Annotated in this window: 92 protein-coding genes, 10 tRNA genes and 2 riboswitches (1 of these 104 running past the window's edge); of the genes, 15 read left to right on the top strand and 87 right to left on the bottom strand. The window is 46.3% G+C overall.

The genetic code is table 11. The features are described 5' to 3' along the window. On the top strand, positions 1–991 hold the end of the coding sequence (locus MMB75_RS00510; protein WP_235209037.1) for a vWA domain-containing protein. It extends 1100 nt beyond the left edge of the window; the window shows 991 of its 2091 coding nt (coding positions 1101–2091); its start codon lies beyond the left edge, outside the window; the stop codon is at positions 989–991. A gap of 40 nt (positions 992–1031) precedes the next feature. On the opposite strand, the gene MMB75_RS00505 is transcribed toward MMB75_RS00510, so the two are convergent. The 15 genes from MMB75_RS00505 to gcvH all read right to left on the bottom strand — a co-directional run bounded on the left by MMB75_RS00505 (position 1032) and on the right by gcvH (position 22647). Next, on the bottom strand, positions 1032–1943 hold the full coding sequence (locus tag MMB75_RS00505; protein WP_016818667.1) for a serine/threonine protein kinase: 912 nt from the start codon (positions 1941–1943) through the stop codon (positions 1032–1034). Between the two features lie 177 nt (positions 1944–2120). Continuing rightward, entirely contained in the window at positions 2121–3374 is a 1254-nt protein-coding gene (locus MMB75_RS00500) for an L-lactate MFS transporter (RefSeq protein ID WP_017426752.1), read from the bottom strand. Positions 3375–3563: 189 nt separating this feature from the next. After that, positions 3564–4328, bottom strand: a complete 765-nt coding sequence (locus tag MMB75_RS00495; protein ID WP_013372559.1) for a LytR/AlgR family response regulator transcription factor — start codon at positions 4326–4328, stop codon at positions 3564–3566. After that, positions 4325–5986 carry a sensor histidine kinase gene (locus MMB75_RS00490; protein WP_185094033.1) on the bottom strand — a complete coding sequence of 554 codons (1662 nt, stop codon included), beginning with the start codon at positions 5984–5986 and terminating at the stop codon, positions 4325–4327. The genes MMB75_RS00495 and MMB75_RS00490 overlap by 4 nt, the downstream gene beginning before the upstream one ends. Before the next feature lie 59 nt (positions 5987–6045). Further along, complete coding sequence (locus tag MMB75_RS00485; protein WP_123797524.1) at positions 6046–7032, bottom strand: S66 family peptidase; 987 nt, start codon at positions 7030–7032, stop codon at positions 6046–6048. A 182-nt stretch (positions 7033–7214) separates the two neighbouring features. After that, a complete protein-coding gene (locus MMB75_RS00480; RefSeq protein WP_123797525.1) occupies positions 7215–8711 on the bottom strand; it encodes a methyl-accepting chemotaxis protein in 1497 nt (498 codons plus the stop codon). 208 nt (positions 8712–8919) lie between these two features. Further along, the gene (locus MMB75_RS00475) at positions 8920–9561 is read right to left on the bottom strand and encodes a 50S ribosomal protein L25 (RefSeq protein ID WP_123797526.1); all 642 of its coding nucleotides are present in this window, start codon (positions 9559–9561) and stop codon (positions 8920–8922) included. Between the two features lie 234 nt (positions 9562–9795). After that, on the bottom strand, positions 9796–12324 hold the full coding sequence (pulA, locus tag MMB75_RS00470; RefSeq protein ID WP_123797527.1) for a type I pullulanase: 2529 nt from the start codon (positions 12322–12324) through the stop codon (positions 9796–9798). 267 nt (positions 12325–12591) lie between these two features. Continuing rightward, a complete protein-coding gene (locus MMB75_RS00465) occupies positions 12592–14247 on the bottom strand; it encodes an amino acid ABC transporter ATP-binding/permease protein (RefSeq protein ID WP_123797528.1) in 1656 nt (551 codons plus the stop codon). Next, positions 14240–16393: a DUF454 family protein gene (locus MMB75_RS00460; protein ID WP_082218667.1), complete on the bottom strand. Its 2154-nt coding sequence runs from the start codon at positions 16391–16393 to the stop codon at positions 14240–14242. Before MMB75_RS00460 ends, MMB75_RS00465 begins: the two co-directional genes overlap by 8 nt. A 210-nt stretch (positions 16394–16603) precedes the next feature. Next, complete coding sequence (locus MMB75_RS00455) at positions 16604–17749, bottom strand: mannitol-1-phosphate 5-dehydrogenase (protein ID WP_045244257.1); 1146 nt, start codon at positions 17747–17749, stop codon at positions 16604–16606. After that, positions 17746–18180 (bottom strand): PTS mannitol transporter subunit IIA, encoded by a 435-nt coding sequence (locus MMB75_RS00450; protein WP_016819053.1) that lies wholly within the window; start codon positions 18178–18180, stop codon positions 17746–17748. Before MMB75_RS00450 ends, MMB75_RS00455 begins: the two co-directional genes overlap by 4 nt. Beyond that, positions 18177–20261, bottom strand: a complete 2085-nt coding sequence (locus MMB75_RS00445; protein WP_031462048.1) for a BglG family transcription antiterminator — start codon at positions 20259–20261, stop codon at positions 18177–18179. The genes MMB75_RS00450 and MMB75_RS00445 overlap by 4 nt, the downstream gene beginning before the upstream one ends. Positions 20262–20343: 82 nt before the next feature. After that, complete coding sequence (locus tag MMB75_RS00440) at positions 20344–21822, bottom strand: PTS mannitol transporter subunit IIBC (RefSeq protein WP_016819055.1); 1479 nt, start codon at positions 21820–21822, stop codon at positions 20344–20346. A gap of 426 nt (positions 21823–22248) precedes the next feature. After that, entirely contained in the window at positions 22249–22647 is a 399-nt protein-coding gene (gcvH, locus tag MMB75_RS00435) for a glycine cleavage system protein GcvH (RefSeq protein ID WP_016819056.1), read from the bottom strand. Positions 22648–23054: 407 nt separating this feature from the next. Further along, positions 23055–23128, top strand: a riboswitch (glycine riboswitch). A gap of 13 nt (positions 23129–23141) precedes the next feature. After that, positions 23142–23238: riboswitch (glycine riboswitch) on the top strand. A 79-nt stretch (positions 23239–23317) separates the two neighbouring features. On the opposite strand from gcvH, the gene gcvT reads away from it, so the two are divergent. The 3 genes from gcvT to gcvPB all read left to right on the top strand — a co-directional run bounded on the left by gcvT (position 23318) and on the right by gcvPB (position 27391). After that, positions 23318–24418, top strand: a complete 1101-nt coding sequence (gene gcvT, locus MMB75_RS00430) for a glycine cleavage system aminomethyltransferase GcvT (RefSeq protein WP_016819057.1) — start codon at positions 23318–23320, stop codon at positions 24416–24418. Positions 24419–24542: 124 nt separating this feature from the next. Beyond that, positions 24543–25898 (top strand): aminomethyl-transferring glycine dehydrogenase subunit GcvPA, encoded by a 1356-nt coding sequence (gene gcvPA, locus MMB75_RS00425; protein ID WP_016819058.1) that lies wholly within the window; start codon positions 24543–24545, stop codon positions 25896–25898. Further along, positions 25895–27391 carry an aminomethyl-transferring glycine dehydrogenase subunit GcvPB gene (gene gcvPB / locus MMB75_RS00420; RefSeq protein ID WP_016819059.1) on the top strand — a complete coding sequence of 499 codons (1497 nt, stop codon included), beginning with the start codon at positions 25895–25897 and terminating at the stop codon, positions 27389–27391. The genes gcvPA and gcvPB overlap by 4 nt, the downstream gene beginning before the upstream one ends. A gap of 128 nt (positions 27392–27519) precedes the next feature. Here gcvPB and ptsP read toward each other — a convergent pair whose 3' ends face one another. From ptsP to MMB75_RS00370, 10 genes are all read right to left on the bottom strand, one after another. Next, a complete protein-coding gene (gene ptsP, locus MMB75_RS00415) occupies positions 27520–29232 on the bottom strand; it encodes a phosphoenolpyruvate--protein phosphotransferase (protein ID WP_016819060.1) in 1713 nt (570 codons plus the stop codon). Then, positions 29225–29500, bottom strand: coding sequence for an HPr family phosphocarrier protein (locus MMB75_RS00410; RefSeq protein ID WP_007431597.1), 276 nt, complete (start codon positions 29498–29500; stop codon positions 29225–29227). Before MMB75_RS00410 ends, ptsP begins: the two co-directional genes overlap by 8 nt. 110 nt (positions 29501–29610) lie before the next feature. Further along, positions 29611–31656 (bottom strand): glucose-specific PTS transporter subunit IIBC, encoded by a 2046-nt coding sequence (ptsG, locus tag MMB75_RS00405; protein WP_016819061.1) that lies wholly within the window; start codon positions 31654–31656, stop codon positions 29611–29613. Positions 31657–31895: 239 nt separating this feature from the next. Beyond that, the gene (gene glcT, locus MMB75_RS00400; protein ID WP_016819062.1) at positions 31896–32771 is read right to left on the bottom strand and encodes a glucose PTS transporter transcription antiterminator GlcT; all 876 of its coding nucleotides are present in this window, start codon (positions 32769–32771) and stop codon (positions 31896–31898) included. Positions 32772–32963: 192 nt separating this feature from the next. Continuing rightward, positions 32964–34499, bottom strand: coding sequence for a flotillin family protein (locus tag MMB75_RS00395; protein ID WP_016819063.1), 1536 nt, complete (start codon positions 34497–34499; stop codon positions 32964–32966). A gap of 48 nt (positions 34500–34547) precedes the next feature. Further along, positions 34548–35066 (bottom strand): NfeD family membrane protein, encoded by a 519-nt coding sequence (locus MMB75_RS00390; protein WP_016819064.1) that lies wholly within the window; start codon positions 35064–35066, stop codon positions 34548–34550. Between the two features lie 173 nt (positions 35067–35239). Then, the gene (locus MMB75_RS00385) at positions 35240–36403 is read right to left on the bottom strand and encodes an iron-containing alcohol dehydrogenase (protein ID WP_016819065.1); all 1164 of its coding nucleotides are present in this window, start codon (positions 36401–36403) and stop codon (positions 35240–35242) included. A 185-nt stretch (positions 36404–36588) separates the two neighbouring features. Next, positions 36589–38232: a UDP-glucose--hexose-1-phosphate uridylyltransferase gene (locus MMB75_RS00380; protein ID WP_045244256.1), complete on the bottom strand. Its 1644-nt coding sequence runs from the start codon at positions 38230–38232 to the stop codon at positions 36589–36591. A gap of 17 nt (positions 38233–38249) precedes the next feature. Next, a complete protein-coding gene (gene galE / locus MMB75_RS00375; protein ID WP_016819067.1) occupies positions 38250–39239 on the bottom strand; it encodes a UDP-glucose 4-epimerase GalE in 990 nt (329 codons plus the stop codon). 1 nt (position 39240) lies between these two features. Continuing rightward, on the bottom strand, positions 39241–40419 hold the full coding sequence (locus MMB75_RS00370) for a galactokinase (protein ID WP_045244585.1): 1179 nt from the start codon (positions 40417–40419) through the stop codon (positions 39241–39243). 220 nt (positions 40420–40639) lie between these two features. Between MMB75_RS00370 and MMB75_RS00365 the strand changes: the two genes are divergently transcribed. Then, the gene (locus MMB75_RS00365) at positions 40640–41506 is read left to right on the top strand and encodes an AraC family transcriptional regulator (RefSeq protein WP_017426736.1); all 867 of its coding nucleotides are present in this window, start codon (positions 40640–40642) and stop codon (positions 41504–41506) included. 137 nt (positions 41507–41643) lie between these two features. Here MMB75_RS00365 and mgrA read toward each other — a convergent pair whose 3' ends face one another. From mgrA to MMB75_RS00345, 4 genes are all read right to left on the bottom strand, one after another. Continuing rightward, positions 41644–42663, bottom strand: coding sequence for an L-glyceraldehyde 3-phosphate reductase (gene mgrA / locus MMB75_RS00360; RefSeq protein WP_017426735.1), 1020 nt, complete (start codon positions 42661–42663; stop codon positions 41644–41646). Positions 42664–42747: 84 nt separating this feature from the next. Beyond that, positions 42748–43488 carry an NAD-dependent protein deacylase gene (locus MMB75_RS00355; RefSeq protein WP_017426734.1) on the bottom strand — a complete coding sequence of 247 codons (741 nt, stop codon included), beginning with the start codon at positions 43486–43488 and terminating at the stop codon, positions 42748–42750. Further along, the gene (locus MMB75_RS00350; RefSeq protein WP_017426733.1) at positions 43485–44255 is read right to left on the bottom strand and encodes an HAD family hydrolase; all 771 of its coding nucleotides are present in this window, start codon (positions 44253–44255) and stop codon (positions 43485–43487) included. The genes MMB75_RS00355 and MMB75_RS00350 overlap by 4 nt, the downstream gene beginning before the upstream one ends. A gap of 14 nt (positions 44256–44269) precedes the next feature. Continuing rightward, complete coding sequence (locus MMB75_RS00345) at positions 44270–45076, bottom strand: alpha/beta fold hydrolase (protein ID WP_045244255.1); 807 nt, start codon at positions 45074–45076, stop codon at positions 44270–44272. Positions 45077–45390: 314 nt separating this feature from the next. Between MMB75_RS00345 and MMB75_RS00340 the strand changes: the two genes are divergently transcribed. The 3 genes from MMB75_RS00340 to ilvD all read left to right on the top strand — a co-directional run bounded on the left by MMB75_RS00340 (position 45391) and on the right by ilvD (position 48880). Continuing rightward, complete coding sequence (locus MMB75_RS00340) at positions 45391–46425, top strand: acyltransferase family protein (RefSeq protein WP_031462056.1); 1035 nt, start codon at positions 45391–45393, stop codon at positions 46423–46425. Positions 46426–46599: 174 nt separating this feature from the next. Further along, positions 46600–46848 carry a KGG domain-containing protein gene (locus MMB75_RS00335; protein WP_013372595.1) on the top strand — a complete coding sequence of 83 codons (249 nt, stop codon included), beginning with the start codon at positions 46600–46602 and terminating at the stop codon, positions 46846–46848. Between the two features lie 343 nt (positions 46849–47191). Continuing rightward, positions 47192–48880, top strand: a complete 1689-nt coding sequence (ilvD, locus tag MMB75_RS00330; protein WP_031462057.1) for a dihydroxy-acid dehydratase — start codon at positions 47192–47194, stop codon at positions 48878–48880. Between the two features lie 85 nt (positions 48881–48965). Here ilvD and MMB75_RS00325 read toward each other — a convergent pair whose 3' ends face one another. After that, the gene (locus MMB75_RS00325) at positions 48966–50414 is read right to left on the bottom strand and encodes a polysaccharide deacetylase family protein (RefSeq protein WP_045244254.1); all 1449 of its coding nucleotides are present in this window, start codon (positions 50412–50414) and stop codon (positions 48966–48968) included. A 178-nt stretch (positions 50415–50592) separates the two neighbouring features. Between MMB75_RS00325 and MMB75_RS00320 the strand changes: the two genes are divergently transcribed. Further along, on the top strand, positions 50593–51747 hold the full coding sequence (locus MMB75_RS00320; RefSeq protein WP_044787255.1) for an AI-2E family transporter: 1155 nt from the start codon (positions 50593–50595) through the stop codon (positions 51745–51747). On the opposite strand, the gene MMB75_RS00315 is transcribed toward MMB75_RS00320, so the two are convergent. The 11 genes from MMB75_RS00315 to MMB75_RS00265 form a co-directional block, all read right to left on the bottom strand. Then, positions 51735–53510, bottom strand: coding sequence for a peptidoglycan D,D-transpeptidase FtsI family protein (locus MMB75_RS00315; RefSeq protein ID WP_045244253.1), 1776 nt, complete (start codon positions 53508–53510; stop codon positions 51735–51737). The genes MMB75_RS00320 and MMB75_RS00315 overlap by 13 nt on opposite strands. A 258-nt stretch (positions 53511–53768) precedes the next feature. Beyond that, positions 53769–56018 carry a methyl-accepting chemotaxis protein gene (locus MMB75_RS00310; protein ID WP_025676139.1) on the bottom strand — a complete coding sequence of 750 codons (2250 nt, stop codon included), beginning with the start codon at positions 56016–56018 and terminating at the stop codon, positions 53769–53771. Positions 56019–56242: 224 nt separating this feature from the next. Then, complete coding sequence (locus tag MMB75_RS00305; RefSeq protein WP_013372602.1) at positions 56243–57574, bottom strand: peptidase U32 family protein; 1332 nt, start codon at positions 57572–57574, stop codon at positions 56243–56245. Positions 57575–57606: 32 nt separating this feature from the next. Continuing rightward, entirely contained in the window at positions 57607–58536 is a 930-nt protein-coding gene (locus MMB75_RS00300; RefSeq protein ID WP_016819081.1) for a peptidase U32 family protein, read from the bottom strand. Between the two features lie 11 nt (positions 58537–58547). Further along, positions 58548–59576, bottom strand: coding sequence for an endolytic transglycosylase MltG (gene mltG, locus MMB75_RS00295; protein WP_045244252.1), 1029 nt, complete (start codon positions 59574–59576; stop codon positions 58548–58550). 94 nt (positions 59577–59670) lie between these two features. Then, the gene (locus MMB75_RS00290; RefSeq protein WP_019688312.1) at positions 59671–59976 is read right to left on the bottom strand and encodes a DUF1292 domain-containing protein; all 306 of its coding nucleotides are present in this window, start codon (positions 59974–59976) and stop codon (positions 59671–59673) included. After that, positions 59973–60275: a DUF1292 domain-containing protein gene (locus MMB75_RS00285; RefSeq protein ID WP_013372606.1), complete on the bottom strand. Its 303-nt coding sequence runs from the start codon at positions 60273–60275 to the stop codon at positions 59973–59975. Before MMB75_RS00285 ends, MMB75_RS00290 begins: the two co-directional genes overlap by 4 nt. 13 nt (positions 60276–60288) lie before the next feature. Continuing rightward, on the bottom strand, positions 60289–60705 hold the full coding sequence (gene ruvX, locus MMB75_RS00280) for a Holliday junction resolvase RuvX (protein WP_016819084.1): 417 nt from the start codon (positions 60703–60705) through the stop codon (positions 60289–60291). 9 nt (positions 60706–60714) lie between these two features. Beyond that, a complete protein-coding gene (locus MMB75_RS00275) occupies positions 60715–60975 on the bottom strand; it encodes an IreB family regulatory phosphoprotein (protein WP_007431624.1) in 261 nt (86 codons plus the stop codon). Positions 60976–61111: 136 nt separating this feature from the next. Continuing rightward, positions 61112–63745 (bottom strand): alanine--tRNA ligase, encoded by a 2634-nt coding sequence (gene alaS, locus MMB75_RS00270; protein WP_019688313.1) that lies wholly within the window; start codon positions 63743–63745, stop codon positions 61112–61114. Between the two features lie 352 nt (positions 63746–64097). Further along, complete coding sequence (locus tag MMB75_RS00265) at positions 64098–65165, bottom strand: AI-2E family transporter (protein WP_016819086.1); 1068 nt, start codon at positions 65163–65165, stop codon at positions 64098–64100. Between the two features lie 211 nt (positions 65166–65376). On the opposite strand from MMB75_RS00265, the gene MMB75_RS00260 reads away from it, so the two are divergent. Continuing rightward, complete coding sequence (locus MMB75_RS00260) at positions 65377–67350, top strand: methyl-accepting chemotaxis protein (RefSeq protein ID WP_031462063.1); 1974 nt, start codon at positions 65377–65379, stop codon at positions 67348–67350. 177 nt (positions 67351–67527) lie between these two features. Here the strand turns inward: MMB75_RS00260 and MMB75_RS00255 are convergent, their stop codons facing one another. The 4 genes from MMB75_RS00255 to cymR form a co-directional block, all read right to left on the bottom strand. After that, on the bottom strand, positions 67528–67740 hold the full coding sequence (locus tag MMB75_RS00255; RefSeq protein ID WP_013311529.1) for a hypothetical protein: 213 nt from the start codon (positions 67738–67740) through the stop codon (positions 67528–67530). Positions 67741–67750: 10 nt separating this feature from the next. Further along, on the bottom strand, positions 67751–68272 hold the full coding sequence (locus MMB75_RS00250) for a PRC-barrel domain-containing protein (RefSeq protein ID WP_016819088.1): 522 nt from the start codon (positions 68270–68272) through the stop codon (positions 67751–67753). 135 nt (positions 68273–68407) lie between these two features. Continuing rightward, positions 68408–69559, bottom strand: coding sequence for a cysteine desulfurase family protein (locus tag MMB75_RS00245; protein WP_031462065.1), 1152 nt, complete (start codon positions 69557–69559; stop codon positions 68408–68410). Positions 69560–69949: 390 nt separating this feature from the next. After that, positions 69950–70369 carry a cysteine metabolism transcriptional regulator CymR gene (cymR, locus tag MMB75_RS00240; protein WP_013372613.1) on the bottom strand — a complete coding sequence of 140 codons (420 nt, stop codon included), beginning with the start codon at positions 70367–70369 and terminating at the stop codon, positions 69950–69952. A gap of 304 nt (positions 70370–70673) precedes the next feature. Between cymR and mnmA the strand changes: the two genes are divergently transcribed. After that, positions 70674–71795, top strand: a complete 1122-nt coding sequence (gene mnmA / locus MMB75_RS00235) for a tRNA 2-thiouridine(34) synthase MnmA (RefSeq protein ID WP_025365607.1) — start codon at positions 70674–70676, stop codon at positions 71793–71795. Positions 71796–72317: 522 nt separating this feature from the next. Here the strand turns inward: mnmA and MMB75_RS00230 are convergent. Continuing rightward, positions 72318–72668, bottom strand: coding sequence for a hypothetical protein (locus MMB75_RS00230; protein ID WP_016819093.1), 351 nt, complete (start codon positions 72666–72668; stop codon positions 72318–72320). A gap of 14 nt (positions 72669–72682) precedes the next feature. Further along, positions 72683–73888, bottom strand: a complete 1206-nt coding sequence (locus MMB75_RS00225) for a WXG100 family type VII secretion target (RefSeq protein ID WP_045244584.1) — start codon at positions 73886–73888, stop codon at positions 72683–72685. 286 nt (positions 73889–74174) lie between these two features. On the opposite strand from MMB75_RS00225, the gene MMB75_RS00220 reads away from it, so the two are divergent. After that, positions 74175–75005: a PPK2 family polyphosphate kinase gene (locus MMB75_RS00220; RefSeq protein WP_016819116.1), complete on the top strand. Its 831-nt coding sequence runs from the start codon at positions 74175–74177 to the stop codon at positions 75003–75005. A gap of 106 nt (positions 75006–75111) precedes the next feature. Here MMB75_RS00220 and crcB (MMB75_RS00215) read toward each other — a convergent pair whose 3' ends face one another. From crcB (MMB75_RS00215) to MMB75_RS00150, 14 genes are all read right to left on the bottom strand, one after another. Further along, a complete protein-coding gene (crcB, locus tag MMB75_RS00215) occupies positions 75112–75477 on the bottom strand; it encodes a fluoride efflux transporter CrcB (RefSeq protein ID WP_016819117.1) in 366 nt (121 codons plus the stop codon). Continuing rightward, a complete protein-coding gene (gene crcB / locus MMB75_RS00210; RefSeq protein ID WP_017426718.1) occupies positions 75474–75875 on the bottom strand; it encodes a fluoride efflux transporter CrcB in 402 nt (133 codons plus the stop codon). Before crcB (MMB75_RS00210) ends, crcB (MMB75_RS00215) begins: the two co-directional genes overlap by 4 nt. A gap of 87 nt (positions 75876–75962) precedes the next feature. Further along, positions 75963–77273 carry a replication-associated recombination protein A gene (locus tag MMB75_RS00205; protein ID WP_017426717.1) on the bottom strand — a complete coding sequence of 437 codons (1311 nt, stop codon included), beginning with the start codon at positions 77271–77273 and terminating at the stop codon, positions 75963–75965. A 279-nt stretch (positions 77274–77552) separates the two neighbouring features. Beyond that, on the bottom strand, positions 77553–79694 hold the full coding sequence (locus MMB75_RS00200; protein WP_017426716.1) for a HelD family protein: 2142 nt from the start codon (positions 79692–79694) through the stop codon (positions 77553–77555). Positions 79695–79932: 238 nt separating this feature from the next. Next, complete coding sequence (locus MMB75_RS00195) at positions 79933–81750, bottom strand: ABC transporter ATP-binding protein (protein WP_031462067.1); 1818 nt, start codon at positions 81748–81750, stop codon at positions 79933–79935. Between the two features lie 97 nt (positions 81751–81847). Next, the gene (locus MMB75_RS00190) at positions 81848–83146 is read right to left on the bottom strand and encodes an NCS2 family permease (RefSeq protein ID WP_017426714.1); all 1299 of its coding nucleotides are present in this window, start codon (positions 83144–83146) and stop codon (positions 81848–81850) included. A 172-nt stretch (positions 83147–83318) separates the two neighbouring features. Further along, a complete protein-coding gene (locus MMB75_RS00185; RefSeq protein ID WP_016819123.1) occupies positions 83319–84068 on the bottom strand; it encodes a tRNA threonylcarbamoyladenosine dehydratase in 750 nt (249 codons plus the stop codon). A 158-nt stretch (positions 84069–84226) separates the two neighbouring features. Further along, positions 84227–86005 carry an aspartate--tRNA ligase gene (aspS, locus tag MMB75_RS00180; protein ID WP_031462068.1) on the bottom strand — a complete coding sequence of 593 codons (1779 nt, stop codon included), beginning with the start codon at positions 86003–86005 and terminating at the stop codon, positions 84227–84229. A gap of 85 nt (positions 86006–86090) precedes the next feature. After that, the gene (gene hisS, locus MMB75_RS00175) at positions 86091–87335 is read right to left on the bottom strand and encodes a histidine--tRNA ligase (RefSeq protein WP_013372628.1); all 1245 of its coding nucleotides are present in this window, start codon (positions 87333–87335) and stop codon (positions 86091–86093) included. Positions 87336–87993: 658 nt separating this feature from the next. Next, the gene (locus MMB75_RS00170) at positions 87994–88464 is read right to left on the bottom strand and encodes a hypothetical protein (protein ID WP_031462069.1); all 471 of its coding nucleotides are present in this window, start codon (positions 88462–88464) and stop codon (positions 87994–87996) included. A gap of 61 nt (positions 88465–88525) precedes the next feature. Next, the gene (locus tag MMB75_RS00165) at positions 88526–89032 is read right to left on the bottom strand and encodes a type 1 glutamine amidotransferase domain-containing protein (protein WP_031462070.1); all 507 of its coding nucleotides are present in this window, start codon (positions 89030–89032) and stop codon (positions 88526–88528) included. 229 nt (positions 89033–89261) lie between these two features. Next, on the bottom strand, positions 89262–89486 hold the full coding sequence (locus MMB75_RS00160) for a hypothetical protein (protein ID WP_145958755.1): 225 nt from the start codon (positions 89484–89486) through the stop codon (positions 89262–89264). Between the two features lie 69 nt (positions 89487–89555). Continuing rightward, entirely contained in the window at positions 89556–90002 is a 447-nt protein-coding gene (dtd, locus tag MMB75_RS00155; RefSeq protein ID WP_013372633.1) for a D-aminoacyl-tRNA deacylase, read from the bottom strand. A gap of 137 nt (positions 90003–90139) precedes the next feature. Then, a complete protein-coding gene (locus MMB75_RS00150) occupies positions 90140–92317 on the bottom strand; it encodes a RelA/SpoT family protein (RefSeq protein WP_016819128.1) in 2178 nt (725 codons plus the stop codon). A 269-nt stretch (positions 92318–92586) separates the two neighbouring features. Here MMB75_RS00150 and uraA point away from each other — a divergent pair, with 269 nt between their 5' ends. Beyond that, positions 92587–93897 carry a uracil permease gene (gene uraA, locus MMB75_RS00145; protein ID WP_016819129.1) on the top strand — a complete coding sequence of 437 codons (1311 nt, stop codon included), beginning with the start codon at positions 92587–92589 and terminating at the stop codon, positions 93895–93897. 146 nt (positions 93898–94043) lie between these two features. Here uraA and MMB75_RS00140 read toward each other — a convergent pair whose 3' ends face one another. The 7 genes from MMB75_RS00140 to MMB75_RS00110 form a co-directional block, all read right to left on the bottom strand. After that, positions 94044–96092 carry a methyl-accepting chemotaxis protein gene (locus tag MMB75_RS00140; RefSeq protein ID WP_045244251.1) on the bottom strand — a complete coding sequence of 683 codons (2049 nt, stop codon included), beginning with the start codon at positions 96090–96092 and terminating at the stop codon, positions 94044–94046. A 228-nt stretch (positions 96093–96320) separates the two neighbouring features. After that, positions 96321–96833 carry an adenine phosphoribosyltransferase gene (locus MMB75_RS00135; protein ID WP_013372637.1) on the bottom strand — a complete coding sequence of 171 codons (513 nt, stop codon included), beginning with the start codon at positions 96831–96833 and terminating at the stop codon, positions 96321–96323. A 65-nt stretch (positions 96834–96898) separates the two neighbouring features. After that, positions 96899–99295 (bottom strand): single-stranded-DNA-specific exonuclease RecJ, encoded by a 2397-nt coding sequence (gene recJ, locus MMB75_RS00130; RefSeq protein ID WP_277506630.1) that lies wholly within the window; start codon positions 99293–99295, stop codon positions 96899–96901. Between the two features lie 33 nt (positions 99296–99328). Continuing rightward, positions 99329–100285: a cation diffusion facilitator family transporter gene (locus MMB75_RS00125; RefSeq protein WP_017427788.1), complete on the bottom strand. Its 957-nt coding sequence runs from the start codon at positions 100283–100285 to the stop codon at positions 99329–99331. A 140-nt stretch (positions 100286–100425) separates the two neighbouring features. Then, on the bottom strand, positions 100426–101340 hold the full coding sequence (gene secF / locus MMB75_RS00120; protein ID WP_016819133.1) for a protein translocase subunit SecF: 915 nt from the start codon (positions 101338–101340) through the stop codon (positions 100426–100428). Beyond that, complete coding sequence (gene secD, locus MMB75_RS00115; protein WP_016819134.1) at positions 101330–102586, bottom strand: protein translocase subunit SecD; 1257 nt, start codon at positions 102584–102586, stop codon at positions 101330–101332. Before secD ends, secF begins: the two co-directional genes overlap by 11 nt. Positions 102587–102676: 90 nt before the next feature. Beyond that, positions 102677–102934, bottom strand: a complete 258-nt coding sequence (locus MMB75_RS00110) for a post-transcriptional regulator (RefSeq protein WP_013372642.1) — start codon at positions 102932–102934, stop codon at positions 102677–102679. A 308-nt stretch (positions 102935–103242) separates the two neighbouring features. Here MMB75_RS00110 and spoVB point away from each other — a divergent pair, with 308 nt between their 5' ends. Next, positions 103243–104814 (top strand): stage V sporulation protein B, encoded by a 1572-nt coding sequence (spoVB, locus tag MMB75_RS00105; RefSeq protein ID WP_016819135.1) that lies wholly within the window; start codon positions 103243–103245, stop codon positions 104812–104814. A gap of 7 nt (positions 104815–104821) precedes the next feature. Here spoVB and MMB75_RS00100 read toward each other — a convergent pair whose 3' ends face one another. After that, complete coding sequence (locus tag MMB75_RS00100; RefSeq protein WP_016819136.1) at positions 104822–105598, bottom strand: YetF domain-containing protein; 777 nt, start codon at positions 105596–105598, stop codon at positions 104822–104824. A 205-nt stretch (positions 105599–105803) separates the two neighbouring features. On the opposite strand from MMB75_RS00100, the gene MMB75_RS00095 reads away from it, so the two are divergent. Further along, the gene (locus MMB75_RS00095; protein ID WP_016819137.1) at positions 105804–106193 is read left to right on the top strand and encodes a TIGR04086 family membrane protein; all 390 of its coding nucleotides are present in this window, start codon (positions 105804–105806) and stop codon (positions 106191–106193) included. 69 nt (positions 106194–106262) lie between these two features. Here the strand turns inward: MMB75_RS00095 and yajC are convergent, their stop codons facing one another. From yajC to MMB75_RS00005, 18 genes are all read right to left on the bottom strand, one after another. Continuing rightward, complete coding sequence (gene yajC, locus MMB75_RS00090; RefSeq protein WP_016819138.1) at positions 106263–106598, bottom strand: preprotein translocase subunit YajC; 336 nt, start codon at positions 106596–106598, stop codon at positions 106263–106265. Positions 106599–106633: 35 nt separating this feature from the next. Next, on the bottom strand, positions 106634–107773 hold the full coding sequence (gene tgt / locus MMB75_RS00085; protein WP_019688330.1) for a tRNA guanosine(34) transglycosylase Tgt: 1140 nt from the start codon (positions 107771–107773) through the stop codon (positions 106634–106636). A gap of 20 nt (positions 107774–107793) precedes the next feature. Next, positions 107794–108822 carry a tRNA preQ1(34) S-adenosylmethionine ribosyltransferase-isomerase QueA gene (gene queA / locus MMB75_RS00080; RefSeq protein WP_044787288.1) on the bottom strand — a complete coding sequence of 343 codons (1029 nt, stop codon included), beginning with the start codon at positions 108820–108822 and terminating at the stop codon, positions 107794–107796. Positions 108823–108829: 7 nt separating this feature from the next. Further along, positions 108830–110923: a SpoIID/LytB domain-containing protein gene (locus tag MMB75_RS00075; protein ID WP_045244250.1), complete on the bottom strand. Its 2094-nt coding sequence runs from the start codon at positions 110921–110923 to the stop codon at positions 108830–108832. A 225-nt stretch (positions 110924–111148) separates the two neighbouring features. Further along, positions 111149–112156, bottom strand: a complete 1008-nt coding sequence (ruvB, locus tag MMB75_RS00070; protein ID WP_045244249.1) for a Holliday junction branch migration DNA helicase RuvB — start codon at positions 112154–112156, stop codon at positions 111149–111151. Between the two features lie 50 nt (positions 112157–112206). Then, positions 112207–112821, bottom strand: coding sequence for a Holliday junction branch migration protein RuvA (ruvA, locus tag MMB75_RS00065; RefSeq protein WP_016819143.1), 615 nt, complete (start codon positions 112819–112821; stop codon positions 112207–112209). Then, entirely contained in the window at positions 112818–113321 is a 504-nt protein-coding gene (gene ruvC / locus MMB75_RS00060; protein ID WP_016819144.1) for a crossover junction endodeoxyribonuclease RuvC, read from the bottom strand. Before ruvC ends, ruvA begins: the two co-directional genes overlap by 4 nt. A 230-nt stretch (positions 113322–113551) precedes the next feature. Further along, positions 113552–114253, bottom strand: coding sequence for a BofC C-terminal domain-containing protein (locus MMB75_RS00055; protein ID WP_016819145.1), 702 nt, complete (start codon positions 114251–114253; stop codon positions 113552–113554). Positions 114254–114366: 113 nt separating this feature from the next. Then, positions 114367–114440, bottom strand: a tRNA-Pro gene (locus tag MMB75_RS00050). Between the two features lie 7 nt (positions 114441–114447). Next, positions 114448–114527: transfer RNA gene (locus MMB75_RS00045), tRNA-Leu, on the bottom strand. A gap of 12 nt (positions 114528–114539) precedes the next feature. Then, positions 114540–114616, bottom strand: a tRNA-Arg gene (locus MMB75_RS00040). A 5-nt stretch (positions 114617–114621) separates the two neighbouring features. Beyond that, positions 114622–114696 (bottom strand) — tRNA-Gly (locus MMB75_RS00035). Positions 114697–114731: 35 nt separating this feature from the next. After that, positions 114732–114807, bottom strand: a tRNA-Lys gene (locus MMB75_RS00030). Positions 114808–114835: 28 nt separating this feature from the next. Further along, positions 114836–114912: transfer RNA gene (locus MMB75_RS00025), tRNA-Asp, on the bottom strand. 26 nt (positions 114913–114938) lie between these two features. Beyond that, positions 114939–115015: transfer RNA gene (locus MMB75_RS00020), tRNA-Met, on the bottom strand. A gap of 30 nt (positions 115016–115045) precedes the next feature. Beyond that, positions 115046–115121 (bottom strand) — tRNA-Val (locus MMB75_RS00015). Between the two features lie 9 nt (positions 115122–115130). Continuing rightward, positions 115131–115202 (bottom strand) — tRNA-Glu (locus tag MMB75_RS00010). A 16-nt stretch (positions 115203–115218) separates the two neighbouring features. Further along, positions 115219–115310: transfer RNA gene (locus MMB75_RS00005), tRNA-Ser, on the bottom strand. Positions 115311–115343: the final 33 nt, after the last annotated feature.

The raw sequence follows: 115343 nt of genomic DNA, 5'->3' as shown, positions 1-115343 counted from the left end.
GCTCCTATTACCGGATGGCCAAAATCTTACAGATGAGGCCATATATACATCTCTTCAAGCCCATATTATAGTTACCCCTGTAAAAGGCGGTACAGCTAAAAAGGTGCCTATGACCTATAAGTCAGGAGCCTTTCATACCGAATATGCGTTCCCACAAACGGGTGATTATACATGGCAGCTATCTCTGGATAGTCCGCAGTGGTACCGTAAGGGAATTGTACATAAAGTTCACGCCACCAATGCAGCACCACAAGCTTTAAAAGACCTGACGATACATCTGGTAAAAGAAGACGGTGATTCCCGTCGAAGTTTATCGGATTTTATTGTTGATCCCAATCATGACAAGCTGAATTATAAGCTGGATTCAGGAGCCTCTGAGGATACAATTAATGCCGAGATTAACGGTAATGATCTGCTGCTATCCAAGCTTCACACAGGTGACACGAAGCTAAAGATTACCGCTACCGATCCAGAAGGTGCATCCAGTAGCGCTACACTGACCGTTTCAGTCCAATCCCGGTATACAGCCATTAAATGGACGGTAGCCATCAGCATTGTGATAGCTGCTCTTCTGTATTGGTTCTTGCGACCGAAGCCGCAGTTTGCTGGAAGAATCGAAGGATATTTTCTCGCTACAGCGAGTGGACAGGAGATTCCGGTAAAATCTTGGCCGCTGACCTCCTTTCCGGGTCATAAGGTCAGCTTGCAGGAGTTATTCCGTACGCTTGACGTTCACGAACCATTACCAGAAGCGGAACGAATCCTATTTTCCGCAGGTAAAAAAGGGACTCTGATCGTGAAACATGATACACGTTGCGCCCTGCAGCATGGAAAAATCAGATTGAGCCGTAACAAAAAAGCGGTCATGGCGTATGGTGATAAACTGTACATCACGTTTGAGGACGGCGTCACTGAAATTGAGCTGCGGTACAAGGCGATTAAGCCGAACACTTCAGTGTACACCGACCATATTCAAGCTCCGACAGGATAACGCCCGTCGGAATAAAAAAGAGAAGCACCTACTCTTACGATTAACGAACCGTAAGAGTAGGGCGCTTCCCTTTTTTTATCCAATATTCCGCACGTAGTGCGGCTTTAAACCATCGAAGTGAGCGGCAACGCTTGTTAGCCTGTACCTCCAGGCCACGCCGAATCACGTACGGCAGTAGTGAAATCCCTGCATTTTCGATCCGAATCCGTTCGGTCCGATCTGCAAATAATCTGCCTGGCACGTCCGGTGGAGGTGATCCTTTTTGGCAATAATACAGCGTTGCGGCCAAGCTATAAATATCCGACACAGGTCCCTGCCGCGAACGGTTAGAGTAAAATTCCAGTGGAGAATAGCCTGCCGTCGTGAAGATCGGATGCTCCTTGCCTTCGAAATGCACAGCAGAGCCAAAATCAATCAGCTTGATGTTGCCATGTTCCCCAACCATAATATTGCCTGGCTTAATGTCCCGATGAATAATTCCTTTGTTATGAATATACTCCAAGGCATCAATTAAAGGCAGCAGCGTTTGGTACAAAAAAGTAGGATCAGACGTTGGCACAGCTTCTTCTTTCATCATTCGATCCAGCGTCTTGCCTGCACAGTATTCCATGACCAGATAAGCAGTTCCATTTTCCTCAAAGTGATCTATATAACCGACAACCCCCGGATGATTTAATTCCTTCAACATTTGCCCTTCACGCAAGAAATAATGCATAAACTCTACATATTTGGATTGCATAGAAGCGCTACAAGTGACCGTTTTTCGATCCATCCCCCGCAAAGCCAGCGCATTCGGAAAAAATTCCTTTACAATCACCTTTTCTCGGTTATCCAACAGCCTTGCCGTATACACGATGGCCAGCTCACTGCGGGACAAGGCGCTTCGAATTTGATATGTATTTCGCAGCTTCGTATTGCGGGCAAGCAGATTCCCGCTTGTATCCACGATCATGACTCGTCCTCCTGTCAGGTTCTTAGCTTATGTCTTTTGTATATATCGGCTTATTACACGTCTTTTTATTATACCGTAAATCAGGTTATTGGAAAAACAAATAACCTGCCATAATCTCCCTTAGAGAAATGATGACAGGTCTTTTGGCATTCATCTGGTCCTATTTTCTCAAATCGTTTAACCTAATTTTGTACCTGGCTTCATACTGCGTACACCGTTGGTATTTTTCTTCCGTTCGCTGCGCAGTTTGCCTTTACCTTGTTCTGGAGTGCGAATGGTGAGGGCAATCAGGAACGATACGACGCACAGCACAGCAATTGTGGTAAAGGTCGGGATAAATCCGCCGAGCAAGGCAGCGATAAATGACCCCGCCAGCGCACCAAGGCCAAAGCCCTGATACACAATACCATAGTTTTTGCTTTGGTTCTTCAGACCGAAGAAATCAGCTACGATGGCAGGAAAGACGGTAATATTGCCACCGAAGCAAAAAGCAATTCCTGCTACACAGGCAAAGAACAAACCAAAATTCAGGGGTACCAGACTCAGTACTGTAACTGCAACTGCTGTTGTTAAAAGTGCACCTGCTACCACTTTCAGACGACCTACCTTGTCCGATAGCGCACCTAATATAATCCGACCCGCCGTGTTGAAAATAGCGACCATAGCGACCGCATTGGCAGCTGTTGCTACATCCAAGCCAGCCATCCGTACGCCGATATCTTTGACCACTCCGATCAGGTAGAGACCACTCATACAAGCGGTAAAGAACATGACGAACAGCAGGTATGCCTGCTTGGTGCGCAGCATTTCTTTAACGGTATAGTCCCGCTGTACAGCCCCATTTTGTTCCGAAGGTTTGTTCACAACTACTGCTTCTTTCACCAGGAAAGAACCACCGACGATCATGATCAGCACGATGATACCCCAATACAAAAATGCCTGCGATACGCCAACAGACTGAATCAGCGAACCGTTAATATACTTGAATATCAGACTGCCTGTTCCGTAGGCCCCAACTGAAATACCGGAGATAAGTCCTTTTTTCTCGGGAAACCATTTAATCAGATTTGACAATGATGTAATATATGCCGTTCCATCCGCAAAACCTACGACAATACCTGCCAAAATGTACAGCAGGGATAACGAAGTTACCTGTGAACTAAGCATGAGCCCTGCCCCTAGTACGACACCTGCACACAAAATCAGACGACGAAGTCCCCATTTATCCTGTAGCTTGCCTGCGAATAACGTAGCAAACGCCAGTGCAAAACTGGTAATTGAAAAGGTAATAGCGACCGAACTGAGGTTCCAGCCAAAGCGGTCCACCAACGGTTGATTAAATAAGCTCCATGTGTAAATGGTACCTAAGCCCATCTGGACAATAATCGTTCCCAGTACGACCAGCAGGCGATTTCCGCTGTTTGATTTCATATTGATCTCCTCTTTTCATTCCGGCTCTACAGCATCCATTTGTTATGATGATAACCGTGAATCCAGTACGCTTTGCGCCTGTGAAAGAGCAATTCTGTAAGGATTCTGTTTACACGGTTATTATAACCCTGCATGTCAGCTAGAAATCGTTTGAGGAATGAAATGCACATATAGCGGAATGAAATGCCTTTAAAGTCGCATAATTTGCCGAAACTCCTTGGCCTTACTGCGACTCACCGGAATTTCTGCTTCTAGTCCACGCAAGCGCAAGAGATACGTATGATTGAACCAAGGTACAATTTCACGGATTTGCGACAGATTAACCGTATACGATCGGTGACAGCGAAAGAAGTCCTGCTGCGGCAGGCGGGCATGAAATTCCGAAATGCTCATCGGCATCGTATATTCTTCGTGCCTTGTAAAGACACGAGTTACCTTTTCCTGCGCACACGCATAGTAAATATCGTTTGCATCCGTTACGATAATTTTGTCATTTTTCAGCAGATTAATACGCCCCGGAGCAGCAACGGTACTGGTTTCAGCAGCTCGGGGTTGCCCAGCCTGGACAGGTTCCTGTATTTGAGCGTTTCGCTGCTCATAAGCATTTTCGAGCTTATGCAGCATGGATGCGATCCGTTTTTCATCATATGGCTTGAGAATGTAGTCGAACGCCTCCAGTTCAAAAGCCTGCGCCGCATGTTCTTTATAGGCGGTCGTAAAAATAATATAGGGCTTTTTAGCAAATTTGCTAATGTTCTGTGCCAATAGCATCCCGTCCAATGAAGGAATGTTAATGTCCAGAAAGATCGCATCCGTCTCCTGATCTTGCAGAAACCGGAATACATCCAGTCCATCCTCGAAACTATCGGTCACCTCAATACTGCTATGAGTCTGAATAAGATACTCCAGCTCTTCACGTGCCGGAAGTTCGTCTTCTACAATTATGGCCTTCATGACTTCTCCTTTGGTATGTCAAAATATACTTCGGTGCCCGGATCATGTTTAAGAATAATGACTCCTTCACCGTACATAAGCTTGAGTCTTCTGTGCACATTGTACAAGCCGATCTGTTTAGCCGGAACTTGATCATAATATAGGTTATCCACTACATCGTCCCGTATACCCACCCCGGTATCAGCTACAGAAATACGCACCTTTTCGCCACGGTCTTTTACAGAAATGGTTACTGTACCTGGCCCTTTTTTCTTGAGGATTCCATGATTAATCGCATTCTCAACTAGGGGCTGGATAATTAGGCTCGGAATACGCACGGACACCTCATCCATTACATACTTCACCTGAAGCCGATTGCCGAAGCGAGCTTTTTCAATTTCTACGTAATCCGACACCTGTTGAAGCTCCTTGTGAATTTCGATCAAATCATCATTCAGCTCCAAATTATAACGCAGATAGCCTGACAAATTGATAATCAGCTCTCGCGCCTTATCCGGTTTGGTGCGCGTCGTTGAGGCAATGGCATTCAACGCGTTGAACAGAAAATGAGGGTTGATCTTCGTCTGGAGTGCCTTTAACTCGGCCTTATTCGCCGCTTCCTTAATTTGCTCCACACGCGACACTTCCATTAACGTGGAAATGATCTGAGACAAGCCGATCGCCATCGTCTGCAACGGATACGTGATTTTATAAGCTTTTCGGTAGTAAATCTTTAGGGTTCCGGTTACTTCTCCCCGCTCCTCTAACGGGATAATGAGCAGAGACTGGATTTGGGGCGTTTTGTCGTCAGCAATATGGTTGCGGATCGTGATTTTACCACTGCGGATCGTCGATTTAGTCACATCGCTAATAATTTCATCCCCGATATGATAGCGTTCTTCGCCAAATCCGACGTAAGCCAGTACATCTCGGGTATCCGTAATCGCCACCGCGTCTGCCTTGATGTCTTCTTTTATAATCGAGCAAATCGTATGCAAGGATTCCGCATTAATCGAACGAAAATAAGGCAACGTCTTGTTGGCAATATCCAATGCCAGCTTGGCCTGTCTGGCTGCGATATTCTCCTTTTCCCCCTCTACACTTTGGATCAATAGAACGATTAAACCAATACTGACCTCTCCGATAATCATCGGTAGACCGATCTTGGAAACGATGTCCACACCAAGGCCGTGAGGTTCTGCCATTACCAGAATGAGCAGCATCGTCAACGCTTCACAGACCATACCTGCGGCGATACCAACCAGCCATCTCTTGGAACGATTGACCCGGCGACCGATATATCCTGACACCACACCTGCCAGAATACTTGTAATCAGACACGGAATCGAGGTCACTCCCCCGATATCAATTAGATAACGATGGATCCCCGATACAATACCTGTAATGATCCCAACCCAGGGTCCGAACAAAATACCGCCCGCCATAATTGCAATGATTCGAACGTTAACCAGCGAGCCTTCAACTTCAATCCCGGTGTAGGTACCAAACAGGGCAAACATACAGAAAATCAATGTTAGTAAAGTCAGCTCTGCCGGAGAATGACTGTTCTTCTGCAAGGTTTCCTTAAATCGGGGGATACGTGTAATAAAAAACAAACAAATCAGCAACAATGCTGCGCGCTCAAAGAGCTGCATCAGCATTTCCAGCAAGGCGTTCACATGCGTTCCTCCCAAATAAAAACGGATATGCCTACATAGGTTGTATTAATAAAAAACCACTACTCACATATTTCAATTCCTACCCTGCCATTACGGGCACGAATAAGTACCTTCCCGCCAATCGGATATGTAAACTGCGGCGTGGTATGACCAAAATCAGCATCTGCAATCACCGGTATAGAGGCCAATTCTCTTTTCGAGCGAATGATTTGCCGCAGCAATTCTTCTGTCATATGCGAAGCCTTCTGAAATCGACCTATGATGATTCCTTTAACCTGATCAAATTCAGGCTGGTGCAACAATGATTGCAAATCCCGATCAAATGTAGCGGGAGAGCTTTCGTAATCATCCTCAACAAACACTATAGTTCCTTTTAGACTTGGCATGTATGGGGTTCCCTGTAACAAATTCAGAGTACACAAGTTTCCGCCCACAATCGTACCCTCTGCTTCGCCTTCATGAATCGCATATGGACCCGCATTGCGGTGAAAGCTTCTTTGATCCTGATCCAGATACCAAGCATCGTCACTCCACTCTGGCGACGATTGGATTTGAATGCTTCCCTCTTCCAACATTAACCTTTGAAAATAAGTCGTCGTATATTCATTTCCTCGCAACATGGCGAACGTCAAAAAGTGAGGTCCTGCATACGTGATAAGCCCTGTTCTGGCATAAATCGCATGGCTTAACGCCGTTATATCCGAATAGCCACATAATCGTTTAGGATGAGCGCCGATCAGATCATAATCCAGATGGGCTAGAAGCTGATTGGCATTATAGCCCCCAATTGAGGTCAGAATGCCCTTTACCTTTGGATCGACAAAAGCTTCGTGCAAGTCAGCTACTCTAGACTCTATCGAAGAAGATGCAAAGTCATCGTTTTCCAGCACATGCTGCGAAAAACTCACTTTAAACCCAAGCGCCTCCAGTCTACTCTGGGCAATCAGTCGATTTTCCTCAGAAACAATAGACAAGCTTCGGGATGGCGAAAGAATGCGTATCTCGTCTCCAGCTTTTAATTTAGGTGCTTGCTTTCCCATCATCATGGTCATTCCCCCTTGTTACAAAGCATTTAAACTGCCACAAATTATACCATCAACTTCCATCTAATTATAGCTTCTAAAACTTCCCACTTCATTGCCTACTTCCCAATAAGAAGTAAAAAACCGGGGATACCGCTTGTTAGCGATAAGCCCCGGATCTCTAGTCCGATGATGATGCTTTTCGGTTATTTACTTTTGTCGATTTCACTAGAGCTGTTGTTCTCATTCTGATCATGGACCAGCTCTTTCAACTGAATAATCAATGCCTCCAGCTCACTAAATCCCGCCATCATATTGGAAGTTATATTTTGCTGCTCTTCTACTCCAGCCAAAATTTGTTCAGACGCTGCACTTGCTTGTTCTGTCACACTGGAAAATTCCATCATCTCTTGAACGACCTGAGACGAAAATTGTTGCATACTATTCGTACTGGACTCTACCTCCACAGCCTGCACCAATACTTTATTGGCATTTTGCAGGATATCTTCCAGTACAATTTCAGTCGAATGTGCCGACTCCATGCTTTGCTGTAATCTTTCCTGTCCCATGTCAAATTGGCTTACGACGGAATCCATCTGAGTTCTCAGCTGCTCCAAAATACCCTCCATCGCCACTGAGGTGTTCCCAACCATTTCAGCCAAATTACGCACTTCTCCAGCCACGATCGCAAATCCTTTTCCATGCTCTCCCGCTCTGGCGGCCTCAATGGATGCATTCAAGGACAGCAAATTGGTTTGCTTTGAGATTTGAGTAATATCTTTGAGCATGGCAGACATATTGTCACTCTGCAATTTAAACTCATCCAATTCTTCTTTGGTACGACTCATCACCTGACCCAAATCTTTAATTTGAGATGTTAATGCAAGCAGTTGACTGCTGCCTCTACCCCCGGCATTTTTCGTATCTTCGGAGAGCTGCTTCAGCTCCCGGGAATGATCGGCAACCTCGCGCACATGCCGATCAGACTGAGCCAAGTTATCGGTTACCTCAGTGATATTCGAAGCCTGCATCTCTACCCCTTCGGCAACCTCCTGAAACCCGATGGCGACTTCATTCGTCACAATGCCTGTAGCATCCACTTGATTCCTGAATCGTTCTGTAAAGCTATGTAATCCCGCTACAGCTTGCCTCACTTGCTCAAACAGAAATTCAATACGTTGCCTTGTGGCATCCATATTTTTATTTTGTTCCTCCGTTATCTTAAACTGCTTTTGGTTTAACACCGATACCACTAGCAATAGTAATCCAATCAGCCCTACAATAATAAATTCATGTACATAACGCAAAGAACCGGTAGCTGGCAGAGTTGCAGGCGTACCGATCGTAATTTGTATAAAAATATTACATAAATTTAAAGTCATAGCTACCAGAAAATATGGATAAGATGGGTAGAGTAGCAACAATGAACAAATAAAGATCGTAGTCACTACCTCCACACTAGATAAGTTCACAAATATACATATTAATGCACTATAAAATGTAATAATCCAAGGAATAAGCCGGATTCCTATCTTTTGTATATTCAGAATCGTCAAAACTGCCGCGACTACTAATCCTACACCGCTAGATATCCACATCGAGGGATTAGATATTGCCGGGACGATGCTGCTCAAAGTCATAATCCAAAAAATAATGATCACCAATTTGTTTCTTTGCCACAACAATTCATTCGTTCTGTCCATGATTGTGTACGCGCTCCTTAGAGATATATTAGGTATTTATAAAATAAAAATGTAAATGCCATACTATATATATCGTCATATCAGAACGCGTATTGAATGATGGTCGTACTTTAAAGACAAAAACCGTCCCCCTAACAGGGAACGGTTTTAATTCACGGTTTGATCATCTTCTTTAATTGGCAAACGTTTAATGTGCCTGCTGAATCCATTAAGATTCCTTGTTTTCGGAAGCCTCTTCAGCACCTTCAGTTGCCGCTGCATCACCTTCCACAGCAGCATTTTCTACTTCGACTGCACGCGGAACGATCACGGATGCCAGCAACTCCTCTTCAGAGACATGCAGCGTCACGCCTTTAGGAAGCTTCAAGTCGCTTGCGCTCAGCTTGTCGCCAATATCCAGTGCGGATACATCCACTTCAATAGTGGACGGCAAGTCAGAAGGCAAACCTTCAACCTCGACTTCTGTTTCTTGAACTTGCAGAATACCACCTGATTTTGTACCTACAGGCGTACCCTGATAATCAATCGAAACACGCACGCGAAGCGGTTTGTTTTTGGAAATTTTCAAAAAGTCGGCATGCAACCATTGGTTGTCACGCTGTTGATAATCTTTAATAATGACTGGAATCGTTTCTCCGCCTTCTACTGTGAGATTAAAAACCTCTGAACGTCCGGTTCTGATTACTTTATTAAATTCCTTGGCATCGACATGTACAGAGGTTCCCTCGATTTCAGAGCCGTAAACCACAGCTGGAATCCGTCCTTTTAACCTCAATCCACGAATGGCCGAACCCTTCTTCTCTGTTCTCGGCTGGGCGGTTAGTTGAATACTTCCTCCATTAGAACTCATGATATACAACCTCCTTCAGGTTACCTTACAAATGATTTTCCTCCAAGAATCTTGCTTGTTTACCAGTCGTACTACAGAATATAAGCCAGCAAGCTGGCAAAACTAAACAAGTCCATAATTCTATTTTACCCCTTTTTTCTGAAACTGACGCACATTTGCATAAAAAAATAGCATTCTTCGAAATGATCGAAAAATGCTATTTCTCGTGTATATATGGCAACCAGGCATACAAGTCTATCCCGCCCGGTTATCGTTAACCAGTAATAAATATTCCTCTCTGCCACTATGAATCAATACCTGCATCACAGACTGGGTCGGATCTACATCAATATATCGATCTGCCTCCACATCCTTGGCATCCCAGTGATTCAGGCGGACAATGTAGCCAATTCGCTGTACATCAGGAGCCACCCGAATGCGGGCTACTGCCCGACCATCATCCCAATTGTGAAATTCAACATGTCCGTCCTGGTGTCCGGTGCCCCATACCCACACATTCCAGCCAGAGTATTGCCGGTCTGCACGCTCGTAGATCAGTTCAATCGTACGAAACGGAATAACCGCTCTATCGTTTCCTCGCTGGGCATCTGTCATTGCTGCACCTGCAATCTCTTGATTCGTCCCCTCATCCAAGCCCTTCGTTTCGTTATCCACTTGCTCGTTAGCTTGATCTTGCTCAGTCAAAAAGGAGGCTTGGGGAGGTCCAGCCTGATCATACAACACCATCATCGACCAGCGCGATACAGTCACACGATGGCCTACCACTTCATAGCGTGTCTCATTCCCGGCCCCGTGTGCATCCACGACCACATGCCAACGATCCGATTCCGCAGGCAATGATATTGTCTGCTCTGTATCCGAACCGTTATAAATCACCACAATATGATTCCAGGCATCGCCGTTAGCATGATGCCTCAATGCAAAAGCCACCACATGCCCACTGCTTTGCAGGACTTCCATATGCTGCTCCACCAGCTCACGCTGATCCATACGGAATGCCGGGTGACTGCGCCGCAAAGCAATTAAGCCCTGGTAGTAATCAAACACGGATCGAAACCTCGCCTTGTTATTCCAACGGATGGCATTCACTACATCAGAGCTTCGGTAGCTGTTATGGTCTCCATATTTGGAACGCAGCAGTTCATCCCCTGCATGGATAAAAGGAATACCTTGCGATGTCAGAATCATGCCGTTAGCCAACAGAGACTTACGTACAGTTTCGTTTTCAAGTAGGTTACTTTCATCCAGTTCCTGATACGGGTCTGCTTCAGCTACGGCTTGTTCGGCTGTCCTTCCATCTTTGGGGTTCCCCTGCTCCCATTGCGGAAAACGACAGTTCTCCCGTACATGTCTCACCGTCAAAATTTTATCCCACAAATTGAGATTATCGTGGGCCGTTACATAATTGACGGTCTCAGATGGATGAGCTGTAAAATCATAGATAGCTCCAAAAGCACCTTGAAGTACCCGTTCCTCCTGATTTTCCGCCCCCGTGGCAAACCCATTCCCGGTACCGTCGCTATCTCCCTTAATGGCAGAGCGGTAATTGTCGTTAAAAACGGCAAAGCCCTTATCCCGCTGCGTTCCTTTTAATGTAAGCAAAGGCTGCGGGGACTCCCCACCCGTCCAAGGCTCACCATAGATCAGCAGATCGGGACGTATTTCAGCGCGAAGCTCTCGGGTAAGCTGCTCTACAGTCGGTGTATCAATTAACGCCATCAAATCAAACCGGAAGCCATCTATGTGATATTCCTCTGCCCAATAGCGTAGTGAATCCTTGATATACTTGCGCACCATCGGACGTTCGGTTGCCAGTTCATTACCTACACCTGATCCATTGGTGAGCTTCCCTTGCTCATCCGTACGGTAATAATATCCTGGTACAATCGGCTCAAACGGACCCTTTTCCACCGAATACGTATGATTGTACACAACATCCATAATGACACCAATGCCAGCAGTATGCAGAGACTGTACCAGCCGTTTCAGCTCTCGTATACGCATCTCCGGGTCAGCTGGATTGGAAGAGTAAGATCCCTCCGGCACATTATAATGCTGCGGATCATAGCCCCAGTTATATTCAGTTCCTAATTCCGAAAAGTCATTCACCGTATGAAAGTCAGCCACTGGAAGCAAATGAACATGTGTAATGCCCAGCTCCAGCAAATGATCCAGTCCGACACTGTTACCCTCGGCATCCATTAATCCTGTATACGTAAAGGCTGCAAACCGCCCCTGAGCAGTAGATAAATCTTTTATACCCGCATTAAAATCGGGGTCCATCGAAAAATCACGCACATGAAGCTCATAAATAATAGCATCTGTCGTACGCTCAAGAACGGGTCCCTCATCCTGTTCCCATCCATCCGGGTTCGTTCGATCCAAATCAATGATAGCCGTACGTTGCCCGTTGGCTGATACCGCTCTGGCATATGGATCGGTAGCATAATGAATGCTGTGGTCCGCCCACTCCAGCCTGTACATGTAATAATATCTGTTCCAGTCGCCCTCCAGCTCTATAGACCATACTCCGTGACCATCACGATTCATGAGAAATTCCTGACCACCGCCGTGCTCCTGAACGATTCCTTCCTGATCGTACACCCCTGCGTCGGTATACAACGCGATATGAACCTGCTGTGCAGTCGGTGCCCATACCTTAAATTTGCTGCCCGCAGGCGTATAAGTAAGACCCAAATCATAGCCTTCATATATGGGATATGCTGTGTGCTCAAGTCCCTTGAGCTGATTGAAATCAGACATTCCTGTTCACCACCCATTTCTATACATCGGCTTATAGCCTCTGTTCATCCATCATTTATGATGTTTATGACTTGTCAATATACCTCAGGATTTGCAAAATCCTCACCTCATAGGCTATCAAAATAAGACAAGCTTGAAAAGCTGGATGATTTAAATAAGGATGACGCTCCCATTTCAACACGCACACTCCATTTTATGACAAAACGATGAACAGGCTACAGCTTTCGCCTTCAAAGCATCACATTTATTTCCCAGCTTTCATCACGTTCAGGAGAGTCGGCGGTTATCCATTTGAAAAATTTCGTCAGCCATTCGCATAGTGGAGCTTCGATGCGAAACAAGGATAATCGTTTTGTCTTGCTGCTGTTCTTTTAACGATTTTAAAATAATCGCTTCGTTCAAACTGTCCAAATTGCTAGTTGGTTCGTCCAACAGTAAGAGGGGCGCATCATGAACAAAGGCTCTGGCCAGCCCCAAGCGCTGGCGTTCTCCCCCAGACAGCCTGTCCCCCAACTCTCCGACTCGGCTGTCATATCCTTGAGGCAATGTCATAATAAAATCGTGTACTGATGCCTTACGGGCTGCTTCCACAACCTGTTGATGTGTAGCATCCGGCTTTCCAATTTTGATATTAGCTGCAATGGAATCGTCAAACAGGAATGTATGCTGATCGACGTAGCTTTGCACGCTTCTCAAATGTCGGGTCTCAATGTCCTTCAAATCGTGGTCAGATAGTAAAATCCCACCCTTCTGCGGGTCCCTGAATCGCATCAGCAACTTCAGCAACGTTGACTTGCCGGACCCACTTTTACCCTGAATACCTATAATTCGCTTGTGTGGTATCGTGAGACTTACATCATTTAGCACCGTTTGACCATCGTATGCAAAAGTCACCTTGTCTATCTGCGCTCCAGTAAAGCCAACGGTCATTCCATTCATATTTTCTTCTACCTCCGGGCTCTCCTCCAGCAGACTTAGCACTCGCTCCCCGCTTGCCAGCGTTTGAAGCAAATTGTTGGACAAATTGCTCAGTGCGACCACCGGACCAAATGAACTAAACAGGGCAATGACTGAAATCAGCATACTTGTAAAATCCATCTGTCCTTTAGACATGCCATACAATCCAGCTAGCAGCATCAAGAATGAAAATCCGACTACAGCTGTATCTGTGACTGCTCTTGTGATGCCTTCATGATGCTTCAAATCCTTCTGCTTGGCATCTAACTGATCCGTACGACGGTTAATTTCATTTAATCGTTGTTCCCCTTGCCCATATTGCACAATTTCCTTCATCCCACGTAAGCTGTCCAAAAAATAACTGCTCAGCTGGCCGAAGCTGCTCCGGTATTCCATCCCTTGGCGCTTGCCGATACGTGACGTAAGTAGGGGAATAAACAAACCGACGGTTATGTAAGCAAGCGCAGCGATCCAGCCTAGTAAAGGCTCATAAGAGCCTATAAAAAATACCATGAGCAGTGAAGTGATGATGCCAATCATAACAGGCGCTATCGTATGCGCATAAAATACTTCCAGCAGCTCAATATCACTTGTAATCAGCGATATCAGATTCCCTTTGTCCTTGCCTTCAAGCTTGGCTGGAGCCAATCTGCGCAAAGCTTGAAGCACCTTGTCTCGCAGCACAGCCAGCAGCTTGAAAGCGAGATAATGACCACTCATTTGCTCGCCATAACGAAATACACCGCGCAATACAGCACATAGCACGATGACAGTCAGCAAAAATGTCATGCTGTAGCCTGTCGTGATGCCCGTTGCTGTCAGTAGGGCAAGGGCCCCATATACAATAATGCCAATAGCACACACAAAGCCGAGCACTCCTGTAACAATCGTGATGAGCAGCACAGGTAAAAGAGGTCCTGCCAAGACCAACAATTGACCCATGATTCGTAAACCGGGTCTACGCATATACAGCACCCCCTTTCACAAACTGTTCCATCCGATGCTGACTGAGATACATCTCCGCATAATGTCCCTGCTGGCTCAACAGCTCCTGATGTGTTCCGGATTCTGCCACCAAACCATTTTGCAGCACATAAATACAGTCGGATTGAATTACATTTTCCAGTCTATGAGAGATGAGAATCACTGTTTTTTGACCTGCCAGTGCATGTATGACCTCCATGATTCCTTCCTCACTCTCGACATCAATGTTAGAGGTAGCCTCATCAAAAATATATACATGACTGTCGTGCAGCAACGCTCTGGCCAGTGCTAGCCGTTGACGCTGTCCTCCTGACAGATTAGCTCCCTGTTCTTCTATCTCTGCTTCCAATCCTCCTTCGGAGAGAATAAAATCATACAGCTTCACTTGCCGCAACGCCTCCAGCATTTGTCGCTCATCCGCGTGCTCATTGCCCATTCTTAGATTCGCTTCTACGGTGCCTTTAAAAATATAGCTGTTAAAACCGATCCAGGTCATATGACGCATGCGGCTTTCTTCCGAAATGAAGGTCAGTTCGGTTCCTCCGATCGTCAGGCTTCCTTGATAACCCTCATGATGTCCAACGATCAATCCGGCTACCGTACTTTTACCTGAGCCTGATTCTCCAACAATGGAAACGAAGCTGCCTTGAGGAATGTCCATGGTTATATTACGCAAGGTATCTCTTTCGTCGTAAGCAAAATTTACCCGTTCCAATCGAATGTCTGTAGCTTCTATGCTTTGTTGTCCTTGTACAAGATCCTCTGTACTCAACATTTCGAATATTTTGTCACTTGCTGCCATTCCGTTCATGGCAATATGAAAGTAGGAACCGAGCAGACGCAGCGGGATGAAAAACTCTGCCGACAGCAACACAATGATGAGTGCTCCTGCCAAGCCAATATGACCCGAAGAATATTCGTTTACCGCGACCAGCACACCTGCGGCGGCACCACCAAATGCGATAAGATCCATGACAGCTACGGAGTTTAACTGCATGGTCAGGACTTTCATTGTCATTTTGCGAAAATCCTCAGCCGCTGTGTTCATTTCCTGATGTTTATTCTGGTCTGTCCCGTAAATTTTGAGCGTGGTCAGACCTTGTACATTTTCCAAAAAGCTGTGGCCCAAATTGACGTAGCTGCCCCAATATTTCCGAAACAGCTTTTTAGCCATCCGCATAATAACAATAATGGACACTGGAATTAAGGGAACGCAGATCAATAGAATGATAGCCGCTTTGAAGCTGACAAAAGAGAGGGTGATGAACAACGTTACAGGTGCAAGCAGACTATAAAATAGCTGAGGCATGTATCTACCAAAATAGGTTTCAAGCTGCTCCACCCCTTCTACAGCAACCTGAATAACCCCTGAGGTGGAGGTATGATCCGTATAAGAGGGTCCCAGCTTTAACAGCTTGCTGTAAATCTGCGAGCGCAGCGTTTTTTTAGCATTGATTGAAGCCCGATAGGACAACATACTGGATGCATAATTACTCAGGAAGCGAACGGCAATGGCAGCAATAACAATGACTGTCATGGATAGAATTAGCTGGCGAGTTACTTGTCCTTCCCATGCTTGCTGCATCACAAAGGCCATAGACAAAACGGCGGCTATACTCCCTAAAAGACCAATCCACTGTACGAGCACACCCAAGATGATATATTTTCGGGAATGCTCCACCAGGCCTAGTAGACGACTGTCGACCATTTTAGACCTTTTTTTCGGAGTAGGGACGGCTTCAGATGAAGACGGAGTTTCCGCCTTACCTTCCCTCACAGTTCCGACTCGAAATATAAAATAATAATATTTGAACAGGATGACCAAAACGATGAGCGCCTTGCCCCACACAATGGGGGTAAAGATAAAGCCTGTAATCAGCATAGCTGACGCTAAGCCCAATGACGTAATTTTTGTAGACAGCTTCAACGACCTGGTTTGTACAAAACTCTCCAGATACTTATGATACAAAGATGTATTCGAAAACCACTGATGAATCCTTTCAGACCCCCGCATAAAGAAAAAGGTTGCCAGCAGCAAAAACGGTGTAGTCGGCAGCAACGGCACCACTACGCCAATCACTCCAAGCGCCAAAAATAAAAACCCTAAGGTAATATAAATCGGTTTCACTGTAATCCCCCTAATATATATACTGTTAATGATATTTTATAGATAATGATAATCATTATCAATATATATAATTTAGTCAGGTTGTTATGTGATGTAAATCACGCATATAAAAATCCTCTTGAAGTTCAACTCTACAGAACACTTTTGTGCTCATATAGATGTTTTGTCTTCAAGAGGATAATCGAAATAAGTGCGTGTTATTACGTTGTTTTATGAACTTATAATATCATATTGCTCCAATACCTGTCGATGTAACGGGTCATCTGCAGGTATGGACGTATAACGTGTCAGCGCTTCACTCACCCCTTGGCTGCGAATCACCTGCTGAAGCTCAACCGCTTCGGGGTCTTCCGTAATATCAAATTTACAGGCGGCAGCCATTCCCAACGCCAGATGATCGGTCGGGATACCATACTCCTGCGCTTGCAGCGCGGGACGTACAAGACGGTCGTTGGGAGACAGCTTACGCAGCGGTGAACGTCCGACCCGAGTAACCTCGTCTGTCAGATTAGGATTGCGGAAGCGATCCAAAATCTTAGCGATGTACTTCTTATGCTCCCCTTGATTCAAACCGAAGCGCTTCACAAGCACCGCTCCTGTTTCCTCCAGCGCCCCGTGTATGGAGTCCACCACCTTGGTATCCTTCATGGCCTCCTGGATCGTGGCATAACCTGCGACATAACCAATATAGGCTGCCACGCAATGGCCCGTATTCACCGTGAACAGCTTGCGTTCAATGTAAGGCTCCAGATCCTGCACGTAAAGAATGCCTTCAATCTCTTGATGATCAGGAGCCATTTGCGAGCGATCCACAACCCACTCGTAAAAAGGCTCTACCTGCACATGCAACGGGTCCTCATGATGCTGAATCGGCACAATCCGGTCTACAGCGGCATTGGGAAAATAAACCGAAACCTCTGCCTTGGCACGAGTCGCCTCATCCAGTAGCGCAAAAACATGCTCTTTCAGTTGGGCGCTGCCTCCAATTGCATTTTCGCAAGCAATCACATGCAGCGGGCCTGCCCCTCGCTCTACCCGCCGCGCTATGCCCTCGGCAATACCTGCTGCAATATGCCTGAGGATGCTAACCCCTACCGCGGTCGTGACCAGATCAGCATGGTCTACCGCGTCCGCTACAGCCGATGCATCTCTACCGTCAATCGCGGTTACATTCGTAACTGTCTCCGTATCCTTCGTATCATTCGCCAACTCTACCGTATACTGCTTGCGGCGGCGTAACTCAGATACAAGGGTCTCGTTGACATCTGAAAAGACAACCTCATAGCCTGCACGTGACAAAATCAGCCCAATAAAGCCACGACCGATATTTCCTGCTCCAAAGTGAACGGCTCTCATAACTCCAGCTCACTTTCGAACAGATCTATAATTTCCTGTGGAGCCACTGCGTTGCGAAGTTTGTCCATGTTCTCTTCCTCCGCACATACCACAGCGATACTCGTCAAAATCTCCATATGATCGCCGCCTTGGGCTGCAATACCGATCACCATGTATGCTTTTTCTTCCCCGAAATCTACGCCTTGCGGGAACTGAACGATGGAGATGCCAGTGGATTGAACAAGCGTCTTGGATTCCTTGGTACCATGTGGAATAGCCAGCCCGTTCCCAATATAGGTGGATACGATCTCCTCGCGTTCAAGCATCTTGTCAATATACTCACTTGTAATATGTCCTGCATCCAGCAGAATTTGTCCTGCCATACGAATCGCCTCATATTTGTCTTTGGCGGTTGCGTTCATTTTTATTTTGTCTATCGTCATAATACTCACGTTAGATTCCTCCCTGTCCCTAATTTACTGTGAAAAAATTCAGCCAGCTCACTCGATATATAATTGGCAATCTGATCCCTGCTACCGTGTTCCAGTAGCGTAATCATGTCTTCCTGCAACAGTAATGCACTAATCTCGCTCAATACCTCCAAGCTTTCTTTCGGCAACTCACGAGGTCCCAACATCAGCAGAACGCATTCTACCTGCTCATCTACATCCGCCAGCAGCGGCTCAGCCAGCCTATACAAGGTCAGCGAAGGCTGGCGAACATAGGGACTGCGCGTATGAATCAAAGCAACGGAGGTATCAGAAATCACCTGACTCCCTTGACGCTCTCTTTCTACAAGTTGTTCAGCAACAACAGAAGGCTCTGTGACATTTCCCCGCACTGCCTCCAACATGCAGATAGCCTCTATAGTGGCTGACATATCCATCCCTTGATTTTCCAGCGGGTATACTTGAAATTGCTGTACAATGTGTACAATCTCCTCAAGGCTTTTCCGTAGACCGGTAAGCCACTCCATGCCCTGGCCGGGCTGAACAGCCTGTTCCTGAGGATGGTCATTGAGTTGATTGAGTGTAATATGCTGGATAAAATGACGCAGACGGTCACTCTCCTCTTGCGTCAGCAGCGGACTGATTTTGAGATAACGATCCGGTTCAAGCGGCAGCTCCACTGTCGAAATGATCAGATCATAATCCTCCTTCGGAATCCGCGTTGCCTCGTACCATGAGGCCCTATCCACGATTTTGATCTGTGGTAGCTCCTTGGCCAGTCTGGTTGCCAGAAGTCTGGAGGACCCAATTCCGCTCGTACAGACTACGATGGCTCGAACCTCCCGCTGCAATTGTCGCAGTCGCTCCAACGAAGCGCCAAAATGCATGACCAGAAATCCGATCTCTTCATCCGGTACTTCCATTTCGGTCATATCCGCCGCAGCCTTTTTGACCGAGTCGAACAAGCTGCCGTAATCCTTGCGGATTTGCTGAAGGAGAGGGTTGCGGATGGACTTTCCTTCCCTCAAACGTTTGAGTACCGGAGCCATATGGGCTATCAGTCCTTCACGCAAAACGCGGTCCTCTGCAAGTGGTGTGCCTGTCTCTGCCTCCACACGACGGATCAACTCATGAACCAACTCCAGCAGTACAAGATCATCCAGTGGCAGCAAGCGGGTGGAATGATCCTCAGCATCACGGAACAGCAACCTGAAATAACTTCGTTCCTGGTCTGGAAAGTCAATAGCCAGCGCCGCCGACAACTCTGCGCATATGCGTTCTACCATAGCTGTGCGCAGCATGATATTCTCCTCCGAATCTGTCTTCGAATACGGGAGGGAGGCACGATGATCTACAACGTACCCGAGTCGTAGACGTGCCAGTGACACGCAAATTTGAATCAGCAACTCCATATATTTGCTTTCCACCATGTTTTTCAGCCATTGATCATGAGGCTGCCAGAGGGCGTTCTCCACGGTTAGCAAGTTCTCCCTGCCCATCATCTCCAGCAACTTTTCAGTGACACGTGTCACCGGACGAAGCTCCTCACGACCGGAAAACAGAGCCGATTCATCCAAATATTCGAGAGCCAGCTCAGAAATCGCCCGTCTTTTGTCTATCTCCCGTCCTGTAATCTCGACACCGTATCCCCGTCTGCGCACTAGCACGAGCCCTCGATCTGCAATCCAGCCTCGTAATTCGTCCAGATCATGACTGACCGTAGTTACTGTGACTTTCAAATCCGATGCCAGCGCCAGTAACTTGATTGGCTCCTGTGTATCCAGCAGCATGCACAGCACTACAATCTTTCTCTCCTCAGCCGAGTAATCGTCTGACTTCGTATACAGCAACTGCTCCCGCAGACTTGCAAGCTGAGTCGGGTCGGCATCCACATAGATACCGATTCCTGATTTTTTCTCCAGCTTTACCTCATGAGCCGCCAACCAGCACTCGACTGCGCCAAGTTCCCGATGGACCGTCCTTGTGCTGACATTAATCTTCTCGGCAATTTCTCCGGCCGTAACCTCATGGGGCTGCCCCAAAAGATACTCCACGATGTCAGATTGTCGTTTCGTAATATTCATAAGCGCATACCGTTCCTTCCCAAGCTCTATTCCCTTTCAGCAGGAAATACAAACTGTACACAGACGGCTGACTTTATAGGGATTAAGAGTCGGATTTCAGACGGTCAACCAGCGCTTCGTATTCAGGGCTTTTCAGAAAATTGTCAATGGAAATGTGCTCAGCATTCGGGGCTACCGTTTTAGCCCGGTCTGTCAACGTTTTTTGCGTAATGACAATGTCCGCATCCTGTGGAATTTCACTGATTGCCGTATTCGTTACCGTAACGCCCACGCCCGCCTGTTTCATTTTTTTGCGTAAAATTGAAGCTCCCATGGCACTTGAACCCATACCTGCATCACAGGAAAAGACAATTTTGTTCACTTCGGATTTATCCTTGAGCATTCGATCTGCGGCAATCTCAGCAGCACGATCAGATGCGTGGTTATCTTCCATTACAGTGGCGTTAGCACTTGCACCCTTGCTTTGATTTTTCATATCTTTCAGGCGGGATGCAGCTTCCTCCAGCCCCTCTTCCTTTTGCTTACCTGTCTTGAGCAATACTGCGGCAACAGCAAAGGATACGACTGCAGCAGCGATCACACCGCTCAGCATCGGCAAATATCCGCCTTTTGGTGTCATCAGGAAATAAGCAATGATACTGCCTGGTGAAGGAGCAGCAACCAGTCCGGCACCTGTCAACATAAAACAGAAGGTTCCTACAACGCCCCCTGCTATAGCAGCGAGAATTAGAATCGGCTTCATCAAAATGTAAGGGAAATAAATTTCATGAATCCCGCCGAAAAAATGAATGATAACTGCACCAGGAGCAGACGACTTCGCAGAGCCTTTACCGAACAGGCAATAGGCCAGCAAAATGCCGAGCCCCGGCCCAGGATTGGATTCAAGCATGAACAAAACGGATTTTCCTGTTCTTGCAGCTTCCTCTAGCGCAATCGGACTCAATACTCCGTGATTCAGTGCGTTGTTGAGAAATAATACTTTTCCGGGCTCAATAATGAGGTTGACAAGCGGCAAGAGCCCTGCATTTACGAGAAACTGTACCCCTGCCGACAATACTTGGCTGATGGTTTGAACGACCGGGCCAATCCCCACATGAGCGAGCAGTGCTAGAATGGCACCGATAATCCCGGCCGAGAAATTATTGACCAGCATTTCAAAACCTGATTTGACTTTGCCTTCAATGGCCTTATCGAACTTCTTCAAGATCCATGCAGCCAGCGGGCCAGCTACCATTGCGCCCAGGAACATCGGGATATCGGCCCCCACAATGACACCCATCGTCATAATGGCACCGATCACACCTCCACGCTGTCCGTGAATCATTGTGCCTCCTGTATAACCAATCAATAGCGGCAGCAAATAATTTTTCATCGGATCAACCAGTTGTGCAAAACCCTCGTTCGGAAACCACCCGGTCGGAATAAAAAGGGCCGTAATTAATCCCCAGGCGATAAAGGCCCCCATATTGGGCATAACCATACCGCTGAGAAAACGGCCAAAACGTTGTACGGCGACACGAGCGCCACCGCTTGAACTGGACTTTGTGTCCACTGTGCTCATATTCATATCCTCCTTGTGAGTAAATAGCATCACTACCTTTTCTTAAAATTCATACTAAATGACAGCGCTATCTTCATCAACGAAATGAAAACGTACTTTCGTCATGAACGTTGATGACAACATTTAAATTTAAAATAACGGACAACGTATTATACCTGCATAATTCTTCTTAATATGACCGATAACAATAGAAATTAGTCGAAAAAACAGTGCTGTAAATCTGCACCTTATATAGAGGAGCTCACCTCTAAATCTAATAAATTGACGTAATTACGTCTTCTAAAAGACAACAAAAAAATAGCCGCCATGTCAGATCATAGCGACTATTTTATACACAAAACGAGCGGACTAACGATGCTTTTATTCAATTCAATATCCATATAAAAATTTAGAATAAAGCGCTAATATTCCATCTTATATTGCTCATTATTGTTCATCCGAAATCAACTGCTCGTACTGATCCGCAGACAGCAGCTTGCTCAGAGCTTCCTCGACATCATTGCCCATCTCTACTTCAATCATCCAACCCTTTTCATAGGGAGATTCATTCACCAGCTCAGGTGTGCTTTCCAGAGCTTCATTTACTTTCAATACGGTTCCCGCCACCGGAGCAAAAAGGTCGGATACGGTCTTCACCGATTCAATTGTACCAATCTCTGCCCCCTGTTCAATCGTTGCTCCCGCCCCAGGTAATTCCACAAAAACAATATCACCCAGTTGATGCTGTGCAAAGTCTGTAATGCCGATCCGCAACGTCCCGTCTGCTGTGCGCTGAACCCACTCATGTTCGTCTGTATACCAAAGTTCCCGTTTCACTTCACTCATCCTGCTTTCGCCTCACTTCCACATGAATAAAATGCTTTTAATCACCTGTATTAGACAGGTTAAGATTATGACAACATGAACACTCATGTCAATAATACTAACAAAAATACTTCATGTTATCTCATATAGCATAGAATATTAAAAAATGATAACTTGTAACAAACGCTTACATATCCTTATTTATACATTAAATGTTTTTTGGATTGTTTTATATGACATTTTTATTGACATTTTGAATGAATTTGCGTATTAATGGGTTATAGCAAATGCTTTTGGAAATACCCCGACAACTGCAAACGCGGATGAACGCGGAGGGAGAGACTACCCAAAAGATTCGCATAGCTGTTGTCGTTTCTGAGACAGTGTGCACGCGAACTCGGATCAAGTTGTTACCTGCAAAACCGGGTAACCTACCGTTGATCCAAAAGGTAGCGCCGAAGGAGTAAACATGCATTGCAGGTGAATCTCTCAGGCAAAAGGACCTCTGCCGGACGCATCTCTGGAGAGCATTCGCGATTAGAGCGGATCACCCAAGGGGAAACCTGGTTCACACCGGGGTAACTTTCTGGTATCAAGGACAGAGCTGAAAGAAGAGTATGGACTGCCGTCTATACGTTTCTTTCAGCCTGTCTTTTTTGTTTAGCCGATTACACTGGATAGGAGTGAAAAAATGTCTAATTTGCGAAGAACACCATTATTTTCGTCTTACGGGACGCAGCCCGGGGTTCGTTGTATTGACTTTGGCGGGTGGGAGCTTCCCGTTCAGTTTAGCGGCATCCAAAAAGAGCATGAGGCCGTCCGGCAACGCGCGGGTTTATTCGATGTCTCGCACATGGGCGAGTTTTTGGTTGAGGGCAAAGAAGCCGAGGCTTTTTTGCAATGGGTAACCACGAATGATGTCAGCCAGTTGGAACCGGGCCAGGCACAATATTCACTCCTGTGTTACCCCGATGGAGGCGTAGTGGATGACTTGCTTGTATACTGCAAAGGACCAGAGCGCTACATGCTCGTTGTGAATGCCTCCAACATCGACAAAGATTGGGATTGGCTCATGCGCCACGTACCTGCATCGGTTCATCTGGAGAATGTGTCTGATGCGATCGCATTGCTGGCATTACAAGGACCGGAAGCAGCACATATTGCCGCAGCCGTGACAGATGCAGATATTACGAATCTGGCATCTTTCCGATTCCATGAGAACGTGCAATTGTTCGGAGCAAAAGCACTCGTCTCCCGAACCGGATATACCGGGGAAGACGGTTTTGAATTTTATATACCTGCTGAGGAAGCACCCGCCGTGTGGAATGGTTTGCTTCGTTGCGGTGAATCGTATGGGCTAATTCCCGCTGGGCTTGGTGCTCGCGATACACTGCGGTTTGAGGCACGGCTGCCGCTGTACGGACAGGAGTTATCTGCCACCATTTCACCGCTTGAGGCTGGTTTAGGTTTCTTCGTCAAGCTGAATAAAGGAGATTTTATCGGCAGAGAAGCACTGCAACACCAGAAAGAACAAGGAATTCCTCGCAAGTTGATCGGGCTGGAAATGATTGACCGCGGTATCCCGCGCGCTCATTATCCAGTCTTCGCGGAAGGCCAACACATTGGTGAGGTCACAACGGGGACTCAATCGCCCACCTTGAAGCGTAATTTGGGGCTAGCCCTGGTGGACAGTCGTTTTAGCACCCTATCTACACCGCTGGAGGTCGAAATTCGAGGTAAACGCCTGCGTGCGGAAGTGGTCGCAGCCCCTTTTTATAAACGGCCACGCTGATCCTAAATCCTCTTCATTTCAAAAAAATGATCATGTCAGATACGAAATTCTGGATTTTCCAACTACGATTATGTATTAGCTAATTTACTATCTAAATTTTGCTTTTCGAAAGGAGCCAGAACTTATGAAGCAGCATCGCTATCTCCCCATGACCGAACAAGATCAAACCGAAATGCTGCGTGTGGTGGGCGTATCATCCATTGATGATTTATTCAGTGACATTCCAGAGGCAATTCGATACCAAGGGGAACTCCCTCTTTCCTCTCGGCTCGACGAAAGAGCCCTAACTCGCCACATGGCCGAGCTGGCCGGGCACAATGCCAATACAGATACACATGCCAGCTTTCTTGGTGCAGGTATTTATGATCATCATATTCCGTCCGTCATTCAGCACATCACCTCACGTTCCGAATTTTACACAGCCTACACCCCCTATCAGCCGGAAGTAAGCCAGGGCGAGCTGCAAGCCATTTTTGAATTCCAGTCGTATATTTGCGAATTGACAGGCATGGCAGTAGCGAATGCCAGCATGTACGATGGAGCGACAGCTCTGGCGGAAGCGGGCTCACTGGCCGCCGCAGCCACGCGCCGTAAACAGCTTATCGTATCAAGGTCTGTCCATCCAGAGGCACGCCAGGTATTGGCAGCCTATGCGCGCGGATTGGACTTGGACATCGTGGAGATCGGCTGTTCGGACGGCGTAACGGATGTCGATGCGCTTGCCGCAGCCGTATCGGAACAGACGGCGGCTGTCTTGATCCAAAGCCCCAACTTTTTTGGAGCCGTGGAAAATCTGAAGCCGATGGCTGACCTCATCCATGCACACAAGGGGCTAATGGTCGTCAGTGCCAACCCGCTGGCACTTGGCTTGCTGGAGGCGCCCGGTAAGCAGGGCGCGGATATTGTTGTAGGAGACGCGCAGCCGCTTGGGATCTCGTCCTCCCTCGGCGGTCCGACCTGCGGTTACTTTGCCGTTTCTCAGGCACATATGCGTCGTATCCCTGGGCGTATCGTAGGCCAAACCACAGACCGCAACGGCAAACGCGGCTTCGTGCTGACCTTGCAAGCGCGGGAACAACATATCCGCCGCGAAAAGGCCACGTCTAACATTTGTTCCAACCAAGCGTTGCTTGCTTTATCTGCATCTGTGTACTTGTCTGTCATGGGTAAACAGGGTATCCAGGAAGTAGCCGAGCTGAATTTGCATAAAAGCCGCTATGCGTTAGAACAATTGCTGAGCTTGAATGGCATAACTGCCTCGTTTCACGCACCGACCTTTAACGAGTTCGCCCTTAGGCTGCCTGAAGGTACGAATATGAGCAAACTTCAGGACAATCTGCTAGCTGCTGGATTTATCGCAGGCTATGATTTGGGCCGGGACTATCCGGAACTTGCTGGTCACATGCTGATTGCCGTGACGGAGCAAAGAACCAAAGAAGAGATTGACCAATTTGTACACACCTTGGAGGGATTGCTATGACACACACCGGACCGGACCAGAAACAAGAGCTGTTGAAGGAACACGATCAAGCGCTCATTTTTGAATTGAGCCGTCCGGGTCGCATCGCTTATTCCCTTCCCGAGTGCGACGTTCCTCGTCGCCCGGTGGCAGAGCTTTTGCCGGATTATGCGCTGCGCAGCGAACCTGCGGCATTACCCGAGGTATACGAAGTAGATGTTATTCGCCATTATACCGCCCTGTCCCAGCGCAACTTCGGCGTCGACAACGGATTTTATCCGCTTGGCTCGTGTACGATGAAATACAATCCAAAAGTGAATGAGGATGTCGCCCGTTACGCAGGCTTCGCTAAAATTCATCCATATCAGCCGGAGAATAGCATCCAGGGGGCTATGGAGCTGCTGCATACGCTCCAAAACGATCTGGCTGCGTTGACCGGCATGGATGCCGTCACGCTCCAGCCCGCTGCTGGCGCCCATGGCGAATGGACCGGGCTGATGATGATTCGCTCGTACCACGAGGCACGTGGTGAGCGACGTACCAAGGTGCTCGTGCCGGATTCCTCGCACGGTACGAACCCCGCCAGTGCAACCGTCGCGGGCTTCGAAACAATTACCCTCCCCTCCACCCCTGAGGGGCTGGTGGATCTGGACGCGCTCCGCCAAGCCGTAGGCAACGACACCGCTGCGCTCATGCTGACCAATCCGAACACGCTGGGCTTGTTCGAGAAGCAAATTACTGACATTGCCGCGATTGTGCATGACGCAGGTGGTCTGCTCTACTATGACGGGGCAAACTCCAACGCCATCATGGGGATTACCCGCCCCGGGGATATGGGCTTTGATGTGGTGCATCTCAATTTGCACAAAACGATGAGTACTCCGCACGGTGGAGGCGGCCCTGGCGCTGGACCCGTCGGCGTAAAGCAGCGGCTGATACCCTATTTGCCCAAGCCGTTTGTCGTACGTGATCCGCAGGGTGTGTACCGCTGGGATCGGGAGCAGGGAGATTCTATTGGGCGGGTCAAAGCCTTTTACGGAAACTTCGGCATTCTCGTCCGAGCCTATGCCTATATCCGCAGCTACGGTCCTGATGGCTTGAAGCGAGTGTCCGAATGCGCTGTACTCAATGCCAACTACATGATGCATCGGCTGGCTCCGCACTTTGACCTGCCTTATCCTGGGCATTGTAAACACGAATTTGTCATGTCGGGGCGAGGTTTGAAGAAATTTGGAGTACGCACGCTGGATGTAGCCAAACGATTGCTTGATTTCGGTTACCATCCGCCTACCATTTATTTTCCGCTAAATGTAGAGGAATGCATCATGATCGAGCCGACGGAAACAGAAAGCAAAGAGACGCTGGATGCTTTTGTCGACACTATGATTCATATTGCGCGCGAAGCTGAGGAGAACCCTGAGCTGGTGCTCAATGCACCCTATACCACTCCAGTCACACGCCTGGATGAAACCACTGCAGCCCGTAAGCCTGTGCTGAATTGCGCATGTAGTTAAGGTTAAATTCAAACACAACCATCCAAAGCATACAAAAAAGCCGGTATCTGTTGAGATACCGGCTGCTGTATGTATACAGCAATTTTTGTTGGAAAAAGATATAACCTTTGAAAATGTGATACCCTTCCTTATGCTTCGATGCTTTGAACCAATTCAACAACCTGCTCGGCTGTTTGCATATCCAGAGCTTTTGCAGCCAATTTCTCCATGTCCGCACGGGACAACTTAGAGATTTGACTACGTGCTGGCAGAATGGAAGTTGCGCTCATGCTGAACTCATCCAGTCCCAGACCCAGCAGCAACGGAATTGCTGTTGTGTCTCCTGCCATTTCACCACACATACCAACCCAACGTCCTTCACGGTGAGCGGCATCAATAACCATTTTCACCAGACGCAAAATGGATGGATTATATGGTTGATACAGGTAAGAAACCCGCTCGTTCATACGATCCGCTGCCATTGTGTATTGAATCAGATCGTTAGTACCGATACTGAAGAAATCCACTTCTTTTGCGAATTGGTCAGCCAATACCGCTGTGGAAGGAATTTCTACCATGATGCCCAGCTGAATTTCTTCAGATACGGATACACCCTCGGCTACCAACTTTTCTTTTTCCTCCAACAAAACAGCTTTAGCTTCACGGAATTCGTTCAGCGTAGCAATCATTGGGAACATAATGCGCAGGTTACCGTGCACGCTTGCACGCAACAAAGCACGCAATTGAGTGCGGAAAATATCCTGGCGATCCAGACACAGACGAATAGCACGGAATCCGAGGAATGGATTCATTTCTTTCGGCAGATCCAGATAAGGAAGTTCTTTATCTCCACCGATGTCCAAAGTACGGACTACAACCGGTTTGCCTTCCATTCTTTCCAGAACCGTTTTGTAAGCTGTATATTGTACTTCTTCGGATGGGAGCTTGTCGCGTCCCATGTACAAGAACTCCGTACGATACAAGCCAACGCCTTCACCACCGTTGTCTAGAACACCAGCTACATCGTTAGGCGTACCAATATTGGCTGCCAGTTCGACATGGACACCATCGACGGAAACCGTAGCTTCGCCGCGCAGCTTACGCCACTCTTCGCGTTGCTTGTCATATGCCACTTGTTTAGCGCGGTATTCTGCAACGATTTCTTCGGTAGGATTCACGAACACGTGACCATCCAGACCATCGACGATAATCAAATCGCCGCTTTTAGCTTGAGACAATATATTTTTTGTTCCTACAACAGCAGGAATTTCTAATGAACGAGCCATAATAGCCGAGTGTGAAGTGCGTCCGCCGATATTCGTTGCAAAACCCTTAACAAATTCACGGTTCAGTTGAGCTGTGTCGGAAGGTGTCAAATCTTCTGCAAGTACAATCGTTTCTTCGGCAATTTCTGCAGGGCTGACAAAATGAACACCAAGCAGATGATTAAGCACCCGTTTGGTTACATCACGCATGTCCGATGCGCGTTCTTGCAAATATGCACTTTTCATGTTCTCAAACATGGAAATAAACTGTGTAGCTACTTCATTCAAAGCATAGTCAGCATTAAGCTGCTCGTCTCTGATTTTAGCTTTAACCGGATCGATCAATTCAGGATCATTCAGGATGAGCAGGTGAGATGCAAAAATTTCTGCTTTTTTCTCACCCAGCTCACGAAGCGTTTTCTCCTTAATCGATTCCAATTCGGTTTGAGATTGTGCCAAAGCCGCATCCAATCTTGCGATTTCAGCTTCAACATCACCAACCGCGCGTCTCTCTACAGCGTAATTCGGATGCTCCAAGATAAACGCCCGGGCAATGGCTATGCCTGCCGAAGCGGCAATCCCGGAAATTTTAAGCATGAATTTCGCCCAGCCCTTCGTTAACGATTACATTTTCAAGAGCTTTCAATGCTTCAGCAGCTTCAGCGCCTTCGCAGATAATGTTAATAGTATCCCCTTGTTCCAGACCAAGAGACAATACACCCAGAATGGATTTCAAAGTTACTTTTTTACCGTTAGCTTCGGCGAAAGATTCAGCACCGCTGAATTTGTTAGCTGTATTTACCAGCGCAGTTGCAGGACGTGCATGGATACCGTCTTCATCCGTAATTCTAAAAGTTGTTTGCATAATTTGTTCCTCCCACTTTCCTAAAAATAATATTTGTTTACACGCAGCATACCGGATAATTGATCAGACGGCTTAGGCCGCCTAATCAACTAATCCGAAACACATAGAGTTTATTTTATCGTAATTATACCATCTTCGCCAGCCTTCAATACTCCAGTTTTGTTTAAAGTTACCGAAGATCCTTCTGGAAGGTTGGTAAAAATGACAGGTGAGATGATGGATTTAGCGTTTGCCTTCACGTATTCCAGGTCTACTTTCATAATAGGCTGGCCGGCTGACACAAGATCGCCTTCGTTCACCAAAACGTCAAATCCTTGACCTTTAAGCTTCACTGTATTCACCCCGATATGAACAAGCACTTCTTTACCACCATCGGATTGAATACCAACCGCATGCTTGCTTGGGAATACATTAAATACTTTACCATAAACAGGAGAAACAATGGTTCCATCATTTGGCACAACTGCAAATCCATCACCTGTCATGCGTTCTGCAAAGACCGGATCGGGAACGGTCGAGATGTCAACCAATTCACCGTTTACTGGCATCACGATATCTTCCACAACGATTGTTTGCTTTTGTTCTCCGGCTTCCTTTTCCTCTTGTGGAGCTGGTTCTGAAGGAGCAGGTGCAGGTGTACGTCCTGCCATGATATCAGCCATTTGGGTTTTAATTGTATCGGAACGGGTACCGAAAATCGCCTGTACATTGTTACCAACTTCAAGGACACCTGAAGCGCCAAGTTGTTTCAGACGAGCTTTATCCACGTTTGATTTTTCATTAACTTCGATCCGAAGACGTGTAATACATGCATCCAGATGCTTGATATTCGATGAACCACCGAAAGCAGCCAAAATGTTATGTGGAAGCTCGTCACTGCTACCGCTTGCTGCACCCTCCACATTATCTGTAGCTTCTTCACGTCCTGGTGTCTTCAAGTTGAATTTCCGTATGATGAATCGGAATCCGAAGTAGTAAATAACCGCCAAAATCAGACCGACGATAATTACATACCACCATGGCGTACGGGTTGGAATAATCCCGAATATCAGGAAGTCAATAAATCCACCTGAGAACGTCATACCGATTTTAACATTCAAAATTTGCATCGTCATAAATGACAAACCTGCAAATACACAGTGTACTGCAAACAGCAATGGAGCTACGAACAGGAAGGAAAATTCCAGTGGCTCCGTAATACCTGTCAGGAACGAAGTCAAGGCAGCTGAACCCATGATACCTGCTACATATTTTTTGTGTTCCGGTCTTGCTTCATGATACATCGCAAGTGCTGCTGCCGGTAATCCGAACATCATGAATGGGAACTTACCTACTTGGAACGTACTTGCTGTCAGTGCCACGCCGTCGCGAAGCTGATTGAAGAAGATCTGCTGGTCACCGTGAATGGTTTGACCTGCTTTGTTAACATATTCACCAAACTCAAACCAGAACGGTGAGTACCAGATGTGATGCAAACCAAACGGAATGAGCGCACGTTCGATAACCCCGAACAGGAACGCAGACAAAGTCGGGTTGGAATACACCATAAAGTGAGATACTGCGTTAAGCCCTTGTTGAACTGGGGGCCAGATCAAAACCAGTGCCAGTCCGACAATCAGTGAAGATACTGCCGTTGCAATTGGAACGAAGCGCTTACCCGCAAAAAAGCCCAGGTACGAAGGAAGCTCGATTTTGAAAAATCGGTTGTACATAGCAGCGGCCAGTATACCGATGATAATCCCGCCGAACACCCCGGTTTGAAGTGTAGGAATACCCAACACATTCGCATAACCCGGTACTTTTTGAGCAATCAGACCAGGTGTAACACCTACAGCTGTACCCAGCGTAATGTTCATTACGAGGTAACCGATGATCGCAGCCAAACCTGCTACACCTTCGCCGCCCGCCAGACCGACGGCTACGCCGACTGCAAACAACAGCGCCAGATTATCAAAAACAATTTGTCCGGCGTTCATCATGATTGTCGCTACCGATTGAACCCAGCCCGCATTTAACGCAGGGATGTACTGGAGAAAATCAGGATTGACCAGCATGTTGCCGATACCCAATAAAAGCCCCGCAGCTGGCAAAATGGCTACTGGAAGCATTAACGCTTTACCGACACGCTGTAAAACGCCGAAAAGCTTTTTGAACATACCTTCCACATCCTTCTCTGATATTTAGAACAGAGGCAAAACAACAAAAAAGGCATGAGCCGATTTAAGTATGTTTGAACACAACCTTGGGATATAGCATACCCCAGTAGGCTGTAAACAATCATAACTTAAAACAACTCATGCCTGATCGAATCAGTAACACGTTAAAATGTTTAGTTGTTGTCTTCCTCATTGCAAAATTGATTATAGCACCACGCTAAATGCGAGGCAATACTTTTTTATTCGGGCTTTATCACAGTTTGTTGCTCTCCCTGCTCCTTGCGTTGGGACAAACGCTGCAGATGCATCGTCAAATAGCTAACTTCAGCTGGATACACCGGTTTACGTAGCCTTTTCTCCATAATCTTCGTAAGTTTCCAGGCCAGCATATACATTTCTGGATATTCTTCATTCAAAAGCTTGTCCAATCGGTAAATCTCCTGCACAATTTCTCCTCGTCGTACACGTTCAATCGCAAATCTCAGATGAGTCAGCAGACGAGAATAATCAAGGGATTGGAGAGGAATTCGGTAATCCAGTGTCGTCTCGACGACCTGAACCATGTCGGCAATCAGACGAGAATCCTTCCTAACCTCGGAGATATGTTGGTTCGTCATAGCACTATAAATATGCAGAGCTACGAATCCGATTTCATCTTCTCCCAGATCTACATTCATCTTATCCCTGATTAAAGCAACAGCCTGCTCAGCCATCTTGTATTCCTGAGGATATATTTCCCTAGTCTCATACAAAAACGGATTATGAATCGTAATTCCCTGTTTATGACGGTTGATGGAAAAAGCGATATGGTCAGTTAAAGCAATCAAAATATGCTCATTTAGAGGCTTCTTTGCTTGAAGCTGAACAAGATGAAGCACCTCACCGATGACCTCAATGAGCTTTTCATCCAGCTCAGGAAGCAATCGTTTGTATTGCTCCTGCTCTTCATGGCTTTTTAATATAAATAATTTTTCAACTGAATCCAACGAGATCAGATCGCCAGCTCTGCGATTGAAACCGATTCCTTTTCCAATCACGACAACCTCATCATGCTCGGGATGCATCCCTATAATCACATTGTTATTCAGCGCTTTGGCCACTTTTAGGCTGCTCACATCCGCACCTCTTTTATCAGAACCTTGATCCTAAGAATTATAGCATGAAGCTCAGAGGAATCCACGTTAAAGTACCAAATATTCCGCTAAAGGTCAATAAAAAGAAAACGCTTTTCATCACAATTTCCAGGAAATGCTGTGATGAAAAGCGTTCTTTTGAAGGCTGAGAATCTACTCCCCAAAGGCTTAGCGTTATTCTTTATCCGTTAGTGCCACCTCAACCGAGGCTGGATTGTGTAGCTTGTTCGCATCATCGGAGGAAGGTACGGAATGAATGCCTTTTTTTCCAGTGGTTAGTCCCTTGATCAACTGCTCTACATCAATACCGGATACACTCTTAAGCATCTCAGGAGCCGTCGCCATCAGTTCGGTGACATAATTGCTGACACGCGTTGCCCCTTCCCCTTTACCCGTATCCACAACAGTCAGTTTATCAATGGATGCAATCGGTTCGGCAATGCGTCCGGCCAAATCCGGCAGCATTTTCACGATAATATCGAGCACGGCGGCCTCTCCAAACTTCTGGAACGCCTCCGCCAGTTTTTCCTTGGCCTCAGCTTCCGCGAGACCACGCAAACGGATGACATCTGCATCGGCTGTACCTTTGGCCCGTTCTGCATCCGCTTCTGCTTGCCCGTTTAGACGTTTTTGTTCAGCTGACGCTTTAGCCTGTGTTTCAATCGAGTATTGCAGCGATTCCGCCTCACGCATTTTACGCGATTTGTCAGCTTCCGCCGCTTGTTCTACTGCGTACCGATCGGCTTCCGCCTTCTTTTTCACTTCCGCATCATATTGCTTTTCACGTACCTGTATTTCCTTGGCTTGAATATCAATCTCCCGTTCCTTACGTACTAACTCGACTTTCATCTGTTCCTCAACGGCAGTCTGCTTGGCACGGGCCTCCTGAATGTGATAAGCCTGATCGGCTTCTGCCCTGGCTGTATCCTGTTCTTTCTTAAACGAAGCCACCTTCAGTTCCTTCTCCTTGGCTGCCTCGGCAATATTCGTATCCCGCAATAGCTCGGCCTTCTGTCCTTCCTGTTCTGCTTGCGCCTTCTGAATTCGGGCATCCCGCACTGCCTCGGCTTCTGCAATCTCTGCATCCCTTTTCACAGCAGCAATTCTCGGCTTACCAAGCGCATCCAGATACCCATGTTTATCACGCACATCTTTGATGGTGAATGAAACGATCTGCAAGCCCATCTTTTTCAGATCGCGCGCAGCCACGCCCTGTACTTCCTGCGCAAACCGATCCCGATTACGATATACTTCCTCTACCGTCATGGAGCCGAGGATTGCCCGCAAATGTCCCTCCAGCACTTCTTGAGCCTCTCCTCTAAGCGCTTCCAGCGGCTTTCCGATGAACTGCTCGGCTGCTGTGGCTACATCCTCAATGGAACTGCCAACCTTGATGATCGCCACACCATCCGCAATCACGGGTACTCCTTGCTCTGTATATACTTCCGGTGTAGTTACGTCCAATTTGTGAGACAACAGAGAGATAAATTCGGACTGCTGGAAAATAGGCCAAATGAAAGCGCCCCCACCACGTACAATTTTAATCTTGCGACCAGAATCATCCTCGGAAATATTTTTATTTCCCAGAAAAGAACCTGTCACAATCATTCCTTCATCCGGTCCTACCGTTTTGTAACGGGCCCAAAAAGCAATCCCTAATATGACGATAACAATGACAACAATTCCAGGGATCAACACAATATCTTGCAAACTTGACACTCCCGATCACGCTCCCTTCAAGTTAAGCGAATGCGCCGTCTATGTGTCCAGGTACGCTACGCGGACGACGCCCTCTGCGACCTCAACCACGACAATACGGGTTCCCGCAGCTAGCGGTTTGTGATCAAAGCTAGATGCTGTATGTATGGTGTTGCCTGCACCCAAGCGGATCATAACTTCCCCGTAACCAACCTCAGGTACAGGAATGGTGACCTCACCGATTCTGCCAGTTAGTTCACGCATTGAGAAGCCACTGGATACCTCTGAATTCGCCATAGGCTTGATAAACGCAAAAAACACTAGCACTCCAATAACAAGTGCAATCCCTAAAGCAAGCACAACGACCCAGCCCATGGCCAGCCCAGTATACTTTGTCAGTAGTACTCCAGCCCCGCCAAAAGCAGTCATAGCCCCAAGTAGAACGACAGGTCTGAACCAATCAAGGCCCGGCAGTTCTAAGGCCCCATCCAGCCAGCTACCGAGTACATCCCCGATCAACACGCTAACCACGGTAAAGAGTGCTCCTCCTGCCAATAACCACCAAAATAAGGTTTCCATGCGACTCCTCCTTCCATGTACCTTTTCAGTCTGGTTTCCAGTCTATAACTATGTTTACGTATTCAACCTTAAAAAGTTTCAAAATTTACCTCCTATATTCCAAATTAAACCCAAAAAAGCACGTTCGTACGTCTAATGACGCACAAACGTGCCTATTATGCTCCAACCGCTGTTTACAGGGATGCTTTGTAAATTTCGACTACATCTTCGCGATTGAGCTTGTTAAAGCCACCGAAAGGTCCGAATTTCACAGCTTTATCAGCCATTACATCAATTTGGGACGCATCAATATCGTAATCAGCCAGACGGCTTGGTGCACCAATCGAGCTCCAGAAATCACGCAACGCTTGAATACCTTCCAACGCTACTTCTTCATCACTCTTACCTTCTGGGTTTACATGGAACACATTCACAGCCAGCTGTTTGAAGCGTTCAGGCTTCACATGCAGGTTATGTTTCATCCAGTTCGGGAACAGAATAGCCAGTCCTCCACCATGCGGAATATCATAAACAGCAGACACAGCATGCTCAATATTGTGAGTAGCCCAGTCACCTGTCAGCCCCATGTTCAGGAAGCCGTTCAGTGCCATCGTACCACAATACATAATGGTTTCACGCAGCTCGTAGTTTTCCAGATCGTTAACCAGTCCCGGCGCCGCATCTATGACCGTACGCAAAATCGTTTCACACCAGCCCAGTTGAACCGGAGTATTGGATTCCAAATGGAAATAATGCTCGAGCGTATGTGACATCATATCCACAATTCCGTAAACCGTTTGATTTTGTGGCAGAGAGTATGTGTTCACCGGATCAAGAATGGAAAACGCAGGAAACGCATGTACGCTACCCCAGCCCAATTTTTCCTGAGTTTTTTCGTTTGTAATAACAGAACCTGCGTTCATCTCAGAGCCGGTTGCAGCCATGGTCAGAACCGTACCTAATGGCAAGGCTGCTTTGGGAGCCGCTTTACGCTCTGCAAAATCCCACATGTCCCCATCATATTTTGCACCGACAGCAATAGCTTTGGAGCAATCCAGTACACTACCACCGCCCACAGCCAGTACAAGGTCGATTTGATTTGTTTTACACAATTCAACACCCTTATGTACCGTAGACAAGCGAGGATTTGGTTCTACACCCGCCAGTTCTGTTACCTCTGCACCAATTTCACCAAGCAATTTTATTACATTATCGTACAAACCGCTGCGCTTAATGCTGCCGCCGCCATATACAAGTAGTACACGTTTTCCATATTTAGGAACTTCACGCTTGAGAGCCTCCAATTGTCCTTTACCGAAGATCAATTGTGTAGGATTATAAAATTCGAATGCTTTCATCGCAAACGTTCGCCTCCAATAATTCTAAAGTTTAATGTTAAGAAACTACTCTATTATAACCTTTATGGTTACAGGAAACAAATTGCTTTATTTTCAGAAAAAAAACCATACCCCTTAAGGAGTATGGTTACATTTCACATCTTGGGAGGGTTCTCGTATTGTATTATGTGGCAACATAAGCAACTTTATTCTCCCAAGGTATAGCCCAATTGTTTCATAAAACGGCCAAACGCTTGCTGACCGGATGGATTCCGTTTATACACTCCTGCGTGCTCTAAAATTTCACTGAATTTCAGTCCAACCTCATTTTGTACGGTACGAACAGCCGTCTCCTTATCAGACAGGCGACCGAACCGGGTATTCAACTGGTAAATCCAGTCTGCATGCTTAAACAGTGGATGTCCTTCCTGCTGCATAGCCACGGCCAATTCGTCGTCCCCACACAAGATATCAGCAATTCCATCCAGCTCATCCTTGAGTCGACCTGGTAAGATGGCAAGCCCCATCACCTCGATCAGACCGATATTTTCCTTTTTGATATGATGCATCTCGCGATGGGGATGGAAAATACCTTCCGGATATTCTTCACTCGTTCGATTGTTCCGCAGTACGAGATCCATCTGATATCTTCCTTCAGAATCCCGGCGCACAATCGGCGTTACTGTATTATGCGGAATCGTTTCCCCCTCCAGCTCGGTATGAGAGAGAACGTCTACCGATGGATCACTATAACCCTTCCAGGCTTCAAAAGCAGCATTCCCCGCCTCCAACAGTGCGTCGGGATCTGTTGACGTAAAACGAATGACCGACATCGGCCAGTTTACAATACCTGCCGAAACCTGCGGAAACTCTTCATTATGGTATACGCCGTCCACACCCGCTTTTTCAATTGGGAATGTATGACGACCACCCTGAAAATGATCATGAGTTAGGATAGACCCTCCGACAATAGGCAGATCCGCATTAGAGCCAATGAAATAATGCGGAAACGCTTTCGTAAAGGCCAGCAACCGCCGCAGCGTATCCTTTGTAAGCTTCATGGGTACATGATCATGATGGAACACAATGCAATGCTCGTTGTAATACACATAAGGTGAATATTGAAAAAACCACGGTTCCCTATTCAATTCGACCGGAATAATACGCAAATTTTGGCGGGACGGATGGTTTACCCTCCCGGCATATCCAACGTTTTCACGGCACAATTGACATTTGGGGTAAACAGGCGGCGGTAAAAGCTTCGCCATTGCAATTTCCTTGGGACTTTTTTCTGGCTTGGACAAATTAATCGTAATTTCCATATCTCCGTAAGGCGTTGACTGATTCCAGTACACATTGCTGGCCACCCGATCCATTCGAATGTAGTTCGAATCGATGGATAATTGATAAAAAGCATCTGTAGCCGCTTCTATACCACGTTCAGCCTCCGTTTGATGAAAGTCACGGATGACTTCAGACGGTCTCGCCATTAGCTGGCCCATGATTTTGGAATCCAGCAAATCACGATACGTATCCGTGTTTTCAGGGATAAGCCCTATGGCAAAACCATAATCTATCAATACATTAAGCACAGGCTGGAGAGCTTCGGGGGCAATAATGCCCCCTGCTTCCCCACCGGAATAAGGCTCCGAAAACCCGAACTGCTCCAATAGCAGATTACGACTGTAATCCGTATCTTGCAGACCAATCAAGCCCTTCTTATGTGCGAATGCAACCAGTTGCTCCACCGCATATAGAGCCGATTGCTGTACAGTTTCGTCGATGTCATGGGCCAGGTGCCGGGAAAGTTCCCGGTCTTGGCCTTTATCTACAGATTGGCGCTCGCTCATATGTCATCGTCTCCCGTCTATTCGTCGCCGTAGCCTTGAGGGTGCGACTGATGCCATCCCCATGCTCCGCTAATAATATCCTCCAGTTGGGTACGTTTTGGACTCCAGCCCAGCACCGAACGGGCCTTGTCAGAAGATGCAACCAATATTGCTGGATCGCCTGCACGGCGGGGTTCTGTCACAACTGGAATGTCGAGTCCAGTAACCTTGCGTGCCGTTTCAATAACTTCCTTCACAGAGAAGCCCTGCCCGTTGCCCAGATTGAATATGTTGCTGTCATTACCTTCACGCAAGTAATTCACTGCGCGCACATGAGCATCCGCCAAATCACTTACATGAATGTAATCACGGACACACGTACCATCAGGTGTCGCATAATCCTCACCAAACACAGCGATATGTGGACGCTGTTTTAATGCTGTCTGGAGCACCAATGGGATCAGATGGCTTTCTGGTCGGTGATCTTCACCGATTTTGCCGCTCTCATGGGCACCAGCCGCATTAAAATACCGTAAAGACACGTATTTGATGCCTAATACTTTATCAAACCAGGACATCATGCGCTCCATCATCAGCTTTGTTTCACCATACACGTTAGTTGGCTCAGTACGGTCACCTTCTTCAATCGGCACCTTTTCCGGTTCGCCATAGGTAGCGGCAGTCGAGGAAAATACGATCTTGCTTACGCCGGCATCTTTCATCGCCTCCAGCAAGCTCAACGTACCAAATACATTGTTGTCATAATACTTTCCGGGATTTTGCATGCTTTCCCCAACCAGCGAGTTGGCTGCAAAATGAATAACAGCGTCGATTTTATTTTCAGAGAACAGTTTGGACAGAAGTTCTTTATCTCTCAAATCACCTTCATACAACTTGCCTCCAAGTAATGCTCCTTTGTGTCCGGTTTGCAAGTTATCCAGCACAACAACTTCTTCTCCCAGATCCAACAGTTCTGCTACGGTATGTGAACCGATATATCCAGCTCCACCTGTGACTAAAATGGCCATGTTATTCGTCCTCCTTCAGTTCTTTAACTCCGTCTCCTGCCTTGCATACATAAAAGCTGGCTTCCAGCCCTGTACGGGTCTGATAAGCTTCGCCGACTTCCTTCACAAAACGTTCCACATCGTCCTCATGAACCAATGAAACCGTACAACCTCCAAACCCAGCCCCTGTCATGCGAGCACCCAGCGTGCCAGGAATGCGTCGTGCTTCTTCCACCATAACATCCAGCTCGGTGCAGCTGACCTCATACAGGTCACGTAATGAATCGTGAGAAGCGTTCATTAACTGACCGAAAGCTGCAAGTTCATTCGCCGCGAGAGCTTCGACAGAAGCCAGCACACGAGCGTTTTCCTCCACCACATGCCGTGCCCGGCGGCGAACTGTTTCATCTGCAATATGATGCTGGAGCTCTCCAAAGCGAGCCTCATCCAGCTGTGCAAGGTATTCCAATGACGACTCCTGCTGCTGCAAAATGGACAGTGCTTCCGCACACTGACTGCGACGCTCGTTATAGGCTGAATCCACCAAACCGCGGCGCTTATTTGTATTGCCGATCACAAGCTTATAAGCTCCCGTGCGGAATGGCACTTTACGGTACTCCAGCGTATCACACATCAGCAGAATTGCATGATCAGCCGCTCCGTTCGCTACAGCGAACTGATCCATAATGCCGCAATTGACACCCACGTAATTGTTTTCTGCCCGCTGGGACAACAAAGCGATTTCGACAGTGTCGGTTTTCTGCTTTTCGGTAGTCAAGAAAGCGTAGCCTGTCACGACCTCAATCGAGGCTGAGGAGGATAATCCAGCTCCGTTCGGTATTTCTCCATGATAGAGCAGATCGTATCCGCTAGAAGGATACACTCCCTTTTGAGCCAACTCCACCAGCACACCCACCGGATAATCCACCCACTCATCCGTTTTGCTTTTACCTATCTCTCCGCGGGGGATAGACACTTCGTACGACAGGTTTGTCGAAGCAAAATGAATTTGGTCATCATTGCGCGCACGAAGGATCAGCGTCGTACCAAATTCCAGCGCAGCCGGGAGTACATAACCACCATTATAGTCGATATGCTCTCCAATCAGATTGACGCGCCCAGGTGCATGAAATATCAGCAGTTCATTGCTGCTTTCACCATATTTTTCAATAAAATGTTTCTTTAATTCAGTAGAGTCCATATCCGCATCCACCTCATTCACCGTTAGTAAAAGTCCCCCTGATTTCCCTGTAATATCTTAATCAGGTTGACATCTCTTATGATTTCAGTATAAATGAAAGCGTCACACAATGTAATGCATCCATGTGTTTAAGCTATGGATAAATGTGACTTGGACATGTACAATGTAAGTATACCGCATCCGCTAAACTATCCACAAATGCAGGAAGGATGACTCTATTTTGCAAGCGCATTCATATAGTTATGCTGTCGCCTCTAATCCGGTGTTTTATGAAAATAGCCCGCTGCATGTGCTTTTTGCAGGAGAGAGCCAGACCAAATCCGGTCATGCTGTGGGGCCGAAAATCTATGATTACTATCTGCTCCACTTTGTAGAGTCGGGCAAAGGCATCTTTCGAACAGAACAGCACACATATCAGCTTAAAAAAAACGATTTTTTCCTTATTCATCCCGGTCAGCTGGTGAGCTATACCTCTGATGAAGAGGAACCGTGGCGCTATCGTTGGTCTGCCTTTACCGGACACCATACGGAGCAGGTGGTGCAAGAGGCAGGACTGCGTGTTCATCAGCCTGTTTTCCATGCTGCTGATCAAAGTCCTATTCCCGGTTATCTGGAACAAATGCAATTGGCCTTTTACAGCAGAAAATCTAGCTCTCATCTCTCAGCCTTGGGCTACTTGTACCTAATTATGGGGGAAGCAAGTAATTACCTGAGTGACTGGACTGATCCGTCTGGGGCGGATTCGCAAATTCGACGTACAGTCAAGCAGATGGTTCAATACATGTCCACTCAGTACGCACACCCCGTTTCCATTGAGCAAATGTCTGAAGGACTTGGTTATAACCGTGCATACTTATCACGGATATTCAAAAAAGAAACGGGCATCTCCCCCGTCACCTATTTGCTTAAACTACGGATCGACAAATCACGTCAACTGCTGCGTGAACGTCCTGAGCTGTCGGTCGAGCAAGTGGCTGCATCTGTAGGTTTAACCGATGCTTTATACTTCTCACGTCAATTCAAACGTTTCTGTGGTCAGTCTCCAACCGAGTACCGGAGCAAGGTTAAGCAGTATCCTCAGTTGTAAAGTAAGCTTTAGCAGGTTTCCCTAGCTCCCTGCCAATAACAAACAGCCCGCATCCTTCAAGCGAATGCGGGCTGTTAAGTATATATCGTATAAGAGAATGTGAAATTAGGTCAATGACTCCGAAATGCCTTTTGTCATTAGGCTGTGCCGCTGTCTTGTCCGTTCCCGGCATTTAGAATCGAATCAATCCGGTCCAGCTCTTCCTGTGAAAACTCCAGATTGGATAAGGCTTCAACATTCTCTTCGATTTGGCTTACACGGCTAGCCCCAATCAGGACAGAGGTCAGACGTTCACCGCGTAGAGCCCATGCCAGTGAGAATTGAGCCAAACTTTGTCCACGTGCAGCAGCCATCTGGTTCAAGGCGCGCACCTTGCGAAGAGTTTCAGGCGTCACATGGTTCTCATTCAGGAAAACCGATGTGCTTGCTGCACGTGAATCCTCGGGAATTCCGTTCAAATATTTATTGGTCAGCAGTCCCTGAGCCAGTGGACAAAAGGCAATGCTGCCTATCCCGTTTTCGTCCAGTACATCTTGTAATCCATTTTCAATCCAGCGGTCAAGCAGAGAGTATCTCGGCTGATGGATCAACATCGGTGTGCCAAGCTCCTTCAAAATACGAGCTGCTTCTGCCGTTTGCTCTGCACTATAATTAGACACACCCACATACAGCGCTTTACCGGAACGTACGATATGATCCAGTGCTCCCATCGTTTCTTCCAGGGGCGTATTCGGATCGAAGCGGTGAGAGTAGAATATATCGACATAGTCCAGCCCCATTCGCTTCAGACTCTGATCCAGACTGGATATCATATACTTGCGAGATCCCCAGTCACCATATGGACCTTCCCACATATGGTAGCCTGCTTTGGTGGAGATAACCAATTCATCCCGGTACGGCTTCATATCACTGGCTAACACTTGTCCGAAAAATTCCTCAGCTGAACCCGCAGGAGGACCATAGTTATTAGCTAAATCAAAATGCGTAATGCCCAGATCAAAGGAGCGAGTAATCATGCTGCGACCATTCTCCGCGTTGTTAATCCCGCCAAAATTGTGCCACAAGCCCAGCGAAATAGCGGGCAGCTTAAGACCTGATCTCCCTGTACGGTTATATTTCATACTTTCATAACGATCTTCGCCAGCTAAATAAACCATGCTATCACAGCCTCTCTCGAAACATTGTTATGTCCATCACAACATCATCATAGCGCTTTTATCCGGGCGTTGACAAGAAAACGATTACAAGCCCAATTGATGAGCAAGTTTTTCCATAACTTTACCGATCGGTTCAGTGATCAAAAGATCCGCCTTGTGATCATATGAAGTGGGGTCTGTATTCAGCAGCACTGTATGTTTACCGCGAAAATAAGCAATCAAGCCTGCCGCAGGGTGAACTGTCAGTGACGTTCCTCCAATTAACAGCAGATCTGCTTGAGAAATGGCCTGAATGGATTGAATAAGGGTATCTTGATTCAACTCTTCCTCATATAAAACGACATCCGGTTTGATCATTCCTCCATCTACCGGACATTTAGGTACAACCTCGGAACTGTTCATCACTTCATTTAGATCGTAAAAGCGACCGCATTCCATACAGTAGTTGCGATGTACCGAGCCGTGAAGCTCCAGTACATTCATACTTCCTGCAGCCTGGTGTAATCCGTCAATATTTTGCGTCACAACCGCTTTAAGACGGCCTTGCTTTTCCAAAGACGCGAGGAAATGATGACAGCCGTTCGGCTTCGCATCGGGATGCAGCATTTTGCTGCGATAGAAACCGAAGAATACCTCAGGATGCTTCACAAAAAAAGAGCGGCTAAGCATAACCTCGGGAGAATAAGGTAATTTTTCCTCGCTCTGATACAAGCCTGCTGCTGAACGAAAATCTGGAATACCACTTTCCGTCGATGTCCCTGCTCCGCCGAAAAAAACAATATTCTGCGATTGCTGTATCCAATCCGCCAACGTATTAACTTTCATGCTCTACGCACCTCCAGCTCTTTATATCCACGAACCACCTTATCCGCATCCAGCAAATGACCGGAACGCTCCGGTTCCGGCGCAAATCCAATGGCTAGCCGTACTCCGGCACGCTTGCCCATCTGCATATCCCCATTACTGTCTCCGATCACTACCACGTCCGCTGGCGACAGTCCTAGTAACGCGCAAGCTTTTTCAGCCATTTCCGGGTCAGGCTTACCGTATGTAACCCTATCATGTCCGATGATCTCGTCAAAATAGGATGTCAGCCCCATCCACTCCAGATGCTCTTGTGCAGCCTCTGTACTGTCAGAGGTCACAACCGCCAGCTTCAATCCGGCACGGCGACTCTGCTCCAATAAGGTCCGCAACCCCGGAAACACCTTCGCTGCCCGATGTCGGCGGACGTCAGCCATCGCTGTTTTATTAAATTCGCGGACAAGCCGCACAGCTTCATTCCACGGGACACCGGCAGTATAAAGCTGCCAAGCCAGCACACCTGTACTTTCATCCACCGTCCCCATTGCCAGCGGACCAGAAGGATCGTAACCGATCACACGTCCCTCCTGATCGTGAACAGTGCCTAGAATGTTGCCTTTTTCCATCGTAAAACCAGCTCCCGCCACGACAAGATGCTGCTCCATCATATCCAGTATAGAACGAGCCCAAGGACCCCACAACTGAATAAAATCCAGTAGTGTGCCATCTTTATCGAATAAGATGCCACGGCATGAATATCGCTTCCCCTGCACGATCAGCTCAGACATGCATCACACCTCCTTTACGGGTTCTTAGAAGCTGAATCTACACTCTCTTTCATCCAGTCCTGTAAAGCCGTTACCGTCTGATTCCATTGCTCAACGGCGCTAATTTTCGCAGGATTATCCCCTTTCTGGGCACCGTAACTGCCAAATTGGGCATGGTTCCCCCCTTCGACTGTAAAATACAGCGTGTTGGCAGGTAAATAAGTTCTCCCACTTTGGACATTTTTCATCTGGATGACTCCATCATCACTTCCTAGTAGAGAAATCACTGGCAGATTTTTATCCTTTAAATTACCCTTGTTATCCGGGTAGGAAGCAAGGAAAAATACACCTTTAACCTGATCAGGATGTGCAGCTGCATATCGGGCCGCCATCACACCACCTAACGAATGTCCGCCAATAACAAAGACTTCCTTCGGGTACGCCTTTAGCACTTCATTCGCCAAATCCGGTGAGATCAATGCAAGGTTCAGTGGCATTTTTACAATAATTACATGATGACCCTTTTCTGCCAGACGGCGTGCCAAGGGCGCATAGCTTTCGGGTTTAACCAACGCTCCTGGGTACAAAATGACTCCTGATCCACTTCTTTCGGTAGGCTCAAAACTTAACCAATGCTCTTGCTCATTTACTTTCACAGTATCCGCTATTTCGGCTAATGCAGCAGCAGCCGTCTCGTCAGGCTGATAAGGCGTAAATACCTTCCATGCTCCCCAACCCACGATTAGCACGATGACAATTAGGATGCCTAAAAGAATTTTCCATATTTTCCGAGATCCGCGTGTTCCATAGGAGTTGTATGATCTTCTTGTTCTTCTTCTCATCGTATAAGTTCCTTTCGACTTTCGTACCTCGTGATTCGTAACTTGAATCTAAATGGTGTCGCTGTATTTGTTAGCATAACTATAACCTTGTTAGGGTAACATCGTTGCCTGTACAGGGTCAAATTAGCACACGTTTCCAGACATAAGCCCATCTTTATTCCGTGTTCAAGCTTTCGCCACATAAAAAGGACATGATAACGCTTACTATTGTGAATAAAATCACAATGTTACAATCCAGAGTATCGTACCTTGTTCCATGTAAAGAATTATTTTTTAAATAGTTTAGTCGGCAGAAGCCGTTCGGAGGGAAACACATGACGACAAGCCATGATGTACAAGGGGAAAGCTTTTTTCTCAATTTGCGATTTCTGTTGATTATATGCGTATTTGCAGGAAACGCCCTGGAGCCATTAGTCGGTTCACTTCATCTTGCCCAACAATGGTTCAGCTGGATATTCATGTTTCATATGCCGTTGTTTGTACTCGTTACAGGCTACTTTGCCAAAACCACTTTGACGGGTCTCGCAGGACAAAAGGTTCTGCTTCAGATCGGTATGCAATATCTGATTTTCCAATCCCTTTATTCAATTTTGGATATCGTAATCTTTCACGTTCCCCATATCCATCATTCTTTTTTTGCTCCTTATCTGCTGCTTTGGTTCCTTGCCAGCCACATCTGCTGGAGACTGCTGATGCTATCTTTTCAGAAAATACCACCAGTCTTCCAACTGGGTATATCCGTGCTGCTAGGTATCCTTGTCGGATATCTCCCTGTAGACGGTATATGGCTAAGCGTATGTAGAACCTTTGTTTATTTGCCTTACTTTGTAGCAGGTTATCATTTGCATTATGCGGACGTTCGACGCTTCTTCACAACACCTATCCGTATCATCGCTGGTATTGTATCTCTTTTTCTTATGGTACTGGCGGGAACGTCGTATTTTGGCATCCCGGCAGGCTGGCTATATGGCAACATGACTTATGGTGAACTGGGCCATACCGAATGGTACGCAGGGATTTACCGTATCGGCATTTATGGAGTTCAATGGATAGCATCTATGGCGTTTCTAAGCTTTGTTCCAGCCGTCACAGGACGTATAACCGAGATGGGACGACGTACATTATATGTCTTTTTGCTGCATGGCTTAATCGTCCGTTCCGTTGTTGCAAAGGGGGTCTACGAGTATATAGATACTCCTGTGGAAGTCATGTTGATTCTAGTGTGCGCCACAGGTCTGTGCTGTCTGTTGACCATGCCTTGGGTTCGAACTGCAACACGGCCTCTGATTGAGCCACAGGTAGAGTGGATGTTGAAGCCCGCTCCTTATCTTTTTAGACGGTCTGCGTAACTTTTTATCCATTGATATGTCACAATCAGCACGCGACAACCCACTTACAGACGAGAATGGAAGTGGGTCTCCCCCTCTTTACTTCGCGCATAGTGCCTGTTTCATACAGGCAAGATGTGGTAAGTAAATGATACGCGCAACAAAAAACAACTTTTTAATAAGGAGTGATTTGTAATGGCACGTAATCAAAATCAGGGTAAAATGAGTCGCGAAGAAGCAGGCCGTATGGGTGGAGAAGCTACTTCCAAGAAGCACAACAAGGAATTTTATCAGGAGATTGGTAAGAAAGGCGGGCAAGCAACTGCAAACTCACATGATAAGGAATTTTATCAGGAAATCGGCAAAAAGGGCGGCGATGCTACAGCTGAGTCGCATGACAAAAATTTCTACAGAGACATCGGTCGTAAAGGTGGCAGAAATTAAAATATAGTTTCATATTCCACCCTCCTTTAACATAAAAACAAGCCTGAGCCCATCCGTTTTATAGCGGAATGGGCTTCTCCTATTTATCCGATAGGCTAATATATCAGGATATCAGAGTTTTGAAGAATCCAATTCAAATCCTTACAGATGCAATATATAGATAAATAAAACTGTTCCTATCTATATATTGTTGCTTACAGAACACTTCTATACTTTTTTCAAAATCCTCATATATGTAGAAATATGCGCACAACTATGATAGACTCTTTAGAAAACATCTGCGCTATTACGGCGTTCAATTGAATGCCATACCATTTTTATACTTTGGGGGGAAACCAGCATCATGACAGCTAAGACGAAAATGCGTTCCGATATGATTAAAAAAGGCTTTGACCGCGCTCCTCACCGCAGCTTGCTGCGCGCAGCGGGCGTCAAAGAAGAAGATTTTGACAAACCGTTTATTGCGGTATGCAACTCGTATATTGACATCGTACCGGGCCACGTCCATTTGCAGGAGTTTGGCAAAATTGTCAAGCAGGCCATTCGTGAAGCAGGCGGTGTACCTTTCGAATTTAACACTATTGGTGTAGATGACGGCATTGCCATGGGACACATCGGTATGCGTTATTCTCTGCCAAGTCGTGAAATTATCGCAGACTCTTTGGAAACTGTCGTTTCCGCTCACTGGTTTGACGGCATGGTATGTATTCCTAACTGCGATAAAATTACCCCTGGTATGATGATGGGGGCATTGCGTGTTAACATTCCGACTATTTTCGTCAGCGGCGGTCCTATGAAAGCTGGTAAAGATAAGAACGGACGCTCTATTTCCCTGACTTCCGTCTTCGAAGGTGTAGGTGCATTCCAGGCGGGCAAAATCGATGATCAAAGTTTGCTTGAGCTAGAACAATATGGCTGTCCAACCTGCGGCTCCTGTTCAGGAATGTTCACAGCGAATTCTATGAACTGTCTCGCAGAAGCGATGGGACTCGCTATGCCAGGTAACGGCACCATTCTCGCCGTAGCAGAAGAACGCAAAGAATTCGTCAAACAATCTGCACGCCAATTGATGGAATTGATTAAGCTTGATCTCAAACCACGTGATATCGTGACTAAAGAAGCCATTGATAATGCATTTGCACTGGATATGGCAATGGGTGGTTCTACGAATACCGTATTGCATACATTGGCACTTGCCCATGAGGCTGAGGTTGACTACCCTATCGAACGCATCAATGAAGTCGCGAACCGTGTACCTCATTTGTCCAAATTGGCACCTGCTTCCGACTATCACATTGAGGATGTCCATAATGCAGGTGGCGTAAGCGCAGTGCTGAATGAGCTATTGAAGAAACCGGGCGCATTGCATGGTGACTGTATTACTGTAACTGGGAAAACCCTTCGTGAAAACGTAGAGGGTCAGGAAATTTTGGACACTAACGTCATCCACAAATTGGACAACCCTTATTCCGAGCGCGGCGGTCTAGCTGTATTATTTGGCAATTTGGCACCACAAGGCTCCATTATTAAAGTCGGTGCGGTTGATCCTTCTGTTGGCGGTTATCACAAAGGCCCTGCCATCTGCTTTGATTCACAGGAAGATGCGCTGGCTGGCATCGCTAACGGTAAAATTGACGAAGGACATGTTGTTGTTATTCGTTATGAAGGTCCTAAGGGCGGACCTGGTATGCCTGAAATGCTCGCTCCGACTTCACAAATCGTGGGCATGGGGCTTGGTGCCAAGGTTGGTCTGATTACAGACGGACGATTCTCAGGTGCTTCCCGTGGTATCTCCATCGGTCATATTTCCCCCGAAGCAGCAGAAGGCGGACCTATCGCTTTTGTTGAGGACGGCGATATCATTGAGCTAGACCTGAACAATCGTAAGATTGAGCTTCACATTACGGACGAAGAATTCGACCGTCGTCGTGCCAATTGGAAAGGCTTCGAGCCGAAAGTAAAGACAGGCTACCTGGCCCGTTATTCCAAGCTGGTGACGAACGCAAGTAACGGCGGAATTATGAAAATCTAAGTGCTTTGCCAATATAGATTATTATATGAACTACTAAAAAGCCACTCGACCCCTACAAAAGGATCGAGTGGCTTTTTTTATTAGGTCAACTGCTTGATCCTGTATCCGCTGTTTGTGAAGCCCTAATCGAAGCATACATAGGGTCACCTTCTTCTATCATTTCACTGTTGAGTGTATGAACAACATCCCTTTGATCAGTTGGATCAAAAGCCTGGTCTGCCCGGTGCGAATCTCCCGGTTGGAAACGATCAAACAAGGTATCAATGGGCATCACGATTAATTTCGGTATCATGACCTCTTTTTTTTCATTCAATTGTTCTGAACCCGAAGGATGGATAATACGAAATAACAGCTTTAAATATACAGTAGATACATGCTTAAACAGTCCTTGGGGAAGCTCCCGAACTTGAAAGCCTAATTTTTCAGGTCCTCGATGAATCATACTTACTGCATAGATCGCCTTTACACCCTTCATACCAGAATCATGTACAACCCGTTGAGTAAGATCAGGCAGTTGCCTTTTCACAACTCGAATCAATTGAATCGCTAGATGTACCAAGGACTTTGCCGACGATCCCAATTGAAACAACATTTTATTGTCAAAATGAAGCTCAATTATGGGATCCCCTTTTTCCAGCCACCTACCATTCTCCATGTTAATATTGGGTCCATGATAGATACGGCGACGATAATAAAAGATCGTGTTATCCTTGCTAACAGGACGAAGGCGGAACAAGGCGTGAAAAAGGCGCTCGTATTGTAGCCATCCGAATACCATCGTTTTTTTCATCCAATCTGTACTGGACAAGCAGGAGACAGTGGAATGATAGCCAGATTGACGGCAAAACAATGTATCCACGCGGACGCTGCGTAATTGCCGTTCCTGGGCGACCCTCAATAGCTTCTCTAGCGCAATGAGCATATTCTGTGGCGCTTCTACGTCTGCCCCCAATGTCGTACCACAGTCATGGAGCAGCATCACCTCGCCACCCCTCAGCTTTTTGAGCATTCTTTCTGCTAATTGTTTTGCTCCAATGCTGGCCTTCCAGTCACCAAACATAGAGGACCATAATACGATTCGACGACCATTGTTTTTGGAAATATCAAAAAAGTTCACAATCCCCCAAGGTGGACGATAAAAGGTCGTTCCTTCGCCAGTTACGCGACGAATGACTGACTCTGTCTGGGCAATTTGTCTTCTAACAGTAACAGGCCGCATAAGCCAATTCGATTTGTGCACATAATTGTGAATACCGATCAGATGACCTTCATCATGCATGCGCTTCAGAAGCTCAGGGTGTTTTTCGGCATTCAACCCTACAACAAAAAAAGTAGCCTTGGCATCAAAACGCTTGAGTAAATCGAGCAACTGTGGTGTATAGACTGGATCAGGACCATCATCAAAGGTTAGCGCATATTCTTGGTCACTTTTGCCACGCCTAAACACCCGGAAACCAAATATACGACTCACCAGCGCCGGAATAAAAGCATAAAAAGTTGAAATGTAAAACATCCATAACAGCAAAGTCTGCACGTTTTATCCCCACTTTTCTATTCTGAACTTCCAAGCAGGCCTCCTGAGGAAAACTCACTTACTTATATGTTATCACAATGATGTAAGCATGCCGAGATTTTGCCATTGCTACTGGTCAGCATTGAGATTCAATTTAGTGTACAATAAATAAAAATCTTAAAGGAGTCGTTGTATACATATGCTTCCATTGTACAAAAAATATTGGCGTACTGTTTTTGATATCGGTCTGATCGTATTAACTGTGTATTTAATTATGTTCGTATCCAGCAAACTGTATCAGCTAGCCGCACCTGTGTTCCTTTCATTCGTCGTGTTTTGGTGCATTGAACCTGCTGCCCGTTATTTTCATCGCAAAGGCATGAAAAAGCCTTTTGCCTCCGCACTCTCCGTATTGCTGTTTATCATCTTATTACTGGCTATTTTTTTCGGATTGGGCCTGATCCTGGTTACTCAATTTACAAAAGTCGCGCAAAACCTCCCACATTATACCCAGATTATCCAAACGGAATTCACGCGGATTCTTCATCTTTCTCAAGATAAAATTGCTGCCTTGCCTCCGGGTGTTACCGAACGTGTAAATGATTATTTTGCGACTGCTACCACCATTGCTACGAAATGGGCACAGCTAGGGTTATCTTTTTTCATTCAATTTCTCAGCTCTTTCACTGTTTTTATGGGCAACTTTGCGGTTGCCATCATTTTAGCGTTCTTTTTGAGTATGGAAATTAATCTCTGGAAAGGAATTGCTCGCAGTAAAACACCGAAGACACTAAAAACGGCGTACCTTTTTCTAAAAAATCATGTACTTAAAGCCATTTCCGCCTTTCTCAAGGCTCAAGCCTTACTGGTGGGAATTACCTTTGTGCTCGTATTTATAGGTTTACTCATTTTGCAAGTAGATAATGCCCTATCGTTGGCGCTCGTAGCAGCTTTGTTTGATATTCTGCCGTTGTTGGGTGTGCCTGTTATCTTTATTCCGTGGGCAGTGTATTTGTTCATCACGGGGAATACCGGCTTGGCTGTAGGCTTGCTTATTGTCATGGCTGTCACCGTGATTGTGCGCCAGTTGGCGGAGCCCAAAATTACTGGTAATTCCATCGGCGTCTCATCTGCCTATCTAATGCTTTCCTTTGCCATTATATCGTTATCCATCTTCGGATTGGCCGGATTAATCCTATCCCCCATTCTGATCATTTTGCTCAAGGAATTGTGGCAGCAAGGTTATTTGCAGCAATGGATTCGGTTTCCGACTGAGGAATTTGACGAGCCTCCTTTTATCGTCAAAATTCAGGAGGAAGAACGTGAAGCTACTCGCAGGACTCAAGAGGATTGAGCTAGCAGATCCATGACTTGGCCGAACAGTGCTGTGGCCTGATTTGCAGCATGCGTTGAAGCATTTTGCACAAGAACGGCAACCGCATAACGTGGCCGCTCTATCGGACCGTAACCAATAAACCACTGGTGATTTATGGGGCGACCGTTTTTTAAAGCTTGGGCCGTACCCGATTTACCGGCCAGCTTCCAGGTTTTGTTACGCAAGGAGGCACCTGTACCGTGTGTCACAACTTGTTCCATTGCTTCACGAAGCGTATGAGCCGTGGATGTGCGAATCGAGCGGCTGCCTTGGGGTAAAGGAGCAGCGTGAGCAGGTAGCTCCAGCAAGGTGCTTCCATCTGCGTAGCTGACGCGTTTTACGATGCGCGGTGCATGTACTTGACCATCGTGCAGCAAGGTCACGATGAGGTTAGCTGCTTGGAGAGGCGTCACCAGCACATCACGCTGGCCGATAGCTGTCTGCACACGTACGCCTGGATCAGATGCATTTGTATGGGAGCCGAATACGGCTCCCTTTTCTTCGTGATCCATCGGTCTGAATTGAGGTAGTCCTGCCAGATCCCGGTCCTGCCAGCCCACGGTTCGACTCAATCCTAGTGCAGAGGCTACGGCCTGAATTTGCTCGGCGTTAAGCCGTTCGCCGAGATGGGCGAACACACTATTACAGGATACGGCAAGCCCTTCCTCCAGGTTCAGGGTTCCGTGTCCTTCTTTTTTCCAGCATGACAAGCCGTACTTGCCATAGGCTCCATGACAATGAAATTGCTCCTGCGGTTGAACCACACCTGATTCAAGTGCAGCCGCAGCCGTAACCAACTTAAAAATTGAACCAGGCGTTACTGCTTTGAGAGCACGATTAGACCAGTCTGTTTTCTGCTGCGGATCAACATGAGCGGGATTATAGAAAGGACGAGACACCATCGCCATCACATCCGCGTTGCCTGCATCAAGCACAACGACTGCTCCTTCTGCCAAGTGGTTAGATTCTGTCAGCTTCTCAATCTGTTCCTGCAACGGGAGATCAATTGTAGTCTTCACCTGTAATGGATAGTGACTATTGGATGGAGCACTGACACGAAGCGGGACATGAGTCAATGGACGACGTTGGGCATCTACAAACCGAGAGACGAATGTCTCACCAACCCCGCTTAGCAGCGGCTCTAGCGTTCTTTCCAGGCCAGCTGCCCCCATCGGTAGTTCACTTGCTCGTTCACCACGTTCATACATAAAACCAAGCCATTGTCTGCCATTGGGCAAGTCCCTATAACGTTGCGCATACGGTACAAGCTCTATGAGCGAAGGGGCTAACTTCAGCAGTCTGCCCGCTTCATTCGGATGGATTTGTACAGGCTCTCCACGTCCATCCCTCCATATGAGCGGAGATTGCAGTCCCTTCCATTGCGTCAACAGTTGCCCTTTACTCGTATGCAATAACTTGGCCAGCTCCTGTCCATGCGAAGCTGCTCGGCCATCTACATCGGGAAAAAGCACTGGCGTCCATACGACTCCTCCAGTCAAGGGCTGCCCGTGTCGGTCCGTAAACTGTCCACGCCCAGTATCAATAGCGATTCCTTCCTGTCGCTGACGTACTGACATTTCTTTAAGCGAATGTCCCCCATACAATGACAAATGAATGCCTGCTGTTCCCTGAATCCAAGCCAGTCGGAAACATAAAATCAGTAGCGATACCATGATCCCCAGGGCTATATATGCAATTCGACGTTGACGAATGAAACTGCTATGACGCCTAGACACATCCATCCTCCTTTCATCATTTTTCCAGTAGTATGTCCGGTGATGGAAAAAGAAAACCCACTCAACATGTAATGTTGAATGGGTTACCGAATTTATTGGATATCTAGTGATGAATATGGGCTACAACCTAAAATTTCATCTAACGAATAATAAACCGTTATAAAAATAGTAATGGCTAGAACCACCCAGGCCCACTTTGTGTTTGTATTCATAATCTGCTTTCCTTCTCAAGAGATTTCCCTGATAACCTTGATTTTACAACACCTACACTGTAAACCTTGAAAGCTGTTCTTTCAAATTCACTGAAACTCCTTCCAGCTTATCAGACAAGCCTACCAGCTGATTACCGATATTGGCCTGCTCATTACTGAGAGAAGCGACTTCCTGCGAAGTAGCAGAGGATTGCTCGGCTACCGCACTAACATTGGTCATTGCCTCAGACAAAGTAGTCTGCGATTCACTCAGATGATGAATGGAGGCGGTGACTGTTCCCAACCGAAGCGCGAACTCGCCCATTTGCTGCTGCACCGATTGGAAAATGTCCGTCGTTTCTCGTACGGCTCCCATCTGCTCCCGGAACAGCGGGTACACTTCAGATAACGCTTGCACCGTTTCATTCATCTCATTGACGATATTATTCGTAATACCTGTAGCTGTACGAATGGCTTGACGTGATTGTTCTGCCAACTGACGGACCTCATTTGCAACCACCATAAAACCACGCCCGGCTGTCCCTGCTCGTGCCGCTTCAATCGTCGCATTCAGGGATAGAATGTTCGTTTGTTTAGCAATATCCTGCAATACGTCCAGCACCTTAAAGACATCGGAAGTTGTCTTCTTCAGTTCATCTACTTTGCCTACCAAAGCATGCGTAGTTTCTTCCGTAACCTTAGTCTTGCTCAATAGATTTTTCAGCTGAATTGTCCCTTTTTCACTGGACTGTTCAACTTCTTGTGCGACCAGACTCATTTCATAATTAGAAGTCATAACCGTATCCATTTGCTGGGATATATTCCCCGTTAATCCGCTACCACGTTCCGCCTCTGTTGCTAAACTGGTGGCACCATGAGCGATCTCTTCCGTCGCAGCTGCAATTTCTTTGGCTGAAACGGCTGTCTTCTTCGAGGCATCACTCAGTTCCGTCGCTGTATTCAGTACCTCCTGTGCTGATGCATTCGTCTGTTCTACCAGCAGTGTAATTTGCTCCATCATTGTATCAAAGCTAGCGGACAACTGCCCAATTTCATCCTGAGCCTTATAGTTCGTTCGGATTTGCAAGTTGCCTTTGGCGCCTTCAATCATTAAATCCTTCAGGTGTGTCAGTGGACGAGCCACGAGGCGCACGATCCACAGGCCGATGAACAATGCAATGAGTGCAGCCACCGCAGCAAATACCCAGGTCGTAGTTAGAATCCCCTTAGCGTCTCTCACCAGCTCAGATACAGGTACTACACCCACGAGAATCCATTTGGAAGTTCCCAGTGTATTATGAACCGTAAGCACACTTTGCTCTTTGCCATCTGCTACCTGCTCCATAATTTGATTTCCTTCGATCCCTTCAAGCTTGGAAACGTAATCCAGCTTTGTCTTTCCCCCGGCCAAGCTCTCATTGTTAGAACCTACAAACTCCCCCTTGTCTGTCACAAGGCTAATCATACTGCCTGAGCCCAAATTAACACCTTTCAACTCGTCCTCCACCGCACTGGCCTTTAAATCCATAACCAGAACATAAGTCCCTCCCAACCCGGACATGCTGTTCATGGATCGTGCCAGACGAAAGGTCTTGCTGCCATTGTCATTCACCTGCGTAGGTAGCCAAACCATTCCCTTGTTTTTCAAAATATCCTTAAACCATGCTTCCTGCCGTACATCCTTTTGTGTTCCGGTACCCATTGCAGCTAAACTGGTTTCTTCCGGGTACAAATACAATGAATCAATCGCTTTATTTGTAAAAGCAATATTGGTTAATTTCTTGTTTACTTCTCCCATAGCAACAAAAGATGCAAAGGGATTTTTATCTTGCTTTACAGCCTTTTGCAACTGATCACTTAATTCAGTATCGAAAAATACCTGTGTCGATGTGTCTTGAAAGCGCTCTAAAATAATATCAAGCTTTTCCGAAGTTTGCTGAACCGTTTGCTGATACGCTGTAGCTGCATTTTGCTCAATCGTGCTTTTAGCTCTGTAGTACGAGAGCATTCCCAAGCTGACCACAAATAACATAATGGCCGCAAAAAAGATCAGAAACAACTTCATCCCAACCGAACGGATCGGATTATAGTTTTTGACTAAATGCATAAAATCCTTACTGTATCTTTCAGGCTTAAGTAAACGCTTTAAATTGTTTGTGCATTTACGTAAGACCTCAGCTACCCAGGGAGTACCCTTCGAAGACATCACAACCGTCTCCTCCCCTTTATCCGTTGTTACTTTACTTCCTTTTAAACCTTTCATTTGATCCTTTTTCTTGGGTTGCCTTTTTGCTGTATTCCCCTCTTTTTTCCGAAAACCCATTCCTCTCACCTACCACTATATAATTAGTTTCTTGTTCCACGTCATCCATTATGTATCTATTATCTATATAGTCTCTATCGGAACTATTCGACAAGGAATGTAGCTTTCCTTTGAGTACCCACTAAATTTTGTGAAACTTTTTTCCTAGAAAACTATTCAAAAAAAAGCCTCTCCAACCGATAGGAGAGGCTTTTGAATCTTTTAACTTGTGACTTAAGACTTATTTACTTCTTTTTACGCATCATATCAAAATATGATACAGGCTGATCTACCTTCATTTTGATTCGTTGAAGCGGATGACGTGCAGCATCTAATTCGTTGCCTTCCTCATCCCAGATCGTTCCGACCGTTTGCTTGAAAAAGGTTCCGTTCGGACCGAAAAATTCAATTTCATGACCTGGTTTAAAATGGTTGCGTTGTTGAATCGTTGCGATGCCACTTGCAGCATCGTAGTCCATGACCAGTCCGGCAAAATCATAAGGGACCGCTTTTTCTTCCGGCTCATAAATATGATCCTCATGATCCGGTGTATCATAGAAGAATCCAGTATTTAACGGACGATTGGCTGCCTTGTTAATTTCTTCAATCCATTCTGGTTTGAGTACATAATTTTCCGGATCAGCCATATAGGAATCAATCGCTTGACGGTAGACATTCACGACCGTAGCCACATAGTGGATGGACTTCATACGTCCCTCCACTTTAAAGCTGTCTACACCCACATCAATCAGATCAGGAATATTTTCAATCATACACAGATCCTTGGAACCCATAGAAAAAGCATTATCGCTCTCTTCAAACAATGGAAGCTGGTTAACGCCAAGCTGGAACTGTTTTAGTACATTGTTGTCCTGTGCCTCTTCCTCAGATATCCAAACCTCACCTGGACGGGCATCCTCAAACAAATCATATTTCCAGCGGCAAGACTGACAACATCCTCCACGATTAGAATCTCGGTCTGTAAAATGATTGGATAACACACAGCGACCGGAAAATGAAGAGCACATTGCACCGTGGACAAAAGCTTCGATTTCGATGTCCACATGCTTTTTAATTTCTTCGATTTCCTCCAAGCTGGTTTCACGTCCAAGTACCACACGCGGCAGTCCCTCGTCTTTCCAGAACTTTACCGCTTGCCAATTCAACGTGGACTGCTGTGTACTCAAATGCACTTCCAATCCGGGAACTGCCCGCAATGCCACGGATACAATAGCCGGATCAGCGACGATAACAGCATGAATTCCTACTTCATACAGATTGCGCAAGTATTCCTCAATTCCGGCAATATCTTCATTGTGAGCATAGATATTAGTCGCCACAAGCACCTTAGCACCGTACTTGTTGGCGAATTCCACACCTTCACGCATTTCTTCAAAACTGAAATTATCGGCGTTAGAACGCAGACCGTATTTTTGCCCACCTATATATACAGCATCCGCGCCATAGTGAACGGCAAACTTCAGCTTTTCTAGATTTCCGGCAGGAGCCAACAACTCCGGCTTATCCAAACGATTTCGTTTACCTGTATATTTTCTCGTTTTGGTGATCGTTCCCATGACGTTCCCCCCTCTGTAAATTCATTTTGTAATTAATAAACCTGCTCTTTGTAGAAAAATCCGAAGGAAAGTTCCCGTTCAGGGTCTTGAAGGCGGCGAACCTCATCCAGCCAGCTTTCATCATAAACATAAGCATCCGGGTCGGCTGTATAACTGTCTATAGCTTTACGGTAAGCACGGACAACTGCCTCATTGTAAGCGGTGGGTTTCAACAAGCCCTCGATCTTAAAGCTGTGCACGCCCGCCTCCATCAGAATATGCAGATCCTCCATGATACAAAAATCATCCGAACTCATAATATGTGTCCCGTTGATATCTTCGTAAATGGGGAACTTCTCTTCCTTCCGCTCTGCTTCAATCAGAAACAAGCCACGCCCTCTGCCGAGGTCACCTTCTACCGTGCGACCTTGGTGCAGCATATAGCTTTGAACAAGCTTACGCTTGGAGTGATAAATATTGGTCATTCCATGTACCTGAACCTGTGCTTCTATGTTCAACTTTGGAATCATTTCCGTAATCTCATCCATACTGAGCTCACGAGCCAAGATGACACGTGATGCCCCTTTTTCACCCCAGTAGTTGGCGGTTGCGAAGTTGGTAGAAATCATCTCTCCGTTCCAGAAGAGTTTCAGATGAGGGGCATATTCCTTCACAGCCATGAGCACTGCTGGATCATTAAACTCAATGGCGTCTACGCCGCATCCAGCTATGGTCTGCACATATTCGGGAAGAAGTGGCAATAGCTCATTCGTCATCAAATTCGTCATAGATACATATACCTGCGCCGCATGCTTCCTTGCCTCTTCCACAACCTCACGGATTTGGTCCGGGGTAAAATGTCCTGGCAGTCGCATGCCAAAGCGGTCATCTCCAATCAGCAATGCAGTTGCTCCAGCCTCCAGCATATGGCGGGCATCCTCCGGAGAGCTGGCAGTTGCCAGCAGTTCGGGTTTGTAAGCCATAGGCTCACCTCCTAATTTGTCTTACGGTTACTTATCTGAATGTTATGCAAATGTTCTTTATACGTTTTGGCAAATAAATGTTTATGTGTCCCATCTTTTTTGGTCACATAAAATAAATAATCTGTAGATTTTGGCTGTAGAGCCGCCACTACTGATTTCAGACTGGGACTTGCAATCGGTCCTGGCGGAAGTCCCTGATGCATATACGTATTATAAGGACTTTCTACAGCCAAATCCTTGTAATACAGTCGTTCCTTTTGCTTGTCCAGCATATATTGAACTGTAGCATCAATTTCCAGCTTTTTATCCTGTTGAAGGCGGTTATAAATAACGCCAGCTACGATAGGCCGCTCATCGTCTACAACCACCTCGCGCTCTACCAGAGAAGCAACTGTCAGCAACTGATGCAGTGTTTCACTGCGTTGCTGCAACCCGGCATCCAGATCAGAAATGGTATCCAGACGTTTTTGCGTCTGCTCCAGCATCGTCTGAATGATATCCTTGGTTGTGCTTCCTTTTTTCAGTTCATAGGTTTCCGGGAAAAGATAGCCTTCCAGCGCATAGCGAAGCCCCGTCTGCTTTGGTATGTCCCGCACCAGCGCGACGTCAAAAGCGGACGGATCGTTGGCCAGCTGCAAAAATTGCTGCCGGTCCGCCAGTCCTTCCTTTTGCAGTTTATCTGCCATCTGTCTAATCGTAAAACCCTCCGGGATTGTAAAACGAATCATTTCCTCTTTGACTACATCCCCAGCCGATAGCTTGGCAATCAACTGATCAAAGGTTGCGCCAGGCTGCGCTTCATATTTTCCAGCCTGAAATGCGTTTCCTTGCTGTTTGAATTTTACATAAGCCTTAAACACAAGCGCATTACGTATAAGTCCCTTTTGCTTCAGCGTATCTGCAATAGCCGATGTTCCCGTACCTCTTACCACCGTAAAAGCAACGGGTTGTGTTTTCGGCTGAACAGGCTGCATGGCATTCCATATATAGAGGAGTGCACCTCCTGCTATGCAAACAAGCAGGAGAAGCAACGTAAGCATCCTTGTCCTTCGCTTCACATCCACCCAACTCCTTCACAGCCAAAAAGGGCGGACTGGTCCGCCCTTTCAGGTTTGATCTCCTCGTTATCCAGACTTACAGCTCTTCCGGCAACGTACATTCGTCGTACAGCTCAGAAATATCTTCCCACTCATCATCATCTTCAATGGTGGTGATGGAGATTTCGCCGTCTGTGGATGAGCTTACATGATATAATTCATGTTCGCCAGCAGCAGCGCCAGGTCTACGCAATACGGCGTACCGTTGCTCACCTACCTTGAACTCTGCTTCCAACTCCATGCGTAACGCATGACCCTGTTCATCCTGCAACTCTATGTCACCATCAAAAGCTTCTTTCAAATCAGAGGTCCAGCTCAGGTCTTCACGTGAATAGCTCGTCATTTCCCGTCTTCCTCTTCTTCTTCCTCTACAAATGTATTAAAGGTCTCTTCGACGATTTCCCATTCGGCATCGTCTTGGATCACAAACAATTTAATATCATCGCCTTCTTCCTCGTAACGGAAGGCGTACACATCGGACTCATCAGCTTCAGGGTCCACTGGCGCAACCATCATGTACTTCGCTTCGGAACCATCTACCTCAAACTTCATAATGACCTCGAACTCTTCCTCGTTGCCCTCGTCATCGGCAATATAAATAATTTCCGGCTCTTCTTCCATACCCAATTGATTTTCAGCCATTACGAAATCCCCCTCACCTTGTACTGTGTGCGTCCAAATAATTTTGCAAGATCAGGCTTGCGGCCAGTTTATCTACCACCTGCTTGCGTTTTTTGCGGCTGACGTCGGCCTCCAGAAGCGCACGCTCTGCCGAACGCGTCGTCAGCCGTTCATCCCAAAGGTGAACGGGTAAACCCAGTAACTCCTTGAGCCGGTTCGCAAACTCAATGCAAATCTCACCGCGTGGACCCACGGTTCCGTTCATATTTTTCGGTAAGCCTACAACAACCTCACCAATTTCATGTTCACGAACCAAATTTGCAATTTTACCGAACTCGCTGTCGTCACCGCGTCGTTCTATGACTTCCAATCCTTGGGCGGTCCAGCCGAAGGCATCACTTACGGCGACCCCAATTCGGCGATCCCCGTAATCCAATCCCATTACTTTCATGCCTGTCTCCTAACGATGCTTAGCGAGATAGAAACGAACCAGCTCTTCAATCAATTCATCGCGTTCTTTTTTACGCACCAGGCTTCTAGCATTATTATGCCGTGGCACATAAGCCGGATCACCGGATAGCAAATACCCGACGATTTGATTGATCGGATTGTATTCTTTTTCTACCAACGCATCATATACGGTCAACAAAATCTCCTGAGCAGAAGCTTCCTTCTCATCCGCCTTGACATTAAATTTGACCGTTTTGTCCATGGAATCCATTGTTGACACCTCGCTTCCACAAAACATGTGTACATGTTTATGCCAGCTTATTCTTTTATATCATACCATAAGCAAAGCCCTTCAAGGAAATGTCTAAGTCCGTTTTTTTCCAAAAATCCGCAAAAATTATCGAACTTTATCCTTGTGAGGCTGCTGACACCAATTCATGTGCACGTTGAAGTGCTTCGTCCAGCTTGCTGGCATCCTTACCCCCGGCTTGCGCCATGTCAGGTCGTCCGCCGCCACCGCCGCCGCATACGGCCGCAATTTCTTTCACGAGCTTACCTGCATGAAGTCCTGCCTTGGTATGCTCAGCTGGGACAGCAACGACAAAATTAACTTTGTCGTCCATTGCAGCGCCTAGCACCAGCACAGCTGCAGGAAGCTTACTTTTCAGCTCATCAGCAATCGCACGCAGCGCATCCATGCTGGAGGCCTGCACGCGTGCAGCCAACAACTGCACTCCGCCAGCTTGCACGACCTGATCAGTCAGCTGACCCGCCTCAATAGCACTCAGCTTGCTTTGCAGTGATTCATTTTCACGACTGAGGTCTTTAATTTGTTGCTGCAAAGATTCGATGCGTTTTGGCACCTCAGACAGCTTGGATTTAACCAGCCCAGCCGACACCTTCAACAGCTCTAATTGACCTTCCATGTACTCAAAACCAAAACGTCCGGTCACTGCTTCAATACGACGTACACCTGATCCGATGCCGCTCTCGCTGACAAGCTTGAACAACCCAATTTGCGAAGTATTGCTGACATGACACCCTCCGCACAGCTCGATGCTGTAATCGCCAACCTTAACGACCCGTACAATATCACCATATTTCTCACCAAACAACGCCATCGCTCCAAGCGCCTTGGCTTCGTCAATCGGTTTCAGTTCAATAGTCACATCCAGTTGGCTCCAGATGGCACGGTTAACCCGCAGTTCAATATCTGCCAGCTCTTCTGGGGTAATGCTACCAAAATGGGAGAAGTCAAAACGCAGACGCCCAGGTTCTACCAAGGAACCCGCCTGATTGACATGGTCACCCAGTACTTCTTTAAGCGCTTTGTGAAGCAAATGCGTAGCCGTATGATTCTTCTCAATTTCTCCACGTGAAGCCTGATCTACTTCAGCTTTTACCGTGTCGCCTACGTTCAGCTCACCGGCTTCTACAACGACCTGATGCACATGCTGACCTTGCGGCGCCTTGAACAGCCCTTCAACCTTCGCGGTTACCGTTCCACCACGCAGTAAGCCATGGTCACTGACTTGCCCGCCGCTTTCGGCATAGAAAGGAGTCACATCCAGCACGACCTGACAGGACTGCCCTTCACTAACACTCTCCACCAGCATATCATTATATACAATTGCCACAATTTTGGACTCAGTTATGAGGTCATTATATCCAACAAATTCACTTTTAACCGCCAGATCGGACAAAGCTCCGCCCTGAATCTTCATGCTGGCATTGTCTTGATGAGCATCACGCGCACGTTGACGCTGTTCCTGCATCGCTTCATCAAAACCTTCACGATCAACTTTCAAGCCCTGCTCGTCCGCATAATCCTCTGTGAGATCAAATGGAAACCCATACGTATCATACAGCTTGAAAGCATCTGCTCCGCTAATGACATTGCGGCCTTCGGCCTTTGCCTGAGCACTGATATCAGCCAAAATAGCTAATCCGTCTGTCAATGTTTCATGGAAACGCTCTTCTTCTGTTTTAATCACCTTGATGATGAAATCACGCTTGTCCACGACTTCAGGATAGTACACGCCCATGATGTCCCCAACGGTTTCCACCAGTTCAAACATAAATGGACGATTCATGCCCAACATTTTTCCATAGCGAACAGCCCGGCGCAGCAAACGGCGAATGACGTAACCTCGTCCTTCATTAGAAGGAAGTACACCGTCACCAATCGCGAAAGTCACGGTACGAACATGGTCAGCAATGACTTTGAGAGCCACATCACTGTCCACATTGTCGTTATATTTAACTCCTGCCATGGCAGCCGTTTTCTGGATTAGTGGCTGGAAGATATCCGTATCGAAGTTGGAATCCACATTTTGCAAAATGGATGCAAAACGTTCCAAACCAGCTCCTGTATCTATATTTTTATTGGGAAGCGGCGTGTAGCTGCCATCTTTGTTATGGTTGAATTGTGAGAATACGAGGTTCCACACTTCCAGATAACGCTCATTTTCTCCCCCTGGGTACATTTCAGGGTCTGTCATGTCGTTGCCGTAGGCTTCGCCACGATCATAAAAAATTTCCGTACAAGGTCCGCAAGGGCCTTCACCGATATCCCAGAAATTGTCTTCCAGTTTGATGATACGTTCAGCCGGAAGTCCAACTTTTTCATTCCACAGCTTATACGCTTCTTCATCCTCAGGATATACCGTTACAGCCAGACGTTCTGGATCAAAGCCGATCCATTTCGGGTCTGTCAGAAACTCCCACGCCCATGTGATGACTTCTTCCTTGAAATAGTCGCCAATAGAAAAGTTCCCAAGCATTTCGAAAAACGTATGATGACGACGCGTTTTACCGACATTTTCAATGTCGTTCGTCCGAATACATTTTTGCGAATTGGCGATACGTGGATTTTCTGGTTTTACGCGTCCGTCAAAATAAGGCTTAAGCGGCGCCATACCTGCATTAATCCATAGCAGGGAAGGATCTTTGTGTGGAACAAGCGGTGCGCTTGGTTCAATCACATGTCCCTTACTTTCAAAAAACTCCAGCCATTTGGAGCGGATTTCACTAGCTTTCATATAAGTAGCCTCCTAATTATGGTGTCACTGGTTTCTGGCACAGGCCATAAAAAATAGAAAAACGCCCCTGAACGGATCAGGGACGATTGTATCGCGGTACCACCCTGGTTATCGCCGTCCCCTCTGTACGAAATGCCACATGTGCAAGCGCACACACCAACATCTGCTTAACGGACGATCGATCGCCTTGTTTTCACTGGTAACGGGAGCATCCCGGCGGGTTCAGCCCGCACTCCGAAATGAGCTTTCCCTACTGGATAAACACATTTAAACATACTCAATTCAGTATATCCGTGTCATTTAGCCGTGTCAACGCGATTTCAGACAGCATGCATCTGGGATATAGACGAAATTAGATTGTTTTTCGCTTCACGTAATATGCAAAAAAATGCTGAAGCCCTACCTTCAAAACAGCCATCACTGGAACTGCCAAGATCAAGCCAGCAATTCCCGCAATTTCCCCACCCACTAGCAGAGCGAAAATAATGGCTAACGGATGCAGGTGCAGCGTTCGCCCTACCACCTGAGGGGATATTACATTACTTTCAAGAACTTGAATACAGGAATTAACGACTACCACTAAAAGCACCATTTTTAAGGAAACCGTAGAAGCCATAATTACTGCCGGTGCAGCGCCCAAAAAGGGGCCCAGATATGGAACAATATTAAAAAGAGCCACAACTCCGGCCAGCAATAGCGCATAAGGCATGCCAATCAGCATATATCCAATATACGCCATTACGCCAATAATGACGCACACCAGCAATTGGCCCCTGACATAGTTGCCAAGCGCCTGATCAATTTCCTTAAGCACCGATACAATCGCCTTACGACGAGAACGCGGGAGATAAGAAACAATCGTCCGTTCAAACACGTCAAAATCCTTTAAAATATAAAAAATGAGAAAAGGTACGATGAACACATTAAACAACATGTTGATCATCCCACCGATGTTGTCCATAAAGGTAGAAATCCCAGTAGCCATCCGATTCTCCAGTTGGAAAAACCATTGATTCATCCCCGTACGCACCCCTTGGGGTAAAATACCGCTGTCCATATTCGTCATTAGTCCCTGTGCATGCATGGTCAGCTCTGGCAGATGCTCATTCAGCTCATCCAGTTGTTCAATGAACATCGGAATCAGATTCATCAGGATCACAATAAGACTGGCCAAAAACACAGCGTAAATAAGCAGTACAGCTACACTACGAGGCACCTTTCGACCGCCCAGCATACTCACTACAGGATTAAGTACATAGGAGATGATCATCGCTACCGCAAACGGAGCAATGATTGTTTTCAGAAATTCATACAAATGAAAAAACAAAGGTCTCAGCAGCCAGATAAAATATAGAATGACGAGTCCCAGCAGCGTCCATATGCCGTACCGGAACAGTCTACTTTTCGTTAATTGGTCCATTTTGTGCCCCCTTACCGGACTAGCCTCCTTTAAGTATATGCCTGTACCTGTACTTTAATCCTTCCCGCCAGTCTGAGATGTCCCATTAATAACCATTGTGAAAAATTGATGAAAATGGATGAAAACAATAAACAAAGTCATTCGATCTGACGATATAAGTACAAAGCACTATCCTAAGCTTTCACATTTCTGAAACATCGGGGGTCGTTACATGAACTTAAAAATGAAGCTTATTCTCCTTTTCACTTGCATTGTAATCGTTGCAGCTGGGCCTTTGTCCGTCATTAGCATGACAAGTGTTAAAAATCAGGCCAATCATGATATCCAAGAGCTTATGAACAGCAAAGCTTCCGAAACCGTCAATCAGCTCGACGGATGGACAGGCGGCAAAGCTGAAATTATTGAATCATTAGCTGCGAGTCTGGAATCCAGCGATATTTCATCAGATGCCAAAATAGCATCTCTGAAAGCAGCTTTCCAAAACTATAAGGATCAAAATATTTCCAACATTTATGCAGGGTATGAAGATGGATCTTACTGGGATGGATCTGGCTGGTTTGAAGAGGGTTACGATCCTCGCGCTCGTCCGTGGTACAAGGACGCCAAAACCAAGGGAGAAATGTACTATTCCTCACCTTATACTGATGCAGGCAGCAATGACTTCACCATTTCCATTGCTAAACCTCTCAAGGATGCCAACGGCTCGATCACCGGGGTAGTCAGCGAGGATATTATGCTCAACGATATGACAAAAATGATTAAAGGCATAGACTTGAACGGATTGGGCTACGCATTTCTGATTGACGAAAAGGGAGTCGTAATCGCGCATCCAGACAACAAGCTGGCTGGCAAAAACCTCAAGGAAACCCCCGAGTTAGGATCATCGACCGCGACCCTGCTCAGCACAGCTTCGGGAAAAACAGACTATAGCTACAACGGCAGTGACCGTCAGCTTTATTTTAAAAGAATGCCTAGCACAGGCTGGATTGTAGGCCTGTCTATTTCTAAAGATATTGCTTTTCAGGAATATTACTCTACTCGTAATCAGTTGATTATTACTGTTGCTATCATTTTAGTCGTTGCTATGCTGCTGGCGATTTGGGCGGCAAACAACTTTATCAAGCCGATTCGCAGACTCCAAACAAATGTCAAACGGATAGCTGAAGGCGATATGACCGCTCGTGTGGATATTAAGGGTAAAGATGAAATTGCCAGTCTGGGGACAGATTTTAACCTCATGTCAGACAATCTCTCTCACCTGTTGCGCAAGGTATCAGATACAGCTAGCGATGTCAGTTCCGCTTCCCATGATATGCATCAACACGCCAAAGATACAGGAACCATTGCATCACAAATTTCTAGTGCAGTTCAGGAGCTAGCGCAAGGAGCCAGCGACCAAGCCGAGGCGGTATATTCCGGTTCTGAGAAGCTGACACACATGACAGGCTCCATCAACCAGATTGGCGAAAGTGTCAAACGGACCCAAACTGCTGTATTCGAAACTGATTCTGCTGTGCTGGCCGGCTATGAAACAGCAGAGCGTCAAGCGAAACTGGCAGCCGAGTCCAGACAAACAACCACTGCGGCAGGAGAAGCGGTAGATTCACTCACGCTGAAAACCCAGGATATTGGGCGGCTGGCCGGGGCCATCCACGATATCGCCGCACAAACAAACCTACTGGCCCTCAATGCATCCATTGAAGCGGCACGGGCCGGGGAACACGGACGAGGTTTTGCCGTCGTCGCGGGAGAAGTGAGAAAGCTGGCCGAACAAGCAGGTAGCTCCAGTGACAGTATCATGAGTAAGCTGGAAGAAATTAAAATTGCGGGAGTACAAAGCGCGGAAGAAATGAAGAAGGCTCTTGCTGTAACTGTAGAGCAGGAGCATGCTGCCATTGCAACGAGACAGGCGTTTGAATCCATACGTGGCGCTTCTCAGCACATGCTTGCCCAAATTGAAGATGTTTCTGCTGCAGCAGATCATCTGCGTGTAAATGCCGGACATATTTCTGATGTCATCTCCAGCGTTGTCGCTGTTTCTGAGCAAAGTGCAGCATCTACCGAGGAAGTAGCTTCCTCAGTACAAGAACAAGGTCATGCTATGAACAATATTGCCGACCTTTCTGCCAAACTTGATTCTCATGCAGATCTTCTATTGGAAGAGGTCAAACGCTTTAAATTGTAAAACTAGCCATCTTCACAAGAAAGGATATACAAAAGAGGGTGCCCCCAGGCCAATAGCCGTTCGGGACACCCTCTCCATTTTTTATTAAGCATGATCCAACCCACTTAGCTATATGTTAAGCAATAGGTGGAAGATCACACCTCTTCGTAAACAGCCTGTCCACTTCCCGAGTCAAACTTAGGAAGAAGCGTGAATTTGCGGCAAGTCCTGTTGTGCCATCTCATCTCCAAAGAATAAGTCGTCCAGCGAACTGAGCGTTCCATCCTCTTCCACTTGGTAGACAGACATTTTTTCACCATTCACTTGAAGTTCGATAAAGCATCCCCAGCAATAAAATTGATGGGAGCCAATTTTTCCGATATCTTTGGAATTACAATTCGGACATCTCAATAAACTCACCCTATCCATTAACAGAATATATGGCTTTTTCCAGACGCTGCTCGCTTAACGGGGGAACCATAACAGCATTTTCCCCGATGGACATATCTTCGGTGCAGGGCAGCCACTTCCGCCCTTCAATAATATCCGATACAAAACCATCGCTGATTTCCAAGCCTATTATGTTATTGCCCATTTCCTGGTCAAAATAAACATCCGAGATATGCCCGAGCATAAGCCCTTCCTCTGTTAGCACGGATAAATCCTTCAGTTTACCGGGTCCAAGCAAGTACGTATGTTGTATATCATGGGCCTCTGTTTTACGGACGGCCTGCTGATTGCGAATCATAATCGCATCCTCACCATAAGCAACGATGTCATCCCAAGCCACCATTTTGACATGAGATGAAAAAAGCCCTTTACCTTCTAGCTCAATCCCTGTAATTCGCCAATCAGCTGTCAACATAAAGTCATGTATTTTACCAATCTGCTTCCCGTCCTCGACATCGAAAACAGCAAGTCCGATCATGTCTTGAAGCCTCATATATAGGGTCCCTCCTTACTATGCAGTCCGAACGAAGGTGCGGTGTTTTTCCTACATGCCTGTCAATACCTTGCTTCCGTTCATGCAATGAAATGGAAACCGCTCCTCCCTTCTTACTAAAATGCGGAGAAATCCCTAGTACCTAGTACGCAGCCGCTTCCATATAGTTTCAATTTTCTTGGCCGTGTATTCCATTTCTTCCGTAGTATTACCCAAACCGAAGCTAAATCGAATCGCTGAATTCAAAACATCTTCAGGAAGATCCATCGCCTGCAACACATGCGATAGCTCTAGAGACCCCGAAGTGCAGGCTGATCCGCTGGCCGCTGCGATTCCTTCCATGTCGAGATTCATCAGCATGGTCTCTGTACCAATGGCTGGAAAGCTAATATTTAGCACATTAGGCACAAAATGTTCAGGATCGCCATTGATTATAAACTCATGACTGCCCAGAGAGTTTTCCAACGCTTTTAGCAGCGTTTGGCGAAGAGCCATATCGTGTGCTCCTCGCTCTTCAATGGAAGCATTGGCAAGAGTTGCGGCTTTAGCCAGCCCAGCAATGCCGGCGATATTTTCTGTTCCTGCACGGCGTTTCTTCTCCTGAAGTCCCCCATGCATTAGCGGCTGAATGCGTGTACCCTGACGGATATACAATGCACCCACTCCTTGCGGTCCATTAATCTTATGGCCAGACACACTAAGTAAGTCAATCGGGAGGTTCCCGCAGTCGATGGATATATGCCCGAAGGCTTGGACTGCATCTACATGAAATATAATTCCATGCTCTCTCGCAATCTGTCCTACTTCTTGGACCGGCTGAATGACGCCCACCTCATTGTTGGCATACATCATGCTGATCAAAAAAGTATCCGGGCGAATAGCTGCCTCAATGTCCGCAGGATTCACACGCCCAAAACCATTGACTGGGACATAGGTCACCTGGTATCCTGCTTTTTCCAGCTCATCGCAAGCATGAAGCACGGCGTGATGTTCAATCGCGGTTGTAATAATATGGCCGGAAGTACGACCATCTGCCGTAGCCGTCCCAAACAGGGCCAGATTATCACTCTCTGTCCCTCCGCTCGTAAATATAATTTCTTCAGGCTTGCAGCCCAAAGAGGCCGCAACGGCATCCCGCGCTGCGCTGACGGTGCGCTTGGCATCGCGGCCAAAGGCATGAACGCTCGAAGCGTTGCCGAATTGGCCGGTCATGATATCCATCATAGTCTGCGCAACCTCAGGATGCATAGGAGTCGATGCGGCATGATCCAGATAAATTCTGTTCATGTTATCCACCTCAAATATAGAACATCTTGTTTTTAGTATTGCCGAAGTTCCATTATATACTTCTTTATTGATATAATGCACTTTAAAAGTTTTTGTAAGAGCATTTCAATTGCAAGTTTTTACGGAGGCCCCCTTGATCCGATTATCGGTGTAAGAAGACAGATATCACGAAGAGATCGTACTATAAAAAGCTTTGGCCAAAGCTCAAGCTACTTATGACAAAATCAAAAAAGGGATTGGTCCGTAAAAAATAACTCTCAGACATGCTCAGGCTTGGTAATTTACAGGATAGACTATTTTAATGTATTTTATATAGAATTAAAGCCCCATATAATGGGGCTAAAACGTTTGATAAACCAAGATATCTCTTGTTAAATACATAATTGGAAATTAAATATAAAACATGTAGTTATCCAATTCATCATGTTCTTGGTATGTGATCAAGTCCTTGAGTGTAGTTGAATCCAGCACTTCAGCAATGCTGTCACGAATTCGCAGCCAGAGCTGGCGTTTTGCCGGATCGTCTTCTTCCGTAAAATCAACTGGAGAAATCGGGCCTTCCAACACACGAATGATGTCTCCTGCTGTTACGCCTGACGGTTCATTCGCCAAAATATAACCGCCATAAGCACCACGGATACTTTTTACCAAACCTGCATTACGCAAAGGCGCAATGAGCTGCTCCAGATAATGCTCTGATAGCTGATTTTTTTCGGCAATACTTTTTAAAGAAGTTGGACCTTCGCCAAACCTGGCCGCAAGCTCCATCATAATGGTCAGGCCGTAACGGCCTTTCGTTGATATTTTCAATTGTGGCACCTCGCTTATATTAACAATTCCGTTAAACACGCGGAATAATTGGAGTTGTAAACCTCTCTATTCCGATCCTAACCCTCAGCTTATGTTAACATATTAGGGCAGGTAAAGGGAAACATTACGGTAACAATCTTAAAAAAAGTTGCTTTCGAGCGATTAGCAACAGATTTAGCCCGTTTTATGTAGCTTTCTTGCATCGTTCGCCGTGTTGTTTGTTCATCCAAACATCGTAACTTATTATCGTTTATGTTACAATAGGTGGGTTCTACAACAATATTGAAAGAATTGGGTGATGACCATGGCTAAAGCCAATCATGAAACCCGTGTCGTCGTCGGCATGTCCGGTGGCGTCGACTCATCCGTTACCGCGCTGCTGCTAAAGGAGCAGGGCTATGACGTAATCGGCATCTTCATGAAAAATTGGGATGACACGGATGAATTTGGCCGTTGTACGGCTGAAGAGGATGCGGAGGATGTGCGCCGCGTCTGTGAACAGATCGACATTCCTTACTATACAGTCAATTTTGAAAAAGAATACTTCGATAAAGTATTCTCCTATTTTCTTGATGAATATAAAGCTGGACGCACACCCAATCCAGATGTCATGTGCAACCGTGAAATTAAGTTCGGCGAGTTTCTGAACAAAGCGCTGGATTTGGGAGCAGATTATGTTGCTACTGGACATTATGCACGGGTTGTGGAGGAAGACGGCCGGTTTACTTTGCTGCGAGGTGTGGACAGCAACAAGGATCAGACTTATTTCCTGAATGCATTAAGCCAAACACAGTTGTCGCGAGCCATGTTCCCGATCGGTCATCTGCCGAAACCAGAAGTGCGTAAAATCGCAGAAGCTGCGGGACTTTATACAGCCAAGAAAAAAGACAGCACGGGCGTATGCTTTATCGGCGAACGCAATTTTAAGGAGTTTCTGAGTGGATATCTGCCTGCAAAAGGTGGAGATATGGTGGATATTGCTACGGGTGAAGTCAAAGGACGCCACGATGGTCTGATGTACTATACACTGGGTCAACGACAAGGCTTGGGCATTGGCGGCTCAGGTTCAGGCGAACCATGGTTCGTAGCAGATAAGGATTTGGAGAAGAATATCCTGTATGTGGTACAAGGTGATCGTCACCACAGCCTGTATTCTACCAGCCTGATTGCCACGGATGTAAACTGGATTGAAGGCGCAGATGCACGTCCATCTGGCGAATTCCGCTGCACAGCCAAGTTCCGTTACCGTCAGCCTGACCAGCAAGTCACTTTACAATGGCTTGCGGATGGGACCGTGCATGTCGTATTTGATGTACATCAAAAGGCCATTACCCCTGGACAAGCAGTTGTATTTTATGACGGGGAACGTTGTCTGGGTGGGGGAACCATTGATAAGGTTGAAAAACTTCAGCCTGAAACGGTTTGAATGAATGACAATTAACATTGAATAGCCGTAATAAAAAAGTCGTCTCTCCTGATTTGGGAGGAGCGACTTTTTTCTGTTACATGTTTTTAGCCATAAGTCGAAGGGAATTGGTGATCTGCTCTTTATGATGTCTGTCATGCTGAACAAACCTTTCCTGTAAAAAGGTTTCCAAAGTATACAGGCTATTAGGAATTGGACGCACAAAAGCCGATTCTGGAACCGTTTAGAGTTTCGCAATCATTCGCTTACGCTGAGCAATAGCTTCATTTAGCATCATGTGGTTTCATATTTCTACCGAACGCTACAGATGAGTCGTTGAATGCCTGTACATCGGGATGTTCTTTGAGCGTGACTTGTCCCTTATCAATTATCTGTATAAGCGTCTTAGTGAAGCTTTTGTCCCAGCTCATAATATGACTGACCATATCTTGAATCGACCATGTACCTGCTATGGGTTCACAAAGTAACTCATCTGAGTACGGAGATAAAGCATTAGCATGGATAAGGACTTCTAAAAAAACACTAACTTATTCCCTCTGTAATTCTTTCAACTATTTCTTTATCAAAATCGTCGAGTTCAGACATTAACTGCTCGTACTGTTTTATAGATTCAGAAGTGTTCAATACTCGAAGCACGGCAATACTATAGTGTCCAAGCGTATCAATACCAAAAAGCTTATTTACCTTAGGGTCTCTGAACTGGCTAATATGTCTCAATTTTTCGATTATTTTCTCATTGCATAGTTTCTTTTTAGCGATCTGACTCATTGCATTCAACTGTACCTGATTATGCTGGATATCCAAACATTCCACCAATTGATCGTCGCCTATTTTTCCCTCTCGTATTTCTTTCGATAAAGTAAGTAGCTTCATTTTGTTATCTCCCATCAATCTAGTTTAACTGGCCCATAATTCTCTAAAAGATACTGCCGTTCATCCCTGTAATTGTTCCAAAGGTGTTCTGCAAGGTCCTTATTTCCAATCCTTTCTGCTTCTTTTATCTCGACCATATAGGCTCTAAGTTCCATAATAATCCTATTTTTGAATTCATATGTTACATCCAAACTAGGAAAACCTTTAGCTTTATCATCAAGAAAATGTTGGTACTCATGCCGCAGTGCACTAATTGAAGCATCCTCATATATATTTAATTGCCCAGGCTTCCCTGATCCCTTGGGGGCATACGCCATAATGTCTCTATCTAGAATCCTAACTTCAACTCCGGCTCCTTGCGTATTCTTAATAATGGTACTCCACTCTTCTGGATGAGAAAGTCGTCCGGGACCATATATATCCCTAAATGGATCAGCATCATTCTTACCTAACATCGTATCAGATAAACGATTCGAAGTCCCTTTAACTTCAATAGTAGCCCCAGATTTCACCTCATATTTTAATGACGAGCCCAATCCAATCTTAGGTTTAATTACTGAACTGACTCCCCCAAATATTCCCGCTGTACCGATCATGTTAGCCCAATGTTCCTTTGACCATGCATTTGTAGGAAACATTGCTTCTCTGATTGTTCCATGTACACCAAAAGTCCAGAAGTTAAAAAAATCATTCCCTGAATCAAACTGCTTTGATGCACGCTCTGCATATCCTTGATACAAACCTTTCGGAATTCCAAACGTCCAATAGTCTAAAAATCCACCTACAGAGTCATAGCGTTTTTCGTACCTGTCCTCCGCAGCAGCCATAAAATCCTCACCAAGCTCTACTAAACTATCTGCTGATTTTTCCAAAGCATTTCTAGTATCTGGAGTAGGGATAGCACATGAATTAGGTGGTGGTGGTAAGCAGCTTGAATCAATATTACCTGCTTCCAGCAAATCAGCTAACCTGAATTTATCCGCATGACGACGCAATTCTTTTGCAATAGAATCTGTCAGTGTAACAAAGTCATTCATATTCTTCTGAGATGTTTGGAAACTATAATAGAACTGCTCTTTGGTCACTCCATCCCAGAATCGTTCCATAGATGAAATTTGTTTTATTAAATTGATATTCATTTGGGTCACTTTTTGCTGTGCAAGTTCGAATTGCTTGGAGATAGTCATAAGCTGCTCAGGTGTTACTTTAATAGTTGTCATATTATACCTCTGTTGAGAGTTCGTCATGACATAATAACACTCTTCAAATTTATGGAGAACCATCTTAATTCCTAATTGTTATAAGAAAGATTAACCTTATTGCCTATGTCTAAAGACTTAAACTTAACTTTTTAATTGTTAAACCTGAAGAAAATTTCGTGACCAGAGGCATCATCAGTAGAAAAATCGCTAATAAGACCATACATAAGGAATTTTTGATAACGCCCCCATTTGGGTATATGATGTAGACAAGATCATTACTTCAATTGAAAAGGAGCGTGCCTTTATGTCTGATTCATTAGGAATGCTGACACCGGGTAAGAAAGTTTCTTTGAAAGAATGGGACCCCAAGGATACGAAGAATATTAAAAATAAAGAAGAAATCCGACAGGAAACAGATCAATTGAAGGAACGCTTCGCGGAATTACAAAGCAAATTATTTACAGAGAAAAAACAAGCCGTTTTGTTTGTATTCCAGGGTATGGATTGCAGCGGAAAAGATGGCGTGATCAAGCAGGTATTTTCTAATCTTAACCCTGCCGGGGTGACTGTACACAGCTTCAAATCACCTACGACTGAGGAATTAAGCCATGATTTCTTGTGGCGCGCCCATAGCGTAACTCCAGGACGCGGATATATTGCGGCGTTCAACCGTTCTTACTACGAGGATGTGCTGATTACACGTGTTCACGGACAGGTATCCGATAAGCAGGCCAAGCAGAATATGAAGCATATCAAGCATTTTGAACAGTTGTTGCTGGATAGTGGTGTAAAGGTGGTTAAAATCTTTTTACATATTTCAAAGCAATTCCAGTTGGAAAAGCTGATTGACCGGATTGAGAAGCCTCGCAAAAACTGGAAGCTTGATCCGAGTGATTTGCAGGAACGGAAATTTTGGAAGCAATATACCCAATACTATGAGGAGGTACTAGAGCTAAGTGCAACCAAGCAAGCACCTTGGTATGTTGTTCCTTCAGACAATCGTTGGTACAGAGATTATACTGTACTGCGGATTGCCGTCCAAACGCTAGAGGAAATGAAGCTGTCTGACCCTGATCCACGACCTGAACTCAAAGCCCTTTTACCTGAATTATACAAAGAACGAGATAAAAAATAGTTAAATAAACACAGCACTAAGCTTCCGCCCTCCTATTCATGGCTGATAACGCCTTGAGTGAGGGTTTGGAAGCTTTTATGGTGTGCTCACATGTCATTTTGAAAATTTATAAGGTATAACTGACCCTGTACCCGATTGCTGCAGCTATAACTCCTACTATTACAGAAGATAATACATACATAGCCATACGTCGGTATTTTTTGTGTTCCATCAGTTGAAGAGATTCATAGCCGAATGTGGAAAAGGTGGTGTAGCCGCCACAAAAACCGGTTCCCAGTAGCATCCAGAGTGCAGGAGACAAATTGTGTTGCGCAAACTCGCCATACAGCCAGCCTAGCAGCAATGAACCGCTAATATTAATGATCCACGTCCCCCACGGGAATACAGTACCCAACCTTTTTCCGGCCCACATGCCAAGCCCGTATCTAGCTAAAGTACCTACCATCCCACCTGCTGCCGCCCACCAAATCATAAATGCTCCTCCTTAGGGGCAACCTGTGTCATTTTTGTGCCTAAACGGATACCTGCCCACGTCAAAAACAAGCCCCCGCCTACGCTAAGCAGCAAGTACAATATAGCCGTCAGCATACGATCGTGAACCGTGAGGCGTACAGCATCCACTGTAAAAGTGGAAAAGGTAGTAAATCCCCCTGTAAAGCCTGTTCCGATGGCAAGTCGCCAGCGGGGGTTGATCCGCCATGATCGCAAGGTCACCGTAAAAAAACAGCCGAGAAACAGGCAGCCAAGCCAATTCATTAACAGGACGCCAAATGGAAAGTCTGCCCCAGCCGCAGGCAATAATAATTGTATACTGTAGCGAGCAGAGGTTCCGAGCGCTCCACCTGCTGCGACGAATAGTACGTCTTTCATTTCTTTTATTCCCTTCTTCGCTCTTGCAAGATCATCGTGTAACCTGACAATGTCGTACACACTTCGTATATTAAAGTCACACATATATTAAGACTGTGAATCCCGCCAACGTTGGTTTTGCCTGATTTTAGACTCATTTCCCTGCTCAGTGGCCTGGTAAAAGGTCTGGTCTGCTATCGAATCGGGCAAGTATTGCTGTCTCACATAGTGATTCGGAAAATTATGCGGATATTGATAGCCAACATGGCCGAGTTTTTCCGAGCCTTTGTAATGTGCATCGCGCAGATGTAGCGGCACCTCGGCCGATTTTATATCGTCCATGGCCGACATGGCCCGTGAAATCGCCGTGTATACGGCATTCGACTTGGGACTTTCCACGGCGAACAAAATGGCCTGTGCAATGTTCAGTTTGGCCTCAGGCCAGCCGTTATTGCGGTAGGCCTCAAGCGCACTCACCGCTTGCACCATCGCCTGCGGGTTCGCCAGACCAATGTCCTCGCTGCTCGCTGCAATGAGGCGGCGAATAAAAGTCATCGGGTCCATGCCGAGCTTCTCTACGGCATACAGGAACCAGAACAGCGCCGCGTCGCTGGAACCGCGAATGCTTTTGTGAAAGGCAGACAGCACGTCATATTGTGTGGACTCGTCTGCCTTGACAATCGGGCGGCGGATGGATTCCTCTGCCACTTCCAGCGTCACATGAATCGTGCCGTCTGCCAGCGGAGGGGTCGTGAGCGCCGCTAGCTCCAGTGCGTTCAATGCACGGCGGATATCGCCGTTCGCCATGGACGCGATGTGGTCCAGTGCAGCTTCATCTACCTGAAGCTGCATATAGCCGAGCCCCTTGTCCGCATCGCTCAAGGCACGGCGCATAGCAGCCAGCGAATGCTCCCGGGTTAGCGCTTCAAGCTGAAATAACGTAGAACGGCTCATTAAAGCGCCGTTGACGTAGTGAAAGGGGTTTTCCGTCGTGGCGCCGATAAATACGATCGTTCCCTTTTCCACCGCAGGCAGCAATGCATCCTGACGCGAACTGTTAAAACGATGGACCTCGTCAAGAAACAGAATAGTCTTTTTGCCATACATCGATTTATTCGTCTGTGCACGGTCAATGACTTCTCTTACATCCTTTACAGATGCTTCTACTGCATTTAGACGGACGAAATCACCTTGCGTGTGTTGAGAAATGATATGTGCCAGTGTCGTTTTGCCGCATCCCGGTGGCCCGTACAGCAATATAGAAGAAACCTGATCGGCCTCTATAGCTCTCCGCAGTAGCTTGCCTGGACCCACAACATGCTCCTGTCCAATATATTCATCCAGCGATGTCGGACGCAGGCGGTCTGCAAGCAACCGATTGTTTGGCGTTGACTCCTGGGAATATGAAAATAAGTCCAATTCATTCACTTCCTTATCATTTATGAACGAACACTTTCTTTTTTCATTGAAAACAAGTTCGCCCATACAGCTAAAAGACATGAAAATTCAATCGATCTACTGTATTAAAACGATTATAAACCGCCTCTTATTCTACCATATCGGTTAACAAGTTGCAGATAGCCTGGTCACGGTATAACTGTAGCCTTACCTGTGATTCAACTAAAAAGAAAGAACAGCCTAGGACGAAAAATGAATTTCGTGGCTGTTCTTTGGTTGGCATGACCTTCAGCGTTCTAATTACTCCGTTTGCGCCGGTACGTAACTTGGAAGTGGACCGTCATGCAATAGCCACAGCTCATGCAGCGCACGGGTACATCCCACATACAACAGCTTGGCATCCCAAGTCCGTTCTCCATAATGATCCTGGTCGGCATCGGCCACAATAACTGCATCAAACTCCAGACCTTTGGACAGATATACAGGCAGTACAGACAAGCCGCCTTCATATTGCTTTTTACCACCATCAATCAAATGGACATCCAACCCCGCACTGGTGAAAACCTCATGCAGCTCTACAGCTTCTTTTAAGGTACGTGTCAGTACGGAAACCGTACGATACTCCTTGGAGGAAAGCTCTTTTAGAGCGGTAAGTAAACTCTGTTCACGCATGGACGAGTCGTAAGACACAGTACGCACCGGATCACCGCTACGAAATACCGGAACCGCTGTAATGCCGCCACGTACTCCCTGCTCCAAAATTGTATTTGCAAATTCTATAATTTCCAAAGTTGATCTATAACTCCGTGTAAGTGCAAAATACCCCGTTTGTTCAGGCACAAATAGTGAACTCATTTCCTCCCATGCATGTACACCACGATATTCATGAATTCCCTGCGATAAATCGCCCAGTATTGTAAAGGAATGCCCTTTTACGAACAAATCCAGGAGAGCGATATGAAAAGGTGAAAAATCCTGCGCTTCATCAATGACCACATGGTCAAAACGTTGAGATGATTCTACCTCATGAATCAGCACGTGAAGATACACCAACGCAGTCAGATCCTCTTCACGGATGATCTGATTTCGCAGGTCTGACTGTGTGGCCTTAAAGATGGGAGCCGGCAAAGAAGCCTTCATTTCCGCAGCGGTCTCTGCAGGTAATCCTTTAGTTGCCTGAAAAAGCTGCTTATAAAGCGTCAGTGCGTCATATTGTGGCCATTTTTTAGCATACGCCTTTTCCCGAGATCCGGCTTTTTTCTTTCCTTCCTTGAGCGCAGCCGCCGAAGGTGACTTTTTCAGTTCCATTTCAATCCAGCGATGGACTCTTGCCAGCACACGCTCCTTCCGCTTCGCGAGCGGATAGGGCTTATATTCCTCATTGAACCAATTCAAAATCTCAGTTCGCGGCAGCACCGCCCCATCCCAAGGTGAAAAGTCGCCCTCAGGCACCGAGATAGGCTCCAGTCGTTCCACAAAATCCTGAAGCAGCTTCATAAAATGAACCGATCCCTTAAATCTACCCGGCGCCTCATCCATAGATTCCGTTCTCAAGCTGCCACTTTCAAACCAATAAGATAACGTTTCGGTAGGATCTGCCAGAGGTAAATCCAGCCCCAGCAAGCCTAACGCCCAGTCTGCAAATGTACTTTGCTGAATATTTCCAACCCCCAGCTCTGGAAGTACATCTGAAATATAATCGAGAAACATGTGGTTTGGTGCGAAAATAACCATTTTGTCCGCCGACACCTGATTCTTGTATTGATACAGCAAAAATGCGAGTCGATGGAGCGCTACGGTCGTCTTGCCACTACCGGCTACCCCTTGAATAACGAGGGCTGTATTTTTAGCCGCGCGGATGATCTGATCCTGCTCCGCTTGAATGGTAGATACGATATCCCGTAAACGGTTATCCTTGTTCTCTCCCAAACGATAAACGAGAAACTCATCAGAAACGGCAGGCTCGTCACTTTCACGATTGTACGTATCAGCTACCCGTTCCAGGATTCTTTTCCGAATGACAACGTTGCGTTTCAGATACACCAAGCCCTCGACAGTTCCCTCAGGAGCTTCGTAGGACGCCGTTTCCTCACCACCTGTAAACGAATAAAACAAACTGGCAATCGGTGCACGCCAATCAATCACCAGCGGATATGCTGACGTTTCTTCACGCTCCACCCCGATCTTACCGATATAAAGTGGCTTGCGCTGACCTCTACCGCGCTCGTCAAAATCCATACGCCCAAAATAAGGCTCCTGCGAGCTTTTGGTCAAAGCCTGGCGTTTTTCCTCCCGTGCAGATTCCAGTACTTGCTCCGTAAAGTCATGCCCGGTGTACACTGGCGTATTGCGAAGCCGTTCCAATCTCCGATCAATTTCCTCCATAGCAAGCGACAGCCTATGCTGTTCTTCTTGATAGGCACTTTGAAACTTATTCTCCATTTCAGTTACCTCCTAAGAATATCAAGTCTCGATTTCTGCATCTCATTCACTTGCTCCGATACAAAAAAAGGAAAGTAAGCGTAACACATTTGAACACAAAAATCCAACCTTATTTCCTAATACGCCCAATCCCCTACTCTTTCACAAAAGTATGAAGCTTTGCGGCACCAGTGGAGCGGGTGATTTGAATCCGAAGAAGCGGAGTGATCGGTGGATCAAATCACACGCGAAGCGACCTTTAATACTCCATACTTCTCTCCCCCATCTCCACAAACTGCTTTTGAGCCAGCTCGCGGTACACCTGATGGGTTTCTAATAACTCGGCATGGGTTCCTGCACCAGTCACATTGCCTTTGTCCAACACGATAATTTGATCGGAGTGGACCACTGTGGACAATCGGTGTGCAATGACAATCGTCGTGCGTCCTTCCATCAAGTTCGCTAAGGCCTTCTGCACCTCATGCTCGGATGAGCTGTCCAGGCTAGAGGTAGCCTCATCCAGCATGAGGATGTCAGGACTGCGAAGAAGCGCACGCGCAATGGCGATCCGTTGTCGCTGCCCGCCGGACAGCTTCATTCCCCGTTCCCCTACCTCCGTATCGTAGCCTTGAGGTAGATCCATAATAAATGTATCCGCATACGCCATCATGGCAGCTCGTCTGACTTCTTCCAAATCAGCTTCGCGCCCCAAGCCATACGTAATATTATCTCTAACCGTTCCGGTCATCATCGAGCTCTCCTGTGATACATAACCAATCTTCGAGCGCCAGGAGGACAGTGTATATGACGATATCGATTCGTCTCCATAACGAATTTCCCCTGTATCTGGCACATAGAAGCGCTCCAACAATGAAAACAAGGTGGATTTCCCACTCCCGCTCGGTCCCACGAATGCTGTCGTTCGGTTAGCCGGAATGACCAGGTTTGCACGATGAAGAACCTCTTCACCTTCGGTATAGGAAAAAGCGACATCACGAAATACAATATCTCTGCTCTCTTTTGCCGCTTCCTGCTTCAATTCAAGTGGTTCCTCTTCATGGTCTAAAATAGTCTGAATTCGTTCAGTGGCACCAACTACCTTTTGCAGACGTGAATATAAGGTCGTGAATTGGGCCATCGGTGTAATCACCTGAAACAGTAGCAAAATAAAAGCCACCAAATCACCCGCGGTTAGTACACCTGATGCGACGCGAACACCACCAACACCCAATATAATAACGAGCACCGCAGTCAGCAAAAAGGTAGAAATGGGACCTACAAGGGCCAATATACGTGACTCCTGCAACCCGAAGCGGAACATACGGTAAATGCGATCCTCCCCGGCCTGTGCCTCTCTGCTTTCCGTTCCGTAGGCCTTCACCAGCCTGATTTCGCCGATAACCTGACTCAGCACTGAGGTCAGATCTGCCATCTCATCCTGCTGTTTTTTGGAGATACGATACATTTTTCTGCCTACCGGAAATAAAATCAGGGCTGTTAGCGGAACAATGGTCAGAATAATGAGCGTCATCACCCAATCCAGATAAAATAACAACGCAATACCACCAATAATCGCAATCACATTAGAGATCAGATTCACGAGATACTCGGTAATTAAGTTCATAATCAGGCTTGTATCATTAGTGACACGACTCATCGTATCTCCTGACCGATTCCGGTCAAAGTATGGAATGGGTAGAGATAAAATTTTATGCCATAAGCGTTTGCGCAAATTAGCCACTATTTTGTGCCCGGCGTAGTTCAACATATAGATCGAAACTGCCGAAGCTACCGCTTGAAGCACAAAAGCGCCAAGCAAACCAATAATGACCATACGGTTCAGTGAAGAAAAGGTTAAGCCATCGATCAACCCTTTGGTCATCATTGGTACGATTAAACCAGCAATCGTCTGAACCAGGGTCAGTATCAGGGCGATGATCAGAATGGCCTTGGGCGGATGCGCACTCGCAATCAGTTTGATAAACCGACCCATACCAGCCTTGTCCGGCCTTTTACCCGGCTTTTCCTTCATCCGATCTTCCTGCTCATCTTGTCGCCCATGTTGTTCTTTTTCCATAAACCATCAACCTCGCTTCCTGTCTGACCATTCTTGTTCAAACAACAACACCCGCGCTCTGCGCGGGTATGAACAGTACAACCTATCTTCGAGTTTACTACACCAGAGAATGAAGCACAAAGTTAGCCACAAACAGTACAGAAATGATATATAATGCGACAGGCACTTCCTTGCCCCGTCCTGCTGCCAGCTTGGCTACGGGATATGCAATAAAACCAAATGCCATACCGTCTACAATACTGTAAGTAAAGGGCATCATCACCATGATCAGAAATGCAGGAAAGGATTCAGTAAAATCACTGAAATCCATCTCTCGCACATTTTGTACCATTAGGCCTCCGATAATGATTAATACAGGTGCAATGGCACTGTCAGGAATATAAGCCAATAGTGGAATAAAGAAAAATGTCGCTCCGAATAAAATTGCAGTTACCAGCGGGGTCATTCCTGAACGTCCGCCTGCCGCAATACCAGCCGTCGACTCCGCAGCGGCTACCGCGGGACTGCTGCCCAGAATACCAGCAAAAATATTGGTCACAGCCAATACACGCAAGCTATTCTTAAAAGAATCCGGTCTTCCAATCATGTTGGTCTGTGCAGTAATCATTCCAACATTCTCAAACAACACAATCAGTAACAGCAAAAAAACAGCGATCCAGAAGGCTACCGAAGCGATACCTGAAAAGGAAAGCTCCCCAAACAATTGCCCATACTGTCGCACCGTTTCAGAGGTTCGTACCGTGCTTGTTGGTTCTACAGCTCCCAGTACGTATGCAAGCCCAGTTCCTGCCAAAATGCTGATAAGCAAACCGCCCTGAACGTTACGCACAAATAATACAATCGCGAGTAGCAACGTTACACAGGCCGTAATCACCTTGGGATCATTGAAATGACCAATAGCCACAAAAGTCGTTTGATGTGCAATTACGATCCCACTTTTTTGCAGACCGATAAAGGTCAAAAACAGACCAATACCTACCGTAATTCCATGCTGCAAATTATGGGGAATCGCCTGACTGATCAGCTTGTACAATGATGTAAACGCCACAACGGCAAATATCACTCCTGTGACGGCAACCACCATCAACGCTTCCTGCCAGCTCAGCTTCATGGAATGTACGAGTGTGTAAGTGAAAAAGGCATTAATCCCCATCCCTGGTACAACGACCATGGGAGACTTTCCGCCAAAAGCCATCAGCAGACAGCCGATCATCGAGGTCAGCAGCGTCCCGAGCATTGCCCCTTGAAGAGGGATCCCGGCATCTGCCAAAATGGTTGCATTAACCATAATAATATATACAACGGAAAAATAAGAAATGGCACCCGCGGCTAATTCCTTTTTCCAATGATGCTCGGGCTTGAAACCGAGACTTCTGGACCATAGCCCATCCTTCATACCAAAACCCTCCAGCAAGTTGTTCAATCTGTTTGCAGTAAGCTGCTTTTTTCAAAACAAAAAGAGCTGTAGCCTACTGTGACACCAAGAAGTGATGCACAGAACTACAGGTCTTAGGTTGAAACATACTACTGTAAATCTAACGAATGTACTGTCATGCTACATTTCAAGCTTATACACCAGCGTGCTCTAACAGGTCCTTGACAGCTACGCTGACCATAATCAATCCTGCTACCGGAGGTACAAAAGCATTGCTTGCAGGTGGTTGCTTCGCTTTCCGGATTTCAGGTGCGTTGGCAGGTACAATTTTTTTGGTAATTTCTTCACGCGGCTTCATTGGCTCCTCATCAGAGAATACAACCTTGACGCCTTTGGTAATACCTTCTTTGCGCAGCTTTGTGCGGATGACACGGGCAATCGGGTCCATTCTTGTCTTGGAAATATCGGCAACTTGAAAACGGCTTGGGTCCATTTTATTCGCAGCACCCATACTGGAGATCATCGGAATTCCCCGTTTCAAGCATTCTTTAATCAAATGAACTTTGTAAATAATCGTATCCGAAGCATCCAGCACATAATCCAGATCATACTTGAATAGCTCCTCATATGTTTCTTCCGTATAAAACATGTTCAGTGCAATTGCCTCACATTCAGGATTAATCAGCTTCACACGTTCTACCATCAGATCAGCCTTTTTTTGACCTACTGTTGTCGTCAGCGCATGAATTTGGCGATTAATATTGGTAATATCTACGACATCCTTATCAATCAAAATAATGCGTCCAACACCCGTCCGCGCCAGCGCTTCCACTGCAATCGAACCGACACCGCCGATACCCAATACAGCTACCGTGCTATTTTTCATAACCTCCAGACCTTCCGTCCCGATGGCCAGTTCCGTGCGTGAAAATTGATGCAGCATATGGTAATCCTCCCTCACTGGTCTAAACTCTATGCTTGAACTCCAGCATACAAACCACGAACCCATTATCCATAAAAGGGTAACGGGTTCAAGGCATTTTATAATCTATTTACATGCCAACAGATGGCAACTTGCACTTGCAAAATCCAACGCTTGTTTTAAGCTTTAGGTGCAACAGGCTTCGGAGCAAGACGAATATGAAGCTGATCCAATTGAGCTTGATCCACTTCGGCTGGTGCATCCATAAGCAGGTCTGTCGCGCTGGCCGTTTTCGGGAATGCAATGGTTTCACGCAGATTTGTACGACCTGCAAGCAACATAACAAGACGGTCAAAACCGAAGGCAATACCACCATGTGGAGGCGTACCGTATTCAAATGCATCCAGCAGGTAACCGAATTTATCCTTCACTTCTTCAGGCGGCAGATTGAGCGCTTTGAACATTTTCTCCTGAACTTCACGTTTGAAAATACGCATCGAGCCGCCACCCACTTCGTAGCCATTCAGCACGATGTCGTAGGCCTGAGCACGAACTTGACCTGGATCTGTGTCCATGAGGGCCAGATCTTCTTCCTTCGGACGAGTGAACGGATGGTGCTCCGCTACATAACGTTTTTGTTCTTCGTCATAGCCCAAAAGCGGGAAGTCTACGACCCAGGCAAATTTGAATTTGTTATCGTCGATAAGCCCCAAATGACGGCCAATTTTCAGACGAAGCGCGCCCAAAACATCAGCAACTACTTTTTTATTATCCGCAGAGAACAGCAACAGGTCGCCTTCTTCGGCTCCCGTACGCTCTTTCAAGGCTTCGATTTCTTCCGGTGTGAAGAATTTAACGATAGGCCCCTTGAATTCGCCTTCTTTCACTTGAATCCAAGCCAAGCCCTTTGCTCCATAACGTGCTGCAAAAGGACCCAGGTCATCAATATCCTTACGGCTCCACGTGCCACATCCTTTGGCATTAAGGACTTTAACTTCGCCACCCTTTTCAATTACGGAAGCAAATACTTTTACACCACTGGTTGCCACGATATCATTGACATTTATCAACTCAAGACCAAAACGCAGGTCAGGCTTGTCAGAGCCATACTTGTCCATTGCCTCTGCATGTGTAATCCGTTGGAACGGGGTTTCCAGTTCTACCCCAACTGTTTCTTTGAACAATTTCACCATAAGACGCTCCATCATAGGCAGCAAGTCATCCTGTTGCATGAAGGAAGTCTCAATGTCGATCTGCGTAAATTCAGGCTGGCGGTCAGCACGCAAATCTTCATCACGGAAACAACGTGCCACTTGGTAGTAGCGCTCCAGGCCGCCTACCATCAGCAATTGCTTGTACAATTGTGGCGATTGCGGCAAGGCAAAAAATTCGCCTTCATGCACTCGGCTAGGCACCAGATAGTCACGTGCACCCTCTGGGGAGCTTTTCGTTAAAATTGGTGTTTCTACCTCAATGAAATCTTCACCGTCCAGGAAGTCGCGGAATACTTTTGCTGCTTTGGAACGCAGTTTCAACGTCTGATGCATTTCCGGACGACGCAGGTCCAGATAACGGTATTTCAAACGCAGCGACTCGTCTACTTCTACGCCGTCTTCAATGAAGAACGGAGGTGTTTTGGATGCATTCAATACTTCGATTTCAGTGACACGCACTTCAATTTCACCTGTAGGCAGGTTCGTATTGATCGTTTCTGCATCACGTTTGACAACAGTACCAGTAACCTCAAGCACATATTCACTGCGAACACGATCCGCAATTTGCAGTGCTTCACCGGAATAGGCCGGATTAAACACGATTTGTACAATTCCGCTACGGTCACGCAAATCTATAAAAAGTACGCCCCCTAAGTCACGACGGGTCTGTACCCAACCGTTCAATGTAACTGTTTCTCCGATATGCGCATGAGTCAATGCGCCGCATTGATGACTCCTTTTCATAATACACACTCCTGTTAGGTTTAGTAGTTAATGCTATATGACAGCCAGAGGGAAGCTCCCCCTGACTGATGTTACATCATGTTGTTTAGCCTAATTCTTCCACCAGCTGATCCAGCTTAACGGTACGTTGCTCACCGGTTTCCATGTTTTTCAGTGCAATTTCACCTTTAACCAGCTCATCATCACCCAGAATCGCCGTATATCTTGCTTTAAAGCGATCTGCCGATTTCATCTGAGCCTTCATTTTACGCCCCAGATAATCTCGCTCTGCGGAAAATCCAGCTTGACGCAGCTTGAACAGTTGTTTGGTCACTTCCGTTTCTGCCGCCTCACCCAAAGCCACCATATAGATATCCAGCGGCTTGGCTTCGTTCAATTTGACACCCTGATGCTCCAAAATCAGCTGAATTCGCTCAAGCCCAATGCCAAAACCAATCCCTGGCTGATCCGGTCCGCCCAGATCTCCAACCAATCCGTTGTAGCGACCGCCTCCACCAATCGTGTCAATAGCACCAATGCCTTCGGCTTTGAACTCGAATGCTGTCAGCGTATAATAATCCAGCCCTCGTACCAAACGCGGGTTCACTGTATATTCCACGCCCATCGCATCCAAATTTTGCTTCACTTTCTCAAAGTGCGTGCTGGATTCCTCGTCCAAACTATCCAAAATCGAAGGTGCTCCGCCAAATTTGTCCTGATCATCTTTGCTATCCAGCACACGCAGCGGATTACGCTCGATGCGCGCTTGGCTCTCCTTGGTCAACGTATCCTTAATGGGCATCAGGAAGTCCACCAAATGCTGCCGATAAGCAGCACGACTGGCAGCATTACCAACAGAGTTGATTTCTACCTGTACCCCTTTCAGGCCCAGCTCACGACAGAACTGATACCCGAAAGCAATAACTTCTGCATCCAGCGCCGGGTCCATCGCCCCGAATGCTTCAATGCCAAATTGGTGAAACTGGCGCTGACGCCCAGCTTGTGGACGCTCATACCGGAACATTGGGCCGATATAGTACAGCTTAGTTACATCCGGTTCACCATACAGTTTGTTCTCCACATAAGAGCGGACAACCCCTGCCGTTCCTTCCGGACGCAGCGTCATGCTCCGTTTGCCTTTATCCTCAAAAGTGTACATTTCCTTTTCCACCACATCGGTCGTTTCACCCACGCCCCGAACGAACAAATTCGTTTGTTCGAACATTGGTGTACGAATCTCTCGGTAATTAAAGCGGCGGCTAATCTCACGAGCTTTTTCCTCGACCACTTGCCATTTTTCTACACTGCCTGGCAGCAAGTCCTGTGTTCCCGTCGGTTTTTGAAAGGCCATTTACGTATCCCCCCGTCATTGTATTTCTTATAAAAACAAAAAATCCCTCGCCCTGTTATCATTAACAGGGACGAGGGATTGTCGTTTACAAATCACCCGTGGTACCACCCACATTCCGGAGTTTACCCAGACCACTAGCATATAAATGACTCAGTGTCCGTCAGCATTACACTGACTCCGCTCATACGTATAACGCCCGTAACGCGCAGTACGGCTATTATGCAGGATGGTCCGCTGTTTGGCATATGCCATGCATGACTCAGCAGAGATTCCTCATTGTTCGCCGCCTGTTCTCGGGGAGGTCATTCGTCCGCTCATCAAGGGAATTTTTACAGCCTGGAAATTCCTCTCTGCGCTTGTGGGTTCGGAGTACTTGGTCCCGTCATCAAATCATTTTTCATTATTTTATGATTTTAATGAACTGCTTCGACAAAGTCAAGACATTCCCCCTAGAATCAGACAAATAAGTCTTATAAAAAGAAAATAACCTGCGGAAACGGTCCGCAGGTTTAAAAAGATATATCAAAAGGGGGTCATGCTGTTATTATAAACAACGAATATTAAGGAATGATGTTTCGAATATTACAATTGTATTACAGCCACTCTAGTGTGACTAATTTCCTCGTATATCGACATTTTTGTGACATTCGCTCCCTTTTTAATCCAGCTGCGCCACATATGCACGATTGGAACGAAGCTTATAAATGATCTCATCATAATCGGCATCATTCACCTTGGCGGACAATACATACCGTAATTCATCATGATCACCGTTAATATACACATCAGTCGCACGGAGCAAACCTCCGTCATGACTCGTTGTTCCGCTCCTGTCCTCATTCAGATCCCTTTGGGCTGCACTAGAATTAATCTCGTCATTCTTCGCATCGGGTAGAATATTCTCGCCATAAGTCCCTGCGGCTGGAATCGCCGCACCCGCAGAACCTCCTGTGCTCACAGAGCCAGTATTGTTATAAGGGACCAACGGAATTAAAACCCTCGTCTCCCGACCGAGCGTCTCATCCAGAGCACCTACTTCCAAATGTTCAGTTCTATAAGCCTGAAGCGAAGCTCTGGCGCCCTCAGCTTCATCTTCTGTGCGAAAATAAGCCTGAATCTGTTTAGCCATATCAAATCCTCCTCGTTTGGGAATTGTACTGGCATAAATCTAGGAAGCATTCACGGTTAAATTACAATGCCTTTAACAACTCACGCACAAAAGCGGGCTCATCCTTAGGAGTCCGAGACGTAATAAAGTTACCGTCCACCACCACCTCTTGATCCTCAAAATGAGCACCCGCATTAATCAAGTCATCTTTCAATGGAGGGTAAGCTGTAATCGTCCGGCCTTGTAACAAATCGGCACTCGCCAAAATTTGCGGCCCGTGACAGATAGCTCCGATCGTTTTTTTGGACTCATTTATTTCAGTTACAAACTTCAGAACATTGGCATCCAAACGCAGATTTTCCGGTGATGATCCACCAGGAATAACCACTGCATCATAGTCACTTGATTTCACATCTGCAATGGCTTTTTCAATAGTGTAGCTAACTTTGCCTTGCTTACCGTTCACTTTTTCACCTTGTTTTAATCCAATAATATCTGCCTCATGTCCAGCCTTTTTCAGTTCATCATAAGGGACCTTCATTTCGGAATCCTCAAATTGGTCAGCCAACAAAAATGCAATTTTACTCATTATCGTTCAGATCTCCTTTCCGGTTATCCTTAAAGCGAGCTTAAAGTTAGGTTTGTTTGTTTACCACGCTTTGTTATTACCCGCTTGATCTGTGTTTATAACAATTCCAAGCAGTGAAAAAGAAAAAGGAGCCCGTTGGCTCCTCCATGATGTACTGCTACATAATTATTTTCGATCTCTTTATAACCGCTTGAGACAATACGTCGTTAATGCTGCATTTACAAATGACTTACCTACGCGGTAGGGCACCGCGTCCTGGCTTGTCCATAGCTGTAGCAACATGCTGTAATAACGCATCAGCATTACGAGTAAGGTTGATTGCCTCCCGCATACTACCAGGATAAAGTAGCACCGCGCTTTGATATCCGTCCATTTTTGGGGTCTGACGCATAGCTTCGTCTCTCCTGTCACCCTTAAGGCTTTCCAGATGGCTGCTTACCAACCGGGATGACATTATGGTTCCTCTAAACGGCTATTTTATTCTCTTCTACTCATGTTCTCAGATCATACCAAGAATGGATACCTACGAACGTTCGCTATCCAAAATCAACGTCACTGGACCCCAGTTGGTCAAGGAAACATCCATCATAGCTCCAAAAATCCCCGTCTCGACCTCCAGGCCCTTGGCTCGAAGCTGGCTGTTAAAGAAATCATACAGCTTCTCCGCTTCCTCAGGTTTGGCTGCTCCCATAAAGTTGGGCCTTCTCCCTTTACGGCAGTCACCATACAACGTAAATTGCGAGACAGACAAAATGGCCCCACCGACATCCAGAACGCTGTCGTTCATTTTGCCTTCAGCATCTTCAAATATACGCAATCCCGCTGTTTTATCCGCCAAATAAACGGCATCGGCTGCCGTATCTCCCTGACCAATACCAACCAGCAGCATTAATCCAGTTCCGATTTTACCGACCACCTTTTGATTCACCGTTACCTGAGCGTCTTTACAGCGCTGAATAATGATCTTCATTGCCTATCCGCTGCTCCTTTACTCTTCCCCTTACAAGGTGCTTACAGTCGTACCACGGCTCTTTCAGCCACCTATGAGTCTTTGTACCCAAGATGTATTACATAGGCTATATAAACCTGCGTGTATGCTTAACAAGTTTATTGCATAATCCGATGCACGGTGTATACATCCTTCACCCGTTTGATCCGTTCGACAACAGAATGCAAATGATCCGTGTTACGAATAAGAATTGTAATGTGAATCATTGCCATTTTATTTTTATCTGTACGTCCTGTCACGGCCGAGAAGCTAGTTTTATTCTCAGAAATGGCCTGGAGCACCTCGTTCAATAAACCATTGCGGTCATGCCCTGTAATCTCAATATCGACACTATAATTGACCTCGGCTGCTTCTTCCCACTCCACTTCAATCACACGCGCCTGATCTTCGCCCACACCCGAAGGAATATTCGGGCAATCGGTACGGTGAACAGATACGCCGCGCCCGCGTGTTACGTAGCCGATGATGTCATCACCCGGTACGGGATTACAACATCGTGCAAAGCGAACGAGCAAATTGTCGACGCCTCTGACGCTGACACCGTTGGTCGGTGTTTTTTTCCGATCACCCTGGGGTTTGTACTCCTTAACCTCGGTCGTCAGCTCAATTAGACGTGCCTCTTCTTGTTCCTTGCGCAGCTTCTCTGTCAAACGTGTACAAACCTGCGCTGCGGTTATACCGCCAAAGCCAATCGCAGACAGCATATCTTCAGAATCATTAAAAGAGAACTTTTGTGCCACATCCTGAAGTTTGTCCTCGCTCATCCACACGGATGGCTCAATATCACGCTTCCTTAGCTCACGTTCCAGACTTTCGCGGCCTTTTTCTACATTTTCCTCACGCTTTTCTTTCTTGAACCATTGCTTGATTTTACTGCGCGCGTGAGAGGACTGAGCAATTTTAAGCCAGTCCTGACTAGGTCCATAGGAGTGCTTGGATGTCATAATTTCCACGATATCGCCAGTTTTCAGACGATAATCCAAAGGAACAATTCTTCCATTTACCTTAGAGCCAATCGTTCGATTTCCAACTTCTGTATGGATACGGAAAGCAAAGTCCAGCGGAACCGATCCAGCCGGTAACTCAATGACTTCTCCCTTAGGAGTAAAGACAAACACAAGGTCTGAGAAAAAGTCCATTTTGAGTGATTCCACAAATTCCGAAGCATCCTTCGCCTCGTTTTGCAGCTCCAGAATTTCTCGGAAAAAGGTGATTTTGTCCTCAAAGTTTGTGTTATTTGCCCCGTTGTTTTCTTTATAGGCCCAATGGGCGGCAATCCCGAATTCAGCGGTGCGATGCATATCCACTGTGCGAATTTGTACTTCTGTAGGCTCTCCGTTGGGACCTACTACGGTCGTATGGAGTGACTGATACATATTAGCCTTAGGCATGGCAATATAATCCTTAAACCGCCCCGGCATCGGTTTCCACAACGTATGGATAATCCCCAATGTGGCATAACAGTCTTTAATGTTATCCACAATAATTCGAATCGCAAGCAAATCGTATATTTCATTGAATTGCTTGTTTTTTGTCGTCATCTTTTTAAACACACTGTAAATATGTTTAGGGCGTCCAGACAAATCAGCCTGAATCCCCATCTCTTCCAGCTTCTCTCTGATACGCTGTATGACATTATCAATAAATTGCTCGCGCTCTGCCCGCTTCTTATGCATCAAATTAGCGATGCGGTAATACTGCTGAGGATTCAGATAGCGCAAAGCAATGTCTTCCATTTCCCATTTAATCGCTGAAATACCCAATCGGTTTGCAACCGGACAGAAAATTTCCAACGTTTCATAAGCGATTCGACGCTGGCTTTCTTCCGATTGATATTTCAGGGTACGCATGTTGTGCAGACGATCTGCCAACTTAATGACGATGACACGAATGTCCTGCGCCATGGCAATAAACATTTTTCGATAATTTTCGTTCTGCTGTTCTTCCTTGGATCGGAACTGGATACGCTCCAGCTTCGTCAAACCATCGACAAGCATCGCACATGTATCGCCAAAATGCTCGCGAATCTGTGCCAAAGACACCGTCGTATCCTCCACAACGTCATGTAAAAGAGCGGCGATAATGGAGATGGTATCCATCTGCATATTAACGACGATATCAGCAACCGCAAGCGGATGCAGAATATAAGGTTCACCGGACTTACGAGTCTGGCCGGAATGGGCCTGCTCGGCAAAATCATAGGCGTCCCTGATGCGGATAAGATCTGCTTCTCTGGTATAGGCCCCGGCCTTTTTAAGTAATTGCTCTATCCCCATTCTGCTCTATTCCGTGTCCTTTCTATGCAAAATGGAACCCGCCGATCAATGTCGCGCAAAGGTTCCCTTTTAAAAGTGATTTCCTACAATTATGACGCTTAGCACGCCACACGTCAACTATTACAGGTTTGGCACTGTCGCATTATTTTGTCACACATGGTTAAGTAAAATCAGGATTGTTGACGAAATGAAACGAATTATATTGAAAAAATTACGAAAAGTAATTAATGTATATAAGAATAATTGAAAGAACTAAGGAGTGAACTGCGTTGCAACGCGAAATTCAAGTTAATGAAAAGCTTCCAGCAGGACCTGGGATCCTGCTCAGCGTACAGCATTTGTTTGCCATGTTTGGCAGCACCGTGCTGGTGCCCAATATTTTTGGCGTCGATCCCGGCATGATTTTGCTCATGAACGGTATCGGAACATTGTTGTACATATGGATCTGCCGTGGCAAAATCCCTGCCTATCTCGGCTCCAGCTTCGCTTTTATCGCTCCTGTCAGTCTTGTGCTTAAAAGTAACCCTGGCAGCAATGGCTATGCAATGGCCCTGGGTGCTTTCATCGTTACAGGTATTATTTTCTGTCTCGTCGCACTGGTAATCAAATACGCCGGGACACGTTGGCTAGACATCGTTTTTCCACCAGCTGTCATGGGATCAATCGTAGCCTTGATTGGTCTGGAACTGGTTCCGGTTGCTGCAGGCATGGCAGGCATTATTAATGCCGATCCTACTAAAGCCTGGACGCCAGATCCCAAAACGATCACCCTTTCCCTCGTTACGCTCGGTGTTACTGTTCTGGGTGCGGTGTTGTTTCGCGGATTTGCCAAAATCATTCATATTCTAATCGGTATCGTGGTGGGCTATGTGCTTGCTTATTTCATGGGTATGGTCAATACGCAGGCTATTGCGGACGCTCCTTTGTTCGCTCATCCCGCAATTACCACTCCAACCTTTAATGCTTCGGCTATGCTGACGATTCTTCCGGTTGCTCTGGTCGTCATCGTAGAGCATATTGGTCACTTGCTAGTGACGAGCAACATCGTCGGACGTGAGTTGTCCAAAGATCCTGGTCTCCACCGCTCTTTGCTGGGTAACGGGATTTCTACCATCATTTCCGGTTTTGTTGGTTCTACACCTAATACGACTTATGGTGAAAATATCGGTGTTATGGCATTAACTAAAGTGTACTCTGTATGGGTTATTGGCGGAGCGGCTGTTATTGCCATTCTGTTGTCCTTCTCGGGTACGTTCTCAGCGATTGTTTCTAATATTCCGTCTCCAGTTATGGGTGGCGTATCCTTACTATTATTCGGTGTGATCGCTGCCTCTGGTCTTAGAATCTTCGTCGAGCAAAAAGTTGATTTCGCCAAGCCAACTAACATGCTGCTCGCTACCATCGTGCTTGTGGTCGGAATCAGCGGTACTACGCTCACTTGGGGTGCGGTCACCTTGAAAGGTATGGCCCTGGCGACAATCATCGGTATTATTCTGAGTTTGTTCTTCAAGCTGGTTGATGTGCTCGGCTGGTCGAATGATAAAACGCAGGAACCTTTAACTGAAAAAACACCAGATTAATATCTACTTTTCAATTTTAAAACGCCGCTCCATGTTAGTTATGGATGAACACGCTCAGGCTGTATAGACAAGCGTGTAAGTATCCTTCTTACCTGGAACGGCGTCTTTTTATGCACGGCTTTTTTATTTATTTTTAAAATAAGATATCACACACGAAAACGGGATACGACCTGATTAAGCGTATCGGAAACACCTGTAAGTGACTTGGCGGAACTGTCCAGACCTCCCAGATCCTTTAACTGCCGTTCGGATCGTTCCGAGACTTGGCCTGTACGTTCAGCTGAAGCTTTCGCAATATTTGCAAGATAACCAATAGATGCAGCAACTTCTTCTGAGCCTGCCGACATTTCTTCAGAGGCAGATGAGACCTCCTGCACTTCTATCGCCACCTGCTGAATATCTTGATTCATCGCAATAAAACGTTCTTCCACCTCACGTAAAATAGATACGCCTTCATCCATCTCCAGAGCCCCCTGCTGCATTCCTTCCAAAGCGAATTTGGTTTCTTCCTGCATGGCTCGAATTCGATTTGTAATTTGCTCCGCAGACTCGCTTACGTTTACGGCCAGCTTTCCGATTTCTGAAGCCACTACAGCGAACCCTCGGCCATGCTCCCCAGCACGAGCGGCTTCAATGGAAGCATTCAGCGACAGCAACTTGGTCTGCCCACTAATATCCTGAATCATTCCAATAATGCTGCCAATTTGAGCGGACCGCTCATTTAACGAGCTTACTACCCTGCCTGCCTCATCCATAGACATTTTCGCTTTATGCATTCCTTGGCTGACCACGTTTAACCGTTCATTTCCTTGTTGGGCCTTTTGTTCAATTTCAGTGGTAGCCTCGGATACATGCTGTATAGATTCAGCAATACGCTGTATGCCAACAGCCATTTCTTCCATCGCAGTCGCACTTTCTGCTGCTGCGGTCAACTGAAGCTCTGCCCCTTCCTTTACCTGCGCCAGTTCTCCTGCATTATGGTGCGCATCTTTAGTCGCTCCGGAAATCTCCTGAGATATTTTTAAAGATACACCTGAGATTACACCTGACTCTTCGCTCAAGCGTGATGCCATTCCTCTGGTTGCAACAATCACCTTATTGATCCCATCAGCCATTTGGCCAAATTCATCTTTACGATGATGTGGTAATTCAACGGTATAATCACCAAGTGCCATACGATTGGTCATCTGCCTAATTTTTTTAATCTCTTTGATCATGCCTGAATTGTTAATCAATACCGCTCCTATAATTAGTAAAATACCTATAACACTAACAATCAGCAGAAGTTTAAGCATTTCATTCGCAGAGCGATTCAAATCCGATTCTGGCAGTAATACACCGATTTTCCATCCGGTTTGTGGGAGTGTTTCGTACATTATCCGGTAATCCTCATTATCAATGGGTACGGATAGTTGTCTAGACATACCACTTTGAATAGATTGTGCTGCTTCCGCATTCATCGTGTTTTTTAACGGCTCGCCTGCTTTTAAGGACTGAAGACCGGATGACAGAATGGCTCCATTCTTATCCACTAAGATCGCACTACCTTGAGTACCAAACTTCATTTTTTCAATATACGTCTGGATACTCGTCATGTTTAGGTCGCCTGTAATGACACCTAATAGTTTCCCCTCCCTGTCGTAAAATGCTTTCCCTGCCGTAATCATATTGATGTTCAGCTTGCTATCGTAAAAAGGCTCTGTGAAATTTATGTCTTTACCACGTTCCACGGCTTCTGTATACCAAGGCTGCGTTAAATAGTCATATTGCGGATCGTCATATTCAGTCGATTGCTTGACTAGCTCGCCGTCTCTATGCACATATATTGAACGGTATGTCACTCCTGGGTCATACGCATCTTTAGCAAAATAAATCCCTAACCCGTAAGTCATATCATTTAATGTCAGCTCTTGTTCAAAGAGTCGTCCATAGCCCTCAATGTTCATTTCTGTTCCCAGTTGTTCCGCACTCTTAGTCAGCATCGAAACAAGCAAAGCATGACGATCTACGTTAGCTGCAATATCTGCTTGAGCCCTCGACAAGGAATGAGTAGCATTTTGGCTTATTTCCGTATCCAGCTTCTGTTTGGCAAAAAAATAAGACAAAAAGTTGATTAAAATCAGCGTTATAAGTACTAACGGAACCAAGGTAGAAAGTGTCCGTGCTTGTAAACTCTTAAATTGAAATATACCCAATGTATATCCACCTCTGTTTCTTTTTACACTTTTATCGACATTTATTTTATTTTTTTATAACTATTTTCCAATAAACCCCGTGGTAATTTGTTACAATAAGATAATTCAATTTAATTACAATCAAAAAATAGTCCGATGGAGCAACTCTTTAGATAAAGAGATGTTCCATCGGACTATTTAGGTAATCCATGTATAAATATTTCCCGGGAAACCCCGGTTTCTAAACACTTAGTACTTAATTAGGGTGAATACATCTACGTCAGGCAGCTTCGCCCGTCCGTTGAGGTCAGACAGCTCGATAAGAAAGGCAGCCCCTGCCACATTGCCACCAAGTTGGCGTACCAAGTTAACGGACGTAGCGATGGTTCCGCCTGTAGCAAGCAGATCATCAGCAATCAGAACATTTTGCCCCGGCTCAATCGCATCCTTATGCATAGCCAGAGTATCCTTACCATATTCCAAACCGTATGCTTCCTCAATGGTTTCTCCAGGCAGCTTGCCACTCTTACGGATGGGAATAAAACCAACACCAAGCGCATAAGCCAGAGGTGCACCAACAACGAATCCACGTGCTTCCGGACCTGCAATCAAATCAATTTTTAAATCAGATACCAGTTCCTTCATATCGTTGATCGCCTTGCGATACAGTTCACCATTTTTCATTAGGGTCGTAATGTCCTTAAAACTAATCCCTGGTTGTGGAAAATCGGAAATTACCCGAATATATTCTTTGTAGTCCAACTTAGTTCCTCCTACTGTAAACTTCTAATTAGTATATACATTTTACAAAACTGCAAGGTAATATCTCAAGACGCACCTTTCATAAGCGACATGATCCAGCTCGTCATCTGGGTGGTGTCCGCATCCAGTAAATACCGCTCCATCTCAGCCATATTGTACAATTCCTGATAGCGCGGAGAAGCAGTTAAATCCCGCTTGGGCGGATTGGATACAAAACGAAATTGACCATCTGTACGAGTCAAAAATTCAAGATCCTCGAAGATGTCCAATACTTTGGATAACATGCGCACTGAACACGAGCACTGCCTGCTAAGAGCAGGTAGCATTGCTTTTTCATCAATTAGCTGTGTTCCCATTCGAGAAAGCACAATGTAAATACGCTTAAACAGCTCCCTATCGGGGCTCACGAGCCGGCCGCCACGCTCACTGATCGAATGAAGAAGAAACACGTTCTCTACATTCTCAAAGGTAGACCATAATGCATGAAACTGCTCGGGTGTATCTGGCGGCTCCAGTACGAACAGCGACTTCACAGAGTGCTGTGTATCTTTTCGACCATCACTAGGAGTAACGCTGCCATCTTTATCGTATAACCATAAGGATTCAGCGCCCACGGAGCTCGATGTCCGAAGCCGGGATGACGGATGGATCAACACCGCAACATCATTCTTTCGTTCCTCTAAGCTTGGATGGAAGATCCTCAGCCCTCGCTCCAGTTCGGCAAGTGGGTCCGATACTCCACGATAATCAAAAATTTGCGGAGCCTGCACACGAATATCCTGCATCATCAGCTGAAGTGAACGTTTACCGTTCCACTCGTTAATTGATAACTCGCCCAACAGATCTATGTCCGTTTGCTGCTGTAAAAAATCAGCCAAATCGCCACGTCGGAAGGCAATCGCATCCAACGATAAACCATTCTGCTCCAATAGTAGCTTCACATGGTTTTTCTCACGTCCCATTTTACGAGCCTCGCGCAATTGAAGCCCCTGTAATATGAATCGTGGAGAAGGATTTCCCATCCCAAAAGGCTGAAGTAATTCCAGTTCTTCAACCACTTGTAAAGACACCTCATCCAGACGACAGACCATATCAGCCTCAGCTATAGGGATAAAATCCTCCGGTGTCAAAATGGAACCTGCATAGCAGTTAAGCCGTTCTTCGAATAATTCCAGATTGTCACGGGACAGCGTCATCCCCGCTGCCGAAGGATGTCCACCAAAATGCTCCATGAGCTCATGGCAATCTGTAAGAGCACTGTATATATCCAATGCAGGAATAGAACGAGCAGAGCCTTTGCACATGCCTGTCTCCGCATCTATGCCCAGAATAATGGTCGGACGATAATACCGATCCAATAGCTTGGATGCCACAATTCCGACGACACCAACATTCCAGCCCTCACCAGCCAAAACAATCACAGATGGAAGCTTGCCTTCATTTAGTTTGGATGCTAATTGCTGCTCGGCTTGCTCCACTATGTGTTCGACCACTTGTTGGCGCTCACGATTGAGCAGATCCAGCGCATGCGCAAGCTGGTCTGCTTCCTCCTCTATTTCTGTCGTCAGCAGGGAAACTGCTCGTCCCGCATGATCCAGACGCCCGCTCGCATTAATCCGCGGAGCCAATGCAAATGCGATGTTGACCGAAGTCACTGTGGATATCTCCACACCCGCTACATGAAGCAACGCCCGAATCCCTGGGAATGCAGTGTGTCTCATCGATTGAATCCCTCTACGTACTATCGTCCGATTCTCACCATGTAGTGGCATCAAATCAGCTACCGTACCAATAGCGGCGATTTCAAACCATTCCTCGGGTACTTCACTCAACAGCGCCTGAGCCAGCTTCAGGGCAACACCAACGCCTGCAAGGCCTTTAAACGGGTAGGGACAATCCGGAAGCTTCGGATTGATCAAAGTATAAGCCTCGGGAAGCACAGCAGGCGGCTCATGATGGTCAGTCACAATCACATCAATTCCTAAGGAAGTCGCATAAGCAATTTGCTCTACTGCACTAATTCCCGTATCCACTGTAATGACCAGCGTCACTCCCTGCTGATGTGCCCAATCCAGAGCATGGTTATGCAGACCATATCCCTCATTAGAACGATGGGGAATGTAAATATCATAAGATGCCTTCAGAAAACGCATAAGCTGAATCATCAATGATGTACTGGATACACCGTCCGCATCATAATCGCCATAGATTAATATATGCTCGCCGCGCTCCAGAGCCTGGCGAATTCTCGGCACGGCCTCTTTCATGCCAAGAAGCAGAAATGGGTCGTGTACATCGTCCACACTTCCGTACAAAAAGCGGTTTGCTTCCCCGGCCGTAGTGACGCCCCGGTTCACTAAAAGCCGGGACAACAATGGTGAAATCCCCAGCTCTTCTGTTAACGGTTGAGCCGCTTCCAGGTTAACCTCCGGGGTCTTCCATCTGTACTGCGAATGAAGCAATCCTATTCACCTTTCTTTCATAGTCGGCCTGCCTTATTGAAGCAAGGACGACGCATCATTATCTGGCAGTTCATGATTGGATTTATAAGGATACCCGGCTTGGTAAGAAATGAACTGCATTTGTACATGAGTTACCTGTGGAAAACGGGCTAACAGTAAATTTTTGGCTCGATCAGCAATTTCCTGCGCCTCCTGCACCGTAATCCGCGGGTTAACACTTATCGTCACATCCACTGTTATGAAATGACCCGTTTCCTGAGCATGTAAGTGTTCAACCGTTACAATACCATATACCCGTTGAATCGTCTCCATAAAGCGCTGGGAGTCTTCCTCCTGCAAGGGCTGTGCAGGCACCTGGTATGCGGTATTCATTACCATTAGATATCCTTTACGCAGCACCAGACAGGCTACCAGCAAAGCTGCAGTTGGATCAAGATATAATAATGCAGGCCATTCCATTGCCTCGCCAGTCATTGCACCGATCATGCCGATCAATGCAATCAGCGATGCATATAGCGAGTACCGTTCATGGTTAGCGTACCGATCCGCTTCCGCTTTATGGCCGTGTTTAATCGAGTAGCGATATTGAAACTGAAACAACGCTTCTCTCAACACCAAAGCAATAAACACGGTAATTAATGCGTACAAACCGGGAGCTTGCGGTTCCGAACTGCTTAATGAACGAATAGCAGAAATAGCTAGTTGAAGTCCGCTCATCAGCACTAAAATAGCCAGCACCACAGATATAACCGTCCGAACTTTTTCACCGTTCCGCAACCGCGCCAGCATTCCGTGATCTGCACCACCCTTGGAAAACAGCATCTCCTGCAAACGGGAAGCACTATCCGCAGCCGTGTGCAGTGCATCCCCCATCAACGCCTTGCTGTTTGCTGCATAACCGACGGTTCCCTTTAGAACAGCCAGCGCGAGATTCCCTACAATTCCGCTCAACGCCGCAGTTTCTAATGATCGGCTGCGTTCGCTATTCACAACGTTTCCCCCTCAATCCTGAACTAACCATTTCCCGATAAAGCTCCAATCCAATATAACCGAATTCTTAAAACCTTAGAAAACCGCGCCCAAGCAGACGCGGCTTTCTCTTTAATTTATACTACTGGTATTTGCGTAACTTAAGACTTTGCAGTTTTGGCTGCTCCACCAGTTGTTGGCGTCTTTTGTTTTCCCTTCAAAGCTACCCACAGCGGGCTGGCAATGAAGATGGAAGAGTAAGCACCGAACAGCAAACCGATAACCATCGCAAGCGAGAACATCCGAATGGACTCGCCGCCAAAAATGAATAGGCAGACGGAGGCAATAAACACTGTAAACACAGTTGCGAGTGAACGCGTCATTGTCTGTGCAATACTGTGATCGACGACTTGCTCCAAGTCGGTTCTGGACTTTTTCTTTGCAAATCGCAGATTTTCCCGAATACGGTCAAAAATAACGACGGTGTCATTAATGGAGAAACCGACAATCGTCAGAATAGCCGTAATAAAGGTCAAATCCACCTCAAGCCGGAAAATCGAGAATATACTAATGACGAGAAACGCATCATGCAGCAGCGAAACAATCGCAGCAACCGCAAAACGCCATTCAAACCGGATCGAAATGTAGATAGCAATAGCCACAGAGGCCAGCAAAATCGCCCAGATTGCATTTCGCTCCAGCTCTTGCGCCATTTCCGTATCCACCGTATTGACCTCAAATGATGCTTTCGGATCAAGCTCTTTGTTAAAAGAGGTTTTGAATTCATTCACTTGCTGATCCGTCAATACCTGTGAAAAACGAATGCCGAAACGCTCTTTACCTGGTGTATAATCCACCTCTTTGCCGATCCCGTTCTTGTTCAGCAAAGCTTGAATCTGTTCTTGTGTAACTGTCTTAGTCAAATTAACATCCACGTTGGAACCGGAACGGAAATCAACCCCGTAATTCAAACCAAATATCGATAAGCTCAAAATACCAAGCAATGTGATAATAATCGAGAACGTGTAAAACCACTTGCTCATCTTGACATATTTATAGTCCCAATTAAAGCGCACTGATATCACTCTCCTTCACACCAAAATACTTGGCCTTCTTCACAGCATCTGCTTTAACCAGCAGATTGAGCAAGAAGCGCGAGAAGAAGATATTTGTCAAAATACTCACGACAATATCAACGATGAGCACGAGAGCGAATCCTCGAACGGAGCCTGTACCCAGACCAAACATGACGGCTGCCGCTATAATTGTCGTAATATTGGCATCCATAACAGTACGGAACGATGCCTTACTGCCTGCAATGACAGAAGAACGAATCGTTTTGCCTGACTTGATTTCTTCTTTAATCCGTTCATACGTAATGATATTGGCATCCACCGCCATCCCGATCCCGAGTACGAAGGCTGCGATACCCGGAAGTGTGAGCACGAAACCGCCCAAATAAAAAATCGCAAGCACCAGCCAGGTATGAACGATGAGACAGAAGCTAGCTATCAGTCCCGGTACACGGAACATTGCAATCATAAAGATCAGAATGATGACCGAGCCGATCAAACCAGCACGGATCGTCTGATCCAGTGACAGCTGACCCAGTGTAGCCCCTACACTCTGAGAATATTTTTCCGTCAGTTTAAGCGGAAGAGCACCCAGGTTGATCGTATCTGCTAGCTTGTTCGCCTCATCACGTGTGTAGCTACCTGTAATCGAAGCACTGCCATCCGTCAATTCACTACGCACTGTAGGTGCAGACAGTAATTCATCATCCAGGAAAATAGCCAACTCTTTATTCATAAGTCGCTTTGTGATTTCTGCAAATTTAGCTTTGTCTTTTACTTTGATACTAATCTCAGGCTTGTTCAGCTGATCATAGCCTACCACTGCACCATTCTCCACAAAATCATTACCGCGGAGCTCAATTTTGCTGTATTGACCCGGCTTTTTAGCATCTGCTGCCGTTGCACTACGGAAGGTTAACTCTGCGGGTTTTTTCAGCATGGAGCGGACTTCCGCCTCATTAGAGACACCAGCAAGCCGCACGCGAATACGATTGCTCCCCTCAGTTGTTACTTCCGGCTCAGTCGTACCAAGCGCATTAATACGTCTCTCCAAGCTTTGTGCTGTTTGTATCAGAGACTGGCTGGTTACACGCTGCCCGGCTTCCAAAGGCTGGGCTTCATATAAAATTTCAAAGCCTCCCTTTAAATCGAGGCCTAGTTTTAAACTTTTTAGTAGGCCCGGGCTTGTCCCGACCATAACACCAGTAGTTATGAGCACGACCACGATGAAACTTAGAATTCTTTTCATTCCGTCCCATGTTCCCCTTTCATTCTCAATATTCCTATTATAGCTACCCCTCAAAAAGCAGTCAATTTGAACGCAAAAAAAGACCCCCTTCTATTCGAAAGTGGAGCCCCGTAATGCGGACATCGTCAAATAGTTCATAAAGCTCGTCGCTTTAAGGGAAAGTATATCGTTAACGAGCTTGTGCAGTGGAGGAATACCCTCCTTTTCATATTTATGGCTGACGCAATTCCACACGTCCTTACTGGTGACATGTTCATAACCTACAAGGATCAGCTCGTCTGCCTTACTTTGACAGAGTATCTCAATTGCGTCATCCCAATCCTGCTCATCCAGCTCTTCCATACCCACGATGGTCGTTCCTCCTCCCAGCGACTATCGGTTCCGCAGATCAGCAATTAGCGGGGTTATTGACTGCTTTATAGAACATTTCTGTCCTGATCTTGGAAAACCCTTCTTTTCATCGAAAAATAGCCGTAAATCAACAATATATGCATTCATTTCGCTCGTCAATAGCAGAATTCACCACTCTCCCTCTTGTAGTCTGGATCACCTTGTTTCTAAGCTGAAAAGCTTGTCATGAACATGGACAGGTTCAGCATATCTTCTAAAGAAACACATAGACGCAGAATTTCATTTTGGGGAAGAGGGAGTTGCGATTGAAAAAGCAGACATTCATTCATGGAGCAATTATTTTATTGGCAGCGGGAATCATCAATCGGCTACTGGGTTTTATTCCCCGAATCGCACTCCCGCGTATCATCGGCCCCGAAGGAGTCGGCTTGTACCAGCAGGGGTATCCCTTTTTTATTGTACTAGTGACTCTTATTACCGGCGGCATCCCTCTTGCGGTAGCCAAGCTTGTAGCTGAAGCTGAGACGGCGGGGCAACCCGAAATGTCGCGGCGTATTTTGCACACTAGCTTGCGCTTCACCATTACACTCAGCCTGATCGCCATGGCAATCTGTCTTGTGTTTGCACCTTGGATCACAAGCCATCTCCTGACCGACAGCCGTGTGTATTATACATTCGTGAGTATGAGCCCAATGATTGTCATTGTTGCTGTTTCCTCAGCTTATAGGGGCTATTTTCAAGGAAAACAAAATATGATCCCTTCCGCAAGCTCCTCCATTGCGGAAACCGTCATGCGCATTTTTTGCGTCATTTGGTTTGCTTACTTGTTACTTCCCCATGGGGTAGCCTACGCTGCTGCGGGTGCAATGCTTGGTGCTTTGGCGGGTGAATTCATTGGCATGGTTGTGCTGCTGTGGCAATACGCCTGGAACCAGCGAAAAGATCACATTCTTCAACCGAAGGCGCCTTTACCTTCAGAAGTTCATACCGAGCAATCATCCGTTTTGTCACGTCTTATGTCGATTTCCGTTCCCGTTACTGCTGGAAGGCTTGTCGGTTCCTTATCTTATTTGCTCGAATCTATCTTATGCATGCGTAGCCTCGCCGTAGCAGGCATTGCAACTGGCGTGGCAACTGCACAATATGGAGCCATGCAAGGCATGGTTATTCCTGTGTTATTACTACCTGGAGCCCTTACCAGTTCGCTGGCTGTTTCACTCGTGCCTTCGTTATCCGAAGCAGCAGCAAAAGGGCATATTACCGCCATTCACAAACGTTTGCATCAATCGCTTCGTCTTGCTTTAGTCGCAGGAGCGCCATTTGCCGTAATTATGTATGTATTAGCAGAGCCGCTGTGTCTGCTGCTCTACAATAATGGCGATATTGCGGGCATGCTTAAACTCATGGCGCCCTTTGCACTTTTTATGTACATTCAGGCCCCGCTTCAGGCAGCACTTCAGGCGTTAGACCGTCCTGGAAGCGCCTTATTGAACACCTTTGTCGGAGCCATTATCAAAATTGGGCTGATTGTATGGCTTGCTTCCCAGCCTCAGTACGGTATCTACGGAGCTGTCATCGCCATCTGTATTAACAGTGCTATCGTTACCCTCCTACATGGCTTCAGTGTCAGCAGACTGCTTCGCTTTCGTGTACGTTTACTTGACTTCTGGAAAACCGGGATAGGCATGATCATTATGGCGGCAGCGGTATTATATACCTACAGACATTTAACGATTTTCGATCAAATGTGGCTCCAGTTTATTTTTGCCGCAGGCTTGGGAATTATTCTGTACCTTTTCCTGATGACCTTGATCAAAATGATCGACTGGGACAACCTCACACGCATTCCAATCCTGAGAAGATGGTTTAAAGCATAAAAAAAGCTTAATCTGAAGATTCTCCATAGACCGGCGGTGTAATATATACATCCCCTCTATGGTTGACCGAGCATAAGAAAACATCCTTAAAATCTTTGTGTCCCTTCGCTTGAATCTGATTTTTAAGCCAAAAACGGTTCATATCCATCCGTTCCAAATTTCGATCCAGCACCTTGCCATCCATAATTAATGGAATCGGCAGTCCCTCATATCTAAACTTTCCACCGATTTGTGGAGAAGGGTGGACTCTATTTTCCTGGTGCTCTTTGCTTATCAAATCATTCTCGCTTTGTTCCTGCTTTATTTTTTCGCGTTTAGCGCCATCGTAAATATCCTTGCTAATCACCGTGAGTTTACCTGTTGTTTCCAGAATGACATATTCAACCTCGTCCAAACTTTCTATATTTTGTTCACGAAGTTGTAACAGCAAGTCATCTAAGTTATAACGCTGCTTCGCCATTTCGTCCTTGTTTAGTTGTCCATTGGAGAACAATACACTGGGCCTACCATCAAATAGTAAGCGCAGACGCCGACTTTTCAGACTGAAATAGGAAATCCCGATTTGCAAAATTAACAGCACTCCTAAAGGAATCAACCCTTCATAAAGTGGACGTTTTATATCCTCCAGGCTGAACACAGCAATTTCCGCAATCATAATGGATATGACGAGATCGAAAACAGACAGTTTTCCGATCTCCCTTTTACCCATCAAGCGCATCACCAGATATACAATAAAATACATGAGCAGCGTCCGAAAAATATGAGCAAAAATATCGTGACTCAATAGTTCGCCTCCTCTCCTGTACTTGCGACAAGACATTAGCCGTTCATTGTACACGTATTCTGACCGTTCCTCACTTGGCTCATACAAAAAACAAAAGGCTAAATTATTGAAATAAAGAGAAAGACTGCTTACGACTTGGTACTAACCCGGGAAGCTTGGCCATAGAATGATAATAGTTCAAACCTTGGTACAGGAGGAATTATCCATGGAGCTCATTCGCCGCTGGTGTTCGTTTCGTCTGGCCCATCCCATTTTATCCGGCTTATTTTATGCCTTTGCATGGATGCTGTTTGGCGCATTGATTCTTTCAATACTCTTGTGGATGACACAGATGCAAGAACAGGATTTATCATTGTATACGTACATCGTCCACGCATTCGCCATGCTATCTGGCGGCTTCGTCGCCGGTAAAAGATCCACGAACAAAGGCTGGTATCAAGGCGGTATTACAGGCATTCTGTATGGACTAATCGTTCTTCTAGTCGGTTTTTTGGCATTGGATGCAGGCATGAACGGTAAAGACCTAATGCACTTAGGAATCGCGTTTGTCATAGGAGCAGGTGGCGGGATGTTTGGCATTAACTTCAGCAAGTAAGTCGACATGTATGCAACACAAAAAAACCGAGCCTCCTCTAAGGCTCGGTTTTTGCATTACAATCGCATATTACGATTTAGAAACAACTTCCTCAGTTGCAGTGTCTTTTGCAATCGCATTACTAATTGCACTGCGGTCAAAGGTCAGCTTTGTCACATCATTCACACGCAAAACAACCACATCGTCCGTAATCTCCACAATTGTACCGTGAAGACCTCCGATTGTAATTACTTTATCTCCCTTTTTCAAAGCTTGAAGCATCGATTGACGCTGCTTTTGTTTTTTCTGATTCGGACGAATCAGCAAGAAATAGAAGATTACAAACATCAGAGCCAGTGGCCAGATCATTTGAAAAAGTCCGCCAGCTCCACCAGGTGCAGCCGCAGCTGTAGCAAAATGAAACACATTAAATCCCCCTTTCGTATACTCTCCCCTAAAACTTAAAAGCCTTTATCATTATCATGAAGACCGTACTGCTCAAAAAATTCATCGCGGAAATCAAGCAGCCTGTCATCCATAATCGCTTGTCTGACATTACGCATCAATTGTATTAAGAAATGCAAGTTATGATACGTTGTCAGTCGGAGCCCGAAGGTTTCATCTGCTTTAATTAAATGTCGCAAGTAAGCACGTGAATAATTGCGACAAGTGTAGCAATCACAAGCCGGATCAAGCGGGCCAAAATCGCTTGCATAATTCGCATTCCGAACGACAAGACGTCCTTGACTTGTCATCGTTGTCCCATTGCGAGCAATTCGGGTTGGAAGTACACAGTCGAACATATCCACACCACGAATGGAGCCTTCAATCAAAGCATCCGGCGAACCTACGCCCATCAGATAACGTGGTTTGTTGGTAGGAAGCAGAGGAACCGTATAATCGAGCACTTCATACATCAAATGCTTAGGTTCACCTACACTCAGTCCACCAATAGCATACCCCGGGAAATCCATGGAAGTCAAATCTGCCGCACTTTGCTTACGCAGATCTTCATGCATGCCTCCTTGTACAATGGCGAACAGACCTTGATCATGAGGACGCGCATGTGCCTCCAAACAACGCTCAGCCCAACGGCTGGTACGTTCCAGTGACTTTTTCACGTATTCATACTCAGCCGGAAACGGTGGACATTCATCGAAGGCCATCATAATATCCGAGCCAAGTGAGTTTTGGACTTCCATCGCCACTTCCGGAGAAAGAAACTTCTTATCTCCATTTAAATGAGAGCGAAAATGAACACCTTCCTCTGAAATTTTACGCATTTCACTTAAGGAAAACACTTGGAATCCGCCGCTGTCTGTTAAAATAGGACGATCCCAATTCATAAACTTGTGCAGTCCGCCCGCTTCACGGACAATATCATGACCAGGACGAAGAAACAGATGGTACGTATTACTCAAAATAATTTGAGCATCCATCGCTTTCAGTTCCTCAGGGCTCATCGTTTTAACAGTTGCTTGAGTTCCCACAGGCATAAAGGTTGGAGTCTCAATAACTCCGTGGGGGGTGTGTACACGCCCCAGACGTGCTCCTGATTGCTTGCAGGTCTTAATATGTTCGTATCTTATTGCTGGTGCCATATTTTCTCTACCATCCTTAATTAATAAATGAACATAGCGTCCCCGAAGCTAAAGAACCGATATTTTTGGTCAATCGCCTCCTGGTAAGCATGCATAATATTCTCTCTGCCAGCTAGTGCGCTGACCAGCATAACCAAGGTGGACTTAGGCAAATGGAAATTCGTAATCATTGCATCCACCACACGGAATTCATAGCCTGGATAAATAAAAATCTGTGTCCAGCCACTGCTGGCCTGTAGCACACCATCTACGAAGTTATTGCCCACCGTCTCCAGCGTTCGGCAACTTGTTGTTCCCACTGCCACGACTCTCCCACCGCGTGCCTTGGTTGCATTGAGTACATCTGCCGTTTCCTGTGACAATGAATAGTATTCTTCATGCATAACATGTTCTTCAATCGTATCCACCGACATCGGTCTGAACGTCCCTAAACCGACATGAAGTGTGATAAAGGCAACCGTAACGCCCTTCTCTTTAATTTGGTCCAGTAATTCTTCTGTAAAATGTAACCCTGCCGTTGGTGCCGCAGCAGAACCTTCGTGCCGAGCATAAACGGTTTGATACCGCTCACGATCATCCAGCTGTTCCTTGATATACGGAGGAAGCGGCATCTGCCCCAAGCGATCCAGAATCTCCTGAAAAATACCATCATATGAAAATGAAAGTACCCTTCCGCCCATATCTCCTTCTTCCTCAATAACTGCCTTCAGCTCATCACCGAAAACAATAACAGCTCCCTTTTTCAGCTTTTTGCCGGGTTTCACCAATGCTTCCCATCGGTCTCCCTCCAGTTGTTTAAGCAGCAGAACCTCGGCCTTAGCCCCAGTGTCTTGCTTGATGCCAAACAAACGTGCAGGAATTACCCTGGTATCATTCAGAACCAGCGTATCCCCTGGCTGAAGATACTGCACAATATCCGAAAATGTATGATGTCCCACTTCGCCGTTGTTTTTGTCTAACGTCAGTAATCTAGAAGCGGTCCGCTCAAGCAAAGGCGTCTGTGCAATTAATGTTTCAGGTAGTTCAAAATCGTAGTCGTTTACGTTCATATATTGGTCAGTCCTTAACTATATCCACATTTTTGTAATAGTGTTGCAAAATTTTCTTGTAATCATACCCCTGCTCTGCCAAACCGTTGGCCCCCCATTGTGATAAGCCCAAGCCATGACCATTCCCTTTACCTGTAAAAATAAAGCTTTGCGTTTTGTCGATGACTCGTGCATGGCGATCTTCATTCATGACGACTACCCCGTTACCACTTGAAGTGCTGGTGCCAGATGCAGACAGAATTTGGGTGCCTTGTGTGCCGCTTACATGAGTAGTAGCTCCATCAGCGCCTAATACAGTATAACTGCCGGTACTCGCAATATCAAACAATGTGCTCGGCAGTCCCCCCATCGCTGAGCGATACATGTCCGGATATTTCACTTTTAAAGGAGTGCCATCTGCTTCAACCTCCAATACTCGCCCTGACGGACCTCGTTTGGTGACATCAAGGTGATTAATAGAGGATGGTACCGTGCCAGTTATTTTTCCTTGCAAGGACTTAGCAATTTGAGCTGCTGTAAAGGGACCTCTAACCCATGCATAGTCTCCGGACTGAGGCACCTTTTCCAAAACAATCATCTCTTCGCCCGGCTGCGCCTTTGCTACGGGTGTAACCGTTGATTGGATTTGGGGAATAGGACGCACATTTGTATTTTCCGCAGTGACGGTTATTTTGTCTAACCCTGCTTCTGTGACTCCCTCCAGCTCCTTAGCATTATCCTCGCGAATATAGCCTGTCTTGCCACTGGAGAGAAGTACGTGATACCACTCTTGTGCTCCTTTTTGTGCCGAAGTATCTCCCGAGCTGTCCACGCTCGCAAACGCTTCACCACCACTATTCCACACCTCGGAAGCATCTGCTGTCACACCGCCCGCATTAGAAGAGAATACAGCTTCGACCACTTTGCCGCCACTCTTAATAACTTCACCAGCTGTTGCATCTACAGCCTCATTGACATTCGCATGTTCTGAGCTCTTACCGTTGTAAGCTTGGCTTAGGGTGCCATCTACCACATTGCCGATCTGAAACCGATTGCCTTGGGCAAGCGCATAACTGCGAGCAGCTACCGCTTGAGCCTTGAGCGCTTCATCTGGCCATGAAGAATAGACCTCTGCTCCTACTACGGAATACAAATACTGCTCCAAAGGGACTTCATTTACAAGCGCCAGCTGTCCTGACGTCATGCCAATCTCCATGTCGCCGCGATATGTACGCTGTGATCTTTCGACCACTTGGATTCCATTATTACCGCCGTTGACAATTACCTTGCTGTTATTAGAGCCACTTAGCATGTAATGAGACATCGCCTGTGAGCCTGTCGTTACTCCTGCTTCCTGTCTTAGAATCAGACCAGTTTGAGTAGTGTTCACCTTGGAAAGGGTGAGTCTGGGCTGCTTGCTCTCCAGCTCTGTTTTCAAGGCCGACAGCTTGCTGTCATTACTTTCTTCTCCAACCCATACAGCGTACTGGCCTCTTGATTGAATTACTGTAAAAGCATCAAAGCCTGCGGCAGCAATAGTCGTGCGAACAAGATTAGCCTCCTGCTCGGTTCCGTAGCTTCCCGTCGACCAATGTTTGTTTCCCTTAACTTCGGCCTGTGCTCCGGTTGCTGAGGAAATCCGCTGCACAGCAGCCTGTGCCGACTGTTCACTAGCATATAATCCCGCATACACTTGATAGACAGAGCTACCGTTTTTTGAGCCGATAAAAACAGTAGGTTTATCATCAGTCTTTTGCAGGGCTTGGGCCGCTTTTATCGCAGCCGCTTCATTTCCTTCAAGTACCTTCACTCGATAGCTGTCTACACTAAAACGAGCCGTACTGTCCGGCAGTCCCATCCAAGCCTGAAAGCTGCCCCCACTGTTCTGGCCGACACTCAGGCTTCCTGATGATTTCAAAGTTACAGCGGGGACTGTCGCTTTATATTTGCTACCTAGATCCGCAAAGATCACTACACGAATATCTTCTTGGGCGGCAGCAGCGTGAACACCCGAAGACCAAGGTATGCAAGCTGTAGCTAATACCATAATAACTGCTGCTCGTTTGAAGCCGCCTGTCCACGCTCCGAAAGTTTTTTTTCGGTTCAATGTTTCTCCACTCATTTCTAGCTCCCCCAATTCTAGCTGACTAGCACTTTTATTACATGATTTATCGGATCTCGATCTGCGTATTTCCCTTTAGATACATCGGTGGAATAAACCAAATTTTGAACCCGCTCGAATCGGACTTACACACTTCTTACCTCAATTTATCTGTCTATCCATTTCATATCGTCATACTTTCGAATAGCATTCAATGATTTTTAAAAGTGCACCATGGTTTTCTAGTCACCGTGGGTCTATTGGCATTGGAATTCCAAGGTGAGCATATGCCGTCGGAGTCACTGTTCGTCCCCGAGGTGTTCTTTGTAAAAGACCAATTTGTAACAAATAAGGCTCGTACACATCCTCAATCGTCTGGCTCTCTTCGCCAATGGTCGCAGCAATAGTGTCCAATCCTACAGGTCCGCCCCGGAATGAATGAATCATAGCCTTAAGCATTTTATGATCAATTTCATCCAGCCCGAGTGGATCTATTTGAAGTCTCCTTAGTGCCTCAGCAGCCAACTCTGAATGAATAATACCGTCTCCAGCCACTTGGGCAAAATCACGTACCCTTTTTAACAGTCGGTTGGCAATCCGCGGTGTTCCCCGTGAACGCAATGCAATTTCCTCCGCCGCGTCCCCGACAATCTCAATTTCCATAATATCCGCATTCCTAGACACGATGTAAGCCAGCTCGTCTGTCGTATAAAACTCTAACCGACTAATAACGCCAAACCGGTCACGTAATGGCGCAGAGAGCAACCCAGCGCGTGTAGTAGCACCTATAAGAGTAAAGGGAGGCAAATCCAAACGCACCGAACGTGCACTCGGACCTTTGCCAATCATAATGTCCAGTGCAAAATCTTCCATCGCCGGATACATAACTTCTTCCACTGTACGATGAAGGCGATGAATCTCATCAATGAACAAAACATCACCCTCTTGAAGATTGGTTAGCAATGCTGCCAAATCTCCTGGTCTTTCAATTGCAGGGCCTGAAGTCGTACGTAAATTAACCCCCAACTCATTGGCGATAATGTTAGCCAGCGTGGTTTTACCCAATCCAGGCGGTCCGTACAATAATACATGGTCCAATGCTTCTTTACGCATCTTGGCTGCTTCAATATATACTTTCAGATTTTCCTTAACCTGATTTTGCCCGATATATTCATTTAGATAACGGGGGCGAAGGCTTAACTCCGCCGTCTGGTCTTCCATCATCAAATTGGCGGAAATAATCCGGTCATCCATATTCCATCGCTCCTCTTTTTACCAGAATCCTATCCACGGACATCAGCGTCCTATCCGGCAAACAACAGTTGCAAAGCCCGTTTCATCAAAATATCAGCTGAATCATCAGGTTTCGCATCTTTCTTCATTTTGCTCCATACCTTATCTAGTTCAGCATCCGTGTAACCGAGCGCCTTAAGCGCTTCACGCGCCTCACTCCAATACGAACCTTGGCCTTCTTCTACAACAGGCTCCGCAAACAATCCGGTAGCCATTCCCAACGCCCCAATACCGTCCAGCTTGTCTTTCAAATCTAGAATCATACGTTGTGCCGTCTTTTTACCAATTCCCGGTAATTTGGTGAGAAATGTGATATTCTCCTGATAAATCGCCGTCACCACATGAGCAGGCGTACCGCCTCCCAAAATCCCAAGTGCCACACGCGGTCCAATACCAGATACATCGATCAGTTTACGGAATAATTGCTGCTCCTCACGGGTTGCAAACCCAAACAGTAAAATAGCATCTTCCCTTACATGATGATGAGTGTAAATAACCACCGGTCCTTCCGTTTTGGCGAACGCGTAAGGATTGGGACAAAATACCCGATACCCTACACCATGCACATCCAAAACGACATATTCATTTTCCAAGTGAGCTACAGATCCACGCAAGAAATCTATCATTTTCGTAATACCTCATTTAATTTTGAATTTAGTCCATAGGAATGCGCATGACAAATAGCCACTGCCAAAGCATCCGCTACATCATCCGGTTTGGGCACAGCCTGGAGCTTTAGAAACATTCTAACCATCTCCTGTACCTGCTTCTTCTCCGCCTTGCCATACCCTACAATAGCCTGCTTTACCTGCATCGGCGTGTATTCCCCTATAGGCAAATTACGTTGTTTGGCAGCTAATACCAGCACTCCACGTGCCTGACTTACGGACATAGCCGTTGTAACGTTGCGATTAAAAAAGAGCTTCTCCAATGCTACCGCATCCGGCTTATACTTATCAATTAATTGCAACATGCCTTCATATACATGAAGCAGCCTGTCTTCTTCGGGGGTGTGTGCCTCCGTCTGGATGCAGCCATACTGCACAGGAACCACCTTACTACCAACCTTGTCTACAAATCCGAAGCCCACAATGGCAATACCCGGATCAATTCCTAGAAAACGCAAAAAAATCTCTCCCCTATCGCTCAAACATGACGTAACTAACCAACAGCCAGCACTATCGTCAATATACATGACCAAATCCCATATAAAGCGAACATATGTGTCGTTCTTTTTATTATAACAAAACTTTGTATCTAATAGAGGAAAAAGTTTAACCATGAGTGAAAACATAAAAAGAGACGCTACAAACCTCACCTCGTGGGCAAAGCCTAACGTCTCCGTACTTGGTGTAATCAATAATGCTGCTTTAATACCCTCTGTGTTCGCTCCACTGCAAAATCACTAAAAGTGGAGATTACACTGTTATACTCATTTATATCCTGTACACGGATTCCCTGCTGAAGTTGTTTATATACCCCTTCCGGCAAGGCCGTCTCCATGGACCCTATATCCAATTGAAAAAAGGTACGAATTACTTTTTCCTTTTTAGGTAGCCCTTCAAACAGTGTAAGCTGCCCATCAGTGCTTAAGCCCATATATGCGCGCTCTTTGCATGACTCCGACAAATCTTCCACTCTGCGCTCCAGCCACACTTCTCCTTTAGTATTAAGCCTTCCCTTCCAATCGGGATGTTGCTTCAGCAAATTTTCCAGCTGCTTTGAACTTAACGTTCCCAAGGAAGTGGTCTCCGTGCCACATACGTAGGTAGTTAACAAACGGGTCTTCCTGCTTATACCCGAAGCACGAATACTTTGCAATAGCTGCATCTGTGGGGAGCGGTCTTCGGTCGGGCTATATGATAACTCCTTCATTTCCACCTCTGCCATAACGGGAGTAGCCAGTGGTTGCGACAGCATAGCCTGCATATGATTCGAAAACAGAACGCCCAAACCTGCCAGTAAACAAGCCGCACTAAAAATAGTACATGCCCACACTGCTCTTCTCCACTGTTTCCAGCGCCGTTTCATCTGTTTTTTCCAACTTAATCGCTTCACAGTAATCCCTTCCGTCCCACTTTTTGTGTTAGTGTGACCTAAAGATTACTGAATTATACAAAAGATAATAACATAAACAAAAAAGCCGCTGCTTCCAGCGACTTTCTTTTGAATCGGGATGACACGATTTGAACATGCGACCCCCTGGTCCCAAACCAGGTGCTCTACCAAGCTGAGCTACATCCCGAAATAGATGCCGGTGAGAGGACTCGAACCTCCACGGTTTCCCTCACGATTTTGAGTCGCGCGCGTCTGCCAATTCCGCCACACCGGCTTATGAAGTTAATGGCGCGCCCTGAGAGATTCGAACTCCCGGCCTTTTGATTCGTAGTCAAACGCTCTATCCAGCTGAGCTAAGGGCGCAAATATGGAGCGGACGACGGGAATCGAACCCGCGACCCTCGCCTTGGCAAGGCGATGCTCTACCGCTGAGCCACGTCCGCAATACAATTATATTCATGACGTATAAGTGCATGAATGGTGAGCCATGAAGGACTCGAACCTTCGACACCCTGATTAAAAGTCAGGTGCTCTACCAACTGAGCTAATGGCTCCCAACAGGGTAATGTAACTTTGTGAAAATGGCGGAACTGACGGGATTCGAACCCGCGATCTCCTGCGTGACAGGCAGGCATGTTAGGCCTCTACACCACAGTTCCATAATAATTCTCATTAAAAAGTTAATTGGTTGCGGGGGCAGGATTTGAACCTGCGACCTTCGGGTTATGAGCCCGACGAGCTACCGAACTGCTCCACCCCGCGATAATAGTAGGGAAATCTATTGAAAACAAATGGTGGAGGCTGAGGGGATCGAACCCCCGACCCTCTGCTTGTAAGGCAGATGCTCTCCCAGCTGAGCTAAGCCTCCATACTATTATGACCCGTAGGGGATTCGAACCCCTGTTACCTCCGTGAAAGGGAGGTGTCTTAACCCCTTGACCAACGGGCCATGCTATAAAATAATCTGGCGGAGAGAGAGGGATTCGAACCCTCGAGACGCTTTTGGCGCCTACACGATTTCCAATCGTGCTCCTTCGGCCAACTCGGACACCTCTCCATATGGCTCCCCGAACAGGACTCGAACCTGTGA

This window comes from Paenibacillus sp. P2(2022), from assembly GCF_029522175.1.
Classification (GTDB): Bacteria; Bacillota; Bacilli; order Paenibacillales; family Paenibacillaceae; genus Paenibacillus; species Paenibacillus polymyxa.
Note: the sequence above shows the minus strand (reverse complement) of the source record. Positions and strands in the feature narration are given on the sequence as shown.

Coding starts and splice junctions, on each gene's coding strand:
- crcB (WP_017426718.1), bottom strand. CDS start 75,875: ATGAAAGACGTACTATTCGTCGCAGCAGGTGGAGCGCTCGGAACCTCT.
- MMB75_RS00300 (WP_016819081.1), bottom strand. CDS start 58,536: ATGGCTTACAAACCCGAACTGCTGGCAACTGCCAGCTCTCCGGAGGAT.
- MMB75_RS00275 (WP_007431624.1), bottom strand. CDS start 60,975: ATGGATTCCATGGACAAAACGGTCAAATTTAATGTCAAGGCGGATGAG.
- MMB75_RS00230 (WP_016819093.1), bottom strand. CDS start 72,668: ATGAAGCTACTTACTTTATCGAAAGAAATACGAGAGGGAAAAATAGGC.
- MMB75_RS00485 (WP_123797524.1), bottom strand. CDS start 7,032: ATGATGATGGGAAAGCAAGCACCTAAATTAAAAGCTGGAGACGAGATA.
- MMB75_RS00390 (WP_016819064.1), bottom strand. CDS start 35,066: ATGGAAACCTTATTTTGGTGGTTATTGGCAGGAGGAGCACTCTTTACC.
- MMB75_RS00225 (WP_045244584.1), bottom strand. CDS start 73,888: ATGACAACTATTAAAGTAACACCTGAGCAGCTTATGACTATCTCCAAG.
- MMB75_RS00220 (WP_016819116.1), top strand. CDS start 74,175: ATGTCTGATTCATTAGGAATGCTGACACCGGGTAAGAAAGTTTCTTTG.
- MMB75_RS00455 (WP_045244257.1), bottom strand. CDS start 17,749: ATGAGAGCCGTTCACTTTGGAGCAGGAAATATCGGTCGTGGCTTTATT.
- MMB75_RS00170 (WP_031462069.1), bottom strand. CDS start 88,464: ATGGCTAAACAGATTCAGGCTTATTTTCGCACAGAAGATGAAGCTGAG.
- MMB75_RS00505 (WP_016818667.1), bottom strand. CDS start 1,943: ATGATCGTGGATACAAGCGGGAATCTGCTTGCCCGCAATACGAAGCTG.
- MMB75_RS00265 (WP_016819086.1), bottom strand. CDS start 65,165: ATGGACCAATTAACGAAAAGTAGACTGTTCCGGTACGGCATATGGACG.
- MMB75_RS00320 (WP_044787255.1), top strand. CDS start 50,593: ATGCTTCCATTGTACAAAAAATATTGGCGTACTGTTTTTGATATCGGT.
- gcvPB (WP_016819059.1), top strand. CDS start 25,895: ATGACACACACCGGACCGGACCAGAAACAAGAGCTGTTGAAGGAACAC.
- MMB75_RS00380 (WP_045244256.1), bottom strand. CDS start 38,232: ATGAGCGAGCGCCAATCTGTAGATAAAGGCCAAGACCGGGAACTTTCC.
- ruvB (WP_045244249.1), bottom strand. CDS start 112,156: ATGGATGACCGGATTATTTCCGCCAATTTGATGATGGAAGACCAGACG.
- MMB75_RS00285 (WP_013372606.1), bottom strand. CDS start 60,275: ATGGCTGAAAATCAATTGGGTATGGAAGAAGAGCCGGAAATTATTTAT.
- MMB75_RS00250 (WP_016819088.1), bottom strand. CDS start 68,272: ATGAGGCTTCAAGACATGATCGGACTTGCTGTTTTCGATGTCGAGGAC.
- MMB75_RS00355 (WP_017426734.1), bottom strand. CDS start 43,488: ATGAAAGTTAATACGTTGGCGGATTGGATACAGCAATCGCAGAATATT.
- MMB75_RS00440 (WP_016819055.1), bottom strand. CDS start 21,822: ATGAGCACAGTGGACACAAAGTCCAGTTCAAGCGGTGGCGCTCGTGTC.
- alaS (WP_019688313.1), bottom strand. CDS start 63,745: ATGAAAGCTAGTGAAATCCGCTCCAAATGGCTGGAGTTTTTTGAAAGT.
- MMB75_RS00095 (WP_016819137.1), top strand. CDS start 105,804: ATGGAGCTCATTCGCCGCTGGTGTTCGTTTCGTCTGGCCCATCCCATT.
- galE (WP_016819067.1), bottom strand. CDS start 39,239: ATGGCCATTTTAGTCACAGGTGGAGCTGGATATATCGGTTCACATACC.
- MMB75_RS00335 (WP_013372595.1), top strand. CDS start 46,600: ATGGCACGTAATCAAAATCAGGGTAAAATGAGTCGCGAAGAAGCAGGC.
- MMB75_RS00260 (WP_031462063.1), top strand. CDS start 65,377: ATGAACTTAAAAATGAAGCTTATTCTCCTTTTCACTTGCATTGTAATC.
- ptsP (WP_016819060.1), bottom strand. CDS start 29,232: ATGCTTAAAATTTCCGGGATTGCCGCTTCGGCAGGCATAGCCATTGCC.
- MMB75_RS00150 (WP_016819128.1), bottom strand. CDS start 92,317: ATGGGGATAGAGCAATTACTTAAAAAGGCCGGGGCCTATACCAGAGAA.
- MMB75_RS00340 (WP_031462056.1), top strand. CDS start 45,391: ATGACGACAAGCCATGATGTACAAGGGGAAAGCTTTTTTCTCAATTTG.
- mnmA (WP_025365607.1), top strand. CDS start 70,674: ATGGCTAAAGCCAATCATGAAACCCGTGTCGTCGTCGGCATGTCCGGT.
- pulA (WP_123797527.1), bottom strand. CDS start 12,324: ATGTCTGATTTCAATCAGCTCAAGGGACTTGAGCACACAGCATATCCC.
- gcvPA (WP_016819058.1), top strand. CDS start 24,543: ATGAAGCAGCATCGCTATCTCCCCATGACCGAACAAGATCAAACCGAA.
- MMB75_RS00465 (WP_123797528.1), bottom strand. CDS start 14,247: ATGCGTAGACCCGGTTTACGAATCATGGGTCAATTGTTGGTCTTGGCA.
- aspS (WP_031462068.1), bottom strand. CDS start 86,005: ATGAAAAGGAGTCATCAATGCGGCGCATTGACTCATGCGCATATCGGA.
- MMB75_RS00310 (WP_025676139.1), bottom strand. CDS start 56,018: ATGGGTTTTCGGAAAAAAGAGGGGAATACAGCAAAAAGGCAACCCAAG.
- MMB75_RS00445 (WP_031462048.1), bottom strand. CDS start 20,261: ATGAATATTACGAAACGACAATCTGACATCGTGGAGTATCTTTTGGGG.
- MMB75_RS00160 (WP_145958755.1), bottom strand. CDS start 89,486: ATGTCATCCCGGTTGGTAAGCAGCCATCTGGAAAGCCTTAAGGGTGAC.
- MMB75_RS00190 (WP_017426714.1), bottom strand. CDS start 83,146: ATGAAGGATGGGCTATGGTCCAGAAGTCTCGGTTTCAAGCCCGAGCAT.
- dtd (WP_013372633.1), bottom strand. CDS start 90,002: ATGAAGATCATTATTCAGCGCTGTAAAGACGCTCAGGTAACGGTGAAT.
- MMB75_RS00315 (WP_045244253.1), bottom strand. CDS start 53,510: ATGGATGTGTCTAGGCGTCATAGCAGTTTCATTCGTCAACGTCGAATT.
- gcvH (WP_016819056.1), bottom strand. CDS start 22,647: ATGAGTGAAGTGAAACGGGAACTTTGGTATACAGACGAACATGAGTGG.
- crcB (WP_016819117.1), bottom strand. CDS start 75,477: ATGATTTGGTGGGCGGCAGCAGGTGGGATGGTAGGTACTTTAGCTAGA.
- ilvD (WP_031462057.1), top strand. CDS start 47,192: ATGACAGCTAAGACGAAAATGCGTTCCGATATGATTAAAAAAGGCTTT.
- MMB75_RS00350 (WP_017426733.1), bottom strand. CDS start 44,255: ATGTCTGAGCTGATCGTGCAGGGGAAGCGATATTCATGCCGTGGCATC.
- ptsG (WP_016819061.1), bottom strand. CDS start 31,656: ATGTTCAAAAAGCTTTTCGGCGTTTTACAGCGTGTCGGTAAAGCGTTA.
- MMB75_RS00475 (WP_123797526.1), bottom strand. CDS start 9,561: ATGAGTTCTAATGGAGGAAGTATTCAACTAACCGCCCAGCCGAGAACA.
- MMB75_RS00410 (WP_007431597.1), bottom strand. CDS start 29,500: ATGCAAACAACTTTTAGAATTACGGATGAAGACGGTATCCATGCACGT.
- MMB75_RS00245 (WP_031462065.1), bottom strand. CDS start 69,559: ATGAACAGAATTTATCTGGATCATGCCGCATCGACTCCTATGCATCCT.
- MMB75_RS00495 (WP_013372559.1), bottom strand. CDS start 4,328: ATGAAGGCCATAATTGTAGAAGACGAACTTCCGGCACGTGAAGAGCTG.
- MMB75_RS00370 (WP_045244585.1), bottom strand. CDS start 40,419: ATGGACTCTACTGAATTAAAGAAACATTTTATTGAAAAATATGGTGAA.
- ruvA (WP_016819143.1), bottom strand. CDS start 112,821: ATGATAGATTTCTTGCGTGGATCTGTAGCTCACTTGGAAAATGAATAT.
- queA (WP_044787288.1), bottom strand. CDS start 108,822: ATGAACGTAAACGACTACGATTTTGAACTACCTGAAACATTAATTGCA.
- MMB75_RS00480 (WP_123797525.1), bottom strand. CDS start 8,711: ATGGACAGAACGAATGAATTGTTGTGGCAAAGAAACAAATTGGTGATC.
- mgrA (WP_017426735.1), bottom strand. CDS start 42,663: ATGGTTTATTTAGCTGGCGAAGATCGTTATGAAAGTATGAAATATAAC.
- mltG (WP_045244252.1), bottom strand. CDS start 59,576: ATGCTTACGTTGCTTCTCCTGCTTGTTTGCATAGCAGGAGGTGCACTC.
- MMB75_RS00500 (WP_017426752.1), bottom strand. CDS start 3,374: ATGAAATCAAACAGCGGAAATCGCCTGCTGGTCGTACTGGGAACGATT.
- MMB75_RS00195 (WP_031462067.1), bottom strand. CDS start 81,750: ATGGAAAAAGAACAACATGGGCGACAAGATGAGCAGGAAGATCGGATG.
- tgt (WP_019688330.1), bottom strand. CDS start 107,773: ATGGCACCAGCAATAAGATACGAACATATTAAGACCTGCAAGCAATCA.
- ruvX (WP_016819084.1), bottom strand. CDS start 60,705: ATGAAAGTAATGGGATTGGATTACGGGGATCGCCGAATTGGGGTCGCC.
- MMB75_RS00075 (WP_045244250.1), bottom strand. CDS start 110,923: ATGAGTGGAGAAACATTGAACCGAAAAAAAACTTTCGGAGCGTGGACA.
- MMB75_RS00185 (WP_016819123.1), bottom strand. CDS start 84,068: ATGCTGCATCAATTTTCACGCACGGAACTGGCCATCGGGACGGAAGGT.
- MMB75_RS00165 (WP_031462070.1), bottom strand. CDS start 89,032: ATGAGTAAAATTGCATTTTTGTTGGCTGACCAATTTGAGGATTCCGAA.
- secD (WP_016819134.1), bottom strand. CDS start 102,586: ATGAAAAGAATTCTAAGTTTCATCGTGGTCGTGCTCATAACTACTGGT.
- MMB75_RS00290 (WP_019688312.1), bottom strand. CDS start 59,976: ATGACGAGCTATTCACGTGAAGACCTGAGCTGGACCTCTGATTTGAAA.
- MMB75_RS00345 (WP_045244255.1), bottom strand. CDS start 45,076: ATGAGAAGAAGAACAAGAAGATCATACAACTCCTATGGAACACGCGGA.
- gcvT (WP_016819057.1), top strand. CDS start 23,318: ATGTCTAATTTGCGAAGAACACCATTATTTTCGTCTTACGGGACGCAG.
- MMB75_RS00305 (WP_013372602.1), bottom strand. CDS start 57,574: ATGGGAACGATCACCAAAACGAGAAAATATACAGGTAAACGAAATCGT.
- MMB75_RS00200 (WP_017426716.1), bottom strand. CDS start 79,694: ATGGAGAATAAGTTTCAAAGTGCCTATCAAGAAGAACAGCATAGGCTG.
- MMB75_RS00385 (WP_016819065.1), bottom strand. CDS start 36,403: ATGAAAGCATTCGAATTTTATAATCCTACACAATTGATCTTCGGTAAA.
- hisS (WP_013372628.1), bottom strand. CDS start 87,335: ATGGCCTTTCAAAAACCGACGGGAACACAGGACTTGCTGCCAGGCAGT.